Genomic DNA, 113934 nt, shown 5'->3' on the forward strand with positions numbered 1-113934 from the left:
CCTATCAAGCTGATTTTAGCTCAAAACTCACCCTCACCCCTTAATTTTTAACACAGTTCATGTGAAGGGACGGAATCTAGACGAGTTCGGCGCCCATTAAACTTTATATTACCGCTAAAATTCAATTATGCAGGCACACAACTCCACTCAACTCAAAATCCGCAGCGAGTCGGCGTGAATAAGCGGCGAGGCTTGATACCGGCCTTCACGCGGGCCATTCTCCAGGTTGAGTACGCCGCGGGGGCAAGCCGTGCTGCACATGCCGCAGCCCACGCACGAGGCCCGGATGATGGGCTCGCCGCGCTGGGCGTACTGCTGCACATCGATGCCCATTTCGCACACGTTGGAGCAGTTGCCGCAGGAAATGCATTGCGCGCCGTTGGTGCTGATGCGGAAGCGGGAGAAGTGCTTTTGCAGCAGGCCCAGGTAGGCCGCCATGGGGCAGCCAAACCGGCACCACACCCGCGAACCCATCAGGGGGTAAAACCCAACGCCAATCACACCCGAAAAAACGGCCCCGATGGCGAAGCCGTACCCTTTGGCGGCCACGGTGCCGGCCGCGCCGAGGAGGGTGCCGCCGGTGGCAAAATGCGTCCAGAGCAACGCCGTGATGATAATTATTGCGCCCAGCACGGTGTAGATAATGCGCACTTCCCAGCGCCAGGCGGTGCGGCTCTTGTCGGAGAGGTGGCGGTAGGGGTCGCCGGCGGTTTCGGCCAGGCCACCGCAGCCGCACACCCAGGAGCAGTACCAGCGCTTACCCAGGAAGTAGGTGAGCACCGGCGTGGCCAACAACGACATCATGCCCCCCCAAAACACCATGAATACGCCCAGTCCGCCGTCTTTGACCAGTGCCGTGACGGTGCCCGGAAATAAGTAGTCGTATTTCAGGGGCCAGAAATAAGTGAAATAATACTCCGGTTGCTGAAAAAACTGCAGCACTCCGGGAATGAGGAAAGCAAAGCCCAGCTGAAAAAACATGACCGAAGCGGTGCGGATAAGCTGGTAGCGCGACTGCCGGTATTTCCAGAGGGCCCGGCCCCCCATTAGCAGTATCGCCAGGGTGTAAAACGTGCCGTAGAGAAACCACTGGTCGGCGGGCCTGGCGCGCAGCCACTGACTGAAGCCGTCGAGTGAGTGCACCAGGTTGTTGAGCGGGCCGAAATTACCCTGGCCGTCGTTGTTGCTGAACCAGTACAGCACCACGTAGAAACCGGTGAGCACCAGGCCGGTGACCCAGGCGATGGCTCCGCGCCCGGTGCTGTCCCGCAGCCAGAGGTTGTTTTGCTGCACCCCAGCGGGGTGCTGGCCGTATTTCAGCCAGCTCCAGGCCAGCGTGCCGGCGCTTATAAGGCCTAGCGCCAGGTAAAACCAGGTTGTCTGGCGTCCCGGGTTGGCATCGGCCAGGGCCAGGAGCAGGGCCAGCAGGCCACCGGCTACCACGGCCAGGGTCAGCTTTTCGGCCGGGGAAGTTGCTGGCAGGGGCGGAGCGGTAAGTACAGGGGCAGCAGTCATGGAAGCAGAATAGCAGGGGATTATACACTATAAATCATGCTGTACTACGTCCAGCATGACGGTCTTGGATTCCGGCTCCTAATGGTGGTGGTCATGGGGCTCATCGGGCTTGCCGAACAGATTAAGAAGCGAGCCACCGACGTAAAAAGCCGTCCAGCACACATACAGCCAATTGAAGCCGGTGGGGGCGTGGCCTACGGCAAAGTGCAGGATTAGGTGAGCTCCGGCGCTCATCAGCAGGCCGGTGAGGGCAATGAACTGAAAGCTGTTGAGGGCCGATGGGCGGTATAGTTTGGAGAAGTCCAAGAGGAGAGGGGGAATTATAAATGTGGAATTAAAAATTAAGAAGAACAAATAATGCGGCGGTCATTGAAATCTGAACAGGTTGTTGGGAACCCTGTCCAAAAGCTTTAAAGACTATTCAGGGAGTCGAAAGCACGTCATGCTGAGCGCAGCCGAAGCATCTCGCCTACTTCATTGAACCGCTCATACGAAGCGGGCGAGATGCCTCGGCTACGCTCAGCATGACGTTCTAATTTAATCTTGACTACTTCTTAAACAGTTTTTTAAAGACTGTTTAGCGGATTTTCAATTCTTGCTCTTTAATTTTTAATTGAAAACAGGCCTTTACGCTGCTTTAGTGCCACCGCCAGCGCGGGAAACTGGCGGTTGAAATCAGCCACGACGGCCTTCTCATGCTGCGGGAAAAACTCGGGGTCAAAGTTAGCCGCGCCCAGGTGAGCGACTACCGTGCCCACCGCTGCCTGTTCCCTAATCCAGTTCTCGCACACGGCCTGGCGCAGGCGCAGGCCCAGCGCGTTGAAGCCCGTCACGGCGTGCGGCGCAGTACTACCGAAATAGATGCGCAGGGCCACCCGTCCACTGGGGTGCTCCCAGTAGAAGCTGCTGATGCCAACGGTGGGTTCGGCCGGGGCCTGGCCGTAGGTCTGGTATTCGAGGTTGAAGAACTTGGCCGAATTGAACCAGATGCCGCGCCGATACGGCATGGGCTGCCCGCAAATGCTGTGGGCCACGGTTTCGCCTTGCATCCGGCCGGTGTACCAAAGCTGCTCGATGGGTAGTTCCCCGGCGGCGGGCTGGCGGTGCTGGGCGCAGTCGCCGGCCGCGTACACGCCGGGCACGCTGGTGCGCAAGCACTCATCGACCAGGATTCCCCGGTCGGTTTCGATGGTTGACGTGTTGGCCAGCGTGAGGTTGGGCGTGACGCCTATGGCCAGCCCCACCCATTGGCAGAGGATTTCCTCGCCGGCGGTGGTCACTATGGCGCGCACGCGGCCCTGGGAGTCGCCCAGAATCTCACGTAGCTCGGTGTTGTAGCGCACGGGCACGTGGTTTTCTTTGAACTGGCGGTCTACCAGGTTGGCTTCTTCGGGGGGCAGCACCACGCTCCAGTAGCGGGCCTCGCGCACCAGCACCACGGGCTCGATGCCGCGGGTGTGCAGCATCTCGGCCAGCTCGACCCCGATGAGGCCGCCGCCCACCACCACGCCCCGGCTGATGCCGTGGGTGTCGCGGGCCATGGCTTCCAGGTCGGGCAGGTTGTAGAGGCCCTGCACGCCGGCCAGGTGCTGGCCGGGCCAGCCGTAGCGCCGGCTTTCGGAGCCGGTGGCCAGCAGTAGCTGGTCGTAGGTGAGGGTGCTGCCGTTGCCGAGCGTTATGAGCTTTTCGGTCGTGTTGAGGATGTCGGCGGTGGCGTGCACCAGGCTCAGGCGGTTTTCATCCCAAAACCAGTCGCCGTAGGGCTTGATGTCCTGGGCGCGCAGGTGGCCCATGTACACGTACATCAGCGCGGTGCGCGCGTAGTGGTGCGCGCTTTCGCTCGATACGATGGTGATGCGGGCGGCGGGCTGCAGCCGGCGCACGGCCAGCGCACACGTAATTCCGGTGATGCCGTTGCCGATGATGACCAGGTGCATGAATCAGGAAGTAAATAAGCTAATTGTCAAATGTAGGCGGGGCCGGCACAATCCAACGGGGCCGGGCGTTACGTTTGTGCCGGCAGGGTGCTGGTAGACTCGCCACCGCGACAGCCTTACACCGTGCCTTCATTCTATTTCGCCGTCCCAATGCCACTTGTTTCTCACCTACGTCGCTTCCTGTCCTGCTATTTGCTGGCCGTGCCCGTACTGGCGCACGCCGATGTCCCACCCACGCCCAGCCTGTCGGCGGGCACCAGCACCTTCCTGGCGAAGTACGTGAATGCCGAAGGTAATGTGAACTATGCCGCTATCAAGCGCAACCCGGTCGAGCTGAAGGCGTTGCTGCGCCGCGTCGAAACCTTCAATGCCGCCGCCGCCAGGCCTGCCGAGCGCGAAGCGTTCTACCTCAACGCCTACAACCTGCTGGTTATCGGCGAAGTAGTGGCGCGCTACCCGCTGGAGTCGGTGCAAAAAGTGCCGGGCTTCTTCGATAAAAATCTGGTGAGCGTGGCTGGTGAGAAGCTGACCCTCAACGACCTCGAAGCCAAAAAGCTGCGCCAGCCCTACGCCGACCCACGCGTGCATTTTGCCCTGGTGTGCGGTGCCAAAGGCTGCCCCCGTCTCAGCCGCACGGCCTACGCCGCCACCCAGCTCGATGCCCAGCTGACCACTCAGGCGCGCAAAGTGCTGCAAGACCCCACGTTCATCCGCGTCGACAATAAAGCGGGCAAAGTGCAGCTCTCGCAGATTTTTAAGTGGTACGAAGCCGACTTCAAGGCCAGTGGCAAAACCGGGGTGGCCTACGTCAATCAGTTCCGGGAGGGCAAAGCCATTCCGGCCACTTATGCCGTTGATTATTACGTGTATGACTGGGCACTGAACAATCAGAAGTAGCAGGTAAAAATTGCGGCCTTCGACGTGGCCAAAGCCGATGTGGCCGACTAATAATATACTTGCTGCCTCAAGTGGTATGATGCCGATTTCAGCGCCCGCAGCAGTTCGGGGTTGATGTACGTGAACAAAATTCGCCAAGAATACTGCCCCTGCAATTGGAGCCTGAACGACCAGAAGCTCCCGCCCAGCAGCGTGGCCGCGTTGCTTTCCAAGTAAAGGCTGGCGCAGTGGCAGGGAACAGGCCAGCGTAACGGAAAAGTGGGGGATGCGTAAGCTTATCAACTACGTATTCTCACTCATTTTCCTCCTGACTATGATACCTGATGATATTTCCGGCAATGGCACCTCGCCCAGCGAAGGCGAGCACGCCGACATTACAGAAAATAAGGGCTTCCCAGAAAACGAGGAGCTTGAGAAGCAAAAGCAGTACAAACAGGACCAAAGCAATGGCAAGTCTTCAAACGACCCCAGCGCGGCCCGCAACACCGGGGCCAACGGCTACACCCAGCGCAACAACCAGAAAGACCAGCTCGACAACCTGCACATTGGCGGTTCCGAGAGTACCCCCCAGGGCGGCAACGACCACACCAACGCCGGGGAGCAGGCCCAGGGCCCGGGCTTTGAAGTAGAAGGCAGCTACGAGCTCGACCACAACCTGCGCACCCGCGAACAGAAGTTTGGCGATAAGTCCCTCAGTGGCCCACCACTGGCCATTAGCGGCGAAGTGCCCACCGAGGAATAGCCGCTACTGCGGCAACCAGAAAGCAACCAGAACCTGGCAGCGGGGCCGGAGTTTGAAGCAATTTGCTTTGGACTCCAGCCCCGCTCTTGCTTTCGGAAAGTATGGGTAACCCGGCATGGCAAGAAAAATCAGGAAGGCAATGCAGATAACGCTACAAAAGCTTAACTTGCACAACCTATTTGCTTAGGTGGCTTTTAGGAATAAATCGTTTTAGTAGCCTCTTAATTAACCCGTACCACTCCTTTATTATAATCAAATGAAATCAGAAAATCTACCCGAAGTATCCGATGAGCAGTACGACCCAAACCTCGATGCGCAGGACGAAGAAGTGGCCTCGGGCGGTAACAATAAGCTGCTTTATATCCTGATAGCAGGCTTATTGGTGTTGGTAGTTGGCTACGTGGCACTCCCCAAGGGCAATGGTAACGAGGGCGGTCTGACATCGGTAACGCCGAGCTTTATGCTCGATGACGCTGCCGTGACAGCCACTTCCCCCACCGCCGCCGATAGCATTGCCGCGGGACTCAAAGCCGCTCCCGTCGCCGCCAGTGCCGACGACGAGAAAGACGAAAAAGTAGCTACCAAAATTACCGTGACCCGCCCCGTGGCTACTAGCGTCGCTCCAGTGGCGGTGGCGGTGGCCGCTCCGGCGGCGGCACCAGCTTCGGCGGCTCCCGAGCCGGCCGCCGCTGCGCCAGTGGCCGCCCCCGAACCCGCCGCTCCCACCAACGTGACGATGTCGGGTAAGATTGAGGACGAGAACGGCCGCCCCATGGTGGGTGCTACCGTGATGCTTAAAGGCAGCAACAAAGCTACCAGCACCGATGCCAACGGCAATTACAGTTTGGAAGTCCCGGCCGGCACCGACAATACGCTCATGTATGGTTACGGCGGCTACGACGACGAAGTAGTGCGCAGCCGTGGTATCCAGCCCGTGAACGTAACCCTCACGCCCCGCGTCAAAGCCGGCCGCAAGCGCCGCTAATTAGTGATTAGCGGTTAGTGGTTGGCGGTAAACCGGCAGATTGCTCCGTTACCAGCACAAGAAAGGGCCTCCCGCATTGGGAGGCCCTTTCTTGTGCTGGTATCCTGGATAACAGTCATTAATCACTGAGCACTAACCATTAATCACTATTTACGCTTTGCTGCCGAAGCGCCGGCCAAACAGGAAGTAGACCGGCAGGCCCAACGCTACCAGGCCCAAGCCCCGGCGCGAGAATTCGGCCGTGTCGGGCGCGATGAGCAGGATGACGCAGAACGCCGAAGCCAGCAAAATATAGAGGCCCGGCACCACCGGATAGCCCCAGGCGCGGTAGGGGCGCGGAGTCTCGGGCCGGGTGCGGCGCAGCACGAAAATGCCAATGATGGTGACGACGTAAAACAGGATAACGGCAAACATCACGTAATTGAGCAGCTGGCCGTAGGAGCCGCTCAGGCAGAGCAGGCAGGCCCACAGGCACTGGGCCCAGAGGGCGCGGCCGGGCACGCCAGCCCCGTTCAGGCGGGCCAGGCTCGGGAAGAATAGCCCATCCTTGGCCATGGCGAAATAGGCCCGTGAGCCGCTGAGGATGATGCCGTTGTTCGCTCCAAACGTGCTGAGCATGATGAGCACGGCCATGATGTAAGCGCCGGGCGCGCCCAGCACCGATTCGGCTACGGCCGTGGCCACCCGGTCATCGGTAGCGTACTGAATGCCGCGCCCGGCCACGGTAGTGGCTTCCGGCGAGCCGTGCAGGGGCAGCACCAGCAGGTACACCACGTTGATGAGGATGTAGAGGAGCGTGACGATGGCCGTGCCGATGGCCATGCTGCGCACCAGCGTGCGCTCCGGGTTCTGGATTTCTTCGCCCGCGAAGCCGATGTTGTTCCACGAATCGGAGGAAAACAGCGAGCCGGTCATGGCCATGCCAATGGCGATAACCAGGCCGCCGCCGCCAATGGCCAGCGGGGCGGCGCTCACGCCGGGTGCGGGGTAGCGCGTGGCGGTCCAGAGGTCGGCAAAGTTGGCCGCGATGGCGTCGTGGTTCATGCCCAGCGCCACGCCAAAGATGATGAGCAGCGCCAGGGCAATGAGCTTGGTGCTGCCCAGCACGTTCTGGATGAGCTTACCGGTGCGCACGCCCTGCGCATTGAGCGCCGTGATGCCGATGATGAGGATGATGGCCAACAGCTGCACGCTGCTGAATTCGAAGCTGCCGGCTTTGAACAGCAGGTTCTTAACACTGAAAAACGGCACCAGCACGCCCGTAAACTTGGCGAAGGCCACGGCCACGGCCGCAATCACGCCGGTCTGAATAACGAGAAACAGCGTCCAGCCATACAGAAAGGCCGTGAGCCGCCCGAAGGCCTCGCGCAAATACACGTACTGCCCACCCACCTTGGGGAACATGCTGGCCAGCTCGCCGTAGCTGATGGCCCCGGCCATGGTGATGAATCCGGTGAGCAGCCACACCACCAGCAGCCAGCCGGCGCTGCCCACCTGCCGCGATATATCGGCCGAAACGATGAAAATACCCGAGCCAATCATGCTGCCCGTGACGAGCATAATGGCATCGAAAAGCGTGATGGCCCGTTGGAAATGGGGTTGTGAGGGTTGAGGTTCGGTCATATTGTAAATGGAGATTTTTGCCAAAGAAAACGCAAAGGCCCGCTACGAGAGGCGGGCCCGGGTTTCAAAGCGGAAAATCAGGTAAAAAGGGGGGCTGTGGAATCAGGAAAACCCTGCCAGCTAAAACTCGCTCCGGTCATACCAGCTGCGCATGCGCCAGGGGTCGTTGCGATTTTTGCGCACCAGCACCAGCCGGGCCGTGCCCGAGCCGGAGAACCGCACGTTGTCGCGCTGCTCAATGGTGAGCAGGAACGAGCGTTCCACGCTGGCCAGCGTGTCCGACGAAATTGTGTCGGAGCTGGGCAGGTACTGTGTCCACTGCAAGTTGGTGGAGCGGGCGGCCCGAAACAGGCGGTAGGTGGTATTGGCGTCCACGTCGCGGGTCCAGGAGCGGTCCACGTTGGCGGCGAAGTCGCGGTAGGTGAAGCGAAACTTCGGGGCCAGCAGCTGCCCGTAGAGCGTGGAGTCGCGCAGTTGGTACGAAGCCCGAAACCGGTCGAAAAAGCCGCGCACGGTGACGGGGTTGCCCAGCAATTGGTTTTGGTCGGTGGGTACCTCATCGAGCGCCGGCGCGAAGGGATTGCAGGCAGGCACCGTGAGCAGCAGCCCAATGCCACCGAGCAGCACAACAGGAAATGACAGGCGCGGCGGCAGATTCATGAGGCGAAATATACGCTTCGCTTACTGAAAAATGAGAAAAAAAGGTTTGTCATCCTGAGCAAAGCGAAGGACCTTGTCAAGCATGAGCAGTTGGCACTAATTGCAACGTCGTAGGCGTGGCAAGCTCCTTGGCTCTGCTCAGGATGATAATTCCCTGGTTGAAGCAAAGCGTCAGTGCGAGATGAAGTACTTCTTTAAATCCGTCCAGCACAGGCCGGGGCCGGTGCGCTGGTCGCGCCAGGCAATGATGCGCCACTCGTTGTTGCGGCGGCGCAGAATGAGGCGAATGTTGCCCTGGAGCAGTCCGGCGCGAAACGCCGTGTCCTGCTGGGTAATGCGCAGCTGGTAGCGGGCCGATACCTCCACCGAATCGGCGGTGTAAAGCTGGTCGCGGCGGTCGGTGAGCAGGAGGGTGTTCGAAACGGTGAGGGCCGAGCGGCGGCGCAGGCTGCTGAAGTACGTGGTTTCTTCGGGCACGCTCCAGTTGGCAAACAGGCCGGGTGCGGACCCGGCACTGGTGGGGTCGGGTACGAAACGGTAGTCGGGGCCGCTGAAAGTGCGCTCGTAGTTGGCCACGTTCACGCGCTGCACCGCGGTGCTGAAATTGGCCAGCAGAATGTCAATCTGGGTGGGCTGAATCCATTCGCTGGCCGTGACCGAAGGCTCGGGCTCGCGCAGTTGAAAGCAGGCCGGCAGGGCCAGCAGCGCCAGCCCGCAGGCAGCTTGGAAGAGGAGAAGGGCGGGCCGGGGTTTCATGGGCGGGCGGCAGGGGCGGGGTGTAGCGGCAAGTTACGGCGGGTTGGTGGTTGAGGATGAGCGGTAAGCTCCCCTCCTTTTTTAAGGAGGGGATGTTCGAGCCGAAGGCTCGGACGGGGGTGGTGAAGTCGTTGCACGACACCCGAACGATTCGTACAGGCAAAGCAGCCGCGAGCCGTTCAACGACCGCAACCACCCCCGTCCGAGCCTTCGGCTCGAACATCCCCTCCTTAAAAAAGGAGGGGAGCTTGCCGTTCTGTATCCCGTCAACCGGGACCTGCGCCGTACTTTCGTCACCCGTCATCCGCTTCCCTTCGCAATGTCCCGAAAGCTTCTGGCGTTACTCACGGCGCTGCTACTGTTACTCGCGCTGGCCACTTTTGTCTATTACCGGCGCACCCTGGCGGCCGTGCCCTTGGACCCCTACGCCCTGGTGCCCGATGATGCCGTGCTGGTTCTCAGCACCCACGACCATCCCGCCCTGGTACGGCACTTGCAGGAAACCGAGCTTTGGGACAACCTCACGGCCGTGCGCTACGCCCAGCAAGCCGCCGGCCACCTCGCCCTGGCCGATAGCATTGCCGGGGGCAGTGCCCGCCGCCGCAACACCCTCGTTAATCTCCTGGGCCGCAAGCTGGTCATTACCTCGGTGCACGTGACCGGGCCGGGCGAATTCGATGTGCTGTACCAGGTGCCGCTGCGCCGCGTGAGCGAGTACCGACAGGTACGCGGCCTGCTCGAAACCCTGGGCCGGGACCCGCGCTACCGCCTCAGTATCCGCGACTATGAAGGCCAGGAGTTCAGCGTGCTCACCGAGCAGCGCACCGAAAAGAGCATTACGGTGCTCAACTACCGCAACCACTTGCTGATAAGCGCCAACGCCGGGCTGGTGGAGGCGGTGGTGCGCCGGCTGGCGCGCCCCGAACAGCCCACCGTACTGGCCGTGTTCAACTCCATTGATTTGTTGAAGCAGCGCGGGGTTGATGCCTCGCTGCTAATTAATTACCGCCGACTGCCGCAGTTTCTCGACGTGCTGTTCCGGCCCGAAATGCACGGGCAGTTCGACCAACTTACCGGCCTGGTATCGCAGGGTTTGCTGGGGGTGAAGCTGGCCGGCAGCCGCTTGCAAATGCAGGGATTTTCAAACCCGGAAACGGCCAACGGCACCTTACAGCAGCGGCTGCGTGGCCAGCCAGCCCGGCCGCTGGGCCTGATGAGTTTGCTCAGCACCCGCACCGCGATGCTGCTGCACCTGGCCGCCGACCCCGCCCGCACCTGGCCCCGGCCCGGCCGCTCGCTAACGGATTCGTTGGGTCGCGAAGCGGCGCTCGACAGCCTGCGGGCCACCTTCGGCGGTGAAATGGCGGTGGCCTATTTGGCGGCCCCGGCGGCGGGCAGCCGGCCCGGCCGCCTGGCCTTGGTGCAGTGTCCGGCCCCGGCCCGCACCGCGCAGTGGCTGGCCCGCCTGCGCCGAATCGAGGGCAACTCGCCGGCGTTCACCAAAGTAGGCGCTTACGAAATCCACCCCGTGGGCTTCTCGGAGGCAGCCGTGCTGGGGCCGCTGCTGGCCACTGCCGGGCCCCAGGTGGTTGAGGCCCGCGCCAATGCGGGCGTGCTGGTGGGTAACTACTTGGTGTTGTCCGATGAACAGACCCTGAACGGCTATCTGGCCGATGTGGTGGCCAGTCGCACTTGGGCCCAAACGCCTGCGCAGGTGTCTTTTTTGCAGGAAACCCTACCCCGGGCCCGCCTGAGCATAATTATAGATACGCGCAACAGCTGGAACGCCCTGCTGGGTGTGCTCACCGAGGAGCGCCGGGCGGGCCTGTTGCGCAACGAAGCGCTGTTCAAGCGCTTCCCGCAAATTGCCCTGCAGCTGGTGCCCGCCGATAACGAGGCCGCCCCCGAAGCGCAGTACTTTACCCAACTGCTGCTGCGACACCCCGACCTGGGGCCGGCCGTGGCCCAGGCCGGCAGCGCCATGGCCAATGGCCGGGTGCTGGCCTTCAAGCAATTGTTGGTGGGGCAGCCCACGCTGCTCGCGGCGGCGGGCACCCGCATTCCGTCCATAGTGGTGCAGGATTCGGCCAATACCCTGCACTACGTCACGGCAGATAACACCGTGCTGTGGTCTGACACGCTGGCCGGGCCGGCGGTGGGCCTGAGCTTGCTGCCGGCCGCCGGCCGCTTGCCGGGAGGCCTGCTGCTGGGTGAGGGCAGCTTGCTGCACCTGTTGGGCAACGATGGCCGCGACGTACTGCCCTTTCCGCTGCACCTGCCCGATACCGTGCGCGTAACCAAGCTGCTGGCCGCTGCTGCCGGCCCCGATGCCCCCGCCCGTCTGCTGGCCGTGACGGCCGGCAACGACCTGCTGCTGCTCGATGCCCAGGGCCGGCTGTTTCCCGGCTGGCAGCCCAAGCGGCTCGATTTTCCGCTGGCGGGCGCGCCCGCCATACTCAGCATCAACGGCCGCGATGTGGTGGTGGTGCCCCTGCAAAACGGCTACGTGTACGCGTTCGATGGCAAGGGCAACCTGTTTCCGGGTTTCCCGCTGAGTTTGGGGGCGCGGCTGGCCGGCGGCCTGCTGGTGCAGGCCGGCAGCACGCTCACGCGCTCGCGCCTCACGATGGTGAACCAGCACGGCGAGCTGGTGACGTTCACGCTGAGCGGTGACGTGCTCACGCGCCGCCGGGTGGCCACCTGGAGCCGCACCGCTCGCTTCCGGCTGGTGCCCGATTTGCGTGGCCGCAGCTTCGTGCTGACCCGCGAAGATGGCAACCAGCTCGATGTGTACCTGCCCACCCAAGCCGCTCCGCTGTTCACCCAGCGCTTCGTGACTTCGGGCACCAAACCCGTGCAGCTCTTCGACTTTGGCAATGGGCGGCGCATGGTAGCCGTCACGGAAACTGGGCCGGGCCAGGTTTTCATCTACGAGAACAAGGGCAATCTGCTGGGTGGCGCTTCCTTGCCCAGCACCGGCACCGGCATCGGGATGAGCTACGATGCCACCACCGACACTTACCAATTGGTGCGCATCGTGGGCCGCGAGCTGCGTCGTACCGAACTGAAAGTGGGGTTGTAACGGGGGCATCGGCCGCCGCTACGGTGAGGAAGTGCCATCCGGCAGGGCGCGGCCCTTCAAATCAAGTTAAATGCCCGGGCATACTGCCCCAAATCGAAGCTGCTGGTGGCCCCCAGCTTCTGACGGATGTTGCGGCGGTGGGTATCGGCGGTTTGGGACGAGATATTGAAGGCCGCCGCAATCTCGGGCGAGCTGTGGCCCAGGGCCAGGCAGCCCAGCACCTCGCGCTCGCGGGTGGTGAGGTTAGCGAAGGTGGCTGAGTTCTCGCGCAGAAAGGTGTTTTCATCAAGCAGGCGCTGCACCTTGGCGGTAATGTGGCTTTTGGGGTCGATGGGCGCGGAGAAGCAGATAACCAGCAGGGGCTGGCCGGTGGCGTTCTGGGCCAGGAGGCGGGCCGTGCTCAGGTGCCACACAAACGCGCGGCCCGGCCCGGTGCGCACTTGTTGAAAGAACGTGACGGTGTGGGTCAAGTCGTTGCGCTCCAGTAACTCTACCACTTTGGGCACGTACTCGTGCGCCTCGTCGGGGTTGAAGTAGCGGGCGTAGTATTCTTCGCCCAGGGCTGTGAGCTCGGGCAGGGTCGCGCCCAACTCGCGCAGGCCCCGGGCCGACATGTAGAGCACCCGGCGGGCATCGCCGCTGAGGATGATGACCGCGCCGGGATATTCATCGGCAAAGCCCGCGATTTCGGCAATGCGGCGGGCAACGAGCTGGTCGTCGGTCATGGGGGGAATGAAAAAGCTGAACGGAAAAAACGGACAAGCGAATGAGACGGATATAGCAGAATAGCAGCACGGCAAGTTAACGCGCAGTTGCTGAATAGTTAGCCGACGCTGGCGGCTGTAGAAATCGTCATCGTGGCTCCGTCCGGCGCAAAAAAAAAAGTCCCGGCGGGGTGGCCGGGACATTTCAAAAAGGGGCACCGCTGCTGCCTACCGATTAGTAAGCCAGCCTTTACGGAAGAAGTACACGAACTGCATGATGACCACCAGCACCATCACGCCCACCACCAGCGGGTAGCCCCAGGGCTGATACAGCTCGGGCATGTTGAGATGGTTGACGGTGCCATCGGGGTTTTCGCGCTGGAAATTCATGCCGTAGAGGCCCACCACGAAGCTGAGCGGGATGAAAATGGTGCTAATCATGGTCAGCACTTTCATCACTTCGTTCATGCGGTTGCCCTGGTCCGACATATATAGGTCGGTGAGGGAGGAGATGTTATCGCGGTAGCTTTCGGCCAGGTCCAGGGCCTGAATGGCGTGGTCGTAAGCGTCGCGGTAGAAGATTTTTAGCTCTTCGGGCATCACCTCTTCGGGCAGGCGCAGGACTTCCGCTATTTTATCGCGCTCCGGGTACACCAGGCGGCGAAACCGCACCACGTCTTTCTTGATGCGCAGAATGCGATTCAGCAGCCGGCGCGGCCGTTTATCGGCAAAGATGGCTTCCTCCAACTCCTCAATGTAGTCGCCGATGGCGGCCATGGTGGGGTAGTAGTGGTCGAGCACCACATCGGTGAGGGCGTAGGCCAGGTACAGCACCGGGCGGCGGCGCAGGGTGCTGAAATTGGCCCGGATGCGCACCCGCAGCGAGTCGAGACAGTCGTCGTAATCGTCCTGAAAGGAGAGAACGTAGTTAGGGCCGGTGAAGATGGACAGCTGGTCGTCGTCGATTTCAAAGTTGCGGGTGAAATCGGTCATGCGCGACACCATGAACAGGCGGTGGTCGTCGAATACCTCCATCTTGGCGCGCTGGTAGTCGTTGAGCACGTCTTCCATTTGCAGCGGGTGCAGGCCGAAATCCTGCATCAGCTGCTCCATCAGGGCCAGGTCGCCGTAGCCGCGCACGTCAATCCAGTGCTTGAGGTCGGGGTGGTCGCGCAGCTGCGTAATCAGCTCATCGTAGCGGTCCGTGTATTCATCCTCCTCAAAGGATGCTTCGCTGTACGATATGAGGAACAGCCGGGGCTTTAGGGCTCCTTCGCGCACGTTGAGGGTGCCGGGGCGCTGGCCCACCTGTTGCTCCCGCGCCTGCCGGGTGGCTTCGCGGTCGATGACAGTGTAGCCCACGGAGCCTTCGCTGTCGGCCAGGGCCGGCGAGCGGTTGGGCGCTTCTGAGGGTGGGGAACTGAGCGGATTCATGCAGTTAGAGAAGAAAACGAAAACAAAAGCGCAACCTCGCTCCCTACGCATAGCAGGAAGTCGAAGATGCCGCGCCAACAGTCATTAGGGGTCCGCGACATGGTCGCCGGCCGTTCCGTGCCGTACTTTGCCGGCAGGGCCACGAAATTACGGTTTGAAAAGTACGGATTCTTCAGTTGTTGCTGGGGCAGTGCCCGGGGCCAGCGCCTTCGCGGTGCGCATGGCCGAAAGCGGGCCGGCCGGACCAGTGCCGCCGCAACTGCCGCTGGCCTTTGAGCCATTTTTATACCTGCGCCCCGAGCACCAGGCCCTGGCCCCCCACGGCGGCCCGGTGCTGAGCTTTTATCTGGAAGAAGCGGTGAGCGGCCGCACCGTAGCGCAGCTATACATAGTCCTTGATAATCAGGATAAAGTCGCTCAAAGCCCCGTGCAGGCCCCTTTTGGCGCGGTGCAGCTGGCAACGGGCTTGCCGCCAATGGGGCTGCACCAGCTGCTGGACGCCGCCGAAAGGGAGCTGGCCGGGCGCGGCATGCAGCGCTTTTTATTACGAAGCTACCCCTTTGCTTACGACCCGGCCGGGGCCGCCACCCTGGCCGAAACCCTGCGCCAGCGCGGCTACCGCGTGGCCCTGGCCGAGCAGAACTACTACCTCGACCCAGCCCGCGACTACGAAACCCACCTGCACCCGTCGGAGCGGCGGCGGCTGCACAAGTGCCGCCGCCACGGCCTGCACTTCGAGCAGGAGCCGCCGTTTCTGCTGCCCGCCGCTTATGCGTTTATCGAGGCGTGCCGGCAGGAGCGGGGGCAGGCGCTGTCGTTGTCCTTGGCGCGGGTGCAGGAACTGTTTCAACGATTTCCGCGCGAGCATTTCCTGTTTTCGGTGCGCCAGCCCGATGGCGCGTGGGCGGCCCTCACGGTAGCTATTCGGGTGAGCGAGCGGGTGCTCTATAACTTCTACCCCGCCAGCCCGCTGCGCTGCAACGCTTTTAGCCCGGTGGTCATGCTCAACGAAGGCCTGCACGCCTTCGCCCGGGCCAGCGACCTGGCCGTGCTCGACCTCGGTACCTCTACCCTGGATACCGGCCCCAATGCTTCGCTGCTGCGCTTCAAGCGGCACCTGGGCGGCGTGGCCGGCCTGCGCCTGAGTTGGGAGCGGGCGCTGTAAGAAAGGAGTTATCCGTTCTTTGCCGTCCATGTCCGATACGCCACCCGTTCTTCAGCCTGCCAGCCCGCCGCCCATCTGGCGGAGCTTCGTGCGCGGCTCGATGGGGACGGGGGTAGCCGTGGTAGCCCGGGCCGCGGGGGCGTTGGTCGTGAACAAGCTGTTTGCTACCTACGCGCCGGCCGGTGGCCTCACGCTGCTGGCCCAGTTCCAAAACCTGATGGCGCTGCTCACGGCCCTGCCCAATGATGGCGTGCACGTAGGCGTGGTGAAGTACCTCGCGCCGCTGCGGCCCGGCAGCCCGCGCTACCGCCTGTGGCTGGGCGCGGCCGCCGTGCTGAACCTAGCGGCGCTGGTGGCGGGGGGCGCGGTGCTGGCCGCCCGGGGCCTGCCGGGCTGGAACGCCGGTAGCCTGGCAGCATTGCTTATTGGCATAGCCATGCTCACGGGACAAACGCTGCTGGGAGCCGCGCTGTTGGCCGCCGGGCGCTTGCGGGCCTACATTGGTTTGTCGGTGTTGGTGGCCGGGTTGGGCACGGGGGCCGTGGCGGGGGCGTTGTGGCAGGGCTGGCAGCTCAATTCTGTGCTGCTGGCCTACCTGCTGGCCCAGGGTCTCACGCTGCTGCCGGCGCTGGGGCTGGCGGCCCGGGCGGGCCTGCTGCGGCACCTGCGGCTGGCCGCGCCCGTGAGCCGGGCGGCGCTGCGCGGGCTGGGCCAGTTCCTGCTCATGGCGGTGAGCACGCTGCTGTTTGGAAAAGCTGTGGATTTTGTGCTGCGCGGATATCTGTTGCAGACGTATGGCCCGTCTCGCACCGACCTGTGGCAGGCCGTGGCCAAGCTCTCCGACAACTACACCATGGTATTTGCGGCCGTGATGAGCAGCGTGTTTTACCCTCGGCTGGCGGCGCTGGCCGGGCAGCCCCGGGCGGCGCGGGCTTATCTGCGGGGCGTGCTGGGGCTGCTGGCTCCGGTATTGGCAGTGGGCCTGGGGCTGATTTTTGCCTGCCGAAACTGGTTGTTGCCGCTGCTGTTTGCGCCGCAGCTGCTGGGGGCGCGGGAGTTTCTGGCCCCGCAGCTGCTCGGCGACTGGGCCAAGTTTCTAAGCTGGGTGTTCATCTTTCAGCTCACGGCCCGGGCACGCACGGGGCCCTATATCGCTGTGCAGGCTGCGTCGGCGGCGGTGTTCGCGGCGCTGCTGGCGCTGGCGCTACCCCGCTTCGGCTTGGCGGGCGCGGTGCTGGCCCATGCCGGGCGCTACGGCTTGCTGCTGCTGGGCTGCGGGGTTTATTATTACAGGAATGAAGAGTGAACAATGAAAACTTTCATCGTTTCATTCGCCATTATTGCCCATGCCCGACTTTTCATTTCTCGTTCTTAATTCTTCACCAACCACCGCGCCGCTCGTCACCATCGTGGCGCTGTGCCACAACCACGCGCCGTTTCTGCGCGAGGCCCTGGATTCTATTCTGGCTCAAACTTATTCGCACCTGGAAGTGTGGCTCGTGGACGATGCCAGTACTGACGATAGCCCCGCCATTCTGCGCGAATACGCTGCCCGGTACCCCACCTGGCACCTGCTATTGCTCAGCGAAAACGTGGGTAACTGCCGCGCCTTCAACCTGGCTTTTCGGCAAAGCCAGGGCGAGTTCCTGATTGATTTTGCCACCGATGACGTGTTGCTGCCCGAGCGGGTGGCGCAGCAGGTGGCCGCTATTCAGCAAGCTGATTCCACGGTGGGCATGGTGTATTCAAATGCCGAATTGATAGCTGAGGATGGCCAGCTGTTGGGCCTGCACCACCGTCCCGATGGCCACGGCGGGCTGCTGCCGCCGCCCGCCAGTGGCTGGGTATTTGCCGAGGTGCTGCGGCGCTACTTCATCAGCACGCCCACCATGATGATGCGCCGGGCCTGCCTGGCCCAGTTGGGCGGCTACGACGAAACCCTGGCCTACGAGGACTTCGATTTCTGGGTGCGGGCCAGTCGGGAATGGCAGTTCGTGTACCTGGATATCGTGACGACCCGCAAGCGCAAGCACCCGCGCAGCATGAGCGCCAAGGCCTACCGCCGCCACGACCCTTACCTGACGTCCACCATTTGGGTATGCGAAAAAGCCCTAGCGCTGGCCCGCACGCCCGCCGAGCACGCCGCCCTGGCCACCCGTTTGCGGTGGGAGCTGCGCCAGGCCATGCGTCGTCATCGGCATACCGAGGTGTGGGCGCTGTTCGGGCTGCTGCGCCAGGCCGCCCGCCCCACGCTGGTCGACCAGGCCCTCGCAACCTGGAGCCGCTTGTTTGCCAGGATTAGCAAGTAATTTTGAGCAAACTACCCGAAGCCCCGTTGGCTTCGCAGCCCCATGACACCTCCCGACCCCTCGGCCGATGCCGAACCCTTCAACCAGCTCGACCTCAACGGGCAGCGCGTGGCCTACCAGGTAGAAGGAGCCGCCAAAAGCACCGCTGACGCGCAAGTGCTGCTGGCCCAGGCTACCGACCTCACGGCGCGCGCCGCGTGGGCAAAAGTCGGTTATGCCGTGGTGCCGGGCCTTCCTGCCCCAATTCAGCAGATGCTGCAGGCTGGTTTGGCCGAGCTGCTGCGCGAGGCCCTGCGCGCCGCGGGCTGCTCCGTTGCGTCCGATTTCGACATCACTCACTATCACCATGCCGTTGGCGATGACCCGGCCCGTCACCTGGCCGTCATCGCCCAAACCAAATCCTACGACCTGAGCCGCCTGCCCATTGCTCCGGCGCTGCTCGAAGGCCTGGTGAGCGCGGCCTGCGGCCAGCCCGTGCGGGCTCACAATCCGCATGCCCGGGAGGCGGTATTCCACTTGCGCATTGTGCGCCCCAACCGGGCCGACCAAAACCCGCTGCACCGTGACGCTTGGCTGCCCCGCTACCACGATGCCCTTAACATTTATTTGCCCGTGGCCGGGAGCACGGCCCGCTCATCGCTCACGCTGGTGCCGGGCAGTCACCACTGGCCCGAAAACATGGTGGAGCGCACCGAGGGCGGGGCCATTTACCACGGCGTGCTTTATACCGTGCCGGGGGTGTTGCGCCCGGTGCGCCCGCTGCAAATCATTCGGCCCAATCCCGGCCCCGACGAAGTGCTGGTTTTTTCGCCTTATCTGCTGCACGGGGCCGCCGCTAACCTGAATGACGACGCCACCCGAATTTCGTTAGAAATGCGCTTTTGGGCCCCGTGAACGGAATTAAAAAGGAAGAATTAAAAATTAAAAAATTGGGTATCAGACTTCTGATTTTTAATTCTGTTCAAAAAAAATATGCAAACCTGGAAGCTGCTGTAAGCGGGCATTTTTATCTCCTGATTATTTATTGTGCCGCACCATACTCGTTCAGCCATTTTCGCCCGCGTGGTGCTGCTGCCCATCGGGTTGGTGCTGGCTACCGTGGCGGGCTTAGGCAGCTACTACGAAGCCAGCGATGACACGTCCATCGCCTGGCTTTTCTCGGGAGTGCTGGCCCTGAAGCCGGTGACTTCGCTACCGCTGTACTTTCGCGGCTTCGGGCGGGTGCTGGCGGCGGCTTACACGGCCTGGCCGGGGGTGGCGTGGTTTGGCCTCCTGCTGAGTGCGTCGCTGGCAGCTGCTACGGTAATGCTGCTGGCCGTGCTCGACCGCGTGTTGCGGCCGTCCCTAAGACCCTGGCCGCTGGCCTTGGTTCTCGCAGGCTTTTTTGGAGTGGCGCTACTCGAAAACTGGTTGCTGTTCAGCTACGTGCGGGTGGCGCTGCTGCTGGCGGGGGCTTCGGTACTATTTGCTTCGCAACGACCGGGGCGGTTAGTCCCGCTGCTGGTGGGGCTGGGTGGGCTGGGAGCTGTTTGGCTGATGCGGCCCAGTCTGGCCGTACTGGGCTTTGGGGCCACGCTGCCGGCGGCACTGCTGCTGGCTGGTGGCCTACGCCGCGCCGCGCCCCTGCTGCTCAGCGCGGCTTTGGTATTGGCCGTAGCCACCGGAACTGCCGCTTTTCTGCGCACCCCCACCGAAATGCACACTCAGGTACTCGACGGCTATTTCGCCCGCATTCTGGACTTCGACCAACTGCGCCCGCAGCCCCGCACCCCGGCCGACAGCTTGGGCACCGCCGCCGTGGCTTTGTGGATGATGGGCGATTCTACCGTCGTAAATGAAGCCCTCTGCCGCCGGGCCTACGTTTTCGATGCCCCCGATTTCTGGGGGCGCGAAGTGCCGGCCAAGCTGTGGTTACGGGCCGGGTTGCTGGTGCGCGACTACTTTCCGTTGCTGCTGGCCCTCGTGGCTACCGCCGGTGTGTGGCTGCGCCGCCGTGGCCGCTCCGCCTGGTTTTGGGTGGTGCAGTTGGGTTTTGCCGGGGTATTCGTGCTGTTTGCGGGTGTGCTCAAGCTCCCGCCCCGGCTGGAGCTGCCGCTGCTGGTGTTCTGGCTCCTGACCAATCTGGCATTCTTGCTGGTTAATAATCCAGCGGAAATTATCCGGCACAACGGTGCCCGCCGGAACCCGCTATTGGTTGCGGTGGCTACGCTGGTTCTGTTGCTATACGGGGCCAAAACCCTGCATCGCCGTCAGGTGCTGGGGCAGGAGCGGGCCCGCCACGAATTAGCCCTGCAAACCATCAACCGGCTCGGGGCTGGCCGCATCCGCATCATGGCTGGCACCAACGATTTGCTGAAAAGCCTCTCACCTTTTCAAACTTATGCTCCCGGCCCCGGCGCGGTCCTGCAGCTCACCGGCTGGCCTTCGCACGATGTCTCACAGGTCCGCTTGCGCCAGGCGTTAAGCGGCACCCCCGACCAAACCGAGTGCCTGCGCCGCTTCGCGCAGCGTCCGTCGTCCGGCCCTCAGCCTCAGCCACTATGGGTGCTCACTCCCGAAACAGCCACTTGGCTCAGCCGACGGTTCAGCTTCAACGAGGGCTCGCGGCTACTGCTGTACCCCAGCGCTGGCCACTTGCTGGAAGGCCCGGACTCTACGGTGCGCGTGTATCACGTGCGGGTGGTGCCAACGCTCTAGCAGTGGGCCAATTGGCCTGTTTGGTTGTAATAATGCCATAATCTTATACCCCGGTCCGTACTAATACCGCAGACCTTTGTTGTGGTAAAAGCGTTTCTTCATTAATTACTCTCGCTTTTATATCCCGCCCTATGCTTCCGTCCTCCACTATGACCGCCCGCGGCGAAGTCCTCCAGCACATGGAAGGCTTCCTGAAATCTAATATGGGCACCTTCCTCAAAAGCGTGGAAGACAGTTGGCAACCCGCCGATTACTTGCCGGATTCGCGCCAGGATAATTTTTTCGACGAGGTAAAAGTGTTGCGCGAACGCGCCGGCAACCTCAGCTACGACTTGCTAGCCGTGCTCATCGGCGACACCATCACCGAGGAAGCCCTGCCCAACTACGAAGCCTGGTTCCACGAGCTCGACAACCTGAACCGGGACCGCGACAACGGCTGGGCCGAGTGGATTCGGGGCTGGACAGCCGAGGAAAACCGCCACGGCGACCTGCTCAACCGCTACCTCTACCTCTCGGGCCGCGTGAATATGCGCGAGTTCGAAGTGAGCACCCATTACCTCATCAACGACGGTTTCGACCTCGGGACGGCTCGCGACCCGTACCGCGCCTTTGTGTACACGAGCTATCAGGAGCAGGCCACTAACATTTCCCACCGCCGCGTGGGCCAGTTGGCCCGCACCGCCGGCGACGACCAGCTCTCTAAAATCTGCGGCATGATTGCCGGCGACGAAAACCGCCACGCCCGCGTGTACAAGACGTTTGTGGAGAAAATTTTCGAAGTCGACCCCAGCGAAATGATGCTGGCCTTCGAAGACATGATGCGCAAGAAAATTGTGATGCCCGCCCACTATATGCGCGAAATGGGTATTGAAATGGGCAAGACTTTCGGCCATTTCACCGATGCCGCCCAGCGCCTGGGCGTGTACACCAGCTCCGACTACACCGACATTCTCGACTCGCTTATCCACGATTGGAAAATTGAGAAGATGGGTGGCCTCACCGGTCAGGCTGAGAAGGCCCGCGACTACATCATGGCCCTGCCCAGCCGCCTGCGCCGCGTGGCCGACCGCATGCCCGTGCCCAAGCTGGAATACAAGTTCAAGTGGATTTCATAACGAGTGATAAAACGAAAAACGCCTGTTTTCCAATCGGAAAACAGGCGTTTTTGCTTGAGGGAAATGCCTTGGCTGAACGATTCCAGCGCGAGCCGTTCAGCGACGAGACGCAAAATGTTGCGTCTCTACACTCCCTTGATTTTCACAAACCATTTCGTGACGAGTATAATCACCGATTGCGCGGCGTTTATTTCTCTACTTTCACGCCCTTCCAGAAGGCTATGCGGCCTTTGATTTCCTTGGCTGCGTCTTTGGGTTCGGGGTAGTACCAAGCGGCGTCTTTGTTTTGCTCGCCGTTCACCTTCAGTGAGTAGTAGCTGGCGCGGCCTTTCCAAGGGCAGGAAGTTTGGGCGATGCTGTCCTCAAAAAACTCCTTTTTGATGGAATCGGCGGGGAAATAGTGGTTGTTTTCAACAACGACGGTATCATTGCTCTCGGCAATGACGGTGTTATTCCAAATGGCTTTCATGGTGGGGCGTAGCGCGAAGCTCCAGCTTCGCATGTCGTTGCACATAATCCGGGCGCGGCGGCCGGGACGCGAAGCTGGAGCTTCGCGCTACTCCGAAATGAACATTGCCCGCGCCGCCGTTGTTTTCCGGGCCTATCCTGAAAGAAGAATATTATGGCCGTTGGCTTCCGATTCCGCGATTTTGTTCCCGAAGACCAGCCCGAAAAGGGCTTTGAGTCCTTGTTTAAGCTGTTCATGCAGCTCGTTACCATCACTTCCGGCGATGTAGGCGAGGCCCTACAATGGCTCAATGAGCTCGACAAGCAGTACGGCCTCACCGACGACCAGTACGGCATGGGCAACTTCATCGACGACCTGAAGAAAAAGGGTTACATCGATGAGAATGAGCAGGCCAAGGGCGAATTTAAGATTACGCCCAAAACCGAGCAGGGCATTCGTAAGAGTGCGCTGGAGGAGATTTTTGGCAAGCTCAAAAAGAGCAACACCGGCAACCACCGCACGCCCCACACCGGCCAGGGCGACGAGCAGAGCACCGACCTGCGCGAATTCCGCTTCGGCGATTCGCTGGAGTCGATTCAGATGACCGAATCCATCCGCAATGCCCAGCTCAACCACGGCATGGAGGGCGATGACTTCATGCTGACCGAAGGCGACCTGGAAGTGCGCGAAAACGAGCATAAGTCGCAGACCAGCACCGTGCTGATGATTGACATCTCGCACTCGATGATACTCTACGGCGAGGACCGCATCACGCCGGCCAAGAAAGTGGCCATGGCCCTGGCCGAGCTGGTAAAGCAGAAATACCCTAAGGATTTTCTCGACGTCATCGTGTTCGGCAACGATGCCTGGCAGATTGAAATCAAGGACTTGCCCTATCTGCAGGTAGGCCCGTACCACACCAATACCGTGGCCGGTCTGGAACTGGCCATGGACCTGCTTCGCAAGCGCAAAACGCCCAACAAGCAAATATTCATGATTACCGACGGCAAGCCCACTTGCCTGAAGGAAGCCGGCGGCTATTATAAAAACTCCTTCGGCCTCGACCGCAAAGTGGTGAACAAGACCCTGAACCTGGCCGCCGCCGCCCGCCGCGTCAAAATCCCCATCACCACGTTCATGATTACCTCCGACCCGTATTTGCAGAAATTCGTGGAGGAATTCACGGAGGTGAACCAGGGCAAGGCTTACTACTCGGGCCTGAAAGGGCTGGGCCACCTGGTGTTCGAGGATTACAAAAAGAACCGGCGCAAGACGCTGTAAACCGCACTTTTCTGTTCTGCTGACCAAGGAAGCATCTTATCACGGTTGTTTTTGTCAGCTCTCATAATGCGAACAACGCGGACGTGATAAGGTCTTTCGCGCTGTTCAGGATGATACTTAACCCCCTTCATGGCCCAAGACCAGCTTCCAACCAATCATTTGCAACACATCACCACCCTCGGTCAGCTGAAAAAGTCTGGCTACAAATCCCGCACGGTTAAGGCCGAATTGCGGGAGAACCTGATTCGGAAGCTTCGGCTGAAAGAAGACGTCTTTCCCGGAATTTTCGGCTACGACGAAACCGTAATTCCAGAATTGCAGCGCGCCATTCTGGCCGGGCACCACATCAACCTGCTCGGCTTGCGCGGCCAGGCCAAAACCCGCATCGCGCGCCTGCTCATCAACCTGCTGGATGAGTACATGCCCGTGGTGGCTGGCGCCGAGCTGAATGACGACCCGCTGCAGCCGCTGTCGGTGTTCGCCAAAAACCTCATTGCCGAGCACGGCGATGACACGCCCGTGACGTGGATGCACCGCAACGAGCGTTACACCGAGAAGCTGGCCACGCCCGACGTGAGCGTAGCCGACCTCATCGGCGACGCCGACCCCATCAAAGCGGCCACGCTGAAACTGCCGTATTCCGACGAGCGGGTGATTCACTTCGGGCTGATTCCGCGGGCGCACCGGGGCATTTTCGTGATTAACGAATTGCCCGATTTGCAGGCGCGCATTCAGGTGTCGCTGTTTAATATTCTGCAGGAGGGCGATATTCAGATTCGTGGTTTCAAAGTGCGGCTGCCGCTGGATATTCAGTTTGTGTTCACGGCCAACCCGGAGGATTATACCAACCGGGGCTCCATCGTGACGCCGCTCAAGGACCGGATTGACGCCCAGATTATCACGCACTACCCCAAGTCGATTGAAATCGGCAAGCGCATCACCAAGCAGGAAGCCCGCATCAAGGACGAGCAGAAGGGCATGGTGACGAGCAACGAAATTATCCACGACCTGGTGGAGCAGGTGGCCGTGGAAGCCCGCGGCTCCGAGTTCGTGGACGCCAAGTCGGGTGTGTCGGCCCGCCTCACCATCTCGGCCTACGAGCAGGTGATTGCGGGGGCCGAGCGCCGGGCGCTGGTGAACGGTGAAGCCAACACCTACGTACGATTGGGCGACTTTATTTCGGCCGTGCCCGCCGTGACCGGCAAGGTGGAGCTGGTGTATGAGGGCGAGCAGGAGGGAGCCGGCATCGTGGCCGAGAAGCTGATGGGTAAGGCCATCCGCACGCTGTTCCTGCAATACTTCCCCGACCCCGACAAGTCCAAGAAGCTCAAGAACCGCCCTTCGCCCTACAAGGCCATTCAGGAGTGGTTCGGTAACGGCTACACCCTGGATTTGCTGCACGATGCTTCGACAGAGGACTATCGCGCCGTCCTCGACCTGGTGCCCGGCCTGCGCGACATCGTGACCGAGCTGCACCCCAAGGAAACGCCAGAGCACACGTACTTCCTTATGGAATTCCTGCTCCACGGCCTGAGCGAGCACAGCTTGATTTCGCGCAACCGCCTCACGGCCGGCGCGCAGTTCAAGGACTTGCTCTCGTCGATGTTCACCATGCCCAGCTTTGGGGAGGATGACGAGGACGAGGACGAGGAGGAGAAGCCGAAGCGCCGCCGGTAGCAAGCCTCCCTGTTTGCAGCGCGAAGCGGTGCTTTGCATCCCCGCGCCGTTTGGAATAATCCAGGCGGTGCGGAGATGCAAAGCACCGCTTTGTGCTTCCTGCTACTGCACCCGGCCCGTGCCCAGCCAGCGCGCCACCGGGTAGCGGTTGTGGCCGGCCTCGTGGTAGGCCGAGTTCAGGTACACCCACTCCAGCTGGGCGGGGCCATTGGCGGCGAAGGCGGCGTTGGCGGCTTTCAGTTGCTCCAGGCGCTGGCGCAGGGCCGGGTCGCGGCGCAGCAGGTCGGCGGCCAGGTCTTCAAATACATAATCGGAGAAATGCTCTTTTTGCTGGAGCACGCTGTCGAAGAAGCCCCAGGCGAAAAAGGAGTCGGTGGCTTGGGGCTCCAGCGTTTCCATGAGGTAGCGGCTGGGCGCGGCGGCATCGAGGTACACCGCAAAGTCGCCTTGGTGAAAGGTGGTGGTTTCGGTGGTGGTGCGCAGGCGCACCTGGCTGTGCACGTAGTGGCCCTCAAAAGCCTTGGGCGTGGTCTTGAACTCCTCAAAGTGATATACTTCCACCGGCACGGTCACGTCGTGGGCCAGCGGCTCCAGCGTGGCCCCGTTGCGGCGTAGGGTTTCAGCTACTTCGCCCCAGGCCTTGGGAATGAGGTAAGCCGTGGGCCGGCTGGCGGTGGTGGTCGGCTTGAAAGTGTTGAAGTACTTCACCGGCCGGGTGAAGGGCGCGGCGCGGTTGTAGTAGAGGCGGGGCTGGCCACTCACCTCGCTGGGCTTGTGGCTGGCTTCGTAGCCCCGGAACTGCACGGTTTCGTGCTGGCTGTCATCGAGCGCCCAAGTCAGGGGAAAGGTGGTTTGAGCGGCCATGTCGGCGGCGGCGGCGGCACGGGCCGCGGCTAGTGCCGCCGACTGCTGGCCTACGGTTTCGAGCATGGTTTTGAGGAAATCATACGTCGAGTGCACGCGGGGCGCGAAAGCCTTCAGCATGTGCGTTTCGGGCATGAAGCCGATGGTGTTGAACAGCGCCGCATAGCCGGTAGAGTAGCGCGGCGATTCCAGGAACGCCTGCAAACCGCTCTCGGGCGTTGGGCCCTCAAAGTCCACGTAGGGCGTCATGGGCCATTTTTTCTGCTTCATGCTCTTGTAGAGTGCGGGCAGTAGCTGCCTTTGCAAATACGTGCCCAGTGCCGGGGCCAGCTTGCTGTGCTGGGTGGCAATGAGCGTCATCGTGTACTGGTAGTCGGCCCCGTTGGAGGTGTGGGTTTCAACAAAAATATCGGGCTGCCATTTCTGAAAAAGCGCGGCAAATGACCGGGCATTGCGCGACTCCTGCTTGATGTAGTCGCGGTTCAAATCCAGGTGCCGCGCATTGCCCCGGAAGCCGTAGGCAGCCGGTCCGTTCTGGTTCACGCGGGTGGTGGCGTTGCGGTTCAGCATCCCGTCGATGTTATAAACCGGTACGATAACCACCGTGACGTTGGCCAGCAGCTTCTGCCAGGACTTCTGCTGCAGCAGGTCGCGGGCCAGCATCATGCTGGCGTCGATGCCCTCCGGCTCGCCGGGGTGAATGCCGTTTTGGATGAACAGGATGCGGCGGTTTTTTCGGCGGGTGCTGGCGGGGTCGGCGTCGCCATCGGCGCTCAGCACTACTTCGTGCAAGGGCTGGCCCGCGTCGGTGGGGCCGGCCTCGGCCAGGTGCAGGTGCTGCGGGTAGGCGGCGGCCAGCTTCTGGTAGTAGGCGATGCACTCGGTGTAGGTGGCGGTCGTATTGCCGGCCGGGTCGTTTTCAAAAGGCGTGCGCCAGGCGGGGGCCGGAGCCGGCGGCAGAGTAGGGGCGAGGGTCATGAGTGAGGCGAGCAGGATGGCGAACATGAATGCAAAAGAACGGTAGGAAGGAAGGATGGACGGAAAAGAAGGGCGGCCGGAGGATTGGCGGCAAAAACCTCCCTCCTTACCAGTGAAGGAATGTGGCCGCGAAGCGAACACCGGAATGGTTGTGGCGTTAGGTTGGCGTTTGAAAAGCGACCGACCATCAAACAAACACTCCGTAACAGAGTATTCCAACGCCAACCAACGCCACAACCACCCCAGCCGGCGCGAAGCGCCGGCATCCCCTCCTTGTTAAGGAGGGGAGTTGTGCATCCGGGCTACCTTTGCCCACGTTCTAAAATCAACCCCACACTATGCAAGCTGCCCTCCCGCGCCCCCTCATTCTTGTTTCCAACGACGACGGCATTACGGCCCCCGGCATTCGTCATCTCGTCGAAATAGTACATGCTCTGGGGGCCGAAGTAGTGGTAGTAGCGCCCGATGCCCCGCAGTCGGGTATGGGCCACGCCATCACCATCGGCAATGCCCTGCGCCTGACCAAAAACCCGGTTTTTGGCCCCGATATCGAAGCCTACGAATGCTCCGGCACGCCCGCCGACTGCGTGAAAATCGCCAAGCACTACGTGCTGAAGGACCGCACGCCCGACCTGGTGGTATCCGGCATCAACCACGGCTCCAACGCCTCGGTGAATGTGCTGTACTCGGGCACCATGTCGGCGGCCATTGAGGCCGCTATCGAGGGCCTGCCCGCCGTGGGCTTCTCGCTGTGCGAATACGGCCCGGAAGCCGATTTCTCGCACGTAGCCGAGTGGGTGACGCAAGTGTGCCGCCACGCGCTCGACCACGGCATACCCGCCGGCACGGCCCTGAACGTGAACATTCCCAAGAAATCTGACACGCCCATTGCCGGCCTGCGCCTGGGCCGCCAGGCCCGCGCCAAGTGGCAGGAAGAGTTCGACCGCCGCCTCGACCCCTACCAGCGGCCGTACTACTGGCTCATCGGCTCGTTCGTCAACCTCGATGCCGGGACCGACACTGACGAGTGGGCCCTGGCCAACAACTACGTTTCGGTGGTGCCCTGCCAGTTCGACCTCACCGCCGCCCACGGCCTCGACCAGCTCAGCGCCAACTGGCAGCTGCCAATGCCCGAAGCCAACATTGCCGCCGCCCCGCCCCAGCCCATTCCTTCGGGTGATTATGGCCCGGCCACCCAAAGTTAAGTAGCCGTTGGCTTGTTGAATGATGGAGGAACGGCCATGCTGAGCGCACCCCAATGCATGGCCGTTCTTTATTTAATAGCCGGGTGCACCGTCTTTGGGTGTTCGGCCGAGTTCAGTGCTTTGCGCACCACCACGGGGTGCGCCGAAAGGGACACGGGAGCCAGCGCCCCGCGATGCAGTGCCACTACTTCGGTGCCCAGGGCCACCACCAGCAGGAGCAGCAGGCCGGCAAATACGATTTTCAGTAGGATACGCATGACAGCTTCAATTACTGTTCGAAGCTAAACCGGCACCTATGAAGGAGGCATGAACCCGGTAGAAACTCCCACCACAGGGCCAAATTCCAGGATAAAGACCGTTCCCCGGCCTACCTCGGACTCGGCCCGGAGCGTGGCCCCGTGGAAGCTGGCAATGGTTTGGGCAATGAGCAAGCCCAGGCCGTAGCCTTCGGGCGAGCCGGGGGCGTTGCCGTGAAAGCGTCGGAACCGGTCGAAGAGGTAGGGTAGGTGGTCGGCCGCAATGCCTGGCCCGGTATCGGCAACGCGCAGCGCGTAGCCGCCATTGGGCAGCGGCTGGCCAGTCACTATTATCTGGCCGCCCTCGTGGTTGTACTTGATGGCGTTCGAAAGCAGGTTGCGCAGCAGCGTGTGCAGTAAGCTAGCGTTGGCCTGCGGGCGAACGTCGTCGCCGGTCAGGTTGGTTTCCAGGGTAATGTCGCGCTGCTGCCGGCGGTCGTCCAGCTCTTCGGCCACGTCGGCCACTACCTCGGAGAGGCCCACCGTTTCGTCGCGCAGGTACTGTTCATTCTCGATGTTAGCGATGAGCAGCAGGGTGCGCACGGTGTTGCGCAGGCGGTAGAGCGTGCGCTGCGATTCGACCAGCTGTTGGGCATGCCGCTCGGGTAGGGTAGGGTAGGGTAGGGTAGGGTAGGGTAGGGTCCTGCAGCATGTTCTCAAAACGTGACTGCAGGATGCTGACCGGCGTGAGCAGCTCATGGCTGACGTTGCTCATAAACTCCCGCTCTTTGGCAAAAGCCGACTGCACTTGCCGCATCAGGGAGTTCAACCGTTCATCGAGCCGTCGAAAGTCAGTGGTATCAGTATCAATTAGTTCAAATCGGAAATCAGAAGGCTGGCGAATGCCCCGCAGCTTGCGGGCAATCAACTCACGCAACGGCCCCAGCAAGTAGTGGGCGAAGGCCGCATCGGTCACTACCGTGAGCAGCGAAGCCGCTACCAGCACCCACAGCGCCAGTTGCCGCAGCGTGGCCGTGAGCAGCTCCACGGTATCCAGCGATGACCTGATTTCAAGCCGGTAAGCCGGTTGGCCCGCGCTACTTGCGGGCCGGGCAAAGCTGAGAATGCGATAATCCTCCACCTGCTCATCCACCTGCCGGGGCTCTTCGAAGATGCGCTCCGGCGGCAGCGCCGCACCCACGGGCAGTTGGGTGAGGGTGATGTACTCCTGCTTGAAGATGTTGTAATCGGCGTAGGTTTCGGCCCGCTCGTCGCGCTCAAATGCCTGCAAGCCGTCGCGGGCTATCAGGGCCAGCACCCGCCGCTGCTTGTCGCGCAGGCGCTGGTCGGTGTGAGCTACGGCCACGCGCTGCACAATGGGTGGAATAACCAGCGCCCCCAGCAACACCAGCAGCAGCTTAGACAGGGCATTGAACAGGGCCAGCTTGGCTTCGAGGCGCATCTTCTTCAATTAAAAACTAAAAATGTGCGACGGTTATTTCTTGCGGGGCACTCTTCCTTCCGGTTGGGCTTGTCTTAGGGAAGGCACGAAGCTGTTTAGAAAGTCAAGAAGTCTGTCATCCTGAGCGCAGCGAAGGACCTTATCACAACTGAACGGTCTCGTTCAAGCGTGTTGTAGCCGGGATAAGGTCCTTCGCTGCGCTCAGGATGACAAACGCTCAAAAAAATTGATTTTCTAAACAGCTTCTATATGTGGCCGTTCTGCGCCCGCCAATTTTTAACTCCCTTCCGCCGCCCGGTAGCCGATGCCACGCACGGTTTCCAGAAAGTCGGCCGGGCTGAACTGAACCAGCTTCTTGCGCACGTTTTTGATGTGCACATCGATGTAGTTCGAGTCGGAGTCGTCCTCCAGTACATTGCCCCACAGGTGCTCGCCCAGCTGCAGGCGCGTAAGCACCCGGCCGCGGTGCAGCAGCAGGTAGTGCAGCAGGTCGAATTCCTTTTTGGTGAGGGGCACTTCCTGGCCGTCAAAGCGCACGATGCGGGCGTTGGGGTCCATGCTAAAGCCCTGGCCAAAGCTGATTTCGGGACGCTTCAGGTTGAACTTGCGGCGCGTGATGGCCTGCATCCGGCTGGTGAGCTCGAGCAGCGAGAACGGTTTGGGGAGGTAGTCATCGGCTCCCAGGTCAAGGCCGCGAATCCGGTCGTCGAGCGCACCACGTGCCGTGAGGATGATGAACGAGGCTTCCTGGCTCTCGTTGAGGCGGGCTTCTTTCAGCAGGTCGAGGCCGTCGCCGCCGGGCAGGCCCAGGTCGAGCAGCACGAAATCGTAGCTGCTCACGTAAAGCTTTTCCGACGCCTCGGCGTAGGTGAAAGCCGAATCGACCAGGTATTGGGCCTGGACCAGGAACTGGCGCATTTCCTGGTGCAGGCTTTTTTCGTCTTCGATGAGCAGAACGTGCATAATTTGGGAGGCTGGGCAGTGGGAGCGGTTTTGGCTCTGAAAGAGAGAGTTCAAGGAAAAATGCTGGGCCGGAAACTTACCCACAATTCTCGGTACCGTTGCGTGAACGGCACGTGAAGTTGCCCTATTTAAGTGTGGGTTCTCTGGTTTGTTTCGTACTTTCCTACTCACTTTTTCTCCACATCTCTCCCGTAGCTTATTATGAAAACACACGTTCTACAATGCTTGCTTTGGCTGGTCGTCGGCCTGGCTGCCACGGTGGGCAATGCCGCCGCCCAAGCCCCCACCAAAGTCAAAATCAAATCCAAGCCCGTTGTGACCACTGTGTACATCGTGCGTCACGCCGAAAAAGACTCCACTTCCAACCCCGCCGACCCTACGCTTTCGGCCCTGGGGCAGGTGCGGGCCCAGGCCCTGCGCCAGCTGCTGGTGCGCCGCCAGCCGGCCGCTTTGTTCACCACCAACACCACCCGTACCCGCGCCACTCTGGCCCCCTTAGCCGAGGCCCTGAAGGTGGAGCCCCAGGAGTATGACCCGCGCCGGGGCCGCGACTTGGCCGACCGCATCCTGAAAGAATATCCTGGCAAAACGGTGGTTATCGTGGGCCATTCCAACACGGTGCTGTCGCTCATCGACGACTTTGGGCTGGTGCCTCCCGTGGATGAAATCGGCGAAAACGACTACGAATACCTGTTCACCGTGCGCCTGGCCGAAGGCACGATGCCCACGGTGGACATGCGCGGCTACGGGGCCGAGCGGCCGCGGGCAAGCGCCAAAACCAAAGCTGCGCCGGCAGCGATGATTCCGGCTGCTCCCGTTAAATAGTGCGCGGCGCCCCCTAGCTCGCCGCTCGCGGTTTTACCTAAGGGCGCGGGGGCTGCAAGCGGCCCGTTAAAATAACCCCGCCCGCAGCGTACGCCGGTTGGCTGCCGTACTTTCGCCCGGTCTGGTAGCTTTCGCCGGGATTTTCAGCTTGTTATCTTATGCCCTTTCACGTTAAGAAATTACTGATTTGCGCTGGTGCCGTATTGGTGCTGAGCACGTCTGCCGCCCAAGCCCAAGCGCGTAGCAAATCCAGAGCCTCCGCTGCACCCACCGCCGCTGCCAAATCGGACCGCACCGATTCGCTGGCGCTTCGCAAAATCTTCGACGAAGCCCTGCTGCGTGGCGAGAGCTACGACAACCTGCGTTACCTCACCGGCACCATTGGAGCACGCCTGTCGGGCTCGCCCCAGGCCCAAATGGCCGTGGAGTGGGGCAAAGCCACCATGGAAAAAGCCGGTTTTGACCGCGTGTACCTGCAGGAGGTGATGGTGCCGCACTGGGTGCGGGGCAGCAAAGAGCGCGGCGAAATCATTGGCAATAAGGATAAAGGCATTCGGGTGCCGGTGTGCGCCCTGGGCGGGTCGGTGAGCACCGGCGGCAAGCTCAAGGCCGGCGTGGTGGAAGTGCGCAGCTTCGATGAGCTGAAAGCCCTGCCTGATGCCGCCGTGAAAGGCAAGTTCGTGTTTTACAACCGGCCTTTCGATGATGCCCTTATCGAACCCGGTCAGGCTTACGGCCGGGCCGGCGACCAGCGCCGCAGCGGGGCCATTGAAGCCGCCCGGCGCGGGGCCGTGGGAGCTTTGGTGCGCTCGCTCACCAGCGCCCGCGACGACAACCCGCACACGGGAACTATGGCCTACGACGCGGCCGTGCCCAAAGTGCCCGGTGCCGCCCTCAGCACCAACGCCGCCGACCAGCTCAGCCAGCTGCTGAAAGCCAACGCCGACTTGCAGTTTGAGTTGGAGATGGAGTGCATCACGCTGCCCGAGGAGAAGAGCTACAACGTGGTGGGCGAAATCAAAGGCAGCAAATTCCCACTGGAAATTATCACCGTCGGCGGCCACCTCGATTCCTGGGACCTCGGGCAGGGCGCCCACGACGACGGCACCGGCTGCGTGCAGAGCATGGAGGCCCTGCGTCTGCTGCGCGCCGCCGGCTTCCGGCCCGAGCGCACGGTGCGCGCCGTGCTCTTTATGAACGAGGAAAACGGCACCCGCGGCGGTAATGAGTATGCCCGCTTGGCCGCCCAGAACAAGGAAATCCACCTCGCTGCCATCGAATCGGACGGCGGAGGCTTCACCCCTCGGGGCTTCAACGTGGAGGCTGACCCCGCCACGATTAGCAAAATGGCCCGCTGGGCGCCGCTGCTCAAGCCCTATCACGCCGCCGACATTACCGTGGGCCACGGCGGTACCGATATTGAGCCGCTGCAAGCGGCCGTGCATCCCAAAGCCCTCATCGGCTACGATTGTGACTCGCAACGCTACTTCGACATTCACCACACCGCCGCCGACACCTTCGACAAAGTGAACCGCCGCGAGCTGGAGCTGGGCGGGGCCAGCATGGCCGCGCTGATTTACCTGCTCAGCAAATACGGCCTGTAATTGAGCTCAATAGCTCGGCCCGAGCGTAGTTCCCCATCCATTTCCAACCAGCGGTTTGCAAAAAATCTGGCTCAGTTTCTTTGCGGTAATCCTGTTCTGGGTGGCACCGGAGGCCTGCCTGGCCCAGCAACAATCCCAGCCCCCAACCACCCGCTACTGGGTGACGCTGCGGGACAAGCACGGCGTCCACTTCGAGCCGGCGCACTACTTCTCAGCCGCCGCGCGGGCTCGGCGTACCCGCCAGCACCTGTCGGCATTTGAGGCTACTGACCTGCCCGTGCGCCCGGATTACGTGGCCGCCATCGCGAAGCGGGTTGATACCGTCACGCTGGTCAGCCGCTGGTTCAATGCCGTGGCCTGCCGGGCCACGCCCGAACAAGCGGCGGCGCTACGCGACCTGCCGGGAGTGCTTAATGTGAGCGTTTGGCCACAACGGGAAGTTCAGGCGGCTTCGATAACGGCGGTGGCGGCCGGTAGCCGAACCACTGCGGCGCCCAAGCCCATTTCGGCCAACGACTACCTGCTGGCCCGCCGCCAAACTGCCCACCTCGACGGTCTGGCTCTGCGCGCGGCCAGTTTGGAAGGCCGTGGCATGCGCATTGCCGTGTTCGATGTGGGGTTTGCCGGCTTGCCCGAGCACGTGGCCTTTCGGGAGTTGATGGCCGATAAGCGCATCATTGCCACCCACGATTTCCTGCGTAACCGCGATGACGTGTTCCACGGCGGCAGCCACGGCACGGAGGTAATGGGCTGTCTGGCCGGCCGGCTGCCTGCCACGTTGGGCGGTGGTCTGGGTCCCGCGTTGGGCCTGGCCCCGGCCGCCGAGTACCTGCTGGCCCGCACCGAGCAGTTGCACCGCGAGCGCTACGCCGAGGAAGAAGCCTGGCTGGCCGCCGTGGAATGGGCCGACCGCCTTGGGGCCGACATCATCAACTCCTCGTTGGCCTACACCGAGCAGCGCTACTTTCCCGAGCAGATGGATGGCCACCGCAGTCTTATTGCCCGGGCCGCCAATATGGCCGTGCGCAAGGGCATGCTGGTGGTGAGCGCCGCCGGCAACGATGGCGACAACGACTGGGTGCGCATCGGGACGCCCGCCGATGCCGACTCCGTCCTGGCTATTGGCGGGCTCGACCCCGAAACCGGCTTACACGTCGATTTCAGCTCCTTCGGCCCAACGGCCGACCGGCGGCCGAAGCCCAACCTGGCCGCGTTCGGTATCGTGCTAACCACCACGCCATCGGGCTACGAGCGCCTCGAAGGCACGTCTTTTTCCTCTCCGCTGGTGGCCGGTTTCGCGGCCTGCCTGTGGCAGCAGCGTCGGGACCTCACGGCCATGCAGCTATTCCGGGCCCTGGAAAAGTCAGCGGAGCTGTACCCATATTTCGATTATGCCCACGGCTACGGCCGGCCGCGCTACGCCCCGTTCACCACGGTCCCGCGTGCAGCGGCCGCTCCCGTGCCCACTTTCGACTTCGTGGTTCATGATAGTCTCATCGCCGTCATTATTCGGACCGAAGCCGCCCTGCGGCCCGCCGAGCAGCTGCCATTGGTAATTGAGCAGAGCGAAGCCACCGCCACCATTGCCGCCCCCGCCACGGGTATTCCCGCCGCCGACACCAAGGCCGCGGAGCAGGTGCCGGATGTAGGCCACGAGCAACCTGGCGACCAGCGCCCCGCCCCGCTGGCTGTATTGCCCGAGCCCAATTACCCCGCTTATCTCTACTGGAACCTGACCGACCCCCGGGGCGTGCTGCACCGCTACGAAACCCGCGCCGTGTCGCAGCGCTTGGTATTGCAGGTGCCGCGCCGGCTGGTGCAGAAGGGAGAGGTGCTGCGAATTTACTTTAAGGGGTACACTGGTACTTATTCAGAATGAGGTATTTATTCGCCGTGAATAAGCTGCCGGGTTTGTTGTGTGCGTTGTTACTAGGAGCAAATTTTGCTGCCTGGGGTCAGCAGGTGTTAGTGCAGGCCAACGTGGCCGATGACACCGTGAAAACCACCTTCGGCCCGAACCGACGGTATTTTGGGCACGTTTACCTGGGGTATGGGTTGGTAGCTGGCCAGGCTGGCACCGGAGCCGAAGTTCAGCACGGCGGCGCATCGGCCGAGCTGCGCGGAGGCGGCCGTTTCAAAACGCGCTTCAGCCAGGCGCTCGCCGTCAACCTGGACTTGGGGTACAGCTACCTGCGCTACGAACTGGAGCAAAATGCCCAAAAGCTCGTTCCATCGCCTGCGCTGCACCGCCGCGAAGGGTTGGGGCTGCACCAGATTTATTCTGAAATCAGCCTGCGCCTGAATGCCGGCCGCCGGGGCAATTCGGTGGGCCGCTACGTCGACTTGCTGGCGGGGGGGAGTTGGGTGGTTGCCACCCGGCACGTTACCGAAGACGAGCCCGCCCCCGGCATCAGCCGCGTCGAAACGACCGAGTACGGCCTGCCGTACCTGCGGCGGTGGACCGGCAACGTGGGAACCCGCCTCGGTATTGACCGCTACGCCTTGGCGGCCCGCTACCGGCTATCGCCAGCATTCGGGCCAGCGTATGCGGCTTGGCCCGAGCTGCCACGCTGGGTAATGGGCCTCGAAATCGGCTTATTCTAGTAACACTTCTGCGTCGAAAGCCACGCCCGATAAACCCTATGCTCGGCCTTTGCCGTAAAAATCGCGTGGCCGGCGTGGCCCTTATCGTCATTGAATAAGGGACTGGTATTTACGGCCGCGTGTTCTTCTTCTTACCTTCGTCCGCCCGGACTCTTTTAGTGCCGGGCCTGACTTCATGAAAATACTTTCCCTTCGACTGAGCCGTCCGGCTCTTCTAGCCGTCGTGCTCTCCCTCAACCTGGCCTCCTGCGTGAGCACGGAGCGCGAAGTGAGCACCTCTACCGTTGACCCGCGCGCCACTTACACGCCACCCGTGGCCGGCGACCGCACCCGCGTCAACAGCAAAACCGTACTCAATACCGTGAGTGCCACGCACGCTTTTTCGAACCCGGATACGAAAGACAACTTCGTGCTGCAGCTGCGCGGCCCGCGCGTACTCACTGCCCAGGCCCACCTCATTGTGACCAGCAGCACCGGCGACACCCTGCGCCACGAAGTGATGCCTGCGCGGGCTTTGCTCAACGAAACTGCTCAGGCATCAACTGTACGCGAGCAGGAAATCGCCATCTTGCAGAGCATGAATAACTTTTTCGCGCCGGGTCGTTTTTCGCAGCCTGCCGTTCCGGCCGATGCTGAGCAGCCGGGGGAGATGGATTCGAAGACGTGGGCGGCCCTGCGCGAAGACCCCAAAACCGTGGGCTTCGACTATACCGGCATGGGCGGTTCGGAGCGGCGCATGACGTATGCCCGCAAGCTGGGTAGGGCGGTAGTTATCACTCAGTAAATCAATGTTCTGAAGGGCGAAAGGAGAGTGGGCCGAAAGTCTTGCTCATTCTTGGCTCCGATGGTTACGCGTTCAATCATTTCCCAAGTCATGAAATACTTGCTCTCCTTTGCCGGCGTCTTGGTCGCTATTTTGTTGCTGATTCGCTTCATGCCCACGGCTCCTATCAACCCGGTGCTGCCACTGGGGCCCCAAACAGAGGTGAACGGCCACAACTCCGAAATTCCAACGGGTACCAGCCCGGAAATGAACGAGGAAGAGCAAGCCGAGGAAGCCAACGAAAAACCTGGCGCGAGCATCGCGCCCGCCACCCCCGGCCAAACCTACGGCACTGTCGTAACGCCCGCCGGTGCTGTACCCGTGAGCGCCCTCAACGCCGCTTTGGGCAGCCGCGATTCGGCCCAGGTGAAGCTGGTAGGCAAAGCTTTGGCCGTGTGCCAGGCTAAAGGCTGCTGGATGACCCTGCCCACCGCCGATGGTAAGCAGATGCGCGTCCGCTTCCGGGATTACGCCTTTTTCGTGCCCAAAGACCTCAGCGGCCACAACGTGGTAGTGAGCGGCTGGGCGTACCGCGAAACGGTGAGCGTGGCCGACCAGCAGCACTACCTGCGCGATGCCGGCAAGCCGGATAGCGAAATTGCGGCCATCACTGAGCCCAAACAGGAGCTGAATTTCCTGGCCGATGGCGTGCTAGTGCAGAACTAAGCAAGCAGACTGAAAAACAGAACGTCATGCTGAGCGAAGTCGAAGCATCTCTACCGCAATAGTAATTATTTACTTACGCGGTAGAGATGCTTCGACTTCGCTCAGCATGACGTTGTTTCGTTTATAACCCGAACACCCCCATGATGCCCGATACTTCCGCCGTTCTGCTTCGCATTCAGGCTCTCACCGAGCAGCTTCACCACCTCAACTACGAGTATTACCAGCGTGATACCTCGGAGGTATCGGACCAGGAATTTGACCAGTTGCTGACCGAGCTGCAGCAGCTCGAAGCCGCGCACCCGGACCTGGCTTTGGCCAACTCGCCTACCCGGCGCGTGGGCGGCACCATCACCAAGCAGTTCCCGACGGCCGAGCACCGCTACCCCATGCTCAGTTTGGGCAATACCTATTCGGAAGACGACCTGCGCGAATTTGATGAGCGGGTGCAAAAGGGCCTGGAAGGCGCGCCCTACGCCTACGTGTGCGAGTTGAAAATCGATGGTGTGGCCATGAGCCTGCGCTATGAGCACGGCCAGCTCACTCAGGGCGTGACCCGGGGCGATGGTACCCGCGGCGACGTGGTAACGGCCAACGTGCGCACCATCAAAACCCTGCCGCTGGCCCTGCGCCCCGGCCAGGACCGGCCCGAAGACTTTGAAGTACGCGGCGAGGTATTCCTGCCGCTGCCCGTGTTTGAGGAGCTGAACGCCGAGCGCGAGCAGAACGGCGAATCCCTGATGGCCAACCCGCGCAACGCGGCCAGCGGCACCCTCAAGCTGCAGAATTCGGTTCAGGTCGCGGCCCGCAAGCTAAAATTCTACGCCTATTCGCTGCTCACGCCGGGCCGCCATTTCACTAGCCACAGCGCCGCGCTGGAAGCGCTGAGCCGCTACGGATTGCCGGTTTCCGACACGTGGCGGCGGGCTTCAAATATTGCCGAAGTGCTGGATTTCGTGCATTACTGGGCCCAAAAGCGCTTCGACTTGCCCGTAGCCACCGATGGCATTGTCATCAAGGTCGATAACCTGCGGCAGCAGGACCAATTGGGCTATACTGCCAAGAGTCCCCGCTGGGCCATTGCCTACAAGTATCCGGCGGAAGCGGCCCGCACTCGTCTTAATGAGGTGCTTTACAACGTGGGCCGCACCGGCGCCGTGACGCCGGTGGCCTTGCTCACGCCCGTACCCTTGGCCGGTACCGTAGTGAAACGCGCCACTTTGCACAACGCCAACCAAATCGAAGCCCTTGACCTGCGGCTCGGCGACCTGGTGTTTGTGGAGAAGGGCGGCGAAATCATTCCCAAAATCACGGGTGTTGACCTGACGGCCCGGCCCGCCGGGGCGGTCCCCATCCAGTACCCCACGGCGTGCCCGGCCTGCGGCACCGCGCTGGTGCGGCCCGAGGGTGAGGCCCATTTTCGTTGTCCTAACGAGCGGGGCTGCCCGCCCCAACTCAAAGCGCGGCTGGAGCATTATGTGTCGCGCAAGGCCCTGAACATTGATGGCCTGGGAGCCGAAACCGTGGGGCGTTTCTTCGAGCTGAGCATGGTGAAAACGCCCGCCGACATCTACGACCTGCCCGCCCGTCGGCCGGAGCTGGTGACGCTGGAACGGCTTGGCGAAAAGAGTATTGATAACCTTATTTCCGGCATTGAGGCCAGCAAGCAGGTGCCATTTCCGCGGGTGCTCTTTGGCATGGGCATTCGCTACATAGGCGAAACCGTGGCCCAAAAGCTGGCCGCTCATTATCGCAGCATTGATGCCCTGATGGCGGCTTCGGCTGAGGAAATGGCCGCCGTGCCCGAAGTGGGCGGCGTGATTGCCGTGGCCGCCGCGCACTGGTTTCAGCAGCCCGAAAACCGGCAACTCATTGAGCGGCTGCGCCAGGCAGGCGTGCAGCTCGAAGTGACCGGTGAAGCGCCCGTGCCGGCGTCTGACCGGCTGGCCGGCCTCACGTTTGTTATATCCGGGGTGTTTGAGCAGCACAGCCGCGATGAGCTCCAGCAGCTCATTATTTCGAACGGTGGCAAAATCACGGGGTCCATCAGCAAGAAGCTGAGCTACCTGGTGGCCGGGGAAAATATGGGCCCCGCCAAACGTGAGAAAGCCTTGGGCTTTAAGGTTCCCATCATCTCCGAAACCGACCTGATGGCCCTGCTGCCAGCGTTGGAAGAAGCGGCTGGTTTCGAAATATTCCCGGAGGAAACGCCGCCGGCACCAGCGCCAGAAGCGCCCAGTAACCGGCCCGGCCAGCAAGGGTCATTATTCTAAGATATTTTGTGGAAAAAATGTGGAGGCGAATGGGTGAAAAGCGCACAATTGAACGTGGCCAAAAGCTAAATAAAAAATGGCGAAATTTTTGTCTATGGACTGAAATCCCGACCTTTGTCTTCTATTATCCCATCCATGCGATTTAATTTACTGTCGACGCTGCTTCTCTGGGGAGGCGTAGCGTTTTTATCGTTGCCAGCCCACGCGCAGTGCTTGGAGCTATCCGAACTGTTGGCTATTGGGGCCGAGCCGACGGCCCTCACGGCCCCCAAAGTGGTAACGGCCCGCCTTTCGGCCGAATGGTCCTTCACCGGTCCCACGGCAACTTCGCGGGAAGTAAGTTGGGCTTTGCCCATGCCCGAGGGCAGTACCATTGCCGCCGCCCGTCTGTCGCTGCGCCAGCAGCGGCCGGGCCAGGACGTAGTGCTCAAAACCACGCTGGCAGCTTGCGTGCGCGACTTGCGCAGCCAGCTCAAAAGTCGCAAACTCACCGCGCAGCCCGTGACCTGCCCCGGCTGCGAAGCCGTGCGCTACCAAGGTCCCAATTTCGACGCCACGATTTACAGCCAGATGAAAGGCGATTACCCGTTTGTGGTGGTGGTGCACCAAGTGCCCGCCAGCAGCGCGGTTCCCGCCGAGAGCGGCGCGGCACAGTCCTCCTTGCCCGCAATTGATATCGCCACGGCACCCAAAATTCTGGCCGACCCGCAGGCCACCGTGCTCGATTTGCGCACGCCCGAAGAGTACGCCGTTGGCCACTTGCAGCGCGCCCAGAATATTAATTTTCGGGCGCTCGATTTTAACCAGCAGCTCAGCAAGCTGGACTCTAAGGCCCGCTACGTGCTGTACTGCGCCAGTGGCAGCCGTAGCGGCCGGGCCGCTATGATGATGCAAAAGCTGGGCATAACCAACGTGGTGAATGCCGGTGCCTACGTCGACTTGAAAGCAGCCGGAGTGAAGTAAATCTCACTATCCGAGTCACAAAAAATCCCCGCCTTGCAAAAGGCGGGGATTTTTTGTGACTCGGATAAGCCAGTGTTAAAACGACTGCACGATGTTGTTGCGCAACGTCTTCGGCGACCAGTAGCCGCTGGCGATAATGCGGCGGATGGTGAACAGCGGGTCGTTCTGGTCGCGCTTCTCGGCCAGCGAAAAGGCGGCCACGAAGCCACGCTTTTTCAACTCGGGGAAAGCCTGTGGGTTCCAAAGGCCGAAGGGGTAGGCGAAGTAGGTGATTTTCTTGCCCGTGATTCCCTCCAGCGTTTTGGTGGGCTTGTCGATTTGGGTTTCCCAGTCCTTGCCCTGGTACTTCTTCACGTTGTGGTGGTCCCAGGTGTGCGAGCCGATGATGTTGCCTTCGTCGGAAAGCTGCTTCACCATGGCCTTGGTCATGTAGTGGGGGCGGCCCAGGCTCACGGTCATCACGAAGTACATGGCCTTGTAGCCGTACTTGTCCAGCTCGGGGCGGGCAATGGTGAACTGGTCGAGGTCGGTGTCATCAAACGTGAGCATGATGGGCTTGCTCGGTAGCTTGGCGCCGGTGGTCATGTAGGCGTAGAGCTGGTCGGGCGAAACAGTATGGTAGCCCGAGTCGGCCAGCATCTTGATGTGACCCTTAAACGTGGCGATGGGCGTGATGTAGTCCTTGGCGTTTTTAGAGTCGCGGGCCGTCCAGTCCCGAATCTGGTGGTAGCAGAGGATGGGCACCTGCGGCCGGGCCAGAATGCCGACGGCATCGCCGGATTTGACGGCCGGAATGGTGCCGGGGGCCGGGGCGGGCGTGGCGTTGGCCTCGTCGTCGGCAGTGGCTTGGGTGCCCGAAGTTTCGGCGGCGGCCGGGCCGGTAGCTATGGCTTCTACCGTGGCTTTGCTGGTCGCGGCTTCGCCGGTGGTAGCAGTTTTAGAATCGCAGGCAGCCACGGCAAGGGCCACCAGCAGGAGGGAAGCAGAAGAAAATTTCATGAACGTTTGCGCAAAGCCAGGCCCTGCAACCAAAAAATAAAGAGGGAAATGATGACGTTAAAAAGAGCCGCAGGCGTTCGCAAATTAAAAACAGGAAGAGTCAAGAGGCGCGGCGCGCTACTTTTGTATTCTACAAAACTAACCCCCAATCCTCCGGTATGAACAATTCTGGCACTCGCCTTCCGGCATTTCATGGCACAGGCGTAGCCTTGGTCACCCCGCTCACCCCCGATTTTGCGGTGGACTACGCCGGGTGGCGCCGGTTGCTGGACTTCTGCATTGAGGGCGGCGTCGAATACCTGGTGGTAAATGGCACCACCGGCGAATCGCCGACGACCACCGCCGTCGAAAAAGCTGAGCTGCTCCGCGTAGCCAAGGAGCACGTGGCCGGCCGCGTACCGCTGGTTTACGGCATTGGCAGCAACGATACCGCCTCCGCTGAGGAGCTGTTCCGTACCACCGACCTGAGCGGAATTGCCGCCGTGCTTTCGGCCAGCCCGGCTTACAACAAACCCAGTCAGGCCGGTCTCGTGGCCCACTACCATCGCCTGGCCGATGCCAGCCCGGTGCCGCTGCTGCTTTATAACGTGCCCGGCCGCACGGCCTCCAACATCTCGGCCGAAACCACTCTGCGCCTGGCTGCTCACCCCAACATCATTGGCATCAAGGAAGCCAGTGGCAACATGGAGCAGTGCCTGGCCATTGCCGCCCGCAAGCCCGCAGATTTCCTGCTGCTGTCCGGCGACGACATGCTCACCACGGCCCTCATTGCTTGCGGAGCCGCGGGTACCATTTCGGTAATGGCCAACGCTTTTCCTAAACGTTTTGCCGACTTCACCCGCGCCGCCCTGGCCGGCGATTTTGAAGCGTCCCGCAAGGGCCTGTTTCAACTGTTGGCCATCAACCCGCTGATGTATGAGGAAAGTAACCCGGTGGGCGTAAAAGCGGCCCTCGAAGCCCTGGGCGTGTGCGGAGCCGCCGTGCGCCTGCCGTTGCTCGAAGCCACCGAAGGGCTGAAAGACCGGATTCGCCGGGCACTTTAGCAAGTCGCGTGGTTTGACAGCCCGGGTAGGCTAAGTTTCCGATGTGGAAATCTAGCCTACCCGGGATTTTTGCGCCCGCCGTTCGGTCGCAACCACCAGAAAGCCGTAGCCGAAAACGAATAGGTTCAGCCCAACCTGCAGGTCCAGCGGCGCGTCAACCAGCATCACGGTGGCTTGAATCAGGATGAAAAAGCCGATGCTGGGGCTGCGCCGCGCCCAGCCGTGCCGTAGCGGCCACAACAGCACCGCGAGCAGCAGCAGCAGCCCGACCAGCCCGCCGCCCAGCAGCGCCTGCAGGTACTGGTTGTGCACTTCCACCTGGTTGCCGGGCCGCAGGCCGAAGTCCTTCCATTCGTACTGCGCTTTCATGGCGGCGCGGGTATCGGCCGGGCCCACGCCCAGCAGCCAGTGCTCCCCTGCAATGGCCTCAACGGTTTTGATGGCGGCCAGCCGGCGGGCCAGCGAATAATCGTTGATATCGTGTCCCAGCGTGAACTGCTGCACGTCCCAAATGCTGGAAGAAATCCGCTGTCGCACCGATTCCAGCGACTGATAGGCCAGCCACGGCCCTACGCCCAAGGCCAGCAGCAGGGCAATGCCCACCGCCAGATTTCGGCGTATCAGCAGCCGCAGGCCCGCGGCCAGCAAGCCGGTATACAGCATTAGCAGGCCAGTTCGGTAAGCCAGGATATGCAGCGTGAGCGCGGCCGCCACGGCTGCCGCCAGTAGCACCGTTCGCAGCAGGGGACCGGCCCGGCGGTCGCGGCGTAGTAGCAGGGCTCCAAAAAAGGCCAAGGCCAGCATTACCCCAAAAGAAATATGGAACACGTGCGTGATGGCCGGCATATTCTGCCCAATGCGAATGGCTTCGTTGGCGGCGGCGGGGTTTAGCAGGTATTGGCCCAGGGTGGCCAGGCCCACGGCGGCCGTGCCCAGCACAAATGCGCTGCCCACCGCCCGCCGCTGCCAGCCCACCAACGGCACCGCCAGCGTGAAAGCCAGCGGCACGGCCAGCCAGGTGAGGTCGCGAAACAGCTCGTGCCGCCAAACGGGCCAGTCGCTGGTATACAGGCCGGTGAAGAGTAAAAAAGCCGGCACAGCGGCCGCCCGCATTGCCGCGCCGTTGCGGAAATAATGAGGAAGGGCGCGGCGCAAACCAGGGTTGGCCATAGCCGCCACCACGCCCACAATGGGCGCAATGGCAATCAGCGCCCGCGAGGCCAGCAAACCGGCAATACCCGCCACGCAGGCCAGCAAGAGAAGGTACTGCGAAAGCCGGCCGGATAAATAAAGCTGCACGAAGGAATGAGTAAATAGGTCGCTTTATAAGAACGTGCGGCTACCAGCCGCTGGCCAGCACATCGGCCACATGCAGGCACTTAAGCGGCAGCTTTTCTTTTTTGATGTAGGATTCCAGGTGCATCAGGCAGCTCACGTCGGTGCTCACGATAAAATCGGCTCCCGTGTCCAAGGCATACTCGACTTTCTGCTGGGCCATGGCCACTGATATGGCTTCGAACTTCACGGCGAAGGTGCCGCCGAAGCCGCAGCAAGTGGTGGTTTCAGCCATCTCGATGCGTTCGAGGCCGGCCACGCCGTCCAGCAGCTGGCGCGGCGCGGCTCTGATACCGCACTCGCGCAGGGCCGCGCAGGAGTCGTGGTACGTATACTTGCCCGCCAGCCGCGCTCCGGGAATGGCCGTAATGCCCAGCACCTCAACCAGAAACTCGGTCAATTCGTAGGTGCGGCCCTGCACGCCCCGGCAAGCGGGCTGCTGTGCCGTACCGGCAAACAGCTGCTCGTAGCTGTTGCGCACCATGCCCACGCACGAAGCCGACGGGCTCACTACGTAGCGCGCCGCCTCGGTGGGCGGGGCCGCAAAATCCTGGAGGAATTTCTCGGCCACCGCGCGGCTCTGCTCCACGTAGCCGGCGTTGTAGGCGGGCTGCCCGCAGCAGGTTTGAGCGGGGTTGTAATTGACGCGCACGCCCACCCGTTCCAGCACTTTTACCATGTTCATGGCAGTGGCCGGGTACAGTTGGTCGACGAAGCAGGGAATGAAAATATCGGCGGTGGTGGGCATGGCGAAACGAAATTAGTGCGTGGCAAACACGCTGGTTGCCATGGCCTGGGCCCGCCCGAAGGCTTCCAGGTCGAGGCCGGATTCTACGCCTTTCTCAGCCAGAAAATCCAGTAGGTTCTCCGTGGCCATGTTGCCGGTTAGCTCATCGGCCGCCATGGGGCAACCGCCGATGCCGCCAATAGCCCCGTCGAAGCGGCGGCAGCCGGCTACGTAGGCGGCGCTCACTTTCTCGCGCCAGCTGCCTGGCGTGGTGTGCAGATGCGCGCCAAACTCGATGCCGGGAAACGCCGGAATCAGCGCCGAGAAAAGCGGCGTAATGGTAGCCGCCGTGGAAGCCCCAATCGTGTCAGACAGCGCCACGATGCGCACCCCCAACGCCGCCAGCTGCTGCGTGAAATCAGTCACGATTTCCGGGCTCCAGGCGTCGCCATATGGATTTCCAAAGCCCATCGACAGGTACGCTACCAGGGTTTTGCCGCTGCGTTCGCAGAGCGCGTGCATGGCTGCCACGTCGGTCAGGGCCTCGGCGGTGGTCTGGTTGGTATTGCGCCGCTGAAAGGTTTCGGATACCGATAGCGGGAAGCCCAGGTAGCTGATTTCGGGATGTTGGGCCGCGGTTTCGGCCCCGCGCAGGTTGGCCACGATGGCCAGCAGCTTGGTGCTGGAGCGGCTCAGGTCCAGGCCAGCCAGTACTTCAGCGGTATCGCGCAGCTGCGGAATGGCTTTGGGCGATACAAAGGACCCAAAATCCAGGGTGTCGAACCCCACCTGCAGCAGCTCGTTCAGGTAAGCGGTTTTGGTCGCGGTCGGAATAAAGTCGGGCAGGCCCTGCATGGCATCGCGCGGGCATTCAATCAGCTTCATAACGGGGAGGTGAGGGGCGGGGAGATGGGCGTAAAGGTAGCAGCCCAACCCCGCCGTGGGCGAACTACCCGGTTCGAAGCGCTGTTGGGAGGCATGATTTTAACTGCGGATTTTACTGCCCAACGGCCGAAGTCCCGGCCGCTCTCCGGGTTTTTGTTGTCAATACTAATCGGGACCACGCTCCTGCTCGCTGGTTGCAGCAAGCAGCAGACCCTACAAGCCATTTTTCAGAAAAATACACCGCACCAAGCCTATGCGCGCCAGCTGCAGCAGGCGGGTCTCGACCGCCGCCCCGCTGGCCGGGCCTGGCTCGCGGCCGCCGCCCAGGCCCTGCGCGATTCGCTGGTGGTCGCGCTGCCTTTCACCGAAACGGGTTATTTCCGCCCCGAGCGGCCCGGCGCGGCCAGCTACCGCTTTGGCGTGCGCGCCGGTGAGCAGGTCCACATCACCCTGACGTTGGCTCCCGGGGCCAATGCGCGCGTTTTTTTGGATGCCTTCGAGGCAGTGCCTGGCCAGCAGCCCACGCCACTGGCCAGCGCCGACACGCTGCTGCTGGACTTTCGCTACCGGGTAGAAAACGACGGCCAGCACCTGCTGCGCGTGCAGCCTGAGCTACTGGCCGCTGGGCGCTACACCTTGCGCGTGCTGCGCGAGCCTGGCCTCAGCGTATTTCCGGTGCAGGGCCGCAACGATGCCGCCGCCGCCAGCTTCTGGGGTGCCGACCGCGACGGCGGCGCCCGGCGGCACGAGGGGATTGATATTTTTGCCCCGCGGGGTACTCCCGCCATTGCGGCCACGGCCGGCATCATCACCCGCACCGGCGAAACGCCCCTGGGTGGGCGGGTAGTCTGGCTTTCAGCGGCCGATAACGCTGGCCATCTTTACTACGCTCATCTCGATAAGCAATTGGTGCAGGCGGGCCAGCGCGTGCGGGCCGGCGATACGCTGGGCCTGGTGGGCAATACCGGGAATGCCCGCACCACGAATCCGCACCTCCACTTTGGGGTGTATCGCAGTGGCCTGGGGGCCGTCGACCCGCTGCCCTTCGTGCGCCGTGCGAGCGCCGGGGCTCCGCTACCCACCGGCACCGACCGCCGCGGCGAGTTTGTCCGGCTGCGCGCCGCTAGCCAACTGCACGCTACACCCTCCGCCAACGACCAGCTGGCCGTGGTGCCGTTACGCCCGCAGCTGCCGCTGCTGGTGCTGGGCCAGCAAGGCAGCACCCTGCGCGTGCAAACTCCGGCCGGGGAGGTTGGCTACGTGCTGGCGCAGGCCGTGGTGGGAGCCTCGGCCAAGCCATTGCGCCGGCTGGTGCTGCCCAATGCCACCGAGCTACGCAGCTGGCCCGGGGCAGAAGCCCCCGCCGACGGGGCCTTGGCGGCCCGCACGGCAGCGGTTGTTTTGGGCCAGACCGAGGGGTATAGCCTGTTGCTTGGAGCACAGGGCGAAACTGGCTGGGCGCTGCTGTAGCAGCTAAAATTTACAGCGTCGCTACGTCATTGGCTCACCGTTTGGCCAGCACGCGGGTTTGCAGCAGCTTGCCGCCTTTGTCATAGTATTCGGTCCTGACAATGCCCACGCCAGGGGCATAGTAGTCTACTTGGCGGCCGCCGCTTTTTAGTACCAGGTCGGCACGGGCGGCCGTGGCCAACTCGCGCTGGCTTTCCACCGAATAGCAGGTGAAAGTGCCGGCGGGCACCGTGATGGGGGTCGGGCCGGCCAGCACCTTGCGCCGTAGCAAGGTGGTTTTTATTTTGGCAATGGCCACCGACGGACTGCTTACCTGCACCACCACGCCGCCATTGGGCAGGGAGCTGCCGGTGGTGGGCTGGTTGGGCCAGGCCAGGGGCGTGCCCTCGTAGGCCAGCAGGCGGTCCCGAAATGATTTGAGCCCGTCGTAGTTAATCTCGGCCAAGCCATCAGTGAAGACGGTGTCGTTCCGGCAAAGAATGGTCAGGTCTTGCTGCTGCAATACCTGGCTCTTGGGGCCATAGAGGCCACTTTTGAGCTTGACTTTGGTAGTGGCCACCGTCTTTTTCTTTTTCTCAGCGCTTGATTCAGTGCTGACCGTCAGCACGCGGTAGCGCAGGAAGCCGGTTAGCTTGCCTTTGGCATCGAGCAGCTGATATTCCAGATTCTGGCCCCGCTGTAGGCCAAAGGGCTGCGTGCAAGCCGTGGCAGCTTGCTGAAAAGTTAATTCTGAAACGCCATTGGGGCGGGGCAGGACTACGGCTTTGGTCGTATTCTGGGCCTGAACCGGGGCGGTAAACCAAAGGAAAACAGCGACGGCGGCAGTCGGGTGGAAATAGGTCAAGCGCATTGAGGATAAAATAGTGAAGGCCTTTGGAGGTGCTTTACGCGGCAGCTCGCCCGAAAGATGGTGCCGGGCAACTCGGCGCCATGCATTGCGTTAGCGGGCACAAGGTCGTACTTTGCGGCCATCCGGCGGGTGTTGCCCGCTTGCCTCCACCTTCTGTTTCGCCTTTACCTAACAGCAACCATGCCTGATTCTTCGTCTTCCAACTGGGCCGATATGGCCGCTTCGCTGCTCGGCAAGCTCTCGGGCGGTGTGGAGCTCAGCTGTGCCTTCGACCAGATTGAGCTACAGGTTCCCAACCCGCAAAACCCCAGCGCCCCCGCCGCTACCTGGAAGCTGAACGGCTCGGTCCGCATTCGCACCCGCGGCGAAAGCGCCGCCGCCAGCCCGGCCGCCGCCGTACGCATCGACCCGCCCGCGCCCAGCGACCAGCCACAGCCCACTTTCACGCAGCCCAGCGGCGCTTCGTCCGTTGGCTAGCGGCCTCGAAATTGAGGCCCAGCTGGTCATCACCTGGAACGGGCACCCCTTGCAGCTGGCGGCGGCCGGTACCTACCTCATCCTGAACGTTCCCAGCCAGCAGGTGCTCGACCAGCTCACCGCCGGGCCGCCCAAGCCCGCTGGCGCGCCCAAAAGCCCCAAGGGCCAGGGCCCCAACCCGCTGCAGCAAATCAACGACCTGGCCCGGCAGCTGGGCTGGGTGCTCGACTTGCGCGTGGGCGGAAAAACCTACGTGACCTTTGGCGTGCAGCGCACTCCCAAAATCACCCTCAACGCGGTATTGGGCAAGATTGGGTCGTTCTTTCGGTAGCGGCAGACCGAGGTATGAAATTCGGGCCGGTGTAACTAATTCGGATGTGATTAGTTAGGGTAGGTACACTTCCAGGCCCCGCCCGATGAACCCCGAAAACGACCATAGAAACCAGGTAGGAATTCCCCAGAGCGCAACAACTTTTGCGCGGATGGAACGGCTGCCGCCGCTGCTGATGGTTTTGTACCTGGTGATGCTGGCCATCACGGTAATGTTTGTGATATTGGTGGCGGCCTATATTAACGCCCGGATGCGCAGCGGGGTGCCCACGGGGCTACACGCGCTGCCGCGCTATTTTTCGCTCAGTACCATCGTGTTGGTTGTGAGCAGCTACACCATTGGGCAAGCCCGCCGCCTCTATGCGCAGGACGACCTGGCCAGTCTTGGGCGTTGTCTGGGGGCTACGCTGCTGCTGGGGTTCGTTTTTGCGGGTTTGCAGGTGTTGGGGTGGCGCGAGCTTGTGCTGTACGGAGTGCCATTCCAGGGAGCTGCAAGCACGAGCAGCGGCCAGTTCATTTACCTGATTTCAGCCTTGCACGTTGTTCACCTACTGGCGGGAATACTGTTTCTGCTGGTTCTGCTGCTGCGCGTGCTGCAGGCCGACCGCGATGCCGTGCGTGGCCTGGTGTTCATTCGCAATCCTTATCATCGGCGGCAGCTAAGGCTGCTGGGCACCTATTGGCACTTTATCGATGTGCTGTGGGTGGCACTTTTCGCCGTGTTCCTGTTTATGTATTAAGGGCATTCAGCCGGGTTATTTAGACGAAAAGGGCCGCTACTTACTTGGTAGCGGCCCTTTTCGTCTAAATAACCCAATAGCAGCGGCTATGGCTAAGGAATAACTTCCAGCCAGCCCCGGTATTTGCGGCCATCGGAATAGGTCACGTAGTAGTAGTAAATCCCGGCGCTGCCCTGGCCGGGCCAGCGAAATTCCCGGTCACTGGTTGTAAATACTTGCTGGCCCCAGCGCGAGAAAATTTTGAGGTTGGTGAAGTAGGCGTCGCAGAAGTTCGGGGGCAGGTCGGGTAGGCGAAACTCGTCGTTCACCCGGTCATTATTGGGCGTGATGATGTTGTAGAGCTTCACGGCCAGCGTATCCGGGCTTTGCACTTGCAGGCGTACACTTTGCGTCTGGGGCAGGGGCTTGCAGGTGGCGTCAATCAGCCGGAAAGTCACCAGTAGGTCGCGGTGCAGGTTGGCGGCGGTGCAGCTCACGTCCCAGGTAAAGCGGCCCGTGGCTACGCCCGTGCCGTTTTGCGCTTCAAAGCGCATGCCCGCACTGGTCAGGTCGAAGCCTTCGGAGCCATCGGCATAGCTGCCGGTAGCCGTGAGCGTCAGGCCATCCCGGTCAATGTCAACCCCGGTAAAAGTGGCCGTGTACAGGCGGCCCAGCGGCAGCTTAAGTAGCGGCGGATTGACCCCGGATGGTGGGGGCAGGGTAGAGGCCAGCGTGGGCGGACGGTTGGCATACGAAACGATGATGGGCACCGTAATCGACGTAGCCTGGCGGGTGTTGCAGGGCATCGATGCCGCCGTGAATCGAAAATTGAGCACCGAATCAGGTCCCACGGCTCGGCAATCGACGCGCCAAGTGAAGCGGCCGCGCTGCTGCCTCCCGTTGGTGCCCTGCGAGAGGGTCGCCCCGAGGTCGACCGGATTGAAGCCCAGGCCGCTCATTTCCAGCCGCACAGGGTCGTCGTCCGGGTCGGTGCCGGTCAGGTCGAAGCTCAGCAAGTCGCCAACGCGTGCGCGCAGCGGCAAAGTAGGCCCCGCCGTGGTCGTAAGGAGCGGCGGGGAATTGAGCGGGGGCACGGCGATGAAAGCTACCCGCACCGTGTCGCGCTTGGGCAGACTGCAGCCGTCATCGCCCACTACCACATCCAGCAGAAAGACGCGGCCCTGGGTGTTGAGGCACTCGGGAAAGCAGAGAGTGGCCGTGAGCGTATCGGGTGAGCCGGGCGTGCGCACGGCCCCGCTGGTGGCCGTGGTGAAGCTGGGCAACAACCCCGTGAAGTTTACCGGGCTCAACGACAGCGTGAGGCGCGAGTTGGGGTCGGGGTCAGTGAAGCGCAGGCGCACGCAGCGGTTGCTGCCCGGGAAAAAGCGCAAAGTGTCGCGGCCGGGTCGGTACGGCACCGGGCTGCTCGGAGTGGGCAGCATCACCACGCTGGGCCGCACGTTGATGGGACAATTCAACACCATTAACTGGAAATCACGGCGGGCTTCCCCAATTTTTTCGCCGTTGCGGTACTCCGAGCAGCGCACCCCAAACACAAACAGCCCCAGGTTGCTGGGCCGCACCGTGAGGCGGCCGGTGGTTCGGTTGATGCCCAGGGTAGGCGTGCCGGGAATTTGGTTGAGGGTGCTCAAGGGTGGCAGCACCGGTTGGCCTGGCAGCAGGGGGGGCTGCGGCCGCCAGGTAATGGGCACATAAGGTGCCGGCGCGGCCGCGGCCGGCTTCGGAACGGCCGCATCGGAATGGCCATTGAGGGGCGTCACCAAGTCGTAGACCAGCGAATCTCCGTCGATATCCTGGCCCCCGAAATCGTAGTAAAATAGCTCCCCGCGGCAGGCGTAGTCGGCTAGTGGCGGGAAAATGCGGGGTGTGGAATCGTAGAAAGGCCGCCCGTTCCGCACTACGGCCGGAAATTCCAGGTAGAAAGCCTGCGCCGCGTTGCCGGGGTCCAGAATATTGCTGATACTGTTGTTGCGGCAGCAGCGCTCCACCGCCACGTAATAGCCCTGGGGACTGTTGTAGATGCCGGCTGGTAAGTTAATCTGCTTGCTGTACACCAGTTTGCGGGTGCTCAGCGTGGGCTTGGCGCAGGCCGGATTGGTGTAGTTGACGAAGGTGTTACTGGTGAGGGGCAGCACCACGTTGACCATGCGGCCGTTAGTGCTTTTATCGAAAATGCTGGCCGTCAGGTCGGCGTCGAGCGCACTGGCATTGCCGTTGGCGGCATCGAAATATAGGTTGAGCAGCAGCGTGTACGAATCGCCGGTGTTGTGGACCAGTTCCATCTCACCGCCCACGATGTGCGTGGCGCGTGCCGGTGCCGCCAGCAACAGCCAACTGCACAGCAGCAGCAAAAATGCCGACCCAGCCGACCGTGTAGATAAAGACATGGGTAGAGAAATAAGCGTATTGAATCCCGATTGTGCCGAAATATACGCCAGCAAAACCCAACTTTCGGCCTCGCTTGGCGTGTGGTTTTGGCTGGGCACCACGTACCTTCGGCAAGCTAATTCAGCCGGTGCCAGCGGCATTGCTTTTACCTTTTTTTCACTCCCTGTTTTCATATGCAAGTACTTCGTTACGCGAGTTTATTCGGTTGCCTGACCGGACTGTTCAGCCAGGCCAATGCCCAACAAGTGGCGGCCCCGGCCCTCACGCAGCTGCGGCTCGATGCTGGTGACCGCTGTGCTGCGGCCCGCGTGCAAACCGTCCAGCGCACGGTCACTTCCTCGGTAAGCCACGTGGTCAAGATGAACCGCTACGACGTGAAATACTATAAGCTGGACGTGGCGATGGAAAACACCTCGCTAAACGTGAGCGGTTCGGTGTGGATGCGAGTCCGCGTGGGCAATCAGCCGCTGGATTCACTCGCGTTTGAGCTCTACAAATCGCCCAATGGCTCGGCTGCCAGCGTGCCTTCGCTACTCATCGACTCGGTGGTGGTGAACGGCCGCCGCTCGCTGGGCATCCGCCGCGCCGGGCCTGATGCCACGGCTGCGCTGCCCGTAGCCGCCCCGGCCAACTCCCTTGTCGACGCCCGCATTTACTACCACGGCACGGCTCCCAGCGGCAACTCGGCGGCTATTGGCAACGGCTTGAGTAATAGAAGCCAAGTGCGGTTGGGCTCGGGCCAGTCCTTTCCCTTCAACGTGACTTGGAGCTTGTCGGAGCCTTTTTCGGCCCACGAATGGTTTCCCTGTAAACAAGTGCTCACCGACAAAGCCGACTCCACCGACGTGTGGGTGACTACGTCCATGCCCAACAAAGTAGGCTCCAACGGGGTGCTGGAGCGCACGGTGTCCTTGCCCAACAATAAAGTGCGCTACGAGTGGAAATCCCGCCACCCGATTGACTATTACCTGATTTCTGTCGCGGTTGCGCCGTATTTGGAATACGTGAACTATGCCAATCCGGTGGGTGGGCCGCGCGTGCCCATCGTCAACTACGTTTACAATCAAGCGACGTTGAACTATTACCAAACCGAGCTTGACCGGACGCCGGGCTTTATCGAGAGCTTCTCGACGCAGTTTGGTTTGTACCCTTTTGCCAACGAGAAGTACGGTCACAGCATGGCCCCGCTGGGCGGCGGCATGGAGCACCAAACCATGACTACTCAGGACGGCTTCGACTTTACGCTCACGGCCCACGAGCTGTGCCACCAGTGGTGGGGCAACAATGTGACCTGCGCTTCCTGGTCCGATATCTGGCTGAACGAGGGCTTCGCGTCCTACGGCGAGTACCTGTCCCTGCAGGCCTTCAGCACCCCAGCCAATGCCCGCAACTGGATGAATAACGCCCACCTCTACGCCCAGCGCAGCGGCGGCAGCCTGTACGTGGCCGATACCACCAATGTAAACCGGATATTCGATTACTACCTGACGTATAAGAAAGGAGCCGGCGTGGTGCATATGCTGCGTTATTTGCTCAACGATGACGTGAAGTTTTTCCGGGCCCTGCGTACCTACCAAACCCAATTCGGGGGCTCCACGGCGCGCACTGTCGATTTGCAGCGCGTGTTTGAGGCCGAAGCGGGTCGCCCGCTGGGCTATTTCTTTCAGCAATGGTTCACGGGCCGTGGCTACCCCACGTTCACCGGGCGCTGGAACCAGGGCGGCAGCAGCTTCGTGCTGCGCGTAACCGAAACAGCTTCGGTCCCTGCGGTCACCCCGTTTTTCGATACTGAAGTAGACTACCGCCTCACGTTCTCGAACGGCACCACCCAAACCGTGCGCTTGCGCCAGAGCCAGCCTACCCAAACCTTCTCTCTCACGATAAACGGCACGGTGACCAGTGTGGCCGTTGACCCCAATCAGTGGGTGATGGACCTGCCCACGACCGCGCCCACCCGCGATAATACCCTGCTGGCCACCCGTGCCACGGCCGGCAACCCCACAATCGTGCTGTTTCCCAATCCTTGCCGTGACCAGTTGCAGCTTTCCGCGCTGCCCATCATTGGGCAAGCCACGGCCCTGGTGCTGGATGCTACCGGCCGCACGGTGCTGCGCCAGGTCGTAGCCGCTGCCCAGCCTCAAATTGATACCCACACCCTGGCCCCTGGCTTGTACTACCTGCGGTTGCTAGGCAGCGCAGGCGAGCAAGTAGGGCGCGGCCAGTTCGTGCGCGAATAAGCGGCCGGCTGTCCATCAGCCGCATGCTTTATCAGCAAAAAAGGGCCGCTCCTGGATAGGAGCGGCCCTTTTTAATAGGATAACGATAAAAATAAGTGCTAAAACCGGTCGTGGTACTCGCGCACCAGGGACTCGATGGCGTCGTTGGTGGGCGGGGCATCAAGCAGGTTTTTCAATAAATCATCAAACGATTGAGCGGGGGTGAAGCCGGGCTGCAACACTGCGTTGCGTGCCAATCGAATGAAAAGAGGTTGGCCGTTCATGGCCACCAAATCCAGTGTCACCAAGCCGTAGCGCTGGTTGCAGTCGCCGGTTTGGGGGCAGTCGGTAGGGTTTGGTTTAAACATCTGCTTGAGCGTATTCTCGACATGATGCTCGTGATGCGTGGTGCTTTGGTCGGCGCAAGCGCGGTGGTAGCCCAGGGTAAGCAGCTCTTCGCCCAAGTGCTCGTAGAGATGCCGAAAATTACCCGGTCCGATACTTGGGTCAAAAATGAGCAGAATGCCCTGCCGGCCGTTCTCCTGCAGCAACTGCACCTGAAAGCCCCGGGCCCCGCCCGCACCGCCCTTGAGCAGGTGGTAGGCCTTGAAATAAGGACCCAGCCAATTAAGGAATACGCGCTCCTGCACCCAGCGGCTGTGCCGCTGCCCTTGGGCGGGTGTCAGCTGCACGGCACGCCAATGGGTCGGGGCATCAGCTTTGGCGCGAAATAGATTATGGATAAAATCTAACAAAGTCTAGAGGTTTTAGTCAAATTGAAACACGGGTTTAGCCAAATAGTTTTTGCGAGCTGGCCGCCGAAAGGTGTTGAATTTTCGAATCCGCAATTTCCCGTCACTTTGCCAGGCTATAAATAAAGGCCGGCTTCCGTCAGGAAACCGGCCTTTGCACTTGGTAGTCACGCGGGTGAGAATACTACTTTACCCGGGTCCAGGACTGCGACTTGCCAATGAGTGAGAAGCCAATGTAGCCCTTCACTTCCATGGAGTTAGCGCTTTCCATCTGCATGTAGCAGGAATAGGTTTTGCCGGCCTCGGGGTCGTAGATTTTGCCATCGTCCCACTTGTTATCAGAGTCGTACTTGAAGCCCTGCATGAACACCATGCCCAGGCGCGGACGGCTACGCAGCTTTGCATCAGGATTTTTCGAATCGGTTTTGGGCTTGCCGGTGGCTGGGTCGTTGGGCACGGTCAGGCTCACAATTTTTCCGCACAGCTTGTCGCCGCACTTATAAATCTCAAACGTGGCTTTCTTCTCCGAGTTCGTCCAAGTCCCGAGGGGGGTCATGGTTTGGGCGGAAGCCATACCGGCGACGCTCAGCACGATGGCAACGAGCAAAAGCAATGTCTTTTTCATTTCAACGGTTTATAAAAGAAGTGGGTTTGACGGGAGAAGATAAGGGAAATATTTTGGAGGAACTGTCCGGCCATCTCATTGGCTCCAGCGCAAGTTTGCGGCCAGGTTTCTTTGTCTTGCCCGGTGAGGCGCTGCGTACCTGGTAATGTAAAATTATTGCCGCTGAAAATCAGCTATTAAAGCATAGGCAAGCACGTTTTGTCATAAATTAAGCGTCCGCGTATTGAACCTTCGCGGGCTCTATTAGCTTTACCGCTCAGTAGTGAGTGCTACTACCCCATTCAAGCAGCCCTAAGGTGCTGGGCCGCGAAAATGGGGCCATGTCGAACGTAAAGAAAGGAGGTACATAATGTCTAGTAGTCCCAAACAAATCCTGCCAAGCCTGTCGAATGTCGTACGCCTCACCGCAGTACGCGCCTAACAACAGCTTCGTGGGGTAGCTCCTAAGGCTACCCACATTCGGCCAGGTCTTACACGTAGGACGCCGGAACTGTACCCCAGTTTCGCCGCTTGGTAAGATTTGAAGGATTAGATGCCCGGTTTGCCCAGTCGCCCTTTAGTGGGACGGCAGAGGCGGACCGGGCATCGCTGCGTTTAGGCAGGTGCGCAAAACCTGGCGTCAATCTAGCGGCTTTTGCTGGGCTTGATAGTTCTTACTGATTTGCTGGCCGGCTTGCGTCGGGTTGCTATCGTCGCTTTTTTCTTGGTACTGGCCGTTCGGGCAGCGGGAGTTTTCTTGTGGGCTACCGGCTCGGCTTTTTTTCTGCTTGCCACAGGAGTCGCTGGCTGCTTACGAGTGGCTAGCATCGCTGGCGGGGCCACGGTAGCCGTGGCCGTGTTCACCGGCACTTGGTGCACCGGCAGCGCAGCCACCGCTGCTGCTGAACGGGGCGGGGCTACCACCGGTGTTGGCCGCGCCGAAACCCGGCCCGCTACGCCTGGCCCCAGCACGCGCCGCACTTGCATAAAGCGGCGCTCGTAGTCGGACCCTTCCACTTGGTTAACTTTTACGAAAGGCTCGCGGCGCGAAGAGGAGGCGTGCACAAACCGCAACGGCACTTCGCCGCGCGCCGAAACCACAATGCCAGCGTGGCCCGGCGTGGTGCTGGTGGTTGCGGTGCCCGTAAACACCACAATATCGCCCGGCCGGGCTTCGGCGCGTGCCACGGGCTGGCCCACATCAATGAGCAACGCCGTAGAATGTGGCACCGGGACGTGAAAGTGGGCAAAGGTGTACATGATAAACCCCGAGCAGTCGAAGCCCGTGACGGGCGAAATTCCGGCGTAGACGTATGGGGTGCCGCGCTGGGCCAGCCCGAAGGCGGCAACACTATCGGCGCGGCTCGCATAGGCAACGGCCGCACCGGTGCGCAGCCCCGTGAGGGTGGCCGGCAGTGCCGCCGACTGCCGGGCTGCCGGGGCTGCAGCCTTCCGGCCCAGGCGTGGCACTACCACCACCAGCGCGGCCACTAATCCAATAAAAATCAACCAAACAAAGCGCATAATAGGAAAAGTTTATGGTAGGGCTTTAGAAAATAAGCACGGCCTTAGGCCCTAACGGGGGGGCGGTCCGCTAGGTTGGAGGCAACTCCGGCTGCTTTCTTTGTGCCCTTGCTCCATCCCAACCCATCTTCGATGTTTAAAAATTCAGGTTTACTACTTTGCCACGCCACGGCTGTGGCCTTTTTGGCTGGGGCATTGCCCGCCAGCGCCCGCCTGGCCGCAGCGGTGCCCACGCTGCGCTACACGTTGGCCATGCCCGCGCCGCAGTCCCACTACTTCGAAGTGAAGATGGACCTGGGCGGTTTTCCGGCCGAGTACACCGACGTGAAAATGCCGGTTTGGGCCCCTGGCTCATACTTAGTGCGGGAGTTTGCCAAAAATGTGGAAGGAATGCAGGCCCGCACCGCCGGTGGCCAGGCCCTGGCCGTTGAAAAAATCAACAAGAATACCTGGCGGGTGCGCCACCCCAAGCAGGCCAATTTTCAGGTGAGCTACCGCGTGTATGCCTTTGAGCTGAGCGTACGCACCTCGTTCATCGATGCCGACCACGGCTACCTGAATGGCAGCAGCGTGTTTATGTACCCCGCCGATAACAAGATGCTGGGCAGCACTGTGGCCGTGCAGCCCGCCGCTGGCTGGAGCCAGGTGAGCACCGCCCTGCGGCCGGCCACTGGCAAGTTCACCTATAAAGCCGCCAGCTACGATGAGCTGGCCGACTCGCCGATGGAAATCGGCAACCAGAAAGTGCTGGAATTCATCGCCAACGGCACACCCCACCAAGTGGCCATGTACGGCACCTACACCGTGGACGAGCCCAAGCTGCTGGCCGACCTGAAGAAAGTATGCGAGGAAGCGCACCGCGTGGTGGGCCAGAATCCGCTCGACCGTTACCTATTCATCGTGCACAACCTGGAACGCGGTGGCGGCGGCCTTGAGCACCTCAACTCGACTACGCTGGAAGTGAGCCGCGCCAGCTACAGCACGCCGGCTGGCTACAACTCCTTCCTAAATCTGGCGGCGCACGAATATTTCCACCTCTGGAACGTGAAGCGCATCAGGCCCGTAGCGCTGGGGCCGTTCAACTACGACCAGGAAAACTACACCCATATGCTGTGGGTGAGTGAAGGCATGACCTCGTACTATGCCGCTATCATCAATCAGCGGGCGGGCTTCTCCTCGCGCGAGGAGTACCTGAATAAGCTGGCTGCTTTGATTACGGAGGTGGAAAATACGCCCGGCAACCGCGTGCAGTCGGCCGCCGAATCCAGCTTTGATGCCTGGATTAAGTCGTACCGGCAGAACGAGAATTCCCGGAATTCTGAAATCAACTACTACTCGAAAGGGGAGCTGATTGGGGCCGTGCTCGACCTGAACATTGCCGAAGCCACCCAGGGCGCGAAGCACCTCGACGACGTATTCCGGCTGCTCTACGACACCTATTACAAGAAAGCCGGCCGGGGATTCACCGACCAGGAATTTCAGAACGCCGTGGCTACCGTGGCTGGCCGGCGCTACGATGCCTTCTTCCAGAACAGTGTATACGGTACTAAAACAATTGATTTCGCCTCGGCGCTGGCCTACGCTGGACTCACGCTCAGCAATAACCCGGTGGCGAATGACGGTACGTTGGGGGCCAATTTCTCGAATCGTACCGGTAAGCTGGTGGTCACGAACGTAATCCGCGATGGCGCGGCCTGGACCGACGGCCTCAATGTGAACGACGAAATCCTGCTGGTGAACGGCGTGGCCCCGGGTACCGAAACCGTGAATGCCCTGCTGAGCGCGCCCGTGGGCACGGTGGTAAGTGTGCAGGTACGCCGCGATGGCTTGCCCCGCGACCTGAAACTGACCATGCGCGCCAACCCCAATCGCAAGTTTCAGATTCAACCCATGGCCAGCCCAACTCCGGCTCAGCAGAATGTATTAGCCAAGTGGCTGGGTAAATAAAGGTTAGTGGTAAACGATTAGTGGTTACTGGTCAACCAGGCTATTGAGTAAACAAAAGGCCCCGTGCGAGTAGCACGGGGCCTTTTGTTGTAATATTGGAAGCGTCTAAAAAAACCGCTAAATCCACGCTAATCCGGGGTCTTACTTGATGCGCTTTAGGGCTACTTCCGCCACTGGGGCAATAACCATCGGAACCTTCTCCACTTTAACTGAGGAAGTGTCGAGGCCAAAGTACTGGTCCTCAGAAGCGATGAACTGGCGGATGTAGAAATAGGCCTGCATCACCATCTTCTCCATCGTCGGGAAGTCGTTCTCGACGCTGAGGAACTTCTCGAGTACTACGAAGCGGAAATCACCCGTTACGTGCTGCTTGCTCAGCGACTCGTAGCGCGACGTAATGTCCACTTCCTTGTTGCGCACCAAGTCCTCAATCACCTTGCGGAAGTACAGGTTGATGCGTTGCTGCACCCGGAAACCCAGCCGGAAATTGATGCGGAACACGTCGTCCTTAGCTACTTCGGTCACCTTGTACTCCATCGTGTACGGCTCATCGGTGGTGTCAACGTGGATAAACCAATAGATATCCGCCCGCTTGGGTCGCTTCTGGAAGATGGAATAAATGATTTTCTGCTCGATTTCGGAGCTGCGTTCCGCCGAAGTCAGGAACACCAGGTGGGTAGAATACTTTGGAATGGATTCGTCGTCGCTGAGTTGCTTGAGAGCATCCACGTAGGGTTCCAGGCGCACGAATTCGGTGAGGCGGCGCTTAATGTAAAAGGCCTTCAGCCATACGTACATCACGGTCATGAGCGCCCCGCCGATGACCAGCGACACCCAGCCGCCGTGCGGAAACTTCGCCATGTTGGCAATCAGAAACGAGCCTTCGATGATGCCGTAGAGCACGGCGAAGCCGATAACCAACGGCAGGGCCACCTTCTTCGAGCGCAGCCACACGGTGAGCAAAATGGTGGTCATCAGCATGGTCAGCGTGATGGCCAGGCCGTAGGCCGCTTCCATATTGGCTGACTCGCGGAAATAGAGCACTACCCCAATGCAGCCCAGCAGCAGCAGCCGGTTCATGCTGGGCACAAAGAGCTGTCCCTTTACGTCGGTGGGGTAGTTGAGCTTCACCTTAGGCCACATGTTGAGGCGAATGGCCTCGGCCACCAGCGTGAACGACCCGGTGATGAGCGCCTGCGAAGCAATGATGGCTGCAATGGTGGCAATGCCGATGCCGATGAGCAGGAACCATTGCGGCATCAGGGCAAAGAATGGGTTCTTGCCATTCAGCATTTGCCCCTGGTGGGCCAGCAGCCACGCGCCTTGGCCCAGGTAGTTGAGCAATAGCGCGCTCTTTACGAATGCCCAACTGATGCGGATGTTGCCCTTGCCGCAGTGGCCCAGGTCTGAATACAGCGCCTCGGCCCCGGTGGTGCACAGGAAAACGGAGCCCAGCAGCCAGAAACCGCCCGGGTATTTCACCAGCAAAGTGTAGGCGTAGTAGGGGTTAAAGGCTTTAAGAATAACCGGATTCTGTACAATCCAGCTGATGCCCAGCACCGCCAGCATGCTGAACCACAGCAGCATGATAGGGCCAAAGGCTTTGCCTACAATCTGGGTGCCAAAGCTTTGCAGCAAGAACAAGCCCGCAATGATGCCGATAACGATGTATACAATGGTGTCCTGCGTGAGGCTGGGATACACTGTTTTCAAGCCTTCGATGGCCGAAGACACCGAAATAGGCGGCGTGATTACGCCATCGGCCAGCAGCGCGGCCCCACCGATAATGGCAACGGCCGAAAGCCAGGTTCCCCGCCGCCGCACCAGCGCGTAGAGCGAGAAAATACCGCCTTCCCCGTTGTTATCGGCATTGAGCGTCAGCAGCACGTACTTAACCGTCGTTTGCAGCGTGAGCGTCCAAATCACGCAGGAGATGCCGCCCAGTACCAACTCCGGGTCAATCATATTGGGCACCCGGGCCTCTTTGAGAATCGACGACATTACGTACAGCGGCGAGGTGCCAATGTCGCCGTAGATGATGCCAAGGGCAATGAGCAGCCCCGCCCCGGATATGGCGGTGTGCGAATGTTTAGAATCCATACGGTGGGGTAAAAACGAAAATCGGCTCAGTATAAAAGTGCTGCAATTGGATTACGGGGCGCGAAGGTAGCAGCCAGGTCATTGGAAAGCGCATACGGAAACGGCCCGCGAAAGTAATCCTAGCTGAAATTCAACGGATTGTCCCCGGAATGTTCATTGCCGGCCTGGGCATCGGCTGCGGCCTGCGCGGCGGCCGATGCCTGGCGCATAGCAGCGTCGGCGGCGGCCAGGTGCCAGGCATCTTCCCGGGCGGCGTGGTCGTGCACGCGGTAGATGCGGCGGTTAAGCTCGGCCGTAAGCCGCTGTAAGGGCGGCGTTTCGCCCGGCAAAGCGAAGTTGACCATTTCGCGGCCCAACCGCAGCAGTCGCAGGCGGTTGGTGCCGCGCCGGCCGTAGGCCAGCAGCAAAGCCGTGATGGCCATGCCGGTCATGGCCGGGCCCGTGCGCAGCCAGTTTTGCAGGAAGGCAATCATCACCCCCGCCAAACCCATACCCCCGAGTAGGTACCACAGTATCCACTGCACCGGCGTAAGCTCGGCGCGCTCGAGCTCCCGGAGCAGGAATTCCTGCCCCCGGACGGTGACTGTGGTATCGGTCAGCATGAGGCGGCCGTCATTGGAGCGCACTTCCGGGAGTGGGGTCAGCGCCGGTACGGGCTCCGGCAGGGAAATATCTTGGAAGCCGGCCGTAGATTCTGGCAATAGCGCGGGGCCGGGGGGCGTAGTCAGCAAAGCGGCCCCGGAAAATTGTTCCGGGGCCACGTTGGGTTGTTCGGCAGGCGGCTGGTCAATAGGGTCTGGCATGAGGGCAGCGGCGGCCGGTTGGGTGGTTGACGCGCGGGCCCAGGTGGGCACTGCGGTGCGGGTGGTGGCGGAAGCCCGGGGAGGCCCCGCCACGCTGGCCGCTCAGTTGTTCACTTTGATTAGCTCCACGTCGAAGATGAGCGCCGTATCGCCGGGAATGTCCCGGCCGGCACCGCGCTTGCCGTAGGCCAGGTCCGACGGAATGTAGAGGCGGTACTTCGAGCCTTCGCCCATGAGCTGCAACGCTTCTGTCCAGCCGGCAATCACGCCATTCACGGGGAAGGTGGCGGGCTGGCCGCGCTGGTAGCTGCTGTCGAACACGGTACCGTTAATCAGGGTGCCGTGGTAGTGCGTGGTCACCGACGAGCCCAGGCTGGGCTTTTTGCCCGCGCCTGCGGTCAGCACTTCGTACTGCAGGCCGCTGGGCAGGGTGGTAACGCCGGACTTCTTGGCGTTTTCGGCGAGGAAGGCTTCGCCTTCGGCTTTGTTGTTGTTGTTCATGGTGTCAGAATCTTGGTCTTGTTGGTCGTTATCGGTGCCGCCCATTTGCTCTTGCAATTGCTGCATGGCGGCCTGCATTTCTTCCTGGGTGAGGCGGCTGGGAAGGCCCTGGAGGCCTTCTTTCAGCGCGCCGGCCAGGGTGTCAACGTCCAGCTCGAGGCCTTGCTGGGCAAAGTTGCGGGCCAGGTCGCGGCCAATGATGTAGCTCACTTGAGCTTGATGGGAATCGAGGTTCATAAAACCAGGAGAAGGAGTAAAGCCGTGGTGGCGAAAGCTGGGCTCTGCCACCGGCAGCCGGTGAAAAAAGTACGCAACGGGTTACGCCGTTGGCGGGGCAATGTTCCAAAAGCCGCGCCGAACCGCCGCACCCGGCCGCAATGGCCGAAGTAATAACGAAAAAGCCCGGCTAAAGGCCGGGCTTTTTCCTAAATAACTAGCTTCAGGATGCTGAATAACGATAAAATAGCGGTTAGCAGTACTGGTGGTGGTCGTCGTCACCAGTGAAGAAGAAGGTCAGGTCCAGGCCAGCCAGTTTGGCAGCCAAGTAGCTCACGCCGCCCAAAAGCAGCAATGAGGAAAGCGAGAAAGCAGTGGTCTTTTTCATAATGAAACGTGAAATAGCCTGGTGGTTAATTCTGATGCAAATATACGACACTTTGCCAAATATGTTATGCATGCAGCATAAATTAACACACGCTTAACCTTCCAGACTCGCTACTTCAACCACTGCGCCGGGGGCCAAATCGCTCAGTAAATGGCTGCCCACGCGCACGCGCACTAGCCGCAGCGTAGGAAACCCCACGGCCGCCGTCATCTTGCGTACCTGCCGGAACTTGCCTTCCGTGACCGTGATGGAAACCCAGGAAGTGGGGCCGTGCCGGTCATCGCGGATTTTGCGGGTGCGCGGGGCAAAGCCGGGCGCGGGGTCCAGCCGACGGGCCTGGCAGGGGCTGGTAATGTACTTCTCGTTGTGCACCCCGATTTCGACACCGGCCTGCATTTGGGCCAAGGCGGCTTCGGTCATCAGCCCGTCTACCTGGGCGTAGTATTCTTTCTCCACGTGCTTGCTGCGGATGGCCTCGCTCACCTTGCCGTCGGTGGTGAGCAGGAGCAGGCCTTCGCTGTCCTCATCGAGCCGGCCGATGGACATGGTGCCCGCCGGAAAATCATGGAACTTGCCCAGCATCGTTTTCTTGGCTTCGCCCGAAAACTGGCTGGTGAACTGGCTGAGGCAGCCGTAAGGCTTGTGAATAAGGAAATGGCGGTGGGACATCGGTTGGAATTACTGGCGCGAGTTCGACGCAGCGAAGTGGAGCGTAATGCAGGCCAAAAATACGGTGGCGGCCGGGCTTCGCCGGGCCACTCACTGACAACCCGGATTACTTTGATGCCGGCTTCGCGCCAGCTGGTGAGCAGTCAGCCGGTCGTTTTGCATAATGAAAAAACGACCCGCGCTAAGCAGCGTGTAGGCTAAGGAGAGGGTTTGGCTGGGGGGCTACCCCAAGAACGCCATGTCCTCGGCGCTCAACTTAATATCGGCTGCTTTCAGATTCTCCCGCAAGTGCGCCAGCGACGACGTGCCCGGAATCGGCAGTATCCAGGGCGACTTGTGCAGCAGCCAGGCAATGTTGAGTTGGGCTTCGGTGGCGTTGTGCTTCTTGGTGATTTCGGTTAGCTTGATTCCCGCTTTGGGCAGGCCGTGTATCAGCGAGAAGAAGGGAATGAGCGGAATACCATGCTGCTCGCACAGGTCCAGTACTTCCTCACCGCCGGGGTTCGTGCCGTAGGCCAGCTCTACCGTGGTGCGTTGCGCGTAGCTATACATATTTTCCACCGTGGCAATGGTGCCCAGTTGCAGCCCTTCTTCCAATTCGGCTCGGGTCACGTTGCTCAGGCCCACGTGCAGAATTTTGCCTTCCCGCTGCATGGCAAACATGGCTCCGAGCTGTTCAGCCAGCGGCACCGGGCCGTGGCCTATCAGCCGCAGGTGCACCAGCTGTATCTGTTCCTGCTGCAGCGTGCGCAGGTTGTTTTCGATGCCGGCGCGCAGGTTTTCGGGCTTGTTGTAGGGTGCCCAGCTTCTATCGGGCCGGCGGGTGGCGCCCACTTTCGTGCAGATAACCAAGTCCTGCGGGTAGGGATGCAGGGCTTCCGCAATCAGGCGGTTGGTGACGTCTTCGCCATAATAGTCAGCAGTGTCGAGGAAGTTTACGCCGCTGGAAATGGCAGTTTTCAGGATTTCCAGGGCTTGGGGCCGGTCAGCGGGCTCCCCCCAGATTTCGGGGCCGGTCAGGCGCATGGTACCGTAGCCGATGCGCGAGACAGTGAGGGGGTGAGCGGAGTGTTCGGCAATGGTGATTTGCATACAGCGGCAAACGATTGAAAGCCCGATTTACTTTGAACAAGTGCGGTACTTCAAGCTCGGGCCAGAACTATGGTGCGTATCCGTCTTTTTAGTCTCTGGTTTATACACTGGTCTTGTCCTGAATAACCAGCACGTCATGCTCATCTGGCGTCCGCGCAGCCGAAGCATCTCGCGTGGGGTAGTGATTCTCTCTTTTGCGATTGGATTACTACCCCACGCGAGATGTCCCGGCTGCGCTCGACATGACGTGCTATTTATCCAGGAGCAAGGCTATTTGGTAAGGCGATAAATCATGAGGGCGGCGCGCTCAACCAGCTTCGGAAACTCTTTCAGATTAATGGTTTCGCCGGCTGCGTGGGCGCCTTTGCCCGACACTCCCAACCCATCCAGGCAATCGAGGTACTGGGCCACGTAAGAAATGTCGCCGGCACCGCGTGCGCCGGGGTCGCCGGCGGCCACCGGGCCCAGGCCTAGGTCGTGGCTGCATTGGTCGGCCAGGGCGGCCAGGCGCTGGTTGCCGGCGGTGGGGGCCATGCCCGGAATGCCGTCGGTGAAGGTGATTTCGGCCCGCGTCTGGGGCAGGCTTTGGGCCACGATGGCGCGCATGGCGGTGCGGGCCGTCTCTTTTTGGACTTCGGTGAGGAAACGCAGGTCGCCGGATACGGTGGCGGTGGGGGCGATGATGTTGGTTTTTCCCACCACCTGGCCCCGGGCCCGCGCCGCGTCGTACACCACTTCCGAGCCGCCCACGAGCAGGCCGGGGTTAAAGGTCAGAAACTGCTCCTTGCTCAGGGTTTCGCGGAAGGCGTTGAGGATGCGGGCGGCCTCGAAAATGGCGCCGTCGCCCACGTCCGGCCGGAAGATGCCCGACGAGTGGGCCGCCTTGCCGTAGGTGTTGAGCTGCCAGGTGCTGGCCCCGCGCCGCGCCGTGGCCACGGTGTGCAGGTTGGTGGCGGTTTCGAACCCCAGTCCGATTTCGGCTTGCCTGGCGCGGGCAATGAAGTCGGCGCGGGCTTCGGGGCCGGTGCCGCCCCGTTCCTCGTCGCCGGTGAAATAGGCCGTGATACTGGCGTTTTTCAGCAGGCCCTGTGCCTGGAGGGCCTGCAGCGCCGCTAGCATCACCACGTTGCCGCCTTTCATGTCGTTCACGCCCTGGCCGGTGGCGGTGGAGTCGGTAAGCCGGGTGAATTTGCCGGCGGGCATATCCAATTCAAATACAGTGTCGAGATGACCGATCAGGAAAAGCCTTTTGCCCTTGGTGCCTTTGCGTTGGGCCACCAGGTGGCCGGCCCGCTGCATGCTGGCGGGCATGGCTACCCATTCCGTTTTGAATCCCAGCGCCTCAAATTCTTTTTGGAACACGGTGCCCACTTCGCGCACGCCCTGCACATTGAGCGTGCCGCTGTTGATGTTGACGACCTGCTCCAGCAGCTTCTCGTTTTTCGGCATGTTCTGCTGCACCGAAGCCACAATTTTGCGTTCGGTCGCGGTGAGCTTTTGCGCGTGGGCAACGTGGCCGCAGAGTAAAGCTGAGAGTAGTAGGAGTTTTTTCATTGATGCAAGATTGAGTTGAGGTCGTGAAGCTACGCCCCAATAGCAACCTACTCTGTGAGGGGTTGGCGCAATGCTTATTCGCCGCCAATTGCCGGTTGTGGGCTGCTGGTAGTCAGGGTGGCGCCCGCACTGGCCACCACGATGGAGGCCACGGCCAGCCACTGATAGAGCGTGAGCCGTTCGCCCAGCAGCAGCCAGCCAGACACAGCCGCCGCCACCGGCTCCAGGCTCATCAAAATGCTGAACGTGCGCGTAGGCAGGGTTTTGAGCGCCTTCATTTCCAGCGAAAAGGGGAGGACGCTGGAAAACACCGCCAGTAAGATTCCCAGCAGCAGCAAGTGTGGCGTCAGGGTCAGGAAGCTGCCGCTGGCAATCCCAAAAGGCAGCACCGGCAACACGGCAAACAGCATCCCCACCGCCACGGCCAGCTGGCCCGGGAGCACGGCTGCCGTGCGCTGGCCCAGCACGATGTACACGGCCCAGCACGCGCCCGCCGCCAGCGCAAAGCCCAGCCCAAGCGGGTCGATGCCCGAGCCGCTCCACGGCGCAATCAGGGCAATGCCCGCGCCGGCCAGCGCCACCCACACCACATCGCCCCAGCGGCGCGAACCAGCCAGGGCAACCCCCAGCGGCCCCACAAACTCCACCGTGACGGCCAAACCCAGCGGAATGCGCGCCAGGGCACAGTAGAAAAGGAAATTCATGGCGCCCAGGGCGAGGCCGTACGGCACCACCGCCCGCCATTGCGCGGCTCGCAGCTGCCCCAGCCGGGGGCGCACCAGCACCAGCAGCACCAGCGCCGACAGCCCGATGCGCAAGCTGGTAGTACCCGCCGCCCCCAGCACCGGAAACAAGCCCTTGGCAATGGCCGCCCCGCCCTGCACGCTGACAATGGAAAGTAGCACGGCGGGCACCGCGGGCAGTGAGATGCGGGAAGAATCAGACATAAATAGAAAAGAAGGCCATTTGGGTTTTAACTACCCCAGCAGCTCCTGAAACGCGGCCAGAAACAGCCCCACGTGGTAACCATCGGCCAGCCCATGATGGACGTTGACGGATACCGGTAGGAGCGTGGTTGCGCCCTCCACGTAGGTTTGGCCCACCGAAATCTTGGGGCAGCTATCGGGGTAGCTGAAGCTGCGGGCATGGCTCAGGCCCGTGAAGCGCACCCACGGCAGGGCCGAGAAGTGGATGACGTCGGGCCGGCCGGTAGTTTCGTTCAGGCGCAGGCCCTCACTGGCCTGCACAGCCGCGATTTCGGCCGCAGCGGCTGGCACGAAGGCGGCCAGCTCCTCGTGCTGTTCGATGAAGGAAAACCCAAACGTATGGTCGGGCCGGCCAATGGTGGCCGAGGCGTGGATGCGGTCGTAGCAGTACACTTGGCCGTCTTCGATGCGGTAGCGCAAGGCCTCCACTTGGTTCACCGCCTGCAAGGCCGCGTGCAGGTAATACAGAAAAAACGGCACGCCGAGCCGCTTTGCTTCGGCCAGGGCGCGGGTGCAGTCCACGGGGGCCACCAGGCCGAAAAAAGGCTCTTCAAACGCGGAGAAGAAGGTAAAATGCTCGCGCCGGTTCCAAGTGGCCAGGTCAATAAGGTGCTTCATAGGCCGGTAAAGGTCGGTAAGATATTGCTTGGGCAGCGCTGCCCCGCAGGCCCGCCGCGGGCCTGCTAGTGCCGTCAGGGTGCCGGCCTCATTTTCTTGTTTGCCCGCTTAGGCGGATATTTGCCGGCCGCGCCGCCGCGTATTTTCCACTCTCAGCCATTTTTCTGATGACCCGTCCCACGTTTGCGAACCCGGTATTTGAGCAGCTCTATGCTCGTGATTATTTTATCGACGATGCCGTACTGCGCAAAATACTGGCGCTGGGGCCCGAAACGGCCGTGCCCGAACTGCTTAAAATAACCAGCCACACGCTGGACGATTTCGATTATGACGACCCAACCGGTCCCGACTGGTCGGCAACGTATTACTTCCTCCACGCCCTCTACCTGCTGCACGAGCTGCAAGTCCCCGAAGCGTTCGATGTGTACCGCCGCTTGCTGCGCCTCGACTCGTCCAAAACCGAGTACTGGTTCGGGGACGAGCTGTATGAAGAAGTGCCCGGCCTGCTGGCCCACGCCGGCCGTACGCGCCTGCCCGAGCTACTGGCCATGCTGGAGGACCAGGAAATGCTGCTCCAGCACCGGTTGGTGGCCTCCAGCGCCATTGCGCGGCTGGCCATGGAGCAGCCCGCGCTGCGCCCCGCCATCAGCGCATTCTTGCAGCGCTACCTGCGCTACATCATCGAACACGTTGACCAGGCGGCCCAGCTTTTCCCGGCCGATGACGATTCTCACGCTTACGACCTGGATACTTACCTGGGGCTGCTGCTGATTGATGTGCAGCAGGTCGAATTTCGCGAGCTGGAGCCCGAGATGCTGGAGCTGCACCATCTGGGCCTGGTGGACGAAACCATAGGCGGGGGAGCCGCCGACATCAGTTTCGACAGAACCGACCTGCTGCTGCCCGTCCCCGATATATTTGCCCGCTACCAGCAGCAGCGCGACAACCCCGAAAGCTACTCGCCCTTTCACCCTGACGCGGCCGCCATCGCCGCCCGCCGGGCGAAGCAAGAGGCAAAGTACGCCCAGCTCCGGCGCAACGTCCTGGCCCAGCAGTCCCGGAAGGCGCTGTCCAAAATAGGCCGCAATGACCCGTGCCCCTGCGGCAGCGGCAAGAAATACAAGAAGTGCCACGGATGAGTAGTTGTTGGCCGGGGTTGTTGGTCGGGCGCGGGTTCAGGCAAAGCCGTGAGGCGTGCCCAGCCAACAACCAACTAAAATAAACAAGCAATGATAACGGCACAACTGCTTGTTCGTGAACATAAAAGCCACTGGCCGCTTCAAGGCTGCCGCCATTAGCTATTGGCCACTCAAAGGCCACTGCCAACGGCTGGGCACTTATCCACTGTCTCAATCTCCTTCCTCTTGACAACCCACCCCGCCTTCGCCCACCCCGTATTCGAGCAACTCTACGAGCGCGACTATTTCATTGACGATGCCGTACTGCACCAAATCTTGGCCCTGGGGCCGGAAGCAGCCGTGCCCGAGCTGCTAAAAATAGCCAACCACACCCTCGATACTTTCAACTACGACACGGCGAGCATCGACGATTGGTACGCGCACTACCACTTCCTCCACGCCCTTCACCTCCTCTGCGCCCTGCACGCCCCCGAGGCCCTCGACGTGTACGGCCGCCTGCTGCGCTTCAATGCCGACTACTCCGACTTTTGGTTCGGATTCGATTTTTTCGAGGTGGTGCCCATTCTGCTGGCCGATGCCGGCCAAACGCGCCTGCCCGAACTATTGGCCCTGCTCGACGACGGCCAACTGCCGTTCATGCACCGCCTGGCGGTGTCCGAAGCGGTTTCGCGCGTGGCCCGCACCCAGCCCGAAATGCGCCCTGCCATCACCGGGTTCATGCAGCGCCACCTGCGCCACATCATCGCCCACGCCAACCAGCGGGCCGAACTCTTTCCGCCCGACACCGACAGCTACGGCTACGGCCTCGACAACTACCTGGCCGGGATGCTCCTCGATATGCAACAGTCGGGCCTGCGCGAACTCGAACCCGAAACGCGGGCGCTGCACCGCCTGGGCCTGGTGGACAAAAGCATGGCCGGCGGCGAAAGCAAAATCAACTTCGACCGCACCAGCCCGCTACAGCCCGCGTTCGACATTTTCGCGCTCTATCAGCAGGAGCGCAACGACCTCCACAGCTATTCGCCCCACCACCCCGACGCCGACGCCATCGCCAAGACGCGCGCCGAAGAAGAAGCCGGGTACGAACAGCAGCGCCGCGAACTCCTCGTCCGGCAGGCCCGGCTGGCCCCGCCCAAAGCCGGCCGCAATGACCCGTGCCCCTGCGGCAGCGGCAAGAAATACAAGAAGTGCCACGGATGAGTAGCCGGCGCGGGCGGCGGGCCGGGGCTCAGCCCTCGTCGCCATCCAAGCCAGCCGTCAGTGCGTTTTTGATGAACTGCTTTTCGTAGTGCCGGTTGCGGCGGCTTTTCTTGGCCTCGGCGCGTTTGCCCAGCCGCTTATCGACCACGATTTCGCTCAGCTGATTCAGGTCGGCAAGCTGCCGGATGTCGTTGGGGGAGTTGCGCCGGGCCATAATGCAGCGGAAAAGTTGCCAGGTACTAACCTGGGGCGGGGGCGAAGGTTATGCTTCTGGTGCCCCTCCAGCTGCTGCCGAAGCGGGCCGGACTGCTGCGCCTGCGTAGATGGCAATCAACTCACGTAATAAACTGTTGCCGGACCTCGGCCTTCCTTCGTGATGCGTTGTTGCCCCAGTAAATCGGCCAGGATTCGTTTCACCGTCGGCGATGGAATGGCCAGCTTCCCGGCTATCTGACCCGATTTGCAGCCGGAATAATTGCCAACAAAGGCCAGCACAGCTTTTTCGCGCGGCGACGACTGCGTTTCCGTTTCGCGCACCGTTAGCTTCTATAGCAACTGTTGCTGTACTTTCAGCAGCGCATCAAAAAAGAAGGTCAGCCACGACGAAATGTTTTCGCCCGGTCGCTGCGCCTGGCATTTTTGCAGTTCACGGTAATACGCTGTTTTACGGCTCTCGATTTCATGCTCCAGACTCACGTACTGAATCCAGACGTAGCCGTTCTGGAGCAGAAGCAGGGTGGCCAGCAGTCGGCTTAGGCGGCCGTTGCCATCCTGAAACGGGTGAACCGAAGGAAGGCGAAGCCAATGCTCACAAAGTCGTAGCAGAACAAGGCGCACTTCACCAGCGGATGCGTAGCCGTATCGGCGTGGTACCAGGCCACCAGCGCGCGCATGGCGTCCTCGGTGGCAAAGCCCGGCGTGGTGGTCTGAAAAATCAGCTGCTTGGTGCCGTCCGGCAGCGTAGCTTCTACGGCGTTGGAGTGCTGCTTGTAGTTGCCCCGGTGCCACTCGTCCTTACGGCTGAAACGGAGCAGCTGGTTGTGCAGCCCCTTGATGCTGTTCTCCGAAATGCCAATGTCGGCGTAGGATTCCGCAATCAAATCCAGCACCTGAAAGTAGCCCACCACCTCCTGCGAATCACGGTCTTCGAGCTTGGTGATGTCGGTATTGCGCAGCAGCACTTCCACCTCCGCGTCGCTCATGCGCGAGCCCTCAATGCGGGTAGAAGCCCCCACGCTGCGCACCGTGGCAATGGCTTTCAGCTGCTTCAGCGCCTACCCCTCGCGCCGCTCAATGGCAGCTGGCATCAAACCGGTCGAGCTTGCTCACTGCCGCCAGCAAGGCCCAATCCAGCGTCACTTCCACGGTATGCACGCGCTCTATCATGCCGCGAAGTTAAGCGCACCGCCCGCCCCGTGATACGATTTGATACGATTCAAGACGATGCTGATACGATAGGCCCCCGCGCTCCCCACCGCCGCTGCCGAAGCTTAGCGTGTCTTGGAGCCGCGCCCGGTGGGCCCGCGTGGGCGGTGCCCCGTTACGCACGACACCCTGCCCTCCCGAAGTTGGGAAAGCAGGGTGTAGGTGGTTTGTACGCCAGCTGAATCAAATTACTCCGCTGTCAATTCGTGTTGAATCCGTTGCACCATTTCCGCGCTAACCCCATTAATCTTGGCTACGAGGTCAACCGAAAGGCCATTTTGCAAGCCCAGCCGCACGGCCTCGGTTCTGATAGCTAAAGCAGCCGCCTTCTCCGCATTCACGGCTTCCGCATTGATGGCCGTGTAGCGGGCAAACTGGAACCGCTCCTCGGGCGTCATTTTGCGGGTGTTGAGCTCGTCAATGGCACGTTGCAGCCATTCCTCGTTCCAGAACTTGGGGTACTGCGTGGGCTCGGTTACTTCGTGCAGCTTTTTCATGGTGTAGAGCAGATTATCAAGGTCGGTAACGATGGCGGCCACCGGTTTCTCAAATTTAGCCAGTTCCACCAGAATGAACGTCATCTGCTCATCAATGGGTTCGCCCTGCTCATCGCGCAGGTTGGCCAGGGTGTTGGTAGCCGGCCGTGGGCAGGATGTTGCGTTCCAGAAACGCGATGCAATAGATGCGGGGCAGGTTAGCGTAGTCGAACCGGCCGCGCTCCACCACGGTGTTGAACTTGTGCAGCCCGTAGAACTTCATGCGCCGCACAAAGTGCGGGGCATGCCCCAGCTGCATTTCCACGATGAAATGGTTGCCTGCCTCATCAGTGCAGGCCAAATCGAAGATGCCGCTGCGGCTGTCCAGCGTCAGCGCTTCAAAGGCATTCTTCTCCAGCTGCACTTCCCGGATGGGCACCGGCGACTTGATAAGCGCCTGCAACGCCGTGCGCAAAAACAAAGTGTTGCCCTCGTTGCCAAACGTGGCCTTGAAGCCATAGTCAGAAGTCAGCGGAATAAACGGCCCTTGTTCCATCAAGTGAAGGTACTGCGAATGGCTTTTCGTGACCCCCAAGCCCCTGCTGAAGCTCGCCGAGTCGCGCCGTCGCGCCGTCGCGTCCGGTTGGCCCGCGTGGGCGGTGCCCCGTTACGCACAACACCACGTCCTCCCGAGGCTGGGAAGGTAGGGGTAACGCGCGCTTGCCGCGTTGCGGCCCTGTTGCTGGCGCGAGTTTAGCGCAGCGTAACTCGTGACTTATCATTCGGGCGAGGCTGTGCCTCGTAGTGGAACGTTTTGCTCGATTGCCCTAGCTGTCCAGCCTTCATCAGATGTGGTCACGAGTTACGCTGCGCTAAACTCACTCCAGTTTAAATCTAAGCGGCGCTCACGCCTGCTTGCCGCGTTGCGGGAGTGGAGGTACAACCTCCACTTCAAGGTTAGTCACGAGTTACGGCTGCGCCTACAACTCGCGCCAGCTTGGAATTAGTCCAAGTCCTGAATCTGTTGAAATAAAACAAGCACATCATTAGGAATGAATTCAGGAATATCATCAATTATTTTGTAAATAATCTCCTTCTTAAGGCCTTCTTCCTTATTGAATTTGTTTAGCTGTGGAAATTTTGTCTTAATTATAGCTTCTAGAGCATGGCCTTGATTTTCCAAGTACCATTCGGGTACTAATATCTCAGAATCATTGACATAAACGACGCGTTTTGTGCTCGATTTTGTAGTGTCAAATTTATCAGAAACCCTACTCATAATAAAGTCTGACATAAACTGAAGTTGAGAATTAGACAGATTTCTGAATTCAGAATAGGTTTCGTTATTTGTAAAACCTAAGTCCTCTCTTTCAATAAGCCTTTCGCTCAGGAGGAGTGCGCAAAGTAGTATGGGGTCAAATATATAATTTTCTAAACTATATCTTTCTGAATGCCCCAATACTAAAACGTGTTCATTAGAATTGTTGGTTTTGTCCCAATCAATAATTCCAAAAATAAATTTGTTGCCAAAAGCTGTTAGTCTTTTGACTATATCAATTACTTGGTCGCAGTTGCCAACTCCAGCTACTCCTGAAGATATAAAATTAAGAGATATATCTTTAATTAATTTGCTTTTGAGCTTGTCGTATATTTTTTCGTAAAATATGACATCATACTTGCTTTCTACAAAAACTTGTCTCCGATTTTCGTAATTAACACTGAAAGATGGAACACCTGAGGTAAGTATTTTTAGAGCTTGGTCTTTTGTGGATTTCTCTAAACGTTGTCCAGTTTTATTGACAATGTAAAGGGACTCTTCAGGTGCCAAAGCTACTGTTGATGGAGAATGAGTAGTGATAATTACCTTGACTCCTTTGTCTTTAACAAATACGTTTTGGATTACATCTAAAAACTGTTTGGACATTGAAGGATGCAATGAAGCATCAGGTTCGTCCATAAGCATGAGTTTCGGAAACTGAACCTCGAACCTTGAATTGTATAAAGCTAAAGCTAATGACATAAGGACTTTTTCACCAGATGATAAATCGCTAAACTTTACTTCAACGCTTGTTAAGTTGTTAACAAGTTTTAGTTCAAAGGGAGCATCTCTGTCTGACCCTTCTGGTGAATTAATAAAGTAGTCTAAATTAGCCTCTTTTAAAATCTTGTTAACAAAATTCCATGGAGCCTCTCCATATTCCTTGATAAATTCTTCATCTGATGAATAGGTTAGGTCAGTTTTGTTATATTCTTTATTTAGGAAATATCTGTATCGATTATCATCAAGTTTGTTCTGATATCTTTTGAAAAGAGTTGAAAAATTTTGATAAAAAATGTCTCCTGTGACCGTGTTCACAGGGTAGTGGATATATAAGTCCTCCTGTGTTAACTCGGTAACAGTCTTACGTGTCTTTGAAGCAATGTTATTTATAAGTTTAATTTGATTTTGGTCATGAATAAATTGTTCTAATTGATAACCTGCGTTTTGTTTGTGGTTTTCTTGAAAGCTGTTATATTGATTCCAAATACCATCTATTTCTTGAAGCAGTGACTGTCTGGTAACTACGCTGCTATCATTAGGAGCTAACGTTTGATGTGTAACGTACTTTTTGGGGTTTAACTCTAAGTTATTATCGGTTACAGTGGCCTTATTATCCATAATTGCGGATAAAATTTGAGTTTTTCCTGCCCCATTAACTCCTGTTAGAATAGTTAGGTCTGGTAGAGAAATTGTAAAGGGTTCTAAGGACTTGAATTTTGAGTTGAGGCTAAACTGCATGCTATTTTAAGCTGGTAGATTAGAATGGAGGATTAAGAAAGGGCAATGTTACATATTCCGCCGGTACTGTCCGCCGACCTCGAACAGCGCGTTCGTAATCTGCCCGAGCGAGCAGTACTTCACCGTTTCCATCAGCTCGGCAAATAGATTCCCGTTGGCCACGGCGATTTGCTGGAGCTGCTTGAGGCGCGCCGGGGCCTGGTCGGCGTTGCGCTCGTGCAGCAGGATGAGCATGTCGATTTGGTACTGCTTTTCCTCCTCCGTGGCGCGGATGACTTCGGCCGGTACCACCGTGGGTGAGCCCTTGGACGAGAGGAAGGTATTTACTCCTATTATGGGGTATTCGCCGGTGTGCTTCAGCATCTCGTAGTGCATGCTTTCCTCCTGGATTTTGCCGCGCTGGTACATGGTTTCCATGGCTCCGAGCACGCCGCCGCGCTCCGTGATGCGGTCGAATTCGAGCAGCACCGCTTCTTCCACCAGGTCGGTGAGCTCCTCGATGATGAAAGAGCCTTGCAGCGGGTTCTCGTTTTTGGCCAGGCCCAGCTCGCGGTTGATGATGAGTTGAATGGCCATGGCGCGGCGCACCGATTCTTCGGTGGGCGTGGTGATGGCCTCATCGTATGCGTTGGTGTGCAGGGAGTTGCAGTTGTCGTAGATGGCGTACAGCGCCTGCAGCGTGGTGCGGATGTCGTTGAAGTCGATTTCCTGGGCGTGCAGGCTGCGGCCCGAGGTTTGGATGTGGTACTTCAGCATCTGGCTGCGGGCGTCGGCGCCGTACTTCAGCTTCATGGCCTTGGCCCAGATGCGGCGCGCCACCCGCCCAATCACGGCGTACTCCGGGTCGATGCCGTTGGAGAAGAAGAAGCTCAGGTTGGGCGCGAAGTCGTTCACGCTCATGCCGCGGCTCACGTAATATTCTACGAACGTGAAGCCGTTGGAGAGCGTGAGGGCGAGCTGGGTGATGGGATTGGCCCCGGCTTCGGCAATGTGGTAGCCCGAAATCGACACGGAGTAGAAATTCCGCACCTTCTCGGTGATAAAGTACTCCTGCACGTCGCCCATCAGGCGCAGGGCGAATTCGGTGCTGAAAATGCAGGTATTCTGGGCCTGGTCTTCCTTGAGAATGTCGGCCTGCACGGTGCCGCGCACCTGCGTGAGGGTGCGGGCTTTGATGGTAGCGTATACGTCGGCGGGCAGCACCTGGTCGCCGGTCACGCCGAGCAGGCTTAGGCCGAGGCCGTCGTTGCCGGCGGGCAGCTCGCCCTGGTAGCGGGGGCGGGGCTGGTTTTTACCGGCGTAGATGGCATCGATTTTAGCATCGACCTCCGCTTCTAGCTCGTGCTCTTTGATGTAGAATTCGCACTGCTGGTCGATGGCGGCGTTCATGAAAAACGCGGCCAACGTAGCGGCCGGGCCGTTGATGGTCATCGAAACCGAGGTGCTGGGGTTGGCCAGGTTGAAGCCGGAGTAGAGCTTCTTGGCGTCGTCGAGGCAGGCGATGCTCACGCCGGCGTTGCCGATTTTGCCATAAATATCGGGCCGTACGTCGGGGTCCTCGCCGTAGAGCGTCACCGAGTCGAAGGCCGTGCTCAGGCGCTTGGCGGGCAGGCCCATGCTCACGTAGTGGAAGCGGCGGTTGGTGCGCTCGGGGCCGCCTTCGCCGGCAAACATGCGGGTGGGGTCTTCGCCCTCGCGCTTAAACGGAAACACGCCGGCCGTGTAGGGAAATTCGCCGGGGAAGTTCTCCTGCATGGCCCAGCGCAGGCGGTCGCCCCAGCCGGTGTAGCGCGGCACCGACACTTTCGGGATGCTGTTGCCCGAGAGTGACTTGGTGTGTGTCTGCACCCGAATTTCTTTGCCGCGCACCGAGTATACGTACTCCGGGTTGCGGTAATTCTGGAGGGTGGCGTCCCAGTTTTCCAGAATGGTCTGGCTATCGGCATCGAGGCGGCGCAGGTGGGTTTGCACGCCCTTGGCAAACTCTTCAGCCTGGCCTTCGGCGCCGTTTTTGGCCTCGGCGTAGTGCTGCTGAATAGTGGAAAAGGCGCTGGCCAGCTCCGCGATTTTGGCCTGCTCGCGCACCCGTTGGTCGTAGGCGCGGTTGGTTTCGGCAATTTCGGAGAGGTAGCGCGTGCGGTGCGGCGGGATGATGTAAATCTTCTCCGAATCTTCCACCGTCGTTTCGAGACTGGAAGCGAAGGTGGCGCCGGTTTTGGTTTCCAGCATCTTCAGCACGGCCCGGTAGAGGCGGTTCATGCCGGGGTCGTTGAACTGGGAGGCGATGGTGCCGAACACCGGCATCGTGTCCGTGGGCGAGTCCCATAGGCCGTGGTTGCGCTGGTACTGCTTGCGCACGTCGCGCAGGGCGTCGAGGGCGCCGCGCTTGTCGAATTTATTGAGGGCGATGACGTCGGCGAAATCGAGCATGTCGATTTTTTCCAGCTGCGTGGCCGCGCCGTACTCGGGCGTCATCACGTAGAGGCTGGCGTCGGAGTGCTCGATGATTTCGGTGTCGGACTGGCCGATGCCGGAGGTTTCGAGGATAATCAGGTCGTAGTTGGCGGCCTTCACCACGTCCACGGCGTCCTGCACGTAGCGGCTCAGGGCGAGGTTGCTTTGGCGGGTGGCCAGGCTGCGCATGTACACCCGCGGCGAGTTGATGGAGTTCATCCGAATCCGGTCGCCGAGCAGCGCGCCGCCGGTCTTGCGCTTGCTGGGGTCTACGGAGATAATGGCAATGGTCTTCTCCGGGAAGTCCATCAAAAAGCGCCGCACCAGCTCATCCACCAAGCTGGATTTGCCCGCACCGCCCGTGCCCGTAATGCCGAGAATAGGAGCGGAGTGCGTTTCTAGGTTCCCTTCGCCGTTAGCTTCTTCTTTCAGCGTCGACTCCGTGCTCTGAAACTCCGCTACCAACTGGCCTTTCACCCGCTCAAACTCCTCGGGGAAGTTTTCCGCCGCCGAAATCAAGCGGCCGATGCTGCGCGCGTCTTTCTCCTTCACGTGGCCCGCCTCGCCGTTCAGGTTCTGGCCGGTGGGGAAGTCGGCCTGTTCCAGCAAATTATTAATCATGCCCTGCAAACCCATCGCCCGGCCATCGTCCGGCGAGTAGATGCGGGTAATGCCGTAGCCCTGCAAGTCGGCAATCTCGGTGGGCAGAATCACGCCGCCGCCGCCGCCGAAGATTTTGATGTGGCCCGCGCCGCGCTCCTTCAGCAGGTCAAACATGTACTTGAAGTACTCGTTGTGCCCGCCCTGGTAGCTGGTGATGGCAATGGCCTGGGCATCCTCCTGAATGGCGCAATCCACGATTTCCTGCACCGAGCGGTTGTGGCCGAGGTGAATTACCTCCGCGCCGCTGCTCTGAATGATGCGGCGCATGATGTTGATGGCCGCGTCGTGGCCGTCGAACAAGGCGGCGGCGGTGACGATGCGGACGTGGTTTTTGGGCTTGTAGGGCGCGGTGGGAGCGGGGTGCATAAGAAAGTCGTTTTTTGGTAGGCGAAGGTACGGAAAACGCCCCGTCGCGGCTATCGGGGCGTTTTGGCTGTTGGTGCGGCTCTGGCCCCAAAAGTGCCGGAGAAGCGTTATTTGGGGCTTAACGTCGTCACGTACAGGCTCAGGTTGAGGGGCTGTACTTTCCATTGGTCTTCGGATTTATCGCGAAAAACCATGCGGTGCGTCGCTGACATTGCCGCTGGCACCATGAGGCAGTACCAGGACCGTTGGCCATCGGGTACGCCGCCCAGCCATTCCAGTATGGCTATTCCTATTGAGGTGCGGCCCCGCTGGGACTAAATCTCGGTACTCCGCACTCTGAATTAATTCTAGCCCGCCCAAACGAAAACAGCCGGACCACCTTGCGGCAGTCCGGCTGTTAAAATAAGAAATAAGCCGACTAAGCGACGGCTTCTTCTTTCGCGTGAGCCTGCGGTTTGGCGGCGGGAATCATGTTGTGGGGGTTAATCACAAACTTCTTCGCCACGCCTTTGTCAAACTCAGCGTAGCCCCTGGGAGCGTCGTCGAGGCTGATAACTTCCACGTTCACTGCCTTGGCAATCTGTACTTTATCGTACAAAATGGCCTGCATCAGCTGACGGTTGTAGCTCATCACCGGCGTTTGGCCGGTGTGGAAAGAATGGCTCTTGGCCCAGCCCAAACCGAAGCGGATGGACAGGTTGCCCGACTGCGCGGCTTTGTCTTCCGCGCCCGGGTCGGCCGTAACGTACAGGCCGGGGATGCCGATGGAACCACCCGCGCGGGCAATTTCCATGAGCGAGTTGAGCACGGCGGCCGGAACCTCCGTTTTAACCTGCGTGCCGTGGCCGCTGGCCTCGAAGCCCACGCAGTCGATGGCGCAATCGACTTCCGGAACACCCAGAATCTGGGCAATCTGGTCGGCGAGGCTGGCGTTCTCGTTCAGGTCCACGGTTTCGCAACCGAAGGAGCGAGCGTGCGCCAAACGCGCCTTGTTCATGTCCCCGACGATAACCACCGCCGCGCCCAGCAGCTGCGCCGAAGCGGCAGCGGCCAAGCCCACGGGGCCAGCTCCGGCCACGTAAACCGTGGTGCCGGGACCCACGCCCGCTTTCACGGCGCCGTGGAAACCAGTGGGGAAAATGTCGCTGAGCATGGTCAGGTCGCGGATTTTCTCCAGCGCCTGGTCCTTGTTCGGGAACTTAAGCAGGTTGAAATCGGCATAGGGCACCATGACGTACTCCGCCTGGCCACCAATCCAACCGCCCATGTCCACGTAGCCGTAAGCACCACCGGCCCGGCCTTCGTTCACACTCAGGCAAATGCCGGTTTGTTGCTCTTTGCAGGTGCGGCACCGGCCGCAGGCCACGTTGAAGGGCACCGAAACAAGGTCGCCAATCTTCAAAAATTCTACGTCGTCGCCAACCTCAATCACCTCACCGGTGATTTCGTGGCCCAGCACCAAACCCGCCGGGGCCGTGGTCCGGCCGCGCACCATGTGCTGGTCCGAACCACAGATGTTGGTAGAAACCACCTTGATGATAACACCGTGGGTGATTTTCTTGCCCTTCGGATTTTTCAGCTCGGGGAAATCAATGCTCTGGACTTCGACTTTGCCGGGTCCGAGATATACTACGCCTCTATTGCTAGCCATTAGACTGGTACGTTAAGGAAATTAAAATAAAAACAGCACCGTGCTCGGCTTAGCGAAGCACGGCGCGCCAATAGCACCGAAAAGGGTGCTGCTACTTGCCTTCTACAGCACTCACTCCGGCTTCGGCTACGATGTGGTCGTCTTCCACGCCGTGGCCCGATACGCCGATGGCGCCGATGACCTTGCCGCTGCCGTCCTTGATGGGGATGCCGCCGGGGAAGGTGATGAGGCCGCCGTTGGAATGCTCAATGTTGTAGAGCGAACCGCCGGGCTGCGAGAGGCTGCCGATAACGCCGGTAGGCATGTCGAAGAAGCGGGCCGTCTTGGCCTTCTTAATGGAGATGTCGAGCGAGCCAAGCCAGGCATCGTCCATGCGGACGAAGGCCACAAGGTTGGCCCCGGCATCCACCACGGCAATGTTCATTTTAACGCCCATCTCAAGCGCTTTTTCGTGTGCCGCCTGTATTGCAGTTTGGGCGAGTTCGAGGGTAATACCCATAGGAATTTGGAGTGTGTTGGTGATATTCCAGCCGTAACTTCAATTCTTAAGGCTTTGTTGGGCTCATTAGGTAGTTTGCGACGATAATGGACCAATATTGCGAGGATAGTGCGCAAACCCCACCACTGGTCAAAAGAATGCCCTACTGGCTCAGTCAAGGTATTTTTAAGTTAATCACACCGAAAATCAGTGGCTTGAAGGGGATTACCCAAACGCAACCGGTGGGCTCAGGGCCAGCCGCCAGGTTAGGGCGATAATTATGGCGAGCCCAACCAGGCTCCAGGCCACCTGCGTAGCCTGCGGCTTGCGCACCGTGTCCGAAAACACTTCATTCAGGCAGCCCAAGGCCAGCGGGGTCACCAGCAAACCCATCATGGCCAGGTGCAGAAATTCCTGAACCGTAATGTAGTTAATCTTGGTCAGGGCAATGAAAGCGCCACCCACCAGCCACGGCACAATAAGGGTACATACCACCATAAGCTGCCGGTTGGCGTAGCGCATCACCGTTTTAGAGTCGTGCGCTTGCAGGAAAGCCACGGCTCCAAAATAGCCCAATGCTAGCTGGGCCAGCCCGGCCAATATGGCCAGCGTCACGTTCATAACGTTGCCAAGCCGGAACAGCCAATCGGGCACGTACCAGAAGCCCGACTGAATAAACGTGTCGGCCAGCAATGCCCCAAACACGGCGTTACAAGCATGGAAAGCGACCCATAGCAGCAGCAGCTTAAAATTGCCCCGCTTGGCCCGCTCGCTCCGCCAAAACCAGCGAAAGGCCACCACGCCCAGCCCCAGGCATACCACCGGCCCAATGCCGTGCACGGCCACTACGGCGGTACGCCACCATTCGCCATCGCTCAGGGTGTACACTATTCGGCTCGGGTCCCAATTACCGCGCAAGTGATAGAAGCGCGAAACATAAAACCTGGCTGCCTGGTGCAGGGCCCATACCAGGTAGTAGGCCAGCACGTAGAGCGCGGTGCCATTGAGGGCCGAAACCAGAAATTTACTGCGGGTATTATTGAGTGTGTTTTGGGAGAGCGTAGTGGTTTCCGGTTGCATTGGCGTATTCAATAATAGGGAATCAGCAAAACTAAGCAGTTAGGGGTAATTGCCGGACAGAGCGTTTGCCAGGTCCGAACCGGGACGTTCTGGCTTTTGCGCTTCGGCGTTCGTACCTTCGCGGACTGAAAAACCGCCCCCTGTGAAGCATATTCGTAATTTTTGTATCATTGCCCACATCGACCACGGGAAAAGCACCCTGGCCGACCGCCTGTTGGAGTTCACCAGCACCGTGGCCAAGCGCGACATGCAGGCCCAGTTGCTCGACAACATGGATCTGGAGCGCGAGCGCGGCATCACTATTAAGAGCCACGCCATTCAGATGCAGTACCCCTACAAGGGGGAAATCTACACGCTGAACCTGATTGATACGCCCGGCCACGTCGACTTTAGCTACGAAGTAAGCCGCAGCATTGCCGCCTGCGAAGGCGCACTGCTGATTGTAGATGCTTCGCAAGGTATTGAAGCACAGACTATTTCTAACCTGTACCTTGCCATCGGGGCCGATTTGGAAATCATCCCGGTGCTCAATAAAATTGACCTGCCGCACGCCATGCCGGAGGAGGTGACCGACGAAATCGTGGACCTTATCGGTTGCGCGCCCGGCGACATTCTTCACGCCTCGGGCAAAACCGGCATCGGCATCGAAGCCATTCTCAACGCCATCTGCGACCGGATTCCGGCCCCGAAAGGCGACCCTGAAGCGCCCTTGCAGGCCTTGATTTTCGACTCGGTCTTCAATTCCTACCGGGGTATCGAAGTCCTGTTCCGTATCAAGAACGGCACCATGCGCAAAGGCGACAAGGTGAAGTTCATGGCCACGGGCAAGGAGTACGGCGCCGACGAAATCGGTATCCTGGGCCTCAATCAGGAGCCGCGCACCGAAATGAGCGCTGGCAACGTGGGCTACCTCATTTCGGGCATCAAAGAAGCCCGCGAGGTGAAAGTAGGCGATACCATCACGCACGTAAATCGCCCCACGTCCGAAGCCATCAAGGGCTTCGCCGATGTGAAACCGATGGTTTTCGCCGGCATCTATCCCGTCGAAACCACCGAGTACGAAGAGCTGCGCTCCAGCATGGAAAAGCTGCAGCTCAACGACGCCTCCCTGGTGTGGGAGCCCGAAACATCGGTGGCGCTGGGCTTCGGCTTCCGCTGCGGTTTCCTGGGCATGCTGCACATGGAAATTGTGCAGGAGCGCCTGGAGCGGGAGTTCAACATGACGGTTATCACCACGGTGCCCAGCGTGCAGTTCCACGCCATCGGCACCAAAGACCAGCTGCTGACCATCAACGCGCCGTCCGAAATGCCGGAGCCCAACCTGATTAAGCTCATTGAAGAGCCGTTCATCAAGGCTCAGATTATTACGGCGGCGGAGTACGTGGGCCCTATCATTACGCTGTGCATGGACAAGCGCGGCATCATCAAGGGCCAGTCCTACCTCACTTCTGAGCGGGTAGAGATGACGTTTGAGCTGCCGCTGTCGGAAATAGTGTTCGACTTCTTCGACAAGCTTAAAACCATCAGCCGCGGCTACGCTTCGCTCGACTACGAGCTGATTGGCTTCCGCGAAGCCGACATGGTTAAGCTGGATGTGATGCTGAACGGCGAGAAGGTGGACGCCTTGTCGGCCATCGTGCACCGCTCCAAGAGCTACGACTGGGGCCGCCGCCTCTGCGAGAAGCTGCGCGAGTTGCTGCCCCGCCAGATGTTTGACATTGCCATTCAGGCCAGCATCGGCCAGAAAATCATTGCCCGGGAAACCATCAAGGCCCTGCGCAAAAACGTAATTGCCAAGTGCTACGGCGGCGATATTTCCCGCAAGCGCAAGCTGCTGGAAAAACAGAAAGAGGGCAAAAAACGGATGCGCACCGTGGGCTCCGTCGAAATCCCGCAAGAAGCCTTTCTGGCAGTTCTCAAAATAGACTGATTTGTAAAAAGCGGCTTTCGGGTCGCTTTTTTATTGCTTGTCACGCTGCTGAAGGAAGCATCTTATCACGGCCGCCTCGTCAGTTTTCTACACATTGCGGCGCAGGGCGTGAGAAGGTCCTTTGCTCCACTCAGGATGACCAACCGCTTTTATGACTCCCGTTCAAACCAATAACCTCATCGACGGCAAGCAGACCGCCGAGGACATCAAAGTCGAAATCGCTGCTGCGGTAGCCAAGCTAAAGGCCGCGGGCCACAAGGTGCCGCACCTGGCTGCCGTATTGGTAGGCCACGACGGCGGCTCTGAGGCGTATGTACGCAACAAGGTGCTGGCCTGCGAGCGGGTCGGGTTTCAGTCTACCCTGCTGCGCTACGAGGACGACATTACGGAAGCTGCCTTGCTGGCTAAAGTCGATGAGCTAAACCGCGACCCGGAGATTGACGGCTTCATCGTGCAGCTGCCGCTGCCGGCTCACATCAACCCGGAAAAAGTCATTGAGGCCATCCGGCCGGAGAAGGATGTCGACGGTTTTCACCCCATGAACATCGGCCGAATGGTGGCTGGCCTGCCCGCCTTACTGCCCGCCACGCCATCCGGAATTGTGGAATTATTGAGCCGCCAGGGCATTAAAACCAGCGGCAAGCACTGCGTTGTGATTGGTCGTTCGAATATCGTGGGAACGCCGGTTAGTATATTGCTGGCCAAGAACTTAGATAATGCGAACTGCACCGTTACTTTATGCCACTCACGCACTGAAAACCTGGCTGAGATATGCCGCACGGCCGATATTATTGTGGCCGCCATTGGCCGCCCTGAATTCGTGACCGCCGACATGGTGCGGCCCGGCGCGGTAGTGATTGACGTGGGTACTACCCGCGTAGCAGATGCCACCAAAAAGAGCGGCTACACTCTGAAGGGTGACGTAAAATTTGCCGAGGTGGCCCCGCTGGCTTCGGCCATCACGCCGGTACCGGGCGGGGTTGGGCCCATGACCATCGCCATGCTGCTGTTGAATACCCTGCGCGCGGCTACCGGCGAGATTTATCCGCGCGCCACAAGCTGATTCTTGGAATATTTGGTTAACCTACTACCACCGCGTACTTTTAAAGTCCGACGCTTGGAACGGTGTGCCTACGCGTAGCCGTTGTCGTTACGGGGTTTTTTATGACCCATTTTAGTTTGATATCCGTGAGTTTACTTTCTTTAGAAATTATTGCACCTTTTGGTGGTGTTCTATCGGCCGAAGCGGGCACGCTGCTGCCCGTGATGGAGCAGTTCTATACAATTCAGGGCGAGGGATACAACGTCGGCCGAGCCGCTTATTTTATTCGGTTGGGGGGCTGTGACGTGGGCTGCGTGTGGTGCGATGTGAAAGAATCCTGGGATGCCGATGCCCACCCGCGCCAGTCTGTGGCGCAGCTGGTGGAGGCGGTGTTGGCTTATCCCGGCCGCGATGTAGTCATCACCGGCGGGGAGCCGCTGATGCACAACTTAGGCCCGCTTACGGCGGCACTAAAGGCGGCCGGATGCCGCACCTGGCTCGAAACCTCGGGGGCCCACCCATTGTCGGGCACCTGGGATTGGGTGTGTTTGTCACCCAAGAAATTCAAAGCGCCCCTGCCCGACGTGCTGGCCGCGGCCCATGAGCTCAAAGTAGTCGTATTTAATGGTCACGATTTTGCATGGGCCGAAGAGCATGCCGCGCTGGTGCCTGCTACCACGCGTCTATACCTGCAGCCCGAGTGGAGCCGGGCGGCCCGCATGACTCCGGAACTGGTGGAGTACGTGAAGCAGCATCCGCGCTGGCAGGTGTCGTTGCAAACCCATAAATACCTAGACATTCCGTAGCCTTCTCTATGCGTCGCATTTCAGTGTTGGGGGCATTGCGCCTCGGAATGATGTGTCTGCTGGGGCTGGCCTCCGCCGAAACAGCTTGGGGCCAGCTGCCTCCCAAGGTACAGATGCCCACCAACACCAAAGCGCGCAGCCTGCTCGAAAAGGCGCAGCAACAGACCAAGGAGCGGGATTTTATCAAGGCAGTCGAAACCCTGAACCAGCTCAATCAGAAGTTTCCTTCGTTTGGAGAAGCTTTCTTGCTGAAAGGTTCTTTGCTGAAGGCCATGGGTGACAACCGCAGTGCCCTGGCAGCCTACCGCGAAGGCCTGCCCAAAGTAACGGCCGATGCCACCCATGCGTCGGAATACCAGCTGCTGGGCGACTTGGCTTTGAGCTACGGCGACTACCAAACGGCCCTCGACTCTTACAAGCAGTTGATGAAAGTCGCGCCCAAGACGCAAAAGAACCTATCCAAGTCGCAGCGGCAGCTGCTGACTTGTGAATTTGCGCTGGAGGCCATCAAGCATCCCGTGGGCGAGGCCCCGGTGGCGCTGCCCTCGCCAATGAACAGCTTCAAGTTTCAGTATTTTCCGGCCCTGACGGCGGATAACCGCTTCCTGCTATTTACGGGCCGCCCAGCTGCTAGCAGCGGCGAAGACCTGTACATCAGCCGCCAGAACAAAGACGGCTCGTTGGGTGAGCCCGTGCCCATTTCCCCCACCATCAACTCGAGCTACAACGAAGGGGCGGGCTCGATTTCGGGCGATGGCAAAACCCTGGTTTTTGCTTCCTGCGACCGGCCCAAAGCCATTGGCAACTGCGACTTATACATATCGCGGCGCACCGGCAATAACTGGAGCGTACCGGTTAACCTGGGCCTCAACGTGAACTCTACGGAATGGGATTCCCAGCCCTCCTTGTCGGCCGATGGCCGCACGCTGTACTTCACTTCGACGCGGCGCGGCGGCCAGGGCCAGGAAGATATTTACATGACCACCCTGAAACCTGACGGCACCTGGAGCCCGGCCCAGAACCTGGGTACGCCCGTGAATACGGTGGGTAAGGACATGGCTCCTTTCATCCACGCCAGCGGCACCACGCTTTATTATGTGACCGACGGTTTGGTGGGCATGGGCGGACTCGACGTATTTCGCTGCGAGAAATCGGGCACCAGCAACTGGAGTACGCCCCGTAATCTGGGATACCCGCTCAATACCTTCGAAAATGAAGCTTCTCTATTCATCACTTCTGATAACCAGCGGGGCTTCTGCTCGCGAAGCCGGGCCAGCGAGGAACCACCCGGCGGCTACCGCTTAGCCCGGGAGCGCCCCGTCGAGCTTTTCGGTTTTGCCGTGCCGCCGCCGGTGCGGGCCCGCGAAACCAGCACCTACACGCAGGGCCGGGTATTCGATGCGAATACGAAAAAGCCCCTTAAGGCCGAAGTAAAGCTCTACGACCTTGACACGGACGTGTTGACCCAATTCGTTACCTCCGACCCCGAATACGGCGACTACACCGTGGTGCTCAACGCCGGCCACCACTACGCCATGTACGCGGCGGCCGATAAATACCTGCTCAAAAGCCTTAGTTTCGACTATTCCGACCAGCACACCTTCAATCTACAGGCCCTTGATATTTACCTGGAGCCGGTGCGGTCCGGCCGCAGCGTGGTGCTGAACAACCTCTTCTTCGATACCAATAAGTATGACCTGAAGCCCCAGTCCCGCACGGAGCTGAACCGGCTGATTGAGTTTCTGCGGCAGTACCGGGATGTGCAGATTGAAGTATCGGGCTATACTGATAACGTGGGCTCACCCGAAGCCAACACTCAATTGTCGCAACGCCGGGCCCAGTCGGTGGTCGAGTACTTATCGGGGCACGGTATATCCATGACTCGTTTGCGCTCCAAAGGATATGGCGAGGGCCACCCACTGGCCGCCAATGATACGGAGCCTCACCGTCGGCTCAACCGCCGCATTGAGCTGCATATCTTATAGAAAGTCACTCCGCAACCCGGGCCAACGTGGGCTTTTATTGGGTAACGCCTCGGGCTTTTGGAGTTGATTCCGGCCATAATTGCTGTTGGTTGGTTTGAGCAGGGACCGGAAAAGCAGTTGGAAGAAATCGCTGAAACAGCATATTCACTTAAAGTAACACTTTAGATACGTGAAAATATAATTGCATTTGTTCGGTAAAAAAGTATGGCTCGCTTGATGGCGAGCTATTTTTTTGCTTCATCACTCAGTTTTTTAGGAGGAGCTAAAAACTTTCAAATGAGATAGTTAATAATATGCAGAGGCATCAATGAATTAAAAAAGTGCCATAAAAAATATTTTTCGTGCAAAAGAAATAATTGATTACGTTTGGTCTGGTCAATAGCACATAACCTGACCTCACGACTCATCTTTTCACCATCATCCATAAACCCATGAAAAATTTCTTCCTGGCTACTTGCTTTGCCGCAGGTGTTAGCATTGCCCCGGTTGCCATGGCTGGCCCTGGCGACGGTTCTTACTCGAAAGCAATGATGACCCGCGCCACCACACTCACCCGGGCCCTGGCGCAACACATTCCTTTCAATGAGGCCCAGTACCTCGCCGTGAAGCAGCTGCACCTCGACATGCTCACGGAGCGGCGCGACCTGGAGATTCTGCTCAACGGGGCCAGTGCCGCAGAGCGGGACTCCCGCCTGGCCATGGCCCAGATGCGCTACGAAAACGGGCTGGCCGATTTGCTCCGGCCCCAGCAATTATTGGCTTACCAGGCCCTCCGTACCAACTTTACCGCGCACCGCTTGAAATAGGGGAGGCCCTCCTTACCAGCCGGACACGAAAAAGCCCGCTCCATAGAGCGGGCTTTTTGTTTTTAGAGGCAACGTAACTGCCTAACGGGCGCTGATTTCCTTGTAGTCGCGCTCCAACTCGCCGGTGTAAATCTGGCGAGGGCGGCCGATGGGCTCTTTGTTCTCACGCATCTCTTTCCACTGGGCAATCCAGCCGGGCAGGCGGCCCAGGGCAAACATCACGGTGAACATCTCGGTGGGGATGCCCAGGGCTTTGTAGATGATGCCGGAGTAGAAGTCGACGTTCGGGTAGAGCTTGCGCTCGATAAAGTACTGGTCGGTGAGGGCGGCTTGCTCCAACTCCTGCGCGATTTTCAGCAGCGGGCTGTCCTGCAGGCCCAGGGCTTGCAGGACTTCGTCGGCAGCCTTCTTGATGATGGTTGCGCGGGGGTCGAAGTTCTTGTATACGCGGTGGCCGAAGCCCATGAGGCGGAACGAGTCGTCCTTGTCTTTGGCCTTGGTAATCCACCGGCTGGTATTGCCGCCGTCGGCTTCAATGGCCTCCAGCATTTCGACCACTTCCTGGTTGGCACCGCCGTGCAGCGGACCCCACAGGGCGTTGATGCCGGCCGAAACCGAGCCGTAGAGGCTGGCGTTGGCTGAGCCCACGAGGCGCACGGTGCTGGTGGAGCAGTTCTGCTCGTGGTCGGCGTGCAGGATGAGCAGCTTGTTGAGGGCACTCACCACGATGGGGTTGATTTCATACTTCTCGGTGGGGAAGCTGAACATCATGTACAGGAAATTGGCGCAGTAGTCGAGGTCGTTGCGCGGGTAGATGAGCGGATGGCCCACCGAGTTTTTGTAGCTCCAGGCGGCGATGGTCGAAATCTTGGCCATGAGGCGCACGATATTCAAGTCCAGCTCTTCCTTGCTGATTTCGGGCGCAATGCTCTTGGGGTAGAACGCAGTCAGCGAGCAAATCAGCGACGACAAGATGCCCATGGGGTGGGCCGACGACGGAAAGCCGTCAAGAATCTTGCGGATATCCTCGTGCACGAGGGTATGCTGCGTGATTTGGTATTGGAAGCTCTTGAATTCTTTTTCTGTCGGCAGCGCGCCGTAAATCAGCAGGTAAGCAACTTCCAGAAAGCTCGATTTTTCAGCCAACTGCTCAATGGGGTAGCCCCGGTAGCGCAGAATGCCTTCCTCGCCGTCGAGAAAGGTGATGGCGCTTTTGGTAGCACCGGTATTTTTATATCCTGAATCGAGGGTAACGTAGCCAGTTTGGTCGCGCAGCTTACCGATGTCAAAAGCTTTTTCGTGTTCGGTGCCTTCGATAACGGGCAAGATGATGGACTTGCCGTCGAGGATGAGTTCAGCAGATTCTGCCATGGGCGGGAGGGATGTAAGAGAAATAGAGTACGAAACTAAGCCATACGTCGTAAGCCGGGAAATATTTCGGCACTTTCAGGCACATTCAGTACTGGAAAAGAGGGCCAGAAGGTGCCAAAACCGGCCTTGGAATCGTCCATTGAACGTTTGGCAACGTTTGCGAAGATTTTGATAGCTGTCGCTTGATTAAACAGCCAAACCAGCCTACTTGCCGATGCAGAACTGGGTGAATATGCTGGTGAGAAGGTCTTCGGAAGAAATTTCTCCGGTAATCTCCCCCAGGGCCGCCAAGGCGTGGCGCAGGTCGGCGGCCAGCAATTCTGTGCCCCGGCTGGTGTCGAGGCCCGTCTGCACGGCTGCAAGGTGGCTGGCGGCGATTTCCAGGGCACGGGCGTGGCGCACGTTGGTCACGATGGTGGCCGAGGCATTGTTTTCCAGGGCAGTGCCGCGCACTTGGTCTACCAAGGCTTGTTGTAGTGCTTCTAATCCGTGATTCTGGCCGGCAGCCAGGAGCACCAAAGGCATTTCGGAGAGTTGATTGGCCTGACTCGAACGAAACCCGCTGACGAAGGCCGCAATATCTTCGGCCGACGCGAGGTCAGTTTTATTGCCAACGGCCATTACGGGCAAGTCAAGCCCATTAGTCAGCTCCTGAATTTCGGCCCGAACTTCTTCCGGAGTTAGCTCGGTTAGGTCGAACAGATAAAGCAAAAGGGCCGCCTGGCGCACGCGCTGCCTAGTGCGGGCTACGCCAATGGCTTCTATTTCGTCGGCGGGGTTGTCGCGCAGGCCTGCGGTGTCCACAAAACGAAACCGCAGGCCATCGATGCTTACTTCGTCCTCAATGAAGTCGCGGGTAGTGCCGGGGATGGCCGAAACAATGGCGCGTTCCTCGCGCAGCAGCGCATTGAGCAGTGTGGACTTGCCCGCGTTGGGCCGGCCGGCGATGACGGCCGTGATGCCGTTTTTAATGACGTTGCCGAGCTCAAAGGAACGAAGCAGGCCCGCCACCACGGCCCGCACTTCGGCCAGCAGGTGCGCCAGACCGGTGCGGTCGGCAAACTCCACGTCTTCTTCACCAAAATCCAGCTCCAGCTCCAGCAGCGCCGCGAACTTGATGAGGCGAGCGCGCAACTCGCGCAACTCCTGGGAAAAGCCACCGCGCAGCTGGTTGAGGGCCACGCGGTGGCTTAGGGCGGAGTCGGCCGCGATGAGGTCGGCCACGGCTTCGGCCTGGGCCAAATCCATCGCGCCATTGAGGAAAGCACGCTTGGTGAATTCGCCGGCTTCGGCCAGGCGCGCTCCTTCGCGCAGCAGTGCGGCCAGCACCTGGCGCACCACATAGTCGGAACCGTGGCAGCTGATTTCGACTACGTCTTCGCGGGTAAAGGAGCGGGGCCCGCGGTAGAGGGCGGCTACCACTTCGTCGAGAATTTCTCCGTTGCCGGGGTGGCGCAGGGTGCCGTAGTGCAGGGTATGGCCGGTAGCTTGGGCGAAGCTTTTCTTCGAGAAAAGGGCGGCGGTGATAGCCACCGCGGCCGGACCCGAGAGCCGGAGAACGGCCAGCGCGCCCGCCCCCGGAGGCGTGGAGAGGGCGACGATGGTGTCGGAGAAAAGGGGGCTCATTCGGTTACAAATAAATTGCGACTCACTTCGGCTGAAACAAGTACAGACCGCTCGCAGTTTATTCGGATTTCCAATGAGTTATCAAAGGGTACCTTATCCAGTACTTCAATAGCTGAGCCGAGTTGCAGGCCTACTTTGTCGAGGTATTGCAGGAAGGGAGCGGAGGTGTTTTTTACGGCCGCCAGGGTGCCGGCTTCGCTCACGCTCAGGTCAGCCAGCAGGCGGGTGGCGGGGCGGCGCACGGCTCCATCCTCGGCCGGAATGGGGTCGCCGTGCGGGTCGAAGGCCGGGTAGCCCAGGAAGGCATCGAGCCGGCGCATGAGCAGCGGTGACTGCACGTGCTCCAGTTCCTCGGCTACTTCGTGCACCTCATCCCAATTGAACCCGAGCTGCTGTACCAGGAATACTTCCCACAGTCGGTGCTTGCGGATGGTGAGCAGAGCCAGCCGCTGGCCCTCGGCGGTGAGCTGCACGCCCCGGTACTTTTCGTAGTTCAGCAGCTCCTTGTCGGCGAGGCGGCGGAGCATGTCCGTAACCGAGGCAGCCCGAGTGGCCAGCGCGGCCGCAATGCGGTTGGTGCTCACGCCCGCCGTTTGCGGCTCGGCTTCGGCCAGCTTGTAAATGGCTTTTAGGTAATTTTCCTCGGTTTGGCTGGGCATTGATTTCAATTAAAAATTAAAAATTGAGAATTAAAAAACAGGTCAGGTGAAGCAGGCCTGGAGCTTGTTCGGTCGACCTCTTTAACTTTTAATTCTCAATTTTTAATTGACCAGTTACTTGCCTAAAACTTCAGCAGGGCCGAAGCCCAGGTGAAACCGGAACCAAAGGCGGCCAGGCACACCAGGTCGCCGCGCTTGATTTTGCCTTCCTGCACCGCTTCGCTTAGGGCAAGAGGCACCGACGCCGCCGTGGTGTTGCCGTAGCGCTGGATATTGCTGAACACCTTGTCGTCGCTCAGGCCCATTTTCTGCTGCACGTACTGCGTGATGCGCAGGTTGGCCTGATGTGGAATGAGCATGTCGATGTCGGTGGACTGGTAGCCGTTTTGGTCCAGGGCTTCTTTGATGACCTGCGGAAAGCGCACCACGGCGTGCTTAAACACGTTTTGGCCGTTCATGTATGGGTACAGTTCCGATTTATTGTCCATGATGTACTCGATGCGGTTTTCGCGGTTTGAGCTGGGCTCGCGCACGATGAGCTCTTCGGCGTACTCGCCCTGTGCGTGCAGGTGGGTGCTGAGGATGCCCTGGCCTTCCTGGGTGCTGGGCCGGAGCAGCACGGCTCCCGCGCCATCGCCAAAAATGACGGCCACGCCCCGGCCTTCGGGCGACTTGTCGAGGCCGGAAGAATGGATTTCGGAGCCCACCACCAGCACCGTGTCGTACATGCCGGTGCGGATGAACTGGTCGGCCACCGAGAGGGCGTAGATAAAGCCGGAGCACTGGTTGCGCACATCCAGGGCGGGGCAGTTGTTGGTCATGCCCAGCTCGCGCTGCAGCAACACGCCCGAGCCCGGAAAAAAATAGTCGGGCGAAAGCGTGGCGAAAACAATCAGCTGCACGTCATTGGCCGCTACGCCCGCCATTTCCAGGGCCATGCGTGAGGCATTGGCCCCCATATTGGCGGTGGTGTCTTTGCCCTCTTCAAACCACCGCCGCTCCTGAATGCCGGTGCGCTCCTGAATCCAGGCGTCGGAGGTGTTCATCATCGGCTCCAATTCGGCGTTTTTAACCACCCGGCTCGGGACGTAGTGGCCGACACCGGCGATGTAAGAATGACGTAAAGTTGCCATGAATAGCGAAATTGAGTTGAAATTTTAGGAGGGGTAAGCCGGGCGCAGAGCAGGTCGGCGCCCAATGAAATTAAGGTTGCGCAGTCGGCGCAAATTGGGGCGCAAAGGTGGCAGCTTTAATGAGAGAATCCAGCAAAAGCCACAACTTTTTGCCTTCCGTTTCCCATAATACGTCGGTGGGTACACCGTGGGGGTAAAAAATGGTGTGCTGTAGCTGCGCTGCCAGGGCGGTGCCCGCCTCCGGATTAGCAAAATCGAGGGCGAGGCCCGCGCCGTGCCGGGTTAGCAGCTCCTGCCATAATGAATTGGGCGTGGCCACTACCGGCAGCCCGTGCGCCAGGTATTCAAACAGCTTGGTGGGCCGGCAGCGCTCCGTGCTGGGGTGGGGCCGGTAGGGCAGCAGCCCCAGGTGACTGCGGCTAATTTCCGCCACAATGCGGGCATGCGGCACGGGCTGCCCGCCACCAATGAGCGTGAGCCAGACCGGATGCCGAGCTACCACGGCGTGCAACTGGGCGAGTAAGTCCGGCTGTTGGCAAAAACCGATAATGGTGAGGTGAGCACCACCGGGCCAAGCAGCATGAAGGCTTCGGGCCAGGTCAATGGCTTCCCACACGCCATTCAGCTCGGAAATAGTCCCCGAATAAAGGAGCCGCAAGGGCTGGGCTGGTGGCGGGGTTGGGTGGGGTGCCGTGTCTAATACTTCGTCTTGGGTGGGCTGGTACTTGTTTTCGAGCACCAGCACGCGGCTGGTTGGCTGCTCGTGCAGAAACGGGAGTTCGCTCGCGTAGCTGGCTTCGGCCAATAGCAGGCCACTGGCCCTACGAGCGGCCAGGCGCTCTACCCAGCGCAGCCCCGCGGCCAGCCAGCGGCGCATAATGCCCTGGTACACTTGCTGCGTGGTAACATTCAGGGCGTAGTTTTCGCGGATGTCGTACAGAAACCACCGCTGCGGGCTTAGTTGGTGCCACAGCAGCGTGAGCGGCAGCAGCTCAGGGGCATGCACCACGACCAAATCTGGCCGCAGGCGCTGCAGCAGCTGCCAGTAGCGCCACTGCGCGGCCAGCCGTTCCAGGCTCAGCCGGGAGCCGGAGAAAAGGGCGTGCTGCTCAATGCGAGGCCCCGGAACGGTGGTGACTGAAGCTGGGGTACCGGCCGCCCGGCCAGCCACGTGCACCTGCACGCCAGGTCGGCTGCTGAGCGTGTGGGCAAACTTGCCCCGCATGCGCGTATCATCAACCGGCTTAAGAACGGAGGCCAGCAGCACGATTAAATTGGGGGAGTTGGGACCAAGCACGGGCCAAAGATGCTAGTTTTGCTGTTTCCAACGAGTCGCGCGGTTTTCCGCTGGCTTTTTAGCTGATTATTATTCCGTTTCAAAATGTCTGATTTGCAAACCCAAATAGAGCAGGCCTGGGCCGACCGCACCCTGCTCCAAACCCCCGAAACCAAAGCGGCTATCGAGCACGTGATTGAGGAACTGGACAAAGGCCGCCTGCGCGTAGCCACCCCGCCCACCGAAGACGGTGGGGAGTGGACCATCAACGAGTGGGTAAAAAAGGCGGTGATTCTCTACTTCCCCATCCGCCAGATGAGCACCCAGGAAATCGGCCCGTTTGAGTTCCACGATAAAATGCAGCTCAAAACCGACTACGCCGGCCAGCAAGTGCGCGTGGTGCCGCCCGCCGTGGCCCGCTACGGCGCGTTTCTGGCCCCCGGCGTCATCCTGATGCCGAGCTACACCAACATTGGGGCCTACGTGGGCGAAGGCACCATGGTGGATACCTGGGCCACGGTGGGCTCCTGCGCCCAAGTGGGCAAAGGTGTGCACCTGAGCGGTGGCGTGGGCCTGGGCGGCGTGCTGGAGCCCGTGCAGGCGGCTCCGGTTATCATCGAGGACGGCGCGTTTATCGGTTCGCGCTGCATCCTGGTCGAAGGCTGCCGCATTGGCAAGGAGGCCGTGATTGGTGCGGGCGTCACCATCACCGGCAGCACCAAAATCATCGACGTGACCGGCCCCGAACCCAAGGAGTACCGGGGCTACGTGCCGCCACGCTCGGTGGTCATTCCCGGTTCTATTCCCAAGCAATTCCCGGCCGGCGAATACCAAGTGCCCTGCGCTCTGATTATTGGCCAGCGCAAACCCAGCACCGATTTGAAAACGAGCCTGAACGACGCCCTGCGGGATTTCGGGGTATCGGTTTAATTCGAATTGATTCAGTAAAAAGAAGGCCGCCCTCCATATTGGAGAGCGGCCTTCTTGCTTAACCAACTGCTGCCTAAACGCCCGCTTTCAGCTTATCGCCGAACAGCGCTTTCACTTTGTCCACTTTGGGCCGGGCCACAAACTGGCAGTAGGGCTCGTGGCCGTGCAGGTTGAAATAGTTCTGGTGATAGTTCTCAGCGGCAAAAAACTCTGGCGCGGCCGTGATTTCCGTCACCACGGGGTCGGGGAAGGCGTGGCCGTCGTTGAGTTTCTTTTTATAGTCTTCGGCGAGCTGCTTTTGCTCGTCGTTGTGGTAATAAATGACGGAGCGGTACTGCGTGCCGGCATCCGCACCCTGGCGGTTGAGGGTGGTAGAGTCGTGGGTTTTCCAGAAGATTTCCAGCAACTCCTTATAGGTGATTATGGCCGGGTCGAACGTGATGTCAATGACTTCGGCGTGGCCCGTGAGGCCGCTGCAAACTTCCTTGTAGGTAGGGTTTTTGTTGCGGCCGCCGGCATAGCCGGACACCACTTTCTCAACACCTTTTAAATTTTGAAATACGGCTTCGACGCACCAAAAGCAGCCGGCTCCGAACGTTGCTTGTTCCATGGGTAAGGGAATATTGAATGAGATGGAATTACAACGCGGTAGACGCAGTAGAGGTTTATTCCTTACGGATATGAGGACAGAAGCATAAAGCAAGAACGTCATGCCGAGCGTAGCCGAGGCATGACGTTCTTGCTTTATGCTGGAAGGAACCTACTTCCGGAACCGCTCGGCCACCACCAAGTCCTTCGAGCCGGCCGTGTACTGATAGAAGCCCTCGCCCGACTTCGCGCCCAGGCGGCCGGCCATCACCATGTTCACCAGCAGGGGGCACGGCGCGTATTTGGGGTTGCCCAGGCCGTCGTGCAGCACGCGCAAAATGGCAAGGCACACATCCAGACCAATAAAATCGGCCAGTTGCAGCGGACCCATGGGATGGGCCATGCCCAGCTTCATCACCGTATCAATTTCCTCGACGCCGGCCACGCCTTCAAACAGCGAAATGATGGCCTCGTTAATCATGGGCATCAGAATGCGGTTGGCCACGAAGCCAGGGTAGTCGTTCACCTCGGTGGGGGTTTTGCCCAGCTGGCGCGACAGGTCCATCACCTTCACCGTTACGGCATCGGAGGTAGCGTAGCCCCGAATTACCTCCACCAGCTTCATCACCGGCACGGGGTTCATGAAGTGCATGCCGATAACCTGCTGCGGGCGCTTGGTGACGGCCGCAATCTTGGTAATGGAAATCGACGACGTATTGGAGGCCAGGATAGCATCGGCGGGGGCATACTGGTCCAGGTCGCGGAAGATTTGCAACTTCAGGTCCACGTTTTCGGTGGCGGCTTCTACCACCAGGGCCACACCGGCCACGCCCGCTTCTATGGAGGTATGTGTTGTGAGGCGGCCCAGGGTAGCGGCTTTGTCCTCCTCGCTCAGCGTGGCTTTGGCTACCTGGCGGTCCAGGTTTTTGGTGATGGTGGCCAGGGCGCGGTCCAGGGCTGGCTGGTTAATATCGATGAGGGCGACGGAAAAACCGTGCTGCGCAAAAACGTGGGCAATGCCATTGCCCATGGTGCCGGAGCCAATAACGGCGACGTTCATAACTAGCGGAAAAAGAGTGGGTGGGAGTGAAAAACGCAGCATCGCTGCTTGCTGCAACAAAGCTACGCCGCTATTAGCAATGGCGGAATTTGCATGACCAGGGCCAAGTTTTCCCAATAATTACATCTTTTTACAAAAGAGGGCGTAGAAGGCTATAGAAACTCTTCATATATCTTCCACTTTTCTCACACCTCTTCGTCATGGGCAACCTGCTGTACATTATCGCCGTCATTCTTGTAATTATTTGGGCAGTAAGCTTTTTTGGAGGCTTCTTCACGGGCGGCATCGTTCATACCCTGTTGGTAATTGCCATTATTGCCATCCTGCTCCGCGTAATCAGCGGGCGCAGCGCGATATAGTAGCCAACCGCGGCTAGTTAACTAAAAAACACAAAGAAGCCGTGCTGAATCTCAGCACGGCTTCTTTGTGTTCGGAGCTATCTGCTCAATTACGTCACAGGCAAATATCAGCGCCCGAAATTGAATAAGAAATTGAAGCGAATTACCGGATTAGGGTAAAGGCTTTCAAACGTGTCGTTGAAATTATAAAGCAGCAAAATATCACCGGCGGCCCGGTCGCTAAACTGCTGGCGGTAGCCCAGGCCAGCCAATGGACTTTCGATGGTGCGGTCCAACTTGCCACCCGTCGGGTTGTTGGAAGCATCGTATTCCAGCACGCGCGCACGGGTCAATTCGTATTCGCCGTGAATGAAGAACTGGTCATAAACCCGGTATTGGGCAAAGGCCTTGACCCCGAAGTTATTGCTTTGCAGGCTGCCACCGCCATTGTTGCGGCCGTAGTCCACCGAGTAATTAGAGTAAGTGTAAGAAATGCCCGGCCCGGCCGACAGCCGGTCGTTGATGCGGTAGCCAATGGCCGGTGAGGCACCAATCACGAACTGACTAACCTGCGCATTGCCGGCAAAGTAGCTGGTGTAGCCCAAGCTAAAACCGGTGTAGACAAACATCTTCGTATTGGCGGCTTCGGCAGCTTTGGCTCGGGCCTCGCGGGTGCCGGGCAAGTCCAGGCCGGAGGGACGGTCGGGGCTGGGCTGGGCCACTGGCTCCTGAGCGGGAGTTGGGGCCACGGGGGCCGGCTCCTGCCCAGGGGCCGGAGTCCTGTCCACGGGGCGAGTTGGTGGGGGCGGCAGGCCCGGAGGGGCCGTGTTCAGCACCGGCTTGTCCTGCGCCTGCACCGTTAGAGTGGGCAGGCCAGCAACTCCAACAAGCAGCAGCAGGGGTAACAGATGACGTTTCATGGGCCGGGTAGGCTAAAGGTGAGTTAGGAAACGAGCTTGTACATTTTCTGACGCTGTGCCCGGAGCGTTTCGTCGGCCAGGTATTCTTCGTAATTCATGCGCCGGTCGATAATGCCATCGGGCGTGAGCTCAATGATGCGGTTGGCGACGGTATCAATGAATTGCAGGTCGTGCGAGGCAAACAGCAGCGAGCCCGGGTAATCACGCAGGGCGTTGTTCAGAGCCGTGATGCTTTCCAGGTCCAAATGGTTGGTTGGGTCGTCCAGCACCTGCACGTTGCCGCCTTGCAGCATCATCTTGGAAAGCATACAGCGCACTTTCTCGCCCCCGCTCAATACGTTGCTTTTCTTCTGCGATTCTTCGCCCGAAAACAGCATCCGGCCCAGGAAGCCGCGGATAAAGCTTTCATCTTTTTCTACGGAATACTGCCGCAGCCAGTCCACCAGGTTCAATTCGCCCGATTGGAAAAAGCTGTTGTTCTCCTTCGGGAAATAGCTTGGCGTGATAGTGGTGCCCCATTTCACATCGCCGGTGGCCGGAGTGTTTTCGCCGAACAGAATGTCGAACAGGAGGGAAGCGGCGCGGTCGTCGCGACCCACAATGGCCACCTTGTCCTTCTTATCCAGCGTGAAGCTCACATTCTTAAAAATGACCTGACCGTCTACTTTGGCGCTTAGGTTTTCCACGCTCAGCAGCTGGTTGCCGGGCTCGCGGTCCGATTTGAAGGCGATGTACGGGTAGCGGCGCGAGCTGGGTTTGATATCTTCCAGCGTTAGCTTTTGCAGCAGCTTCTGGCGGCTGGTGGCCTGCTTTGATTTCGAGGCGTTGGCCGAAAAGCGGCGCACAAACTCTTCGAGCTCCTTGCGGCGGTCTTCGGTTTTCTTGTTCGCGTCCTGGCGCTGGCGCAGCACCATCTGGCTGCTTTCGTACCAGAAGGTATAGTTGCCGGGGTACATCGTGATTTTGCCGAAGTCCAGGTCGGCCATGTAGTTGCACACGGCGTCGAGGAAGTGACGGTCGTGGCTGACCACAATCACCGTATTCTGAAACGAATCGAGGAAGTTTTCGAGCCAGAGCACGCTCTCGGCATCGAGGTTGTTGGTCGGCTCGTCGAGCAGCAGCACGTCGGGGTTGCCAAAAAGGGCTTGGGCTAGCAGCACCCGCACTTTTTCGCTGGCTCCGAGGTCGGCCATCAGGCTGTAGTGCTTGTCTTCCACAATGCCGAGGCCGGACAGGAGTTCGGCGGCCTCGTACTCGGCATTCCAGCCTTCGAGGTCGGCAAACTCGCCTTCGAGCACCGCCGCCCGCTCGCCGTCGGCGTCCGAGAAATCGGCTTTGGCGTAGAGCGCGTCCTTTTCCGTCATCACCGCGTACAGGCGCTGGTGGCCCTGAATCACGGTTTGGAGTACCGGCTGCTCGTCGTAGGCAAACTGATTCTGCTTCAGCACGGCCAGGCGCTGGCCAGCCGGCATTTCCACGGAGCCGGTGTTGGGCTCCAGCTCGCCGGAGAGAATTTTCAGGAACGTGGATTTGCCCGCGCCATTGGCTCCGATGAGGCCGTAGCAGTTGCCGGGCAGGAATTTGGCGGTAACGTCTTCAAACAGGATGCGCTTGCCGTAGCGCAGGCTCACATTGGTGGTCGAAATCATTCAGTCAGAAAATAGAAGCAAACAACAGCCGCGCACTGGCGCACGGCAAGCCACAAAATTACGCAACAGGACCCGGGCCGTAATCCCGCCCCGGAAACTTGTTGCCTGTGCCGCGGAAATTAACTAATCAGTACCGAAAATAGTGCCCGCAACAGCCGGCCGCGCCGGCCTGTATCCGAACCACTGGCCACCTTTCCCGTTTATTCTAGCACGGCCCTGTGCAGGGCCCTGTCGCCGGGTACTACCAACCGGCGATTCAGTTGTCATCTTCCATTCACCTTCTGAGCCATGATTAACCGGGAATTGAGTTTCGAATCCAATGCCATCCGAATGGGTGCGCTTACCGCCGTCGCCTTGGTGGGATACACTGGTCTGGCTGCCTTAGCAGGTTTTCTCGACCAGATTGAGGCCGGCACGCTCGATATTGTCATTCTGGCCGTGGGCGTAACACTGGCCATCAAGCGCTATAAGAAGGCCAAAGGTGACCATATGCAGTATCTCAACGGCTTTGGTACCGGTATTCTCACGGCCCTGATTGCGTCCGTTATACTGGGCATTTTTTTCTGGCTGCTGGGGAGCATTAGTCAGACGGCGGTGCAGCAGATTGAAGCCCGCGACTTATTTGGGGCAGACCTTGGAGTGCTCATCGGAGGCTTGGGTATTATCCTGTTGGGTACCATGGCCGGTGTTATCGTTTCGCTGGTTGCCATGCAGTACTACAAAAGCCCTGAGCACCAGGAAGTAGTGGAAGTTGAGTAAGCCCTTGGTTTTTGATGTCGAACTATTTAAGCAGTCCTTTCGGGGGCTGTTTTTTTGCGCCCATGGTAATTACTAAGGACTATATTCGTTTTTTTTATAAAAAAAATTAGACTCTTGCGAAACTAATGGGTAACTTACATATGTCTAGGGCCAAATCGATACCTTCTTCTTGTTAAAAAATATCAATTATGTGCAAATTACATTCCGCGGCTTTCTCGTTGCTGCTTGCACTCGCATCCTTCACGGCGCAGGCCCAGATGTCTGACCGCCTTTCTGAACACCCCACTTCCCGCAAAATACCGTCGGCTGATGCCGTCGTCATGACCCGGGAAATGACTGCTCGGCTCCACCTCAACGAGGGACAGTTCCTGCAGCTGCTGCCGCTGAATCGCACCAAACTCTCGGGTTTGAATTCCATCAACCGCGAGTATAGGAATGACGAAACCTCCCGAACCGCCAAAACTGCTGAGCTAGAGGCCCAGTACGAGCAGGAGTGCAGCCGTATTCTGACACCATCGCAGCTCAGTCAGTTGCAGCAAGCCAATAATCCACCTGCCGCAGAGCCGGCCAGCGTTGGCAAGGGTTAAACCATCCAATTTTCCACAAAAAAGCCTGTCAGGTCAATGACAGGCTTTTTTGTGGAAAATTGGATGGTTTATTAGGGTTTAGCTGGTGTGAGCGGGTCGATGAGTACTTCCGTCACGGTGCCCAGCGGGCCAAACCGCAGGCTGATGCACGCGGCCCCTGAGCGGGCGTGGCGGCCCTGGCACTGGGTGCCCGGCTCCAGGTAGTAGTAGTAGGCTTTCTCGGTGCCGGCGCGCAGTTCTTCCTCGTCGGGCGGGCCCAGCAGGGCCGTGACATCGTCGGCACGGGCTTCGTAGAGGTGCTCACGGCTGCGGGTCAGGGCGGCTATGGCCGCGCGGCGCTGGTCGCGGCAGGCGTACGGGTCAGCGCGCCAGGTGGCCGCATCGAAGCCCGGAATTTGGGGCAGCGCGTGGCCACAGCTCACGAGCACTCCGCTGCATATCACCATTAGGGCGCGCCCGCAGAATCGGGGGAAATTGGATATTAACATTGTTGGAAAAAATGCAAAATGCCGCCAAATCGCTGAGCAATCAGCGAAATTAAGCACTATTTTTGGCCCGATATTGTGTACTGCTCACTTCGAGATATTCCAAAACCCATTTTCCCCCCTTGCTGATGAAGTGTGCAAAGGTTTTTCTAACCGGATTACTTTCACTGGCGCTGGCATCGCCCGCGCAGCTGGGGGCTCAGGTGATTGCGCCCAAGGCGATGGCGATGTTGCCGCCAGCCGCCCAGCAGGTCTTCTTCCAAACGGCTTTCGAGCGGCAGGCCGTGGAGCTTTATGCCAAACTAGGACTGGGAGCGGCGGGCTTGCCCTTGGGTGTGTTTCGCGAAGGACTGGTGGGCTACTACAACCTGCGCGGGGCCAGCAAGCGCCCCGGTACCCCGCCAGTGCTCACCCTGATTGATTTCAGCAAATCGAGCCAGCAGAAGCGGTTGTGGGTGATAAACGTGGAGAAAGCCAAGGTGCTGTTTCACACGCTGGTGGCCCACGGCAAAGCGAGTGGGGCCGATGTTCCGCTGGCTTTTTCGAACCGTGGGGGCTCAGAGATGAGCAGCCTGGGGTTTTACCGCACGGCACCAACGACTTACAACGGCAAGCACGGGCTTTCGCTCAAGATTATGGGCCTCGACCCTGGGTTCAATACCAATGCCGAGAACCGGGCCGTGGTAGTGCACGGTGCAGAGTATGTGTGCGAGGACTTTGTGAAGTCGCACGGCCGGCTGGGCCGCAGCCAGGGTTGTCCGGCCTTGCCAGTGGCCGAAACGGCTGCCATTGTGCGGGCCATTAAGGGCGGGAGTGTGCTGTACCTGCACGGGCCGGCGCGGGCGGGCTACCGGTCGCAGTGGCTGAACTTAGCCGGTGCGGCGGCGGCCTTTGCGAACACGCGCTTTCCGGGGTAAGCGGCGGGAAATAACCAGAAATAAAAGTGTGCGTTAAAAGCGCTGTCGGCCGTTCCTAACGTCAGGAGCCGGCAGTTTTTTTTACTACGCTCAACCATTTCTCTTTTTCCATGCGTTTCAATCTCCGCTTCATCATTGCCATTATCGTGGCGGCGGTGTCACTATTTGGCTACTATTTTAATACCTCGAAAAACGAGGTGACTGGCGAAACGCAGCACATCAGCATGACTGCCGACCAGGAAATTGCCCTGGGCCTGCAGGCCGCGCCCGAAATGGCGGCGCAATACGGTGGCGAAAGCCCCGATAGCCGCGCCACGGCCGCCGTGCAGCAAGTGGGCCAAAAAATAATCAGCACCACCAAGGCCGGCCAGACGGGATATAAATTCCAGTTTCATTTGCTGGCCGACGACCAGACAATCAACGCGTTTGCCTTGCCTGGCGGCCAAGTGTTCATCACGCAGGGGCTGTTGAAAAACCTGACTTCCGAAGGGCAGCTGGCGGGGGTGCTGGCCCACGAAATTGGGCACGTGGTGGGGCGACACTCGGCGGCACAGGTGGCCAAATCCAACCTCACGCAGGGCTTGGCCGGGGCCGCAACCATTGCCTCGTACGACCCCAACAGCCCCGGCAGCTCAATAGCGAAGGCGGCCATCGCCGCCGCCATTGCCAAAGTAATCGGGATGCGCTTTAGCCGTAACGACGAACTGGAGGCCGATAAGCTTGCGGTTGATTTCACCCCCAAAGCCGGCTACGACCCCCGAGCCATGATTCAGGTGATGAAAATTTTGGAGCAGCAGGGCGGCCGCAGCTCCACGCCGGAATTTATGAGCACGCACCCCAATCCCGGCAACCGTATTGGCGAACTGGAAAAGGAAATTGCGGCCGAATTCCCACAAGGCGTGCCGGCCGGCTTGAAACAATAGACCACGGGTTTCAGCAGATTTCACGGATTTTGTAGTCGATTCAATCAACGAGAAAAGGCTTGCCGCATGGCAAGCCTTTTCTCGTTGATTGAATCGACTACAAAATCCGTGAAACTCGAAAAATCAGCGCGAATCCGTGGTCTAGAAATTGGGAGGGGTCAGGTTTTTGAAGTGGCCGTTGAGGCGCACCCGTTCCTTGAGCCGCTCAGTTTCGAGGACGACGGGGAGGATTGTTTCGAGGTGGTCGCGCACTATTTCCTGCCGCTCTTGCTCGCTGGTAGTGGCCAGCACCTGGTATTCCTGCTCGGTGCTGAAACCGATGTGGTGGGCCACGTCGAAGATGCAGTAATCGGGAGCCAGCTCCAGCAGCAGTTTGCGCAGGCCGAGAGCTTCGTAGAGCTGGCGCACTTGCTTGATGATGATTTCGCGCAGGACCGGGTCGGCCTCGTTGTCTTGCACCACGGCTTCGACGAGGCCACCGGCGTAGAGCTTGCCCGGGGCCTGGCGGTAGAATTTGTTGATTCGCACCACGCCCACGGCTTTGGTTCGAATATCAAGCTCGCCACTGGAATAGGTTTGCTCCACGCCAAGCAGGCGCATCTCGGTACCCAGGTCGCTGAGGGAATTGTCGAGGTAGGGCGGAATACCGAAGGTGGTGTTCTGCTCGATGCATTCGCGCACCAACTGCCGGTAGCGGGGTTCAAAGATGTGTAAATTAAGCTTTTCCCCCGGAAAGACAACCAGATTGAGCGGGAATAACGGGAGCAGGCGGGCCATGGCAAGCAGACGGAGAAGAGAAGATATTTGCTGACACAACAGGCGAACTAGCCGATTGGGTTTTGTGGTGAAGCAACCGGGTAAGCCGGGCAGCAGGCAGCCGAAAGGTAGGCGGGAAAGATGAAACCCGGCGTACCACGCTACTTTTGCCTCAATGTCAACCGCTACGCTACTTCCGAACCTGTCCACTCTGCTCAAGAAAACCGGCCGTTTGGTATTGCAGGTAGCGGCCGTGCTGTTCCTGACTTCGGTGGCTTGGGTACTGATTTACCGATGGGTGGACCCGCCCGCCACCTGGCTGATGCTGGACCGCCGGGCCCACGCGCCCATTGGCCTGGGCTACTACGGCATTCAGCGCGAGTCCCGGCACATTCGCTACCAATTCCGCACGCTGAACGAAGTGGCCCCATCCGTGCCGCTGGCCCTGGTGGCGGCCGAAGACCAGCGGTTTTTGCTGCACCACGGCTTCGACCTGGATGCCCTTACCAAAGCGGCCAAGCGCAACTGGAACGGCGATGGCACGCACATCGTAGGCGGCAGCACCATCACGCAGCAGGTGGCCAAAAACGTGTTTCTGTGGCAAGGGCGTAGCTACGTGCGCAAGGCCGCTGAAGCCTACTTTACGATACTGATTGAAGCTTTGTGGAGCAAGCGGCGCATCATGGAAATGTATTTGAGCGTGGCCGAGATGGGTGATTGCACCTTCGGCGTGGAAGCGGCCAGCCAGCGTTATTTTGGCAAATCGGCCAGCCGGGTGACCCCGGCCGAGGCGGCTTTGCTGGCCGGGGTGCTGCCCAACCCGCTGCGGTTCCGGGCCTCCAACCCCGGGCCGGTGGCGCGGGCCAAGCAGCGGCGGGTGCTGCGCAACATGCGCCGGCTGGGGGGCATCACTTACGTCAACACACTTTTGCACAACTAACATGGTAAGCATCGCGACAATCGGGAAACTAGGTACGGCGGCCCTCGGCTTGGGCTTGCTCGGCTGCGCGACGGGAGGCCCCGTGGTTGGCACGGCTAAACAGGATGACGCAGCGACGCGCCGGGCCGTTGTGGCGGTGCTCACGACCCAGACGGCAGCCTGGAACCGCGGCGACATGCCGGGCTTCATGCAGGGGTACTGGCACTCCGACTCGCTGGTGTTTCTGGGCCGCAAGGGCCCCACTTACGGTTGGCAGCGCATTCTGGACAACTACCAGAAAAACTACCCCAACGCCGCGGCCATGGGCCAGCTCGATTTCAGCGGCCTGCGCGTGACGCCCCTGACGCCCGGCGCCGCGCAGGTGGTGGGGCATTGGCACATAGCCGGGCCCGTTGCGGGCGACGAGCAAGGCTATTTCCTGCTGGTGCTGCGGCGGGTTGAGGGGGAGTGGAAGGTGGTGGCTGACCACACGAACAGCCAGTAAAGAAATCGGTAGCGTGACGCTCTAGTTGCTGAGGTCCTCCTTTTCTTTCTGTTCCACACCCACAATCAGCCCCAGCCCGGCGGCGTGCTGCGCCGCCGTGGCGTACTCGGCCACCAGCAGCATCGGCACGCCTTCCACTTTCAGCTCTTCGGCAATGGGGCCGACCAGCAGGGCGCGGGCCGGCACCTGCACGTCGCGGATGTAGATGGCGCGGATGCGGCCGGGATGGCGGCGCACCACTTCGCGGTATATGCGGGCGTCTTCCTGGCCGCTGTCGCCGAGCAGCACGAAGGGCAAGTGGGGGTAGGTGGTCAGCAGGTCGTCGATTTCGTGAAGCTTGTGCGCAAAATGAATGGCGGCCGAACCGACGACGCCGGGCGGGGGCGGGGTTTTAGGTCGGGAAATGCCCAAATCGCGCAGCAGCAGCGGGCCGGGCGGCATTTGGTGGATGCCCATAAACTCGTCGAGCACGTCGTAGAGATTCCAGGGGCTGCTGCTGACGTAGAAAAATGGGTTGTCGGGCCGTCCGGTGCGGCCCCGCTGCAGCCGCTGGTAGAACTCGGCCACGCCCACGAAGGGTAGTTTGGAATGCGCGTTGCTGAGCAGGGTGCGGGCCAGCATCTTGAGCACGTTGGTGGCCACGGTTTCGAACACCGTGTCGTCGAGGTCGCTGATGACGCCGAATTCGGCGCTGGGCGGGGGCACCAGCACCTTGGCCGATGCCTGCACCACGGCGGTGGGCAAGGGATAATTGGTGGGCAGCCGCACCGTGCGCACCGGCACCGGATACCAGAGGTAAGACTCGGGCTCGGGCAGAGCGTGGGGCTCGATGATGAGGGTGAAGTAGCCTTCGTCGTCGGTCGTGACGAGGTGCTGGCTGCCGTCGGGCAGCTCGGCCACGAGGTCGGCTCCCGTGATTTCGCGGCTATTGAACCGGCGCACCATGCTGCGGAAGTTGCGCCAGCGCGAGTCGGCCGCCGTTTGGGGCGCGATACCGGGGTCGGCCATCAGGCGGCCCTTAATGTAGAACTTGGCGGCCGTGCCGTAGCTGCGGTACGCATCGAGCCGCAGGGCCCCCAGTCGGCCGGCCCGCGCCGAGCGGCGGGTCAGGAGGTGGTCGGTCCATTCAGAAAAGGCGGAAAGGGCATCAAGCAGCTTCATGGGGCAAACCTACGCCGGGCGGCCTGGAATGCGGCTTGGCAGCCACGGTAGCCCTTTTTGCGTAGAACGCCCACGCCTTACCACCCGGGACCCATTCTATCCGATTATGTCCACTGCTGCCACGCCACGCCCCAAATCCCGCAAGAAGACGCTAGTACCTCAGGAAGAGGCGCACATCCTCTACAAAGACCCGGCCCGCCAGGCCCAGATGGCCGGCCTGCGTTATGCCACCGACCAAGGCCCGGGCCTGGCCCGCAAAGTCACCCGTGCCGGAAATTTTACTTACTACGACGTCAAGGGCCTGAAAATAGCCGACGCGAAAATCCTGGACCGGATTACCAGCTTTGTGATTCCGCCGGCCTGGACCGAGGTCTGGATTTCGCCCTCGGCCACCACGCACCTGCAGGTGACGGGCTTCGACAGCCTGGGTCGTAAGCAGTACCGCTACCACCCGGCCTGGGACGAAATGCGTAGCCTGACCAAGTTTTCGCGCCTGCACACCTTTGGCGAAAAGCTGGCCCCGCTGCGCGAACAACTCAACAAAGACCTGCGCCGCCCGGTCCTCGACCGGGAAAAAGTAGTGGCTCTGGTGCTGCTGCTCATGGACCAATCCTTCATTCGGGTCGGTAATAAGGAGTATGCCAAGAAGAACAATAGCTACGGCCTGACCACGCTGCGCGACAAGCACGTAGCCATTGAAGGCGGTCAGGTCAACTTTTCCTTTGTGGGTAAAAAAGGCGTGGCCCACAACGTAACCCTGCAGGATGCCCGCCTGGCCCGATTGGTACGCAAATGCAAGGAAATTCCCGGACAGCACCTGTTTCAGTACTACACTACTGACGGCCAGCATCACGCCCTGGAATCGGGTGATGTGAACGAGTACCTGCAGCGCCACACCGGCCTGGCGCTATCGGCCAAGGACTTTCGCACCTGGGGCGGCACAGTAAAAATGGTGGAGTGCCTCGAAACCGTATTGCGCGAAGAACCGGAGTTGGCTCCCGAAAAGGCAGTGAAAAAGGCCGTGAAGGAAGTGGCCACCGGCTTGGGCAATACCCCCACGGTGTGCTCCAAATACTACATTCACCCGCATGTGGTGGAGTTGTTCAAGGCCGGCTGGCTTATCGAATACCTGCGGAAGCACGACGCCGCAACCAAGCCCGGCGACTTGCTTTCGCCCGTGGAGCGCTTGGTGCTTAAGATGCTGAAAAGTGCGAAATAGCTGCCGGGATTGGCTTATGTCACTCACTCCTCGGGCAGCTTGTCGTAGGCTTGCGCGGCTGGGGCGCTGCTTTGGGAGAAAAATACTCCGCGTAGCGCCTTGGCCCCAACTTCCTTGTTCCCTTCGGTGAGCTTATTAGCTCCCGGCCCGCCATAAATGCGGAGCCGGATTTTGGCGGCGGCATTTGCCGGGTTGTTTACCACAAAGCTGTCGTCACCGCCCAGGCCCTGCAGCGAAATCTCCTTGGTTTCGCTGCTCAGAAAAGTGCGGCTGAACAGGGGTTGCGCAGGGCGCGAACCACTCGGGTACACAATTACCTGCGTAGAATCAGGGTAGCGGTTGATGAGGAAGGTTTCGGCCTGGGCCGTGCCGCCCACCATGGGGCGGCGGGCCAAATCCTGGTAAAGCGCGTCGGCCAGGGCTGGCAGGGCCACCCGCCGGGCCTGCAAGGCAGCAATGGTGCGCGGGCCTTCCAGCGCGAAGGCAGTGGGCGGCAGGCGGTGCACGGCTCGGCTCAGCAACGTATCGGCCAGCTGCGACTGCAGGGCCCGGGCGGCGGCTTGAAACTGGGCCCGATTAAGGCCATTGAGCGCCCGGCGGTCCAGGTATTCACCGTTGGAAAGTAGCGCTACCGGGTTTTTGTAGCGGGGCCCAAACGTGACCCAGTGCCGAATGGCCACGTGCCCAATAAGCCAACCCAATACGCCGTCGTCGAGCCGGTAGAACACCATGTCGCGGTCCTTTGGTAGCGGAAGCAGCGGGGCATAGCCGTTTGCTGCTGGTGTGCCAACGGCCCAGTTCCATTGGCCGGCGTGCCGGTCCCAGTCGCCCAGCCAGCCATCAAAAAGCCGGGCGCGGAGCAGGGCAGGCTGGTCGAAGCGTTGGGCGGGGCTGGCAAAAACAGCGGCAAAAGCTTCTTCGCTATTGAGCACTGCCGTGGGAGTTGCGTTGCCCGGCAACACAGCAGCTTTCTCTTCCAGATAAGCCAGCTGGCCGCGGAAACGCTGCAATGAGTCAGCCTGAAAAGCGGGGTCGTCGGGGCGCACGTAGTACAGGTGCGGTTCTGACCGGGGCACGCCCAGGGCCGTAGCCAAGGGCGGTATTACCAGGGCAGCATACGGGTTGGTCGCTGATACATTATCCCGTAGCACATTCACCAAAAACGTGCCCCGCACAGCCTCCGGCGTGGCCCGAATGGGGTCTTTATCCACCGTGCGGATGACGTAGGCGCTACCATCAGGTGCCGTCAGACTCAGGCTGGTGCTGTTGAAGCCGCCGCCTACTTTGCCGGCCAGCAAGCCGCCCGGCCGGGCCGTGGCGAGGTTGAGCACGGGGGCATTTACCGGAGCGGCCCAAATGGAGCGGTGGTGCTGGCCCACCAGCGCATGGTAGAGCCGGCCGTGGCGGGCATACTGCCTGCCGGCCGTCACGCCGCGCACACTGTCGGTAGCGGCCGGGAGGGGAAGCGCCACGTTGGGGCGGGCATCAGGCTGAAAGAATTGCTTGCGAACGCAGCCAGTGCTGAGCAACCCGGCCAGAATGCCCGCTGTCAAAAAATAAGTGCGCAATTGAATTGGAATCAAGAACTATCGGATAATCAGGCTTGGGTTTTCACCGGCGAACCTGTCGTAATGGCTGCAAGTAAGGCCGCTGGATGGCATTAGTTGTCGTTGAGGCGGTTGTAAGCCCCGCGTTTTTTTTGCGGCAGGTGGGGCTTTTGGGCCCCGGCGGCGGTCATGTCGGAAGCTTCGTCGTAGAGCTTCAGGCGCGTGCCGGGGCCGTGCAGGCGCAGCTGGTCGTGTCCCGCGCCGCCGTACAGCAGCAAGGGCAGTGGGCGGCTTGCGGCAGCGGTGGTCACCTCAAAAATATCGTCGCCCCCCAGGCCATCGATGCTGATTTTCTGCGTTTCGGCGGAGAAATAGGTCCGCTGAAAGCGTAGCGAATCGCCGGCCGGTGCGGACCTCGCGGCGGTTGAGAATATGCGCACCTTGGTCGAATCGGTGTATCGGTACACTTCAAATCGCTCGGCTTGGGCGGTGCCACCCAGGGTGGGTTCGTGAGCCAGGCTCAGGTAGAAGGCCACCGCCGCCTGGGGCAAGGTTTGGCGGCGGGCCTTGAGGGCGGTGCCCAACCGCTCGCCTTCGAGAGCAAAGACGGCGGGCGGCAGGCGGCGCATGGCCCGCTCAATCAGCGAATCGGGCAGCCGGCGCTGCAAGTCCGTCGCCATCCGCTGAAAATCGGCCCGGGTGAGTTGCGAAAGCCCGCGTTGGTCAATAAACCGGGCTTGGTGCACCAAGCCGGATACGTTGCCATATTCAGGCTTAAACGTCTGAAATTGCGGAGCGATGAACTGCCGCGAGGCCAGCCAGGGAATCAGCCCGTCATCAAACCGAAAGTAGACCTGGTCCCGGTCTTTGGGAATGCCCAGGTAGCGAATTCGGCCCCCCGGCTCCGCAAAAGCAGCCCACTGCCACTGGCCTTCGTGCCGGTCCCAGTCGCCCAGCCACACATCCAGCAGCCGGGCCCGCAAAAAGGCCCGTTGGTCGATGGAATAAGTTGGGTGCTGGTACACCTGGGCCAGCATGGCTTCGCCGCCCAGGAAATTGGTGGCTTCCGCCAGGGCCGGCGTGCGGGAGGCTAAGGAGCTAAACTTTTCTTCCAGCAGTGCCAACTTGCCCCGAAACCGCTCCGACATTGGGCCCAGGCCTTGTTCATCGGCCCGCACATACACCAGGTGGGGACGGCTATGGGGCACACCGGCGGCTTCGGCCAGCGGCGGTACCGTGAGGGCGCCGTAGGGGTTGGCGGCGGAGGTTGCGTCGCGCACTGCGTTTAGCAGGAACGTTTTGCGAAGCCAAAAGGGCAGCGTTTTACTGGGCTCTTTGTCGAGGGCGCGCAGGGCGTAATCGCGGCCCTCAGGGCAGGTCAGGGTCATGCTAATGCTTTGATAGCCGCCACCGCTTTTGCTGGGTCGCAGGCCGCCCGGTGCGGCCGTAGCCAATTGCAACACCCGGGCCGGTACCGCCGCCGCCCAGGTACGGCGGTAATGCCGGCCCCAAAACCAGCAATAAAACCCAGAATGGCGGTTGTAGTGGCGGCCGGCCGTGGCCAGCACCGAATCGGCGGTGGCCGGCAGGGGAGCGGTGCTGCCCGGGCCCACGCGGGCATCGGATTGAAAGAAATTGCTTCGGGCACAAGACCCGGCCGCCAAACTCAGGGCCGCCAGCAGGCACAGCCGGAACGCAGTCAGTCGAAAGGGTAAAAGAGGCATTCGGGGCGAAGCGGAACGGCGGTAATGTGCCTTTAACGCAAATACTCGGCAAAGGGGGGCATACCGGCCGCCGAGGATAACCGTGCCCACCTCCTTTGCAGTATACGGGGTACCTATCCTGGTGATTTCGCTGCGTCGCAGCTGTTCAGGCCAGCGCATCAGTCGCTCATGTCGAAAATTATTACCTTGGCCGCGGCCGTCTTTATTCGGAGCTGGTGGGGCGTTGCGGGGCTGATAACGGCTTGTTCGGGGCCAAAAACGTCAGCCTCGCCGGCCCCGCAGTGGGCCGCCGATTCGGCCACGGTGCGGCTGGCCGCTGGTCCACAATACGCCCGAAGCGCCGTCTGGCAGTTTTTCTGGGGCAAGCATTATCGCACGCTGTGGGCTACGCCGGTAACTGTGCCGGTGTTGCGCCTGGCCACGGCCGCGCCGGGTGGCCTGGTGCCCCTGCAGGCCGGGGGCAGCTACCAGAGCCACACGCTCCGTTTGTGTGCGCCCAGCGGCCGCGAGTTTGTGCTGCGGTCCGTGGATAAAGACGCCAGCGCCGCCCTGCCCGCCGGCTGGAAACGGTGGTTGTTGGGCGGGCTGATAAAAGACCAGACCAGCGTGTCGCAGCCATTTGGGGCCTGCCCGGCGGCGGCGCTGGCTGATGCCGCCGGGGTGTACCACGCCAATCCGCGCTTGGTGTACGTGCCCGATGACCCTGGCTTGGGCAAGTTTCGGGCGAGTTACGCCAATGCGCTTTACCTGCTGGAAGAGCGGGCCACCGGCAACCAAATGGGCCTGCCCGGCTTTGGGCACTCGCCCCACGTAGTGAGCACGGCGCACATGCTGGCTGCCATTCACGGGCAGCCCACGGCCCGGGTAGAGGCCCGCGCGTACCTGCGCGCCCGCCTGCTGGATATGTGGCTGGGCGACTGGAGCCGCCGCGAGGACCAGTGGCGCTGGGCCAGCTTCACGGAATCCGGAAGGGTGCGCTACCGGCCCATTCCGCGCGACCGCGACCAGGCTTTTTTCCTGTTCGACGACGGATTTATGACTCGCTTGGTTTCCTGGTTCGTGCCCAAGTACCAGAGCTTTCACGCCACCATTCGGCCGGGCAGCGTAGATGGCCTCACCGCTACCGCCCGCGTGCTTGACCGCACCCTGCTGGCATCCCTAAATGCTGAAGATTTTCAGCAGGAAGCTGATTCGCTCCTCCAGCGGCTAACCGATGTCCGGATAGACCGGGCGCTGGCCACCGGACCTTCTGAAACCCGCACCTCCATCGCTAATTATTTTGGACCGCTGCTGCGGGCCCGCCGGGCGCAGCTGCCCGCTGTGGCCCGCCAGTATTATGAAATTCTGGCCAAGGAAGCTTGCGTAGTAGGCACCGACCGAAGCGAGCGGTTTGTCATCAGTGGCGCGGGCGCGGGGCGGCTGCGGGTGCGCCTGCTGGCCCAGCGGCTGGGCTTGCCCGATAGCTTGCTTTCGGACCGCACATACAACCAAAAAGAAACCCAGCGGCTGAACCTGTACGGGTTGGGTGGCGATGATGTATTCGAGATAGTGCCGCCGCTAAGCCAGCACTTTCCGGTGAATATTTACAGTGGCTTGGGCCACGACCAGCTAATTCGCCCCAAAACAGCCACTACGGGCATTCAGGATTTTACCTGGTTCACTCGTCCCGGCCTGGAAATACGCACCATCAAAGGCCTGACGCTGGAGGCCGACCCACACCCGGAACTCACCGCCGATGGCAAAGCGTGGCTGGGACGGTACAACCTGAACGACTAGCGCGGCCCCAATAGCAGGCCAGCGAGTGGGTCGTGCCCATCGAGCGTGCCGGCGCTGCCCAGCACCCGAAACCGAGCAAAAAGCTCCTCGCTGTACCATTTTTCTCGCCGCGTGAGGACAATAACCTCGCGGTGGCGGGCATCGCGGTAGGCATACTGCTGCATGGCCTGGGTCGATTCCCAGACGCTGAACGTGGCCTGCCGCACCACGGGCAGCTCGCCTAGCCCAATGGCGGCGCGCACGCCCGCGGCATCGGCCAGGGCGGCGCTGGTGGGCTCCACAAATTGCCAGAAACGCCGCGTTTTGGGCCAGCTGATACTGGCCCGGGTCAGCACGGCCATCGGGGCATCATCAGCAGCCGGCATGGTCGTAGCGTAGTCGAACGGAGTCTGGCCATCCCACAAGCCTTGTGCTTTGATGGGGGCAAGTTGCAGCGTCCATTGTTCGGCGCTACGGTCCTGGTAGCCCTGCCACAGCGAATGTTGGGCAAAAAATGCGGCTGCTGCAGCCTCATCCTCCCACACGGCCATGAATCCGTAGCGGTCCAGGTTCGGCCACAGGCCAAAGCCGTTGCGGGCCCCGCTGCCTAGTAATTTGAAAAACCGCAGGCCCGGTACCCGGCGCAATACTGGCGGGGAGGTGCCCATCTGAGCAAGGCCCCAGCGCCGCTGGCCGGCTTTTAGCGTGAAAACGGTAAGGGTAGTGTGGGGCATATGGGAGAGAGTAGCCGCCTATCAGCTAATCGGTGGGTTTCAAGCAACAAAAAAAGGCCGGAATTGCTTCCGGCCTTTTTTTAAAGGGCTAAGATGCCTGATTAGGGCTTCACAATGGCGTGCTCATCGGGGCCGGCCTTGTAAGTTTCGCCGGTGAGGACGGCCTTGGCGTAGGTGTAGGCGCGCAGCAGGGTAGCGTTCGGCGAATCCCAGAATTCCCCCATGTCGATGGTTACTTTGAGCAGGGCAACGTTGGGGTCGTCCTGGCCCTTGGGAAACCAGCCGCGCAGGCTTTCGGTCCACAGCTCTTTGATTTTGGCGCGGTCAGTGACCACGTTGGCGGTGCCGCTGATGGCCACGTACAAATTGTCCTCGGGCTTGGAGTAGCCTAGGTTGATGCGACGGTCTC

The 113934-nt window shown here is 60.1% G+C and carries 104 protein-coding genes (1 of these 104 only partly in view); 45 read left to right on the plus strand and 59 right to left on the minus strand.

All coding sequences use genetic code 11. The features are described 5' to 3' along the window. Nucleotides 1-147: 147 nt before the first annotated feature. From IEW17_RS02015 to IEW17_RS02025, 3 genes are all read right to left on the minus strand, one after another. Nucleotides 148-1515 (minus strand): 4Fe-4S binding protein, encoded by a 1368-nt coding sequence (locus IEW17_RS02015; RefSeq protein ID WP_188560350.1) that lies wholly within the window; start codon nt 1513-1515, stop codon nt 148-150. A gap of 78 nt (nt 1516-1593) precedes the next feature. Then, nucleotides 1594-1821 carry a hypothetical protein gene (locus IEW17_RS02020; RefSeq protein ID WP_188560351.1) on the minus strand — a complete coding sequence of 76 codons (228 nt, stop codon included), beginning with the start codon at nt 1819-1821 and terminating at the stop codon, nt 1594-1596. 296 nt (nt 1822-2117) lie between these two features. After that, on the minus strand, nt 2118-3452 hold the full coding sequence (locus IEW17_RS02025; protein WP_188560352.1) for an NAD(P)/FAD-dependent oxidoreductase: 1335 nt from the start codon (nt 3450-3452) through the stop codon (nt 2118-2120). A gap of 150 nt (nt 3453-3602) precedes the next feature. Here IEW17_RS02025 and IEW17_RS02030 point away from each other — a divergent pair, with 150 nt between their 5' ends. From IEW17_RS02030 to IEW17_RS02040, 3 genes are all read left to right on the plus strand, one after another. After that, nucleotides 3603-4349: a DUF547 domain-containing protein gene (locus IEW17_RS02030; RefSeq protein WP_188560353.1), complete on the plus strand. Its 747-nt coding sequence runs from the start codon at nt 3603-3605 to the stop codon at nt 4347-4349. A gap of 313 nt (nt 4350-4662) precedes the next feature. After that, on the plus strand, nt 4663-5091 hold the full coding sequence (locus IEW17_RS02035; RefSeq protein ID WP_229748757.1) for a hypothetical protein: 429 nt from the start codon (nt 4663-4665) through the stop codon (nt 5089-5091). Between the two features lie 256 nt (nt 5092-5347). Next, on the plus strand, nt 5348-6076 hold the full coding sequence (locus IEW17_RS02040) for a carboxypeptidase-like regulatory domain-containing protein (RefSeq protein WP_188560355.1): 729 nt from the start codon (nt 5348-5350) through the stop codon (nt 6074-6076). A 150-nt stretch (nt 6077-6226) separates the two neighbouring features. Here the strand turns inward: IEW17_RS02040 and IEW17_RS02045 are convergent, their stop codons facing one another. The 3 genes from IEW17_RS02045 to IEW17_RS02055 form a co-directional block, all read right to left on the minus strand. Beyond that, nucleotides 6227-7699: an APC family permease gene (locus IEW17_RS02045; RefSeq protein WP_188560356.1), complete on the minus strand. Its 1473-nt coding sequence runs from the start codon at nt 7697-7699 to the stop codon at nt 6227-6229. A gap of 120 nt (nt 7700-7819) precedes the next feature. After that, nucleotides 7820-8359, minus strand: coding sequence for a hypothetical protein (locus IEW17_RS02050; RefSeq protein ID WP_188560357.1), 540 nt, complete (start codon nt 8357-8359; stop codon nt 7820-7822). Nucleotides 8360-8530: 171 nt separating this feature from the next. Next, entirely contained in the window at nt 8531-9115 is a 585-nt protein-coding gene (locus IEW17_RS02055; protein ID WP_188560358.1) for a hypothetical protein, read from the minus strand. 319 nt (nt 9116-9434) lie between these two features. On the opposite strand from IEW17_RS02055, the gene IEW17_RS02060 reads away from it, so the two are divergent. After that, entirely contained in the window at nt 9435-12197 is a 2763-nt protein-coding gene (locus IEW17_RS02060; protein WP_188560359.1) for a hypothetical protein, read from the plus strand. Nucleotides 12198-12253: 56 nt separating this feature from the next. On the opposite strand, the gene IEW17_RS02065 is transcribed toward IEW17_RS02060, so the two are convergent. Both IEW17_RS02065 and corA read right to left on the minus strand, forming a co-directional pair. Further along, the gene (locus IEW17_RS02065) at nt 12254-12922 is read right to left on the minus strand and encodes a helix-turn-helix transcriptional regulator (RefSeq protein WP_188560360.1); all 669 of its coding nucleotides are present in this window, start codon (nt 12920-12922) and stop codon (nt 12254-12256) included. Nucleotides 12923-13129: 207 nt separating this feature from the next. After that, nucleotides 13130-14335, minus strand: coding sequence for a magnesium/cobalt transporter CorA (corA, locus tag IEW17_RS02070; protein ID WP_188560361.1), 1206 nt, complete (start codon nt 14333-14335; stop codon nt 13130-13132). A 190-nt stretch (nt 14336-14525) separates the two neighbouring features. Between corA and IEW17_RS02075 the strand changes: the two genes are divergently transcribed. The 6 genes from IEW17_RS02075 (at nt 14526) to IEW17_RS02100 (ending at nt 21621) form a co-directional block, all read left to right on the plus strand. After that, a complete protein-coding gene (locus IEW17_RS02075) occupies nt 14526-15500 on the plus strand; it encodes a hypothetical protein (protein ID WP_188560362.1) in 975 nt (324 codons plus the stop codon). A gap of 28 nt (nt 15501-15528) precedes the next feature. Then, nucleotides 15529-16806: an MATE family efflux transporter gene (locus tag IEW17_RS02080; protein WP_188560363.1), complete on the plus strand. Its 1278-nt coding sequence runs from the start codon at nt 15529-15531 to the stop codon at nt 16804-16806. A 40-nt stretch (nt 16807-16846) separates the two neighbouring features. After that, nucleotides 16847-17809 (plus strand): glycosyltransferase family 2 protein, encoded by a 963-nt coding sequence (locus tag IEW17_RS02085; protein WP_188560364.1) that lies wholly within the window; start codon nt 16847-16849, stop codon nt 17807-17809. Between the two features lie 42 nt (nt 17810-17851). After that, nucleotides 17852-18703 carry a phytanoyl-CoA dioxygenase family protein gene (locus tag IEW17_RS02090; protein ID WP_188560365.1) on the plus strand — a complete coding sequence of 284 codons (852 nt, stop codon included), beginning with the start codon at nt 17852-17854 and terminating at the stop codon, nt 18701-18703. Between the two features lie 132 nt (nt 18704-18835). Next, complete coding sequence (locus IEW17_RS02095) at nt 18836-20506, plus strand: hypothetical protein (RefSeq protein ID WP_188560366.1); 1671 nt, start codon at nt 18836-18838, stop codon at nt 20504-20506. A 131-nt stretch (nt 20507-20637) separates the two neighbouring features. Further along, on the plus strand, nt 20638-21621 hold the full coding sequence (locus tag IEW17_RS02100) for an acyl-ACP desaturase (RefSeq protein ID WP_188560367.1): 984 nt from the start codon (nt 20638-20640) through the stop codon (nt 21619-21621). A 187-nt stretch (nt 21622-21808) separates the two neighbouring features. On the opposite strand, the gene IEW17_RS02105 is transcribed toward IEW17_RS02100, so the two are convergent. Then, nucleotides 21809-22090: a DUF427 domain-containing protein gene (locus tag IEW17_RS02105; RefSeq protein WP_188560508.1), complete on the minus strand. Its 282-nt coding sequence runs from the start codon at nt 22088-22090 to the stop codon at nt 21809-21811. A 153-nt stretch (nt 22091-22243) separates the two neighbouring features. On the opposite strand from IEW17_RS02105, the gene IEW17_RS02110 reads away from it, so the two are divergent. Both IEW17_RS02110 and IEW17_RS02115 read left to right on the plus strand, forming a co-directional pair. Continuing rightward, on the plus strand, nt 22244-23350 hold the full coding sequence (locus IEW17_RS02110; RefSeq protein ID WP_188560368.1) for a vWA domain-containing protein: 1107 nt from the start codon (nt 22244-22246) through the stop codon (nt 23348-23350). Between the two features lie 129 nt (nt 23351-23479). Continuing rightward, nucleotides 23480-25027 (plus strand): sigma 54-interacting transcriptional regulator, encoded by a 1548-nt coding sequence (locus IEW17_RS02115; RefSeq protein WP_188560369.1) that lies wholly within the window; start codon nt 23480-23482, stop codon nt 25025-25027. A gap of 102 nt (nt 25028-25129) precedes the next feature. Here the strand turns inward: IEW17_RS02115 and IEW17_RS02120 are convergent, their stop codons facing one another. Beyond that, nucleotides 25130-26896 carry a M14 family metallopeptidase gene (locus IEW17_RS02120; RefSeq protein WP_188560370.1) on the minus strand — a complete coding sequence of 589 codons (1767 nt, stop codon included), beginning with the start codon at nt 26894-26896 and terminating at the stop codon, nt 25130-25132. Between the two features lie 311 nt (nt 26897-27207). On the opposite strand from IEW17_RS02120, the gene surE reads away from it, so the two are divergent. Then, the gene (gene surE / locus IEW17_RS02125) at nt 27208-28074 is read left to right on the plus strand and encodes a 5'/3'-nucleotidase SurE (RefSeq protein ID WP_188560371.1); all 867 of its coding nucleotides are present in this window, start codon (nt 27208-27210) and stop codon (nt 28072-28074) included. A 68-nt stretch (nt 28075-28142) separates the two neighbouring features. Here the strand turns inward: surE and IEW17_RS02130 are convergent, their stop codons facing one another. The 4 genes from IEW17_RS02130 to IEW17_RS02145 all read right to left on the minus strand — a co-directional run bounded on the left by IEW17_RS02130 (nt 28143) and on the right by IEW17_RS02145 (nt 30735). Next, entirely contained in the window at nt 28143-28331 is a 189-nt protein-coding gene (locus IEW17_RS02130) for a hypothetical protein (RefSeq protein WP_188560372.1), read from the minus strand. 36 nt (nt 28332-28367) lie between these two features. Continuing rightward, a complete protein-coding gene (locus IEW17_RS02135) occupies nt 28368-28913 on the minus strand; it encodes a sensor histidine kinase (protein ID WP_188560373.1) in 546 nt (181 codons plus the stop codon). Next, nucleotides 28888-29772, minus strand: a complete 885-nt coding sequence (locus IEW17_RS02140; protein ID WP_188560374.1) for a sensor histidine kinase family protein — start codon at nt 29770-29772, stop codon at nt 28888-28890. The genes IEW17_RS02135 and IEW17_RS02140 overlap by 26 nt, the downstream gene beginning before the upstream one ends. Nucleotides 29773-30048: 276 nt before the next feature. After that, a complete protein-coding gene (locus IEW17_RS02145; protein WP_188560375.1) occupies nt 30049-30735 on the minus strand; it encodes a response regulator transcription factor in 687 nt (228 codons plus the stop codon). Nucleotides 30736-30936: 201 nt separating this feature from the next. Between IEW17_RS02145 and IEW17_RS02150 the strand changes: the two genes are divergently transcribed. The 8 genes from IEW17_RS02150 (at nt 30937) to IEW17_RS02185 (ending at nt 40490) form a co-directional block, all read left to right on the plus strand. Next, nucleotides 30937-31560 carry a phosphoglycerate mutase family protein gene (locus tag IEW17_RS02150; protein ID WP_188560376.1) on the plus strand — a complete coding sequence of 208 codons (624 nt, stop codon included), beginning with the start codon at nt 30937-30939 and terminating at the stop codon, nt 31558-31560. A 158-nt stretch (nt 31561-31718) separates the two neighbouring features. Continuing rightward, nucleotides 31719-33164 (plus strand): M20/M25/M40 family metallo-hydrolase, encoded by a 1446-nt coding sequence (locus tag IEW17_RS02155; RefSeq protein WP_188560377.1) that lies wholly within the window; start codon nt 31719-31721, stop codon nt 33162-33164. Between the two features lie 55 nt (nt 33165-33219). Further along, entirely contained in the window at nt 33220-35043 is a 1824-nt protein-coding gene (locus tag IEW17_RS02160; RefSeq protein WP_188560378.1) for a S8 family serine peptidase, read from the plus strand. Then, complete coding sequence (locus IEW17_RS02165; protein ID WP_188560379.1) at nt 35040-35768, plus strand: hypothetical protein; 729 nt, start codon at nt 35040-35042, stop codon at nt 35766-35768. The genes IEW17_RS02160 and IEW17_RS02165 overlap by 4 nt, the downstream gene beginning before the upstream one ends. A 175-nt stretch (nt 35769-35943) precedes the next feature. Then, nucleotides 35944-36552, plus strand: coding sequence for a hypothetical protein (locus IEW17_RS02170; RefSeq protein WP_188560380.1), 609 nt, complete (start codon nt 35944-35946; stop codon nt 36550-36552). Between the two features lie 90 nt (nt 36553-36642). After that, a complete protein-coding gene (locus IEW17_RS02175; protein ID WP_229748758.1) occupies nt 36643-37257 on the plus strand; it encodes a DUF4920 domain-containing protein in 615 nt (204 codons plus the stop codon). A gap of 143 nt (nt 37258-37400) precedes the next feature. Further along, nucleotides 37401-39527 (plus strand): NAD-dependent DNA ligase LigA, encoded by a 2127-nt coding sequence (gene ligA, locus IEW17_RS02180; RefSeq protein WP_308420584.1) that lies wholly within the window; start codon nt 37401-37403, stop codon nt 39525-39527. 135 nt (nt 39528-39662) lie between these two features. After that, nucleotides 39663-40490, plus strand: a complete 828-nt coding sequence (locus IEW17_RS02185; protein WP_188560382.1) for a rhodanese-like domain-containing protein — start codon at nt 39663-39665, stop codon at nt 40488-40490. A gap of 75 nt (nt 40491-40565) precedes the next feature. Here the strand turns inward: IEW17_RS02185 and IEW17_RS02190 are convergent, their stop codons facing one another. Further along, nucleotides 40566-41489 carry a polysaccharide deacetylase family protein gene (locus tag IEW17_RS02190; protein ID WP_188560383.1) on the minus strand — a complete coding sequence of 308 codons (924 nt, stop codon included), beginning with the start codon at nt 41487-41489 and terminating at the stop codon, nt 40566-40568. Between the two features lie 158 nt (nt 41490-41647). Between IEW17_RS02190 and dapA the strand changes: the two genes are divergently transcribed. Then, nucleotides 41648-42532 (plus strand): 4-hydroxy-tetrahydrodipicolinate synthase, encoded by an 885-nt coding sequence (dapA, locus tag IEW17_RS02195; RefSeq protein ID WP_188560384.1) that lies wholly within the window; start codon nt 41648-41650, stop codon nt 42530-42532. Between the two features lie 51 nt (nt 42533-42583). On the opposite strand, the gene IEW17_RS02200 is transcribed toward dapA, so the two are convergent. The 3 genes from IEW17_RS02200 to IEW17_RS02210 are packed head-to-tail and all read right to left on the minus strand — an operon-like array spanning nt 42584 to nt 45479. Then, the gene (locus IEW17_RS02200) at nt 42584-43831 is read right to left on the minus strand and encodes an O-antigen ligase family protein (RefSeq protein WP_188560385.1); all 1248 of its coding nucleotides are present in this window, start codon (nt 43829-43831) and stop codon (nt 42584-42586) included. A gap of 40 nt (nt 43832-43871) precedes the next feature. Continuing rightward, nucleotides 43872-44615, minus strand: coding sequence for a (Fe-S)-binding protein (locus IEW17_RS02205; protein WP_188560386.1), 744 nt, complete (start codon nt 44613-44615; stop codon nt 43872-43874). Nucleotides 44616-44627: 12 nt separating this feature from the next. Then, nucleotides 44628-45479, minus strand: coding sequence for a hydroxymethylglutaryl-CoA lyase (locus IEW17_RS02210; protein ID WP_188560387.1), 852 nt, complete (start codon nt 45477-45479; stop codon nt 44628-44630). Between the two features lie 153 nt (nt 45480-45632). Between IEW17_RS02210 and IEW17_RS02215 the strand changes: the two genes are divergently transcribed. After that, nucleotides 45633-46949, plus strand: coding sequence for a M23 family metallopeptidase (locus IEW17_RS02215; RefSeq protein WP_188560388.1), 1317 nt, complete (start codon nt 45633-45635; stop codon nt 46947-46949). Nucleotides 46950-46983: 34 nt separating this feature from the next. On the opposite strand, the gene IEW17_RS02220 is transcribed toward IEW17_RS02215, so the two are convergent. After that, nucleotides 46984-47799 (minus strand): TapB family protein, encoded by an 816-nt coding sequence (locus IEW17_RS02220; RefSeq protein ID WP_188560389.1) that lies wholly within the window; start codon nt 47797-47799, stop codon nt 46984-46986. Nucleotides 47800-47979: 180 nt separating this feature from the next. On the opposite strand from IEW17_RS02220, the gene IEW17_RS02225 reads away from it, so the two are divergent. The 3 genes from IEW17_RS02225 to IEW17_RS02235 all read left to right on the plus strand — a co-directional run bounded on the left by IEW17_RS02225 (nt 47980) and on the right by IEW17_RS02235 (nt 49346). After that, the gene (locus IEW17_RS02225) at nt 47980-48276 is read left to right on the plus strand and encodes a hypothetical protein (protein WP_188560390.1); all 297 of its coding nucleotides are present in this window, start codon (nt 47980-47982) and stop codon (nt 48274-48276) included. Further along, a complete protein-coding gene (locus IEW17_RS02230) occupies nt 48269-48607 on the plus strand; it encodes a hypothetical protein (protein WP_188560391.1) in 339 nt (112 codons plus the stop codon). The genes IEW17_RS02225 and IEW17_RS02230 overlap by 8 nt, the downstream gene beginning before the upstream one ends. An 85-nt stretch (nt 48608-48692) precedes the next feature. Then, the gene (locus IEW17_RS02235; RefSeq protein ID WP_188560392.1) at nt 48693-49346 is read left to right on the plus strand and encodes a cytochrome c oxidase subunit 3; all 654 of its coding nucleotides are present in this window, start codon (nt 48693-48695) and stop codon (nt 49344-49346) included. 92 nt (nt 49347-49438) lie between these two features. Here IEW17_RS02235 and IEW17_RS02240 read toward each other — a convergent pair whose 3' ends face one another. After that, nucleotides 49439-51733 (minus strand): T9SS type B sorting domain-containing protein, encoded by a 2295-nt coding sequence (locus IEW17_RS02240; RefSeq protein ID WP_188560393.1) that lies wholly within the window; start codon nt 51731-51733, stop codon nt 49439-49441. A 174-nt stretch (nt 51734-51907) separates the two neighbouring features. Between IEW17_RS02240 and IEW17_RS02245 the strand changes: the two genes are divergently transcribed. Next, the gene (locus IEW17_RS02245; RefSeq protein WP_188560394.1) at nt 51908-53971 is read left to right on the plus strand and encodes a M1 family metallopeptidase; all 2064 of its coding nucleotides are present in this window, start codon (nt 51908-51910) and stop codon (nt 53969-53971) included. 98 nt (nt 53972-54069) lie between these two features. Here the strand turns inward: IEW17_RS02245 and IEW17_RS02250 are convergent, their stop codons facing one another. The 3 genes from IEW17_RS02250 to IEW17_RS02260 form a co-directional block, all read right to left on the minus strand. Further along, nucleotides 54070-54705, minus strand: a complete 636-nt coding sequence (locus tag IEW17_RS02250; RefSeq protein ID WP_188560395.1) for a hypothetical protein — start codon at nt 54703-54705, stop codon at nt 54070-54072. A gap of 181 nt (nt 54706-54886) precedes the next feature. Further along, complete coding sequence (locus IEW17_RS02255) at nt 54887-55327, minus strand: DUF2147 domain-containing protein (protein ID WP_188560396.1); 441 nt, start codon at nt 55325-55327, stop codon at nt 54887-54889. A 624-nt stretch (nt 55328-55951) separates the two neighbouring features. Further along, nucleotides 55952-56830: a C40 family peptidase gene (locus IEW17_RS02260; protein WP_188560397.1), complete on the minus strand. Its 879-nt coding sequence runs from the start codon at nt 56828-56830 to the stop codon at nt 55952-55954. Between the two features lie 174 nt (nt 56831-57004). On the opposite strand from IEW17_RS02260, the gene IEW17_RS02265 reads away from it, so the two are divergent. Beyond that, on the plus strand, nt 57005-58777 hold the full coding sequence (locus IEW17_RS02265; protein WP_229748759.1) for a M61 family metallopeptidase: 1773 nt from the start codon (nt 57005-57007) through the stop codon (nt 58775-58777). A gap of 141 nt (nt 58778-58918) precedes the next feature. Here the strand turns inward: IEW17_RS02265 and IEW17_RS02270 are convergent, their stop codons facing one another. The 9 genes from IEW17_RS02270 to IEW17_RS02305 all read right to left on the minus strand — a co-directional run bounded on the left by IEW17_RS02270 (nt 58919) and on the right by IEW17_RS02305 (nt 67704). Next, entirely contained in the window at nt 58919-60877 is a 1959-nt protein-coding gene (locus IEW17_RS02270; RefSeq protein WP_188560398.1) for a KUP/HAK/KT family potassium transporter, read from the minus strand. A gap of 119 nt (nt 60878-60996) precedes the next feature. Beyond that, nucleotides 60997-61680 carry a hypothetical protein gene (locus tag IEW17_RS02275; protein ID WP_188560399.1) on the minus strand — a complete coding sequence of 228 codons (684 nt, stop codon included), beginning with the start codon at nt 61678-61680 and terminating at the stop codon, nt 60997-60999. Nucleotides 61681-61782: 102 nt separating this feature from the next. Further along, complete coding sequence (gene bamJ, locus IEW17_RS02280; protein ID WP_188560400.1) at nt 61783-62418, minus strand: BamJ family beta-barrel-assembly machinery protein; 636 nt, start codon at nt 62416-62418, stop codon at nt 61783-61785. A gap of 232 nt (nt 62419-62650) precedes the next feature. After that, nucleotides 62651-62785, minus strand: coding sequence for a hypothetical protein (locus tag IEW17_RS21210; RefSeq protein WP_262891819.1), 135 nt, complete (start codon nt 62783-62785; stop codon nt 62651-62653). Between the two features lie 93 nt (nt 62786-62878). Then, the gene (locus IEW17_RS02285; protein WP_188560401.1) at nt 62879-63454 is read right to left on the minus strand and encodes a pseudouridine synthase; all 576 of its coding nucleotides are present in this window, start codon (nt 63452-63454) and stop codon (nt 62879-62881) included. A gap of 222 nt (nt 63455-63676) precedes the next feature. Next, on the minus strand, nt 63677-64546 hold the full coding sequence (locus tag IEW17_RS02290; protein WP_188560402.1) for an aldo/keto reductase: 870 nt from the start codon (nt 64544-64546) through the stop codon (nt 63677-63679). Nucleotides 64547-64816: 270 nt separating this feature from the next. Beyond that, a complete protein-coding gene (locus tag IEW17_RS02295) occupies nt 64817-66100 on the minus strand; it encodes a M20/M25/M40 family metallo-hydrolase (protein ID WP_188560403.1) in 1284 nt (427 codons plus the stop codon). Between the two features lie 74 nt (nt 66101-66174). After that, nucleotides 66175-67047: an EamA family transporter gene (locus IEW17_RS02300; RefSeq protein WP_188560404.1), complete on the minus strand. Its 873-nt coding sequence runs from the start codon at nt 67045-67047 to the stop codon at nt 66175-66177. 30 nt (nt 67048-67077) lie between these two features. Then, on the minus strand, nt 67078-67704 hold the full coding sequence (locus IEW17_RS02305) for a CatA-like O-acetyltransferase (protein ID WP_188560405.1): 627 nt from the start codon (nt 67702-67704) through the stop codon (nt 67078-67080). Between the two features lie 167 nt (nt 67705-67871). Here IEW17_RS02305 and IEW17_RS21315 point away from each other — a divergent pair, with 167 nt between their 5' ends. Both IEW17_RS21315 and IEW17_RS20775 read left to right on the plus strand, forming a co-directional pair. Continuing rightward, on the plus strand, nt 67872-68843 hold the full coding sequence (locus IEW17_RS21315; RefSeq protein ID WP_308420585.1) for an SEC-C metal-binding domain-containing protein: 972 nt from the start codon (nt 67872-67874) through the stop codon (nt 68841-68843). A 225-nt stretch (nt 68844-69068) separates the two neighbouring features. Next, nucleotides 69069-70043 (plus strand): YecA family protein, encoded by a 975-nt coding sequence (locus tag IEW17_RS20775; RefSeq protein ID WP_229748760.1) that lies wholly within the window; start codon nt 69069-69071, stop codon nt 70041-70043. Between the two features lie 28 nt (nt 70044-70071). Here IEW17_RS20775 and IEW17_RS02320 read toward each other — a convergent pair whose 3' ends face one another. The 11 genes from IEW17_RS02320 to IEW17_RS02355 all read right to left on the minus strand — a co-directional run bounded on the left by IEW17_RS02320 (nt 70072) and on the right by IEW17_RS02355 (nt 81415). Next, complete coding sequence (locus tag IEW17_RS02320; RefSeq protein ID WP_188560406.1) at nt 70072-70257, minus strand: hypothetical protein; 186 nt, start codon at nt 70255-70257, stop codon at nt 70072-70074. A 116-nt stretch (nt 70258-70373) separates the two neighbouring features. Further along, a complete protein-coding gene (locus tag IEW17_RS20780; RefSeq protein ID WP_229748761.1) occupies nt 70374-70580 on the minus strand; it encodes a hypothetical protein in 207 nt (68 codons plus the stop codon). Nucleotides 70581-70589: 9 nt separating this feature from the next. Then, on the minus strand, nt 70590-70880 hold the full coding sequence (locus IEW17_RS21400; RefSeq protein WP_373286148.1) for a Fic family protein: 291 nt from the start codon (nt 70878-70880) through the stop codon (nt 70590-70592). Next, nucleotides 70796-71278 (minus strand): Fic family protein, encoded by a 483-nt coding sequence (locus tag IEW17_RS20785; RefSeq protein ID WP_229748762.1) that lies wholly within the window; start codon nt 71276-71278, stop codon nt 70796-70798. Before IEW17_RS20785 ends, IEW17_RS21400 begins: the two co-directional genes overlap by 85 nt. Nucleotides 71279-71656: 378 nt before the next feature. Then, the gene (locus tag IEW17_RS21320) at nt 71657-72049 is read right to left on the minus strand and encodes a hypothetical protein (protein WP_308420586.1); all 393 of its coding nucleotides are present in this window, start codon (nt 72047-72049) and stop codon (nt 71657-71659) included. A gap of 25 nt (nt 72050-72074) precedes the next feature. Continuing rightward, on the minus strand, nt 72075-72500 hold the full coding sequence (locus IEW17_RS21325; RefSeq protein WP_308420588.1) for a PD-(D/E)XK nuclease family transposase: 426 nt from the start codon (nt 72498-72500) through the stop codon (nt 72075-72077). A 447-nt stretch (nt 72501-72947) separates the two neighbouring features. After that, nucleotides 72948-74723 (minus strand): AAA family ATPase, encoded by a 1776-nt coding sequence (locus tag IEW17_RS02335; RefSeq protein WP_188560407.1) that lies wholly within the window; start codon nt 74721-74723, stop codon nt 72948-72950. A 48-nt stretch (nt 74724-74771) separates the two neighbouring features. Next, nucleotides 74772-78206 carry a methylmalonyl-CoA mutase family protein gene (locus tag IEW17_RS02340; RefSeq protein WP_188560408.1) on the minus strand — a complete coding sequence of 1145 codons (3435 nt, stop codon included), beginning with the start codon at nt 78204-78206 and terminating at the stop codon, nt 74772-74774. Between the two features lie 418 nt (nt 78207-78624). Next, nucleotides 78625-79857 (minus strand): formaldehyde dehydrogenase, glutathione-independent, encoded by a 1233-nt coding sequence (gene fdhA, locus IEW17_RS02345; RefSeq protein WP_188560409.1) that lies wholly within the window; start codon nt 79855-79857, stop codon nt 78625-78627. A 91-nt stretch (nt 79858-79948) separates the two neighbouring features. Beyond that, on the minus strand, nt 79949-80356 hold the full coding sequence (locus IEW17_RS02350; RefSeq protein WP_188560410.1) for a GlcG/HbpS family heme-binding protein: 408 nt from the start codon (nt 80354-80356) through the stop codon (nt 79949-79951). A 204-nt stretch (nt 80357-80560) separates the two neighbouring features. Continuing rightward, on the minus strand, nt 80561-81415 hold the full coding sequence (locus tag IEW17_RS02355) for a hypothetical protein (RefSeq protein WP_188560411.1): 855 nt from the start codon (nt 81413-81415) through the stop codon (nt 80561-80563). 142 nt (nt 81416-81557) lie between these two features. Between IEW17_RS02355 and lepA the strand changes: the two genes are divergently transcribed. The 5 genes from lepA (at nt 81558) to IEW17_RS02380 (ending at nt 87984) form a co-directional block, all read left to right on the plus strand. Beyond that, a complete protein-coding gene (gene lepA / locus IEW17_RS02360; protein WP_188560412.1) occupies nt 81558-83345 on the plus strand; it encodes a translation elongation factor 4 in 1788 nt (595 codons plus the stop codon). A 151-nt stretch (nt 83346-83496) separates the two neighbouring features. Next, nucleotides 83497-84408, plus strand: a complete 912-nt coding sequence (locus IEW17_RS02365) for a bifunctional 5,10-methylenetetrahydrofolate dehydrogenase/5,10-methenyltetrahydrofolate cyclohydrolase (RefSeq protein ID WP_188560413.1) — start codon at nt 83497-83499, stop codon at nt 84406-84408. Between the two features lie 203 nt (nt 84409-84611). Next, the gene (locus IEW17_RS02370) at nt 84612-85193 is read left to right on the plus strand and encodes a 7-carboxy-7-deazaguanine synthase QueE (protein WP_229748776.1); all 582 of its coding nucleotides are present in this window, start codon (nt 84612-84614) and stop codon (nt 85191-85193) included. Nucleotides 85194-85201: 8 nt separating this feature from the next. Further along, complete coding sequence (locus IEW17_RS02375; RefSeq protein WP_229748763.1) at nt 85202-87178, plus strand: OmpA family protein; 1977 nt, start codon at nt 85202-85204, stop codon at nt 87176-87178. Between the two features lie 431 nt (nt 87179-87609). Next, nucleotides 87610-87984, plus strand: coding sequence for a hypothetical protein (locus tag IEW17_RS02380; protein WP_188560415.1), 375 nt, complete (start codon nt 87610-87612; stop codon nt 87982-87984). An 81-nt stretch (nt 87985-88065) separates the two neighbouring features. On the opposite strand, the gene IEW17_RS02385 is transcribed toward IEW17_RS02380, so the two are convergent. From IEW17_RS02385 to IEW17_RS02405, 5 genes are all read right to left on the minus strand, one after another. After that, a complete protein-coding gene (locus IEW17_RS02385; protein ID WP_188560416.1) occupies nt 88066-89355 on the minus strand; it encodes a citrate synthase in 1290 nt (429 codons plus the stop codon). A 204-nt stretch (nt 89356-89559) separates the two neighbouring features. Further along, complete coding sequence (gene mnmE / locus IEW17_RS02390; protein WP_188560417.1) at nt 89560-90981, minus strand: tRNA uridine-5-carboxymethylaminomethyl(34) synthesis GTPase MnmE; 1422 nt, start codon at nt 90979-90981, stop codon at nt 89560-89562. Next, the gene (locus IEW17_RS02395; protein ID WP_188560418.1) at nt 90978-91640 is read right to left on the minus strand and encodes a metal-dependent transcriptional regulator; all 663 of its coding nucleotides are present in this window, start codon (nt 91638-91640) and stop codon (nt 90978-90980) included. The genes mnmE and IEW17_RS02395 overlap by 4 nt, the downstream gene beginning before the upstream one ends. 122 nt (nt 91641-91762) lie before the next feature. Next, nucleotides 91763-92773, minus strand: coding sequence for a 3-oxoacyl-ACP synthase III family protein (locus tag IEW17_RS02400; protein WP_188560419.1), 1011 nt, complete (start codon nt 92771-92773; stop codon nt 91763-91765). A 70-nt stretch (nt 92774-92843) separates the two neighbouring features. Then, complete coding sequence (locus tag IEW17_RS02405; protein WP_188560420.1) at nt 92844-94070, minus strand: glycosyltransferase; 1227 nt, start codon at nt 94068-94070, stop codon at nt 92844-92846. A gap of 84 nt (nt 94071-94154) precedes the next feature. Here IEW17_RS02405 and IEW17_RS02410 point away from each other — a divergent pair, with 84 nt between their 5' ends. After that, nucleotides 94155-94979 (plus strand): 2,3,4,5-tetrahydropyridine-2,6-dicarboxylate N-succinyltransferase, encoded by an 825-nt coding sequence (locus IEW17_RS02410; RefSeq protein ID WP_188560421.1) that lies wholly within the window; start codon nt 94155-94157, stop codon nt 94977-94979. Nucleotides 94980-95052: 73 nt separating this feature from the next. Here the strand turns inward: IEW17_RS02410 and msrA are convergent, their stop codons facing one another. Next, entirely contained in the window at nt 95053-95589 is a 537-nt protein-coding gene (msrA, locus tag IEW17_RS02415; RefSeq protein WP_188560422.1) for a peptide-methionine (S)-S-oxide reductase MsrA, read from the minus strand. 150 nt (nt 95590-95739) lie between these two features. After that, complete coding sequence (locus IEW17_RS02420; RefSeq protein ID WP_188560423.1) at nt 95740-96627, minus strand: 3-hydroxybutyryl-CoA dehydrogenase; 888 nt, start codon at nt 96625-96627, stop codon at nt 95740-95742. Between the two features lie 200 nt (nt 96628-96827). Here IEW17_RS02420 and IEW17_RS02425 point away from each other — a divergent pair, with 200 nt between their 5' ends. After that, nucleotides 96828-96986 (plus strand): lmo0937 family membrane protein, encoded by a 159-nt coding sequence (locus IEW17_RS02425; protein WP_188560424.1) that lies wholly within the window; start codon nt 96828-96830, stop codon nt 96984-96986. A 107-nt stretch (nt 96987-97093) separates the two neighbouring features. On the opposite strand, the gene IEW17_RS02430 is transcribed toward IEW17_RS02425, so the two are convergent. Next, complete coding sequence (locus IEW17_RS02430; RefSeq protein WP_188560425.1) at nt 97094-97885, minus strand: hypothetical protein; 792 nt, start codon at nt 97883-97885, stop codon at nt 97094-97096. A 23-nt stretch (nt 97886-97908) separates the two neighbouring features. Then, a complete protein-coding gene (locus tag IEW17_RS02435) occupies nt 97909-99534 on the minus strand; it encodes an ABC-F family ATP-binding cassette domain-containing protein (protein WP_188560426.1) in 1626 nt (541 codons plus the stop codon). A gap of 288 nt (nt 99535-99822) precedes the next feature. Here IEW17_RS02435 and IEW17_RS02440 point away from each other — a divergent pair, with 288 nt between their 5' ends. Together IEW17_RS02440 and IEW17_RS02445 are read left to right on the plus strand one after the other, a co-directional pair. Next, the gene (locus IEW17_RS02440) at nt 99823-100293 is read left to right on the plus strand and encodes a DUF4199 domain-containing protein (RefSeq protein ID WP_188560427.1); all 471 of its coding nucleotides are present in this window, start codon (nt 99823-99825) and stop codon (nt 100291-100293) included. A 218-nt stretch (nt 100294-100511) separates the two neighbouring features. Further along, the gene (locus IEW17_RS02445) at nt 100512-100880 is read left to right on the plus strand and encodes a hypothetical protein (RefSeq protein WP_188560428.1); all 369 of its coding nucleotides are present in this window, start codon (nt 100512-100514) and stop codon (nt 100878-100880) included. Nucleotides 100881-100951: 71 nt separating this feature from the next. Here IEW17_RS02445 and IEW17_RS02450 read toward each other — a convergent pair whose 3' ends face one another. Beyond that, entirely contained in the window at nt 100952-101368 is a 417-nt protein-coding gene (locus IEW17_RS02450; RefSeq protein WP_188560429.1) for a hypothetical protein, read from the minus strand. A 125-nt stretch (nt 101369-101493) separates the two neighbouring features. Between IEW17_RS02450 and IEW17_RS02455 the strand changes: the two genes are divergently transcribed. Both IEW17_RS02455 and IEW17_RS02460 read left to right on the plus strand, forming a co-directional pair. Beyond that, entirely contained in the window at nt 101494-102282 is a 789-nt protein-coding gene (locus IEW17_RS02455; protein WP_188560430.1) for a murein L,D-transpeptidase catalytic domain family protein, read from the plus strand. A gap of 110 nt (nt 102283-102392) precedes the next feature. After that, nucleotides 102393-103205: a M48 family metalloprotease gene (locus tag IEW17_RS02460; RefSeq protein WP_188560431.1), complete on the plus strand. Its 813-nt coding sequence runs from the start codon at nt 102393-102395 to the stop codon at nt 103203-103205. Between the two features lie 141 nt (nt 103206-103346). Here the strand turns inward: IEW17_RS02460 and IEW17_RS02465 are convergent, their stop codons facing one another. After that, nucleotides 103347-103982, minus strand: a complete 636-nt coding sequence (locus tag IEW17_RS02465; protein ID WP_188560432.1) for an LON peptidase substrate-binding domain-containing protein — start codon at nt 103980-103982, stop codon at nt 103347-103349. Between the two features lie 154 nt (nt 103983-104136). Here IEW17_RS02465 and mtgA point away from each other — a divergent pair, with 154 nt between their 5' ends. Together mtgA and IEW17_RS02475 are read left to right on the plus strand one after the other, a co-directional pair. Then, complete coding sequence (mtgA, locus tag IEW17_RS02470; protein WP_188560433.1) at nt 104137-104901, plus strand: monofunctional biosynthetic peptidoglycan transglycosylase; 765 nt, start codon at nt 104137-104139, stop codon at nt 104899-104901. Nucleotide 104902: 1 nt separating this feature from the next. Further along, nucleotides 104903-105385 (plus strand): YybH family protein, encoded by a 483-nt coding sequence (locus IEW17_RS02475; protein ID WP_188560434.1) that lies wholly within the window; start codon nt 104903-104905, stop codon nt 105383-105385. Between the two features lie 21 nt (nt 105386-105406). On the opposite strand, the gene IEW17_RS02480 is transcribed toward IEW17_RS02475, so the two are convergent. Beyond that, nucleotides 105407-106546, minus strand: coding sequence for an App1 family protein phosphatidate phosphatase (locus tag IEW17_RS02480; protein ID WP_188560435.1), 1140 nt, complete (start codon nt 106544-106546; stop codon nt 105407-105409). Nucleotides 106547-106652: 106 nt separating this feature from the next. Between IEW17_RS02480 and IEW17_RS02485 the strand changes: the two genes are divergently transcribed. Then, a complete protein-coding gene (locus IEW17_RS02485; protein WP_188560436.1) occupies nt 106653-107765 on the plus strand; it encodes a DNA topoisomerase IB in 1113 nt (370 codons plus the stop codon). Between the two features lie 23 nt (nt 107766-107788). Here the strand turns inward: IEW17_RS02485 and IEW17_RS02490 are convergent, their stop codons facing one another. Both IEW17_RS02490 and IEW17_RS02495 read right to left on the minus strand, forming a co-directional pair. Then, the gene (locus tag IEW17_RS02490; RefSeq protein ID WP_229748764.1) at nt 107789-109333 is read right to left on the minus strand and encodes a hypothetical protein; all 1545 of its coding nucleotides are present in this window, start codon (nt 109331-109333) and stop codon (nt 107789-107791) included. A 92-nt stretch (nt 109334-109425) separates the two neighbouring features. After that, nucleotides 109426-111036: a hypothetical protein gene (locus IEW17_RS02495; protein WP_188560438.1), complete on the minus strand. Its 1611-nt coding sequence runs from the start codon at nt 111034-111036 to the stop codon at nt 109426-109428. Nucleotides 111037-111204: 168 nt separating this feature from the next. Between IEW17_RS02495 and IEW17_RS02500 the strand changes: the two genes are divergently transcribed. Continuing rightward, complete coding sequence (locus tag IEW17_RS02500) at nt 111205-112812, plus strand: hypothetical protein (protein WP_188560439.1); 1608 nt, start codon at nt 111205-111207, stop codon at nt 112810-112812. Here the strand turns inward: IEW17_RS02500 and IEW17_RS02505 are convergent. Then, nucleotides 112809-113525, minus strand: coding sequence for a DUF3291 domain-containing protein (locus IEW17_RS02505; RefSeq protein ID WP_229748765.1), 717 nt, complete (start codon nt 113523-113525; stop codon nt 112809-112811). The two genes, IEW17_RS02500 and IEW17_RS02505, sit on opposite strands and share 4 nt — an antisense overlap. A 101-nt stretch (nt 113526-113626) precedes the next feature. Then, nucleotides 113627-113934: the 3' portion of a pyridoxamine 5'-phosphate oxidase family protein gene (locus tag IEW17_RS02510; RefSeq protein WP_188560440.1), read on the minus strand. 199 nt of this gene lie beyond the right edge of the window; only the last 308 of its 507 coding nucleotides appear in the window; its start codon lies off the right edge, out of view — the gene reads right to left on this strand; its stop codon occupies nt 113627-113629.

Source organism: Hymenobacter frigidus (genome assembly GCF_014640435.1).
Lineage (GTDB): Bacteria > Bacteroidota > Bacteroidia > Cytophagales > Hymenobacteraceae > Hymenobacter > Hymenobacter frigidus.

Excerpts from the sequence above, each read along its gene's own strand:
- IEW17_RS02015 (WP_188560350.1), bottom strand. The coding sequence starts at position 1,515 with ATGACTGCTGCCCCTGTACTTACCGCTCCGCCCCTGCCAGCAACTTCC.
- IEW17_RS02025 (WP_188560352.1), bottom strand. The coding sequence starts at position 3,452 with ATGCACCTGGTCATCATCGGCAACGGCATCACCGGAATTACGTGTGCG.
- IEW17_RS02030 (WP_188560353.1), top strand. The coding sequence starts at position 3,603 with ATGCCACTTGTTTCTCACCTACGTCGCTTCCTGTCCTGCTATTTGCTG.
- IEW17_RS02035 (WP_229748757.1), top strand. The coding sequence starts at position 4,663 with ATGATACCTGATGATATTTCCGGCAATGGCACCTCGCCCAGCGAAGGC.
- IEW17_RS02040 (WP_188560355.1), top strand. The coding sequence starts at position 5,348 with ATGAAATCAGAAAATCTACCCGAAGTATCCGATGAGCAGTACGACCCA.
- IEW17_RS02045 (WP_188560356.1), bottom strand. The coding sequence starts at position 7,699 with ATGACCGAACCTCAACCCTCACAACCCCATTTCCAACGGGCCATCACG.
- IEW17_RS02050 (WP_188560357.1), bottom strand. The coding sequence starts at position 8,359 with ATGAATCTGCCGCCGCGCCTGTCATTTCCTGTTGTGCTGCTCGGTGGC.
- IEW17_RS02055 (WP_188560358.1), bottom strand. The coding sequence starts at position 9,115 with ATGAAACCCCGGCCCGCCCTTCTCCTCTTCCAAGCTGCCTGCGGGCTG.
- IEW17_RS02060 (WP_188560359.1), top strand. The coding sequence starts at position 9,435 with ATGTCCCGAAAGCTTCTGGCGTTACTCACGGCGCTGCTACTGTTACTC.
- IEW17_RS02065 (WP_188560360.1), bottom strand. The coding sequence starts at position 12,922 with ATGACCGACGACCAGCTCGTTGCCCGCCGCATTGCCGAAATCGCGGGC.
- corA (WP_188560361.1), bottom strand. The coding sequence starts at position 14,335 with ATGAATCCGCTCAGTTCCCCACCCTCAGAAGCGCCCAACCGCTCGCCG.
- IEW17_RS02080 (WP_188560363.1), top strand. The coding sequence starts at position 15,529 with ATGTCCGATACGCCACCCGTTCTTCAGCCTGCCAGCCCGCCGCCCATC.
- IEW17_RS02085 (WP_188560364.1), top strand. The coding sequence starts at position 16,847 with ATGCCCGACTTTTCATTTCTCGTTCTTAATTCTTCACCAACCACCGCG.
- IEW17_RS02090 (WP_188560365.1), top strand. The coding sequence starts at position 17,852 with ATGACACCTCCCGACCCCTCGGCCGATGCCGAACCCTTCAACCAGCTC.
- IEW17_RS02100 (WP_188560367.1), top strand. The coding sequence starts at position 20,638 with ATGCTTCCGTCCTCCACTATGACCGCCCGCGGCGAAGTCCTCCAGCAC.
- IEW17_RS02105 (WP_188560508.1), bottom strand. The coding sequence starts at position 22,090 with ATGAAAGCCATTTGGAATAACACCGTCATTGCCGAGAGCAATGATACC.
- IEW17_RS02110 (WP_188560368.1), top strand. The coding sequence starts at position 22,244 with ATGGCCGTTGGCTTCCGATTCCGCGATTTTGTTCCCGAAGACCAGCCC.
- IEW17_RS02115 (WP_188560369.1), top strand. The coding sequence starts at position 23,480 with ATGGCCCAAGACCAGCTTCCAACCAATCATTTGCAACACATCACCACC.
- IEW17_RS02120 (WP_188560370.1), bottom strand. The coding sequence starts at position 26,896 with ATGTTCGCCATCCTGCTCGCCTCACTCATGACCCTCGCCCCTACTCTG.
- surE (WP_188560371.1), top strand. The coding sequence starts at position 27,208 with ATGCAAGCTGCCCTCCCGCGCCCCCTCATTCTTGTTTCCAACGACGAC.
- IEW17_RS02130 (WP_188560372.1), bottom strand. The coding sequence starts at position 28,331 with ATGCGTATCCTACTGAAAATCGTATTTGCCGGCCTGCTGCTCCTGCTG.
- IEW17_RS02140 (WP_188560374.1), bottom strand. The coding sequence starts at position 29,772 with ATGCGCCTCGAAGCCAAGCTGGCCCTGTTCAATGCCCTGTCTAAGCTG.
- IEW17_RS02145 (WP_188560375.1), bottom strand. The coding sequence starts at position 30,735 with ATGCACGTTCTGCTCATCGAAGACGAAAAAAGCCTGCACCAGGAAATG.
- IEW17_RS02150 (WP_188560376.1), top strand. The coding sequence starts at position 30,937 with ATGAAAACACACGTTCTACAATGCTTGCTTTGGCTGGTCGTCGGCCTG.
- IEW17_RS02155 (WP_188560377.1), top strand. The coding sequence starts at position 31,719 with ATGCCCTTTCACGTTAAGAAATTACTGATTTGCGCTGGTGCCGTATTG.
- IEW17_RS02165 (WP_188560379.1), top strand. The coding sequence starts at position 35,040 with ATGAGGTATTTATTCGCCGTGAATAAGCTGCCGGGTTTGTTGTGTGCG.
- IEW17_RS02170 (WP_188560380.1), top strand. The coding sequence starts at position 35,944 with ATGAAAATACTTTCCCTTCGACTGAGCCGTCCGGCTCTTCTAGCCGTC.
- IEW17_RS02175 (WP_229748758.1), top strand. The coding sequence starts at position 36,643 with ATGAAATACTTGCTCTCCTTTGCCGGCGTCTTGGTCGCTATTTTGTTG.
- ligA (WP_308420584.1), top strand. The coding sequence starts at position 37,401 with ATGCCCGATACTTCCGCCGTTCTGCTTCGCATTCAGGCTCTCACCGAG.
- IEW17_RS02185 (WP_188560382.1), top strand. The coding sequence starts at position 39,663 with ATGCGATTTAATTTACTGTCGACGCTGCTTCTCTGGGGAGGCGTAGCG.
- IEW17_RS02190 (WP_188560383.1), bottom strand. The coding sequence starts at position 41,489 with ATGAAATTTTCTTCTGCTTCCCTCCTGCTGGTGGCCCTTGCCGTGGCT.
- dapA (WP_188560384.1), top strand. The coding sequence starts at position 41,648 with ATGAACAATTCTGGCACTCGCCTTCCGGCATTTCATGGCACAGGCGTA.
- IEW17_RS02205 (WP_188560386.1), bottom strand. The coding sequence starts at position 44,615 with ATGCCCACCACCGCCGATATTTTCATTCCCTGCTTCGTCGACCAACTG.
- IEW17_RS02210 (WP_188560387.1), bottom strand. The coding sequence starts at position 45,479 with ATGAAGCTGATTGAATGCCCGCGCGATGCCATGCAGGGCCTGCCCGAC.
- IEW17_RS02220 (WP_188560389.1), bottom strand. The coding sequence starts at position 47,799 with ATGCGCTTGACCTATTTCCACCCGACTGCCGCCGTCGCTGTTTTCCTT.
- IEW17_RS02225 (WP_188560390.1), top strand. The coding sequence starts at position 47,980 with ATGCCTGATTCTTCGTCTTCCAACTGGGCCGATATGGCCGCTTCGCTG.
- IEW17_RS02235 (WP_188560392.1), top strand. The coding sequence starts at position 48,693 with ATGAACCCCGAAAACGACCATAGAAACCAGGTAGGAATTCCCCAGAGC.
- IEW17_RS02240 (WP_188560393.1), bottom strand. The coding sequence starts at position 51,733 with ATGTCTTTATCTACACGGTCGGCTGGGTCGGCATTTTTGCTGCTGCTG.
- IEW17_RS02245 (WP_188560394.1), top strand. The coding sequence starts at position 51,908 with ATGCAAGTACTTCGTTACGCGAGTTTATTCGGTTGCCTGACCGGACTG.
- IEW17_RS02255 (WP_188560396.1), bottom strand. The coding sequence starts at position 55,327 with ATGAAAAAGACATTGCTTTTGCTCGTTGCCATCGTGCTGAGCGTCGCC.
- IEW17_RS02260 (WP_188560397.1), bottom strand. The coding sequence starts at position 56,830 with ATGCGCTTTGTTTGGTTGATTTTTATTGGATTAGTGGCCGCGCTGGTG.
- IEW17_RS02270 (WP_188560398.1), bottom strand. The coding sequence starts at position 60,877 with ATGGATTCTAAACATTCGCACACCGCCATATCCGGGGCGGGGCTGCTC.
- IEW17_RS02275 (WP_188560399.1), bottom strand. The coding sequence starts at position 61,680 with ATGCCAGACCCTATTGACCAGCCGCCTGCCGAACAACCCAACGTGGCC.
- bamJ (WP_188560400.1), bottom strand. The coding sequence starts at position 62,418 with ATGAACCTCGATTCCCATCAAGCTCAAGTGAGCTACATCATTGGCCGC.
- IEW17_RS21210 (WP_262891819.1), bottom strand. The coding sequence starts at position 62,785 with ATGAAAAAGACCACTGCTTTCTCGCTTTCCTCATTGCTGCTTTTGGGC.
- IEW17_RS02285 (WP_188560401.1), bottom strand. The coding sequence starts at position 63,454 with ATGTCCCACCGCCATTTCCTTATTCACAAGCCTTACGGCTGCCTCAGC.
- IEW17_RS02290 (WP_188560402.1), bottom strand. The coding sequence starts at position 64,546 with ATGCAAATCACCATTGCCGAACACTCCGCTCACCCCCTCACTGTCTCG.
- IEW17_RS02295 (WP_188560403.1), bottom strand. The coding sequence starts at position 66,100 with ATGAAAAAACTCCTACTACTCTCAGCTTTACTCTGCGGCCACGTTGCC.
- IEW17_RS02300 (WP_188560404.1), bottom strand. The coding sequence starts at position 67,047 with ATGTCTGATTCTTCCCGCATCTCACTGCCCGCGGTGCCCGCCGTGCTA.
- IEW17_RS02305 (WP_188560405.1), bottom strand. The coding sequence starts at position 67,704 with ATGAAGCACCTTATTGACCTGGCCACTTGGAACCGGCGCGAGCATTTT.
- IEW17_RS21315 (WP_308420585.1), top strand. The coding sequence starts at position 67,872 with ATGACCCGTCCCACGTTTGCGAACCCGGTATTTGAGCAGCTCTATGCT.
- IEW17_RS02320 (WP_188560406.1), bottom strand. The coding sequence starts at position 70,257 with ATGGCCCGGCGCAACTCCCCCAACGACATCCGGCAGCTTGCCGACCTG.
- IEW17_RS21320 (WP_308420586.1), bottom strand. The coding sequence starts at position 72,049 with ATGACGTTCATTCTGGTGGAACTGGCTAAATTTGAGAAACCGGTGGCC.
- IEW17_RS21325 (WP_308420588.1), bottom strand. The coding sequence starts at position 72,500 with ATGGAACAAGGGCCGTTTATTCCGCTGACTTCTGACTATGGCTTCAAG.
- IEW17_RS02335 (WP_188560407.1), bottom strand. The coding sequence starts at position 74,723 with ATGCAGTTTAGCCTCAACTCAAAATTCAAGTCCTTAGAACCCTTTACA.
- IEW17_RS02340 (WP_188560408.1), bottom strand. The coding sequence starts at position 78,206 with ATGCACCCCGCTCCCACCGCGCCCTACAAGCCCAAAAACCACGTCCGC.
- fdhA (WP_188560409.1), bottom strand. The coding sequence starts at position 79,857 with ATGGCTAGCAATAGAGGCGTAGTATATCTCGGACCCGGCAAAGTCGAA.
- IEW17_RS02350 (WP_188560410.1), bottom strand. The coding sequence starts at position 80,356 with ATGGGTATTACCCTCGAACTCGCCCAAACTGCAATACAGGCGGCACAC.
- IEW17_RS02355 (WP_188560411.1), bottom strand. The coding sequence starts at position 81,415 with ATGCAACCGGAAACCACTACGCTCTCCCAAAACACACTCAATAATACC.
- IEW17_RS02365 (WP_188560413.1), top strand. The coding sequence starts at position 83,497 with ATGACTCCCGTTCAAACCAATAACCTCATCGACGGCAAGCAGACCGCC.
- IEW17_RS02370 (WP_229748776.1), top strand. The coding sequence starts at position 84,612 with ATGGAGCAGTTCTATACAATTCAGGGCGAGGGATACAACGTCGGCCGA.
- IEW17_RS02375 (WP_229748763.1), top strand. The coding sequence starts at position 85,202 with ATGCGTCGCATTTCAGTGTTGGGGGCATTGCGCCTCGGAATGATGTGT.
- IEW17_RS02380 (WP_188560415.1), top strand. The coding sequence starts at position 87,610 with ATGAAAAATTTCTTCCTGGCTACTTGCTTTGCCGCAGGTGTTAGCATT.
- IEW17_RS02385 (WP_188560416.1), bottom strand. The coding sequence starts at position 89,355 with ATGGCAGAATCTGCTGAACTCATCCTCGACGGCAAGTCCATCATCTTG.
- mnmE (WP_188560417.1), bottom strand. The coding sequence starts at position 90,981 with ATGAGCCCCCTTTTCTCCGACACCATCGTCGCCCTCTCCACGCCTCCG.
- IEW17_RS02395 (WP_188560418.1), bottom strand. The coding sequence starts at position 91,640 with ATGCCCAGCCAAACCGAGGAAAATTACCTAAAAGCCATTTACAAGCTG.
- IEW17_RS02400 (WP_188560419.1), bottom strand. The coding sequence starts at position 92,773 with ATGGCAACTTTACGTCATTCTTACATCGCCGGTGTCGGCCACTACGTC.
- IEW17_RS02410 (WP_188560421.1), top strand. The coding sequence starts at position 94,155 with ATGTCTGATTTGCAAACCCAAATAGAGCAGGCCTGGGCCGACCGCACC.
- msrA (WP_188560422.1), bottom strand. The coding sequence starts at position 95,589 with ATGGAACAAGCAACGTTCGGAGCCGGCTGCTTTTGGTGCGTCGAAGCC.
- IEW17_RS02420 (WP_188560423.1), bottom strand. The coding sequence starts at position 96,627 with ATGAACGTCGCCGTTATTGGCTCCGGCACCATGGGCAATGGCATTGCC.
- IEW17_RS02425 (WP_188560424.1), top strand. The coding sequence starts at position 96,828 with ATGGGCAACCTGCTGTACATTATCGCCGTCATTCTTGTAATTATTTGG.
- IEW17_RS02430 (WP_188560425.1), bottom strand. The coding sequence starts at position 97,885 with ATGAAACGTCATCTGTTACCCCTGCTGCTGCTTGTTGGAGTTGCTGGC.
- IEW17_RS02435 (WP_188560426.1), bottom strand. The coding sequence starts at position 99,534 with ATGATTTCGACCACCAATGTGAGCCTGCGCTACGGCAAGCGCATCCTG.
- IEW17_RS02440 (WP_188560427.1), top strand. The coding sequence starts at position 99,823 with ATGATTAACCGGGAATTGAGTTTCGAATCCAATGCCATCCGAATGGGT.
- IEW17_RS02450 (WP_188560429.1), bottom strand. The coding sequence starts at position 101,368 with ATGTTAATATCCAATTTCCCCCGATTCTGCGGGCGCGCCCTAATGGTG.
- IEW17_RS02455 (WP_188560430.1), top strand. The coding sequence starts at position 101,494 with ATGAAGTGTGCAAAGGTTTTTCTAACCGGATTACTTTCACTGGCGCTG.
- IEW17_RS02460 (WP_188560431.1), top strand. The coding sequence starts at position 102,393 with ATGCGTTTCAATCTCCGCTTCATCATTGCCATTATCGTGGCGGCGGTG.
- IEW17_RS02465 (WP_188560432.1), bottom strand. The coding sequence starts at position 103,982 with ATGGCCCGCCTGCTCCCGTTATTCCCGCTCAATCTGGTTGTCTTTCCG.
- mtgA (WP_188560433.1), top strand. The coding sequence starts at position 104,137 with ATGTCAACCGCTACGCTACTTCCGAACCTGTCCACTCTGCTCAAGAAA.
- IEW17_RS02475 (WP_188560434.1), top strand. The coding sequence starts at position 104,903 with ATGGTAAGCATCGCGACAATCGGGAAACTAGGTACGGCGGCCCTCGGC.
- IEW17_RS02480 (WP_188560435.1), bottom strand. The coding sequence starts at position 106,546 with ATGAAGCTGCTTGATGCCCTTTCCGCCTTTTCTGAATGGACCGACCAC.
- IEW17_RS02485 (WP_188560436.1), top strand. The coding sequence starts at position 106,653 with ATGTCCACTGCTGCCACGCCACGCCCCAAATCCCGCAAGAAGACGCTA.
- IEW17_RS02495 (WP_188560438.1), bottom strand. The coding sequence starts at position 111,036 with ATGCCTCTTTTACCCTTTCGACTGACTGCGTTCCGGCTGTGCCTGCTG.
- IEW17_RS02500 (WP_188560439.1), top strand. The coding sequence starts at position 111,205 with ATGTCGAAAATTATTACCTTGGCCGCGGCCGTCTTTATTCGGAGCTGG.
- IEW17_RS02505 (WP_229748765.1), bottom strand. The coding sequence starts at position 113,525 with ATGCCCCACACTACCCTTACCGTTTTCACGCTAAAAGCCGGCCAGCGG.